Raw genomic sequence first — 115,343 nt, forward strand, 5'->3', positions numbered from 1 at the left:
TGAACATAAAACTGCGATAAGACTCCGGATAATCAGCAGGAATACCCACATACTCATCCATATTGAAGGTCACCACATGCCGGAAGCTGACCTTGCCAGCCTGATGCATTTGAATCAGTTTTTTATAAGTGTTGAGTGGCGTTCCACCTGTCGGCAATCCGAGCACGAAAGGGCGATCAGCGGTCGGCTCGAATGCATTAATTCTGTCCACAATATGTTTGGCAGCCCACTTGCCGACGTCGTCTTTACTGGAAACAGGAATTAAACGCATATCATCACCTTCCGATCTTGAACGGTTTGTTTGAAAATTATTATTGCTCAGGCTGTCCCGGAGACGTTGTCTCATGACATTTACACCTTGATGTAACCGGCTACATCACCAGCTTTGGAACATTCTACGTACAACACAGATCAATACTTACTGGCTAAGTTCCCGCTTTCTGGAAGGTATAGTTCACGCTGGAGCTTTAAGCCGCTTTTTGTGTCGGCTTTGCATCACTGCCTGTGAAAGCGCTACCATGACGAACCTGAGTGCAACACCAGACACTCCAGACAAGAGCCACCTGCAGTATCGGCCAATCAGAACCATGAAACGACAAAGGCCGAGCTATGCCTGAACTTTCTATTCCCGAGCTATCTATTCCCGAGCTATCCCCCCCCGAACTATGGTTAGTGTTTGCCTCGTTTTTTACCTCTTCTCTTACTGCGGTATTTGGCGTGGGTGGCGGCCTTATGCTGATCAGTCTGATGCCTGGCGCGATACCTGCAACCGCCATTATTCCTGTACACGGTATGGTACAGCTATCCAGTAACGCCAGTCGTGCACTGTTTGGGCGACAGTTTATTCGCTGGGATTACCTCAGCCGCTTTTTGCCCGGAGCCATTGTGGGCTCAGTGCTGGCTTCGCAATTTGTATTGAGCATTAATATGGATTACATCCCTCTGATACTGGGGCTGTTTATTCTTACTATTGTCTGGGCTCCCATTCCGCCGCTTCAGAAGCTTCCGGCCAGATTCTTTTCCTTTGGCATCATTCATTCCCTTATGAGTACACTGGGTGGTGCAGCCGGGCCACTGCTTGCCGCTTTTTTGTCCAGAGAAAGTTTCAAACGTGACACTCTGGTCGCCACCTTTGCGGCGTTTATGAGTACCTCTCATTTACTGAAAGTATCTGCCTTTACCGCCCTTGGCTTCGATTTCATGAAGTGGCTGCCTCTCATGCTGCTGATGAGCATCAGCGTTGTATTGGGTTCCTGGTTTGGCACACGAATAAGACCACACATTCCCGAGATTAACTTTAAAGTCATATTCCGCTGGATCGTCACTCTTCTGGCCTGCAGGATGGTGGCACTGACCCTGTTTGAAATCTTTTAATACCAGCCTGCCCAATCAGGATAAATCTGCTGTACTCTCTACCCTGTAATAACTGAACAGTACCAACAACAGACCATGCGCATTCTTCATACCTCCGACTGGCACCTGGGTCAGCACTTCATGGGCAAAAGCAGGGAAGCAGAACACGAAGCTTTTCTGAACTGGCTTTTGGCAACGGTTAATGATCAAGCCATTGATGCCGTGATCATTGCCGGCGATGTGTTTGATACCGGAACCCCGCCCAGCTATGCCCGCAGCCTGTACAACCAGTTTATTGTTAACTTGCAGCAAACCTGTTGCCAGCAGTTGATTATCGTTGGGGGGAACCATGATTCGGTATCGACCCTGAATGAATCCCGTGAATTACTGGCGCTGCTGAATACCACAGTGGTTGGAGGCGTGTCTGAAACACCTGACGACGAAGTTGTCCTGTTAAACAATGCCGATAATGAACCTTCCGTTGCCCTGTGCGCCATCCCCTTTATCCGCCCGCGCGATGTACTGGAGAGCCAGTCAGGAGACAGTGACCCGGACAAGAAGCAGGCTCTGCAAAACGCCATAGCCAGTCATTATCAAACCGCATTCAGCAAAGCAAAAGAACATAACCTGCCTGTTGTGGCTACCGGACACCTGACCACCGTCAATGGTCAACTATCAGAGTCTGTTCGTGAAATTTATATCGGCACCCTGCACGCCTTTCCTGCCAGTGGTTTCCCGCCCGCCGACTACATTGCACTGGGGCATCTGCATAAACCGCAAACCGTAGCCGGTCAGGATCATATTCGTTATTCCGGGTCACCCATCCCGCTGAGTTTTGATGAAACCGCCACCACTAAACAGGTCATTGTCGTCACCTTCACAGACAGCTCAAAACCTGAGATTACAGAGGTTCCGGTGCCTGCTTTTCGCACGTTGCTGAACATTAAAGGTTCTCTTCAGGAGATAGAGGATCAAATTAATCAAATCGATACGGACTCAGAACTCAATCTCTGGCTGGATATCGTCGTCGCCAGCGACGATTACCTGAGCGATATTCAGGGCCCTGTTCAGGATATGGTGACGGATCTTCCTGTAGAAGTGCTCAGAATCAGACGACAACGACAGGACTCTTCAGCCAGCCTGACAAGGGAAGCCAACGAAACACTGGAAGAGCTGGATGTATCGGAAGTATTCAGCAAAAGACTTATTGACGAACCTCTTAAAGACGACAAAGTACAGGCATTAACCAATGCCTTTCATGAAGTGCTTTCCGAAATACACGACGATGAACAAAGTCAGGATAAATCGAAAAGCAAACAGGAAGTTGTCCAATGAAAATTCTGAGTTTACGACTGAAGAACATTAATTCTCTGAAAGGGGAGTGGAAAATTGATTTCACAAACTCCGATTTCACCGACAATGGTCTGTTTGCCATCACCGGCCCAACCGGCGCAGGTAAAACCACGCTGCTGGATGCTATCTGCCTGGCCCTGTATCACCAGACACCCCGGCTGAATACCATTTCCCAGAACAGTAATGAACTCATGACCCGCCATACCGCAGAGTCACTGGCAGAAGTAGAGTTTGAAGTGAAAGGTGAGGGTTATCGGGCATTCTGGTCCCAGCGCCGCGCGCGGGGTAAAGCCGAAGGCAAACTGCAAAGCCCGCAGGTCGAGCTGGCAAAGCTGGATGGCACCATCATCACCAACAAAATCAACGACAAGTTGAACAGGGTCAGCACAATTACCGGTCTGGACTTTGCCCGTTTTACCAAATCGATGATGCTGGCACAGGGCGGCTTCGCTGCGTTTCTCGAAGCCTCGGCCAATGATCGGGCAGAACTGCTGGAAGAACTGACCGGCACTGAAATCTATGGTGAAATTTCCCGGAGGGTGTTTGAGCGAATGCGTCAGGAAAAGCAGACCCTTGAACTGTTAGAAGCAGAGTCCAAAGGCGTTCAGTTGCTCGATGACGATGTGATTGAACAGCTCAGGAAAGAGCAGGGCACTTTATCCGAACAGGCCAGCGAAACCGAAAAACAGCAAAAAGTGCTCAAGGAACAGTTTGAATGGCTGCAACAGGTCAACAAACTGACCTCTGATCTCGAACAAGCCAAGCAACTCAAACAAAATGCAGTAGACAGTAAAGCGGCTCAGGCCGATCAGCTTGAACGGCTTGACCATTCGCTACCGGCTCTGGACATAAAACCCGCTTTCGATCAGCTACAGTCCATTCAAACCAGTGTTAAGCAGACTGAAGAAAAATATCAGCAACTTCAGGACATCATAAAGCAAGCAAACGACAAGCTTATAACGATTCGCTCAGAAGCCAGCTCTGCGCAGGAGAATCTTGAAAAGGTTAAGCTGCAAAAAAACGAAACGGAAACCCTGATCAATGAACAGGTTGTTCCCCTTGATCAACAGATTCAACGTCTTCAGGAAGAAATAACTTCAGACAGTCAGCAGGAAACTGCACTGGGCAAAGAGCAGTCAGAGCAACATCAGACCATTGATTCACTGCAACTACAACGACAGACATCTATACAAAAACTGTCTTCCACCACCCAATACCTGAACAACAACCCACAACACCAGCACCTTGCCGGAAAAATCCCACTCTGGCGCGCCCAGTTTGATCGTCGGCAGGCACTCAGCCAGCAACAACAGCAGCTTCAAACCGACCTCAACCAACAGAGCAAAACCCTGACTGACTTGCAGCAGGTGATTCAGCAAAGCCAGAGCATGGTGCAAAAGAGCCTGCACGACAGTGAACAGGCGACTGTCGCATTGCAGGAGGCAATGAATAAGAAAACTGAACTGCTGAATCATAACGATGAACAACAACTGTTGGAGCAGGAAGAACGTTTCGATGCTATGGCTCCACTGTATCTCGACATAAAAAATACAGAACAGCTTTATCGTGAAACGTCTCAGACATTACTGACTGAAGAGGCGTTTTTAACCAAGAATCAGCAGGCGCTTGAACCGCTCAACGAACAGTTAGAGGCTAATCGGAATCAATACCGACAGGAAAAGCAGCACCTGAAAGATCTGGAAACCCTGCTGTTGCAGGAACAAAAGATTGCCAGCCTGACAGAACATAGAAACCGCCTAAAAAAAGACGAAGCCTGTCCTTTGTGTGGATCAACGGATCATCCAACCATCGACGAATACAAACAGATAGATAGCAACACGACCCAACAAAGGGTCGATGAAAAGCAACAACTGCTTAACCAGATGGAAAAAACCGGTACTGAGCAGAAAACACGACAAACAGAACTGCAAACACTTTGCCAGACCAGCAGCAAACGCATTGATGAACTCAAACAACAGCAGAAGACATGCCTGACAGGATGGGAAGAAATTTGTGCATCATTAGGTGAACAGCTCAATATCCAGCAAACAGAGGGCATTGCCAACTGGCTGCAAGCTGCCAGAGAAAACGGCAGCAGACTCAAAACCCAAACCCGACAACTGAAACACCTTAACGACCACCTTGCTCAGCTTGAAAAAACACTGGCCGAACAGCACCGACAAAGTACCAAACTTCAACACGATCTGGAGTTACAATGCCAGAAGCAGGAGCAATTGCAGCAGTCACTGACTCTTCGAAAACAGGAAGAGATCAACCTGCAAAATGAACTGAATGAGTTGGAACAGCAGATTGCCGAATCGTTGAGTGGTTTATCGAACGAGCCATTGCCGGAACTGAGCGAGCAGGCCCATTGGCTTACTCGTCAGGAGAACCTGAACACTCAATGGCTGAAGATGCAGGAAGAAACGGAAGCTCTGCAGCAATCGCTACAAGCATTAGACAACGACCTGTCCCTGAACGAACAGAAAAAGAATTACCTCCAGCAACAACTGGACGAACTGAAACAACGTCTGACACAACGTACCGAACAGCAAGAAGAACTTAAAAACCAACGATTCATGCTGCTGGGTGATCTTAGTGTTAACGATGAACGACAACGTCTGCAAACATCTGTCGCAGAAGCCGAGCAGACATTAAAACAGGCTGACACCAACCACCAGCAGGCACAGAAAGTCGTCAGTGAGCAGTCCGGTTTCTTACAGCAGCAGGAGCAGGCATTGCAGAAACTGCACACTGAACAGGAGCAAGCCAACAGCCATTGGGAGTCACAACTGCAGGGCAGCCCTTTTGCCGACACCGAGGCATTCCAACAGGCCATTTTACCGGCTGAACAACGTGAAACCCTGCAACAGCTAAAACAAACACTTCAGGATGACATCACCCGCACTGAAGAACGGGAACAACTCATCAGACAGCAACTCACCGGGTTACAGTCTACCCCTCTTACCGAAGAAACCGTTGAAGCATTGCAGGAGAAAATTAACCATACAGACAACGAACAACGACTGGTTAACCAACGTCAGGGAGAAATCAGACAGGCACTGACCGATGACCAGAACAAACGTCAGCAGCAGTCTGAACTGTTTGACCGGATCTCAGCCCGGAAAAAGCAATTTGATATCTGGGATCACCTCAATACCCTGATTGGTTCTGCCAAAGGCGACAAGTTCCGCAAGTTTGCCCAGGGGTTGACGCTGGATCATCTGATTTATCTTGCCAATCAACAGTTACAAAGACTTCATGGTCGCTATCAGCTGAACCGGAAAAAGTCGGAAGAACTCAGTCTGGAAATTCTCGATGACTGGCAGGCGGGTGTGCAGAGGGATATTAAAACCCTGTCCGGCGGGGAAAGCTTTCTCGTCAGCCTTGCTCTGGCGCTTGCACTGTCGGATCTCGTCAGTCACAAGACCAGCATCGACTCCCTGTTCCTTGATGAAGGCTTCGGCACACTCGATCAGGAAACCCTGGAAATTGCCCTGAACGCCCTCGACAGTTTGAATGCCAGTGGCAAGATGGTGGGTGTGATTTCTCATGTTGAATCATTGAAAGAACGCATACCCATGCAGATTCATGTGAGCAAAAAAGCCGGGCTGGGTTACAGCACTCTGGATGAAGTCTTTGCTGTCTGATAAGCAGTGTTGAGTCATTATGGTGCTGAAGCTCGTTCAGCACCTTTTTGGCTTTTTTTCACTGATTATCCTGCTCAACCGCTTCGTATAGCATTCCCAAAATATCAGGAACCGCTGACATCACACGATTCCAGCTGGGGATAAAGGGTCGCTCCATCGGGTTTTCCAGAAAGTACTGTCCGGCTTCCATGATATTGCTGGCAAACAGTTCAACTGCCCGTTCTTCACTGTCCCGATCCACGTAAAGACCATTCATGACCGCATCGTCGTAATAAGATTCAATAAAATCCAGCGCAACCCGGTAATAGGTTGCTTTAATGGTGCGGAATGTTTCTGTATTGAATTGCACGCCGTTGGTCGCCAGTTTTCTGAACACTGCCTTGATAATGTCGTGGCTCATCTTCGAAAGACCGGCACCAATATCCTGCTCAGACAATGGCTGATGCTTGTGGTCATAGTTATCGGCAATATCGACCTGACATAAACGTTTGCTGGAATAGTTCCGTTTTACTTCTGACAAGACGCCAATTTCCAGACCCCAGTCGCTGGGAATGCGAATATCATTAAACACACTCGTACGCATGGAAAACTCACCCGCCAGCGGATAGCGGAAACTGTCCAGATATTCGAGATACTCCATTGGCCCCAGAATTTTTTTAAGAGCCCGCAGCAATGGTGTTACCAGCAAACGACTGACTCTGCCGTTTAATTTGTTATCAGAAACCCGTGGGTAATACCCCTTGCAGAAATCATAACTGAAGGATGGGTTAGCCACCGGGTACAAAAGCTTTGCCAGCAGATCACGTTTGTAGGTCAAAATATCACAGTCGTGTAATGCCACAGCTTCAGCCTTGGCAGAAGCCAGTACATAGCCATAACAGTACCAGACATTTCGCCCCTTTCCGGGCTCTCTCGGTGCCAGACCGTTGCTGTCCAGCATACGATCCAGTTCCCTCAACGCAGGTCCATCCTGCCAGAGAATCCGGTGATGCTGATTGAGCTGTGCAAAAAAGTCACGGGCATAGCGGAACTGGTTACGGTCAGCCCGATCCAGCCCTATAACAATCTCTGAAAGGTAACGAACCTGACTCAGCTCTTTCACAATATTGCCAAGCGCTGGCCCTTCCAGCTCGGAAAACAGTGACGGTAATACCAGCGACATGGGGCGCTGTCTGGCAAATGCCATCAGCTCCTGCTCCATGTCCTCCGTCGTATGAGTACGCAGGTTATGAAAGTTAGTAATGATTCCATTCTGGTAAAAGTCGCCCATGCTTATCCCTTTATAGCTACTCTGAAAGGCAGCTTGTTTTATTATTGTTATCAATTGGTCAGAAGTCGGGTAATGGCTTCATTCCATCCCCTTGGGCCGGTTCCTGTCGTATAAAAAATTGATGAAAGATGACTGGTATCGGGTACCGAATGATGTTCCGCACGCACCAGCACCGGATAATCCACCACTTCAAGCATTGGCAGATCATTCAAACCATCACCAAGGCCGATGGAAACCCAGCTGTAATCCGGATCACAGGCTCTGAAACGCTCCAATAGTTTTCTGGCCGCCATGCCTTTGTTGCCATTGCCTGAAACATGATAAAACCGCCCGCCCCGGGTCAGATTCAGCCCTTCTTTTTGCAATAAATACTTAAACTGCACCAGGGCCGCATCGGAATCCCGCCATATCAACGGTTCACTGGCTTTACGGTCACAGGCATAAGCCGCTTCAAAGGGCAGTAATCCTGTTAGCTCAGCCACTGTCGATTTGTCGCAATCACCAAAACCTGTAAATTCAAAGCCATACTCAAGCCTTAATTTATTCAGTAACCTGCGAATACCTTTGTAGGGCAGCCCATGTACCAGATGAGTGTCTTTTTCTATGTCTGGAAAATAGCCCGCCGGAATACTGGTGACCATTCCATTCTCACTGATGAATGGATGTCGTATACCTGTCGTTTCCTGTATTTCACGAACTTCTCGGAGCGTTTTACTGGTATTAAAAATCACTGGAATGTTCTGTTTTTCAAGCAGCTGCAAAGCATTCATCGCATCGTCCCAGCGATAACTGTCGTGATCCAGCAATGTGCCGTCCAGATCAGAAAATACAATCAGCTTTCGGTTACTCTGGCTACTCACAAAACCTCCAGCCTTTCCAGTCAACGTCTCTCTCTATTTTCACTGCAAAGTTTCTGCTAGAATGGTCAATATCAGTACGATCGTTTAATTTTTTAGAACATCCAACATCATTAGCATCAATCTCCATAGACTCTCTCCTCAGCATAAAAATATCCGGTAATAAACGGTTACTAAATTTAAGAATTGTAAAAACCGCTTTCACGCCATCATTACATACCCAATAAGCTCATATCGTTAATAAAGCATGACCTGTGCCAACCAATGTCAGATGGCATAACTTCTGCTTTCAGAATAAGAACCCAGAGAAGGAAAAGAGACATGCAAAGCTATCCGGATGCATTTAAGGATTTTCATGCAGCCATCGTGAACTGTCTGCAGCTGCCCTATGGAGAACAGGCAGAAGACCTTGCCAGTATGGTTGTCAGGCGGGTAGAACACTTTCTTTACCAGCACAAGACGACAGAGCAGTATGACTGGTCGGAACAGGATATTTTTCTTATCAGTTATGGCAACAGCCTGATCGACAGACAGAGAACGCCACCGCTTCAGCTATTGAAACAGTTTCTTCAGGATCATACCGAAGGGGTGTTTAACACACTGCACATCCTGCCGTATTTCCCCTTCAGTTCTGATGACGGTTTTTCTGTGATCGACTTTATGGAGGTCAACCCGGAGCTTGGCACCTGGGAAGATATTCAGTCACTGTCAAACGACTTTCGTCTTATGACTGATCTGGTTATCAACCATGTATCAAGAGAAAGTCTCTGGTTTGCCGACTATCTCAGCGGCATACAGCCGGGCCGGGACTACTTTATAGAAGTCGATCCGACCACAGATTTAAGCGACGTTACCCGCCCCAGAAACTCACCACTGCTTGTTTCTGTCACTACCCGCCGGGGTATTCGCCATATCTGGGGAACATTCAGTGAAGACCAGCTTGATCTGAATTTCCGCAACCCGGAAGTGCTGATCAAAATGGTGGATATTTTCTTGTTCTATCTATCCAAAGGCACGTCTGTTATCCGCCTTGATGCTATTGCCTATCTATGGAAAACCATTGGCACCAGCTGCATTCATCGCCCTGAAACCCACGCCATTGTGAAGTTGCTCAGGCTGATCATGAACAAGGTCCGTCCGGGTGGATTACTGCTTACGGAAACCAATGTTCCCAACGAAGAAAATCTGAGCTACTTCGGCACAGGCGATGAAGCTCATATTGTCTACCAGTTCGCGTTGCCGCCTTTGCTTTTGCATGCACTAAATCGGGGCACAGAGAAATATCTGGTGCACTGGGCAAAATCACTGCCCGATTATAAGGCGGGTTGCACCGTCCTCAATTTCACAGCCTCACACGATGGCATTGGACTAAGAGCCCTGGAAGGCATCGTCCCGGACAATGAAACCCAGGAGCTGGTTGACAGCATGCATCGCTTTGGCGGATTCATCAGTGTCCGCACACTCGACGACCAGACAGAAAAACCCTATGAAATTAACATTTCACTGTTCGATGCACTGAAAGGTACACGACGGGGTGAAGACCAATGGCAGATTCAGCGATTCCTGTGTTCACAGATTATTATGCTGGGGATGAGAGGCATTCCCGCCGTTTATATTCATAGCCTGCTGGCAACACCCAATGACCTTGCCGGGGTAGAACGTACGGGTCGTACACGCTCCATCAACCGGCGTAAATGGTTTATCGAAGAGTTACTGCCAGAACTGGATCACGATCCTATGTCTGTGCAATCAAACGTTTTCCATGCATTGATCGGCATTCTTAACCGTCGCAAGCAAGAACCCTGCTTTCATCCTGATAACACGCAAACTGTCGTAGAAATGGGAACCGGCCTGTTTGCCTTCAGGCGCACAGATCAGCATTCTTTTCGCTCGGTACTGGCCATTCACAATCTTACGGCCGTCTTTCAAAAAATTGAGCTACCTGCAGAAGACCAAAAGAGCGTTGATCTTCTTACAGGTTCAACATTCGAAGACCTGACACTTAAACCTTACCAGTGCGTATGGCTGGTTAATGCTTCTTCTTATTGAGATAAAACAAACCTCCGACAACCAGCCCCCAGAGGGTTGAACCGATACCAAACAATGTGACACCCGACACCGTCACAAGAAAGGTAATCAGTGCAGCTTCATGGTAACGGGCATCATTGAAAGCATTTTGCAGGCACATCAACAGGGTACCCAATACCGCAAATCCAGCCATCATTTGCCCGATGGCTTCGGGCAGTGCAAGAAACAAAGTAACGACTGCTGTCGCCCACACGCCCGCCAGAAGATAAAACAGACCAGCCCAGATGGTAGAGCGATATCTCAGTGATGGATCAGCATCAACGTCTTCATTCATACAGGCTGCCGCCGAAATAGCGGCCAGATTCACGCTGAACCCGCCAATGGGAGCCAGCATTGCATTGGTGACCCCGGAGCCAATCAATATCTGCGGCAATGGCAGCGAATAATTGTAAGACCTTAGCATCGCCATACCCGGCAGGTTCTGTGACAACATAGTGACCAGATAAAGGGGAATGCTTATGTTGATGAAGCCGGATAATGTAAACTCCGGATAAACCAAAACCGGTGTCGCCAGTGTCAGTTTCAGGCTTTTTGCTGCAAAGACTCCATCCCACAGGGCGATACCCAATCCGGCTAACAGCAGCAAGATCATCACGTATTTTGGCAACCATCGTTTAGCCAGTAGAAAGGCTGCAAGCATAACCACAAAAATACGAAAGTCAGACTCTGCCGGTAAAAAGGCATTCATACAAAAAGGCAGGACAATAGCTGCCAGCATTGCGGTCGCCATCGGCTGAGGAATCGACTGAATCATTCTTGAAACAGGTTTGAAGCATCCGGTCAGTGCGATCATCAGCCCTGTCATAACAAATGCTCCGATAGAAACAGTAAGGTCGTACTGATCCACTACGCCTATTAACATGGCAGCGCCCGGCGTAGACCAGGCCATCAGTACCGGAATCTTGTATCGCAGTGAAAAACCAATGGAAGTAACGCCCATGGCAATGCCTAACGCCAGTAACCAGCTGGTGATTTGTTCCGTTGTGGCACCCGCAGCCATGGCTGCCTGAATAATAATAATGACTGAGCCGGTATAACCGATGACAACCGCTGTCAGACCCGCAGACGCATAACGTATATTTAGAATTTTGCTCGCGTGCACCACTTCACCCACATAAACCTGACGATTATTCTGTTATTCTTGAATGTGCGCTATGACGCACAAGGCACAGATTAGCACCGTGCGCTATTGCGCACAAAGCATTTATACTTTGATCTGTGATGCAAAATCCATGAGCAGAACCCATGCACCATAACGACTTCCGATCTCAAATTGCCAACCATCTAAAAGCCATCAGAAAAGACAAAGGCTGGAGTCTCGACAAAACAGCAGAAGCGACAGCTGTGTCCAAAGCGATGCTTGGGCAAATTGAACGACAAGAGTCCAGCCCGACCATTGCCACACTCTGGAAAATTGCCAGCGGTCTTGAAACCTCTTTCTCTGCTTTCTTTGCAACCAGAGAGTCTCTCAGAAGAAGTGAAACAACCTTTCCCGATGATTTGTCCATGCAGGTCAAAACACTTTTTCCCTATAGCAATGACACTCATATGGAGATGTTTGAAATCACTCTGACAAAGTTTCACCACCAGCTCTCATCACCCCATGCCATCGGGGTAATAGAACACTGTTGTGTAATCGAAGGAACCATTGAGCTGCAAGTTGGAAATGCGGTTCATCGTCTGGAAAAAGGCGACAGTTTCAAATTTCATGCTGATCAGGAACACAGTTATAAGGCCGTCACTGAAACAGCCGTTTTTCACAACATCGTCTGTTATCCGTCAATGGCCGAGTTCACCACCCCGAACCCACGGGTAAAGCCGTTGGCAAAGGCATCTGCGCCTGCGTAGTTCATTTTTGATTCCTTTCATTAATGTGTCTAAAGTAGAGAGCGAACGGAGGGATTTGTATGAAAAATCTGTATCACACTGACTTCCATCAGTGGGCAAAACAACAAAAAGAGTACCTGACCAAACGCCAGTTTGACCGGCTCGACCTTGATAACCTGATCGGAGAAGTAGACGATATGGGCCGAAGCGAGCGCAACACCCTCGAATCCCATCTGGTCATACTGGTGCTGCACCTGCTCAAATACCAATACCAAACCTACGTCATCAACCCCAACCTCTACGAACCCAAAGAGTTCCGAAGCTGGTACGACAGCATTTCACAGGCACGATTGGCGATTAGCCGGTTAATCCGTAAAAACCCGTCCCTCAAGCATGAAAAAGACGATGCCCTGCTGGACTGCTACCCCGATGCCAAACACGCCGCCATACGGGAAATGAACCAATACCTGCGGGAAAACCATCAGCTCGACCACACCGCCTACCCGGACACCTGCCCGTGGACATTCGAGCAAATCACCAGCGAAAACTGGCTGCCCGACCAGTAGGGCAGTCTCACATCCCCATCGCAATAGAACCAATGATTCCTATACCCGTTCCCAGCGCACTGTAACCGGCTGCCTGCTGCTGCGCCGCCTGCTGAATGGCCGCCTGGTTGCGCTGGCCTTCCAGCCCCGCCGCCGTATTCATGCCCGACAGCCCCGCACCCTGCGCCCCCCGGCCAAGGTTCATCAGGTTGGTTCCCAGCTTATCCAGACGGGCATCTGTGGCTTCCCGTGCCATGTTCGCCGCTACAATCTGCGCCCCGTTGCGGTTCATGTGCTGCATCTGGTCATAAGCGGCTTTCTGCTGCGGGGTAAGGCTTGCGCCAAAGCCTGCCAGTGACCTTTCTACCGTGCCATTGCCGGAATCAAACACTTTCCCTGCGGTCTGTTTCGCCGCTTCTGCCTCGGCGGTAATCTGCCCTTTGTTTTCCGCATAGTTCAACAGTTCACGCTCAACAGGCAGGAACCGGGCCACGTAATCGTCGTCCAGTTGTTGCGCAAGGGCGGCCTGCTTCCTTGATACGGTATGATCCTGAATCACTTTGGTTGATCCACCACCACCTCCAAAGCACATTAGGTCGTTCCCCCTGTCGTTGAACCTTTCCCTTTGCCAAGCCAGCCGTACTCATTGGCAGCCCAGCCTGCGCCTGCTCCGGCAATGGTTCCGTACATGCCATATTTAGCCTGATTGACGTAACTTTGCGCATTCTGTTCAGCGATTACCGAAGCCACTTCACGGCTGGCAGCCGCTCCGGTTTGCCCCACGGCATCACCCGCCTGCTTCCTGCCCAGCCCCACCATCTGCAACATGCGGTTGCTGTAGTCGTCTTCGGCTACCTGCGAACCCATTGCCGCCGCTATTCCTGTCGCCTTGTTGCCTGCGTTCACCTCCTCTGCCCGTTGCAACTTGCCGGCCCCTACAGGCGGTATCGACGGGGTGGCGGTTTGCAGTTTCGCGCCTGCGGCAATGTCGTTGGTGTAGGTCTGTTTTTTCTGCGCCGAGTTCGCCTGTTGCGCCCTAGCCCGGATATTTCATAAACAAGCAGCAACTACCATCCCATCCTCTTAATTTTGGACTTTTCCGCAAGCCTGTTGCTCTGTTAACCATGTGAAAGACATTGCAGCCCATACTTGCTTACAGATTAGACGCTAATCAACGAATCCTGCTATTTCAGGATAACGGAAAGCCCCAAAGCTCTTTCATCTGGTTGCTATGTACCTTGATTGAGTATTATGAAAGTTGCTACCCCGGTCGAAGTATCGGCATCTGGTAAAAGACTTCTGTCACATGCTGCAAAAGCCTCTTGAATGGGCAGCTACGTGGCAGATGAAGTTTAATTCGGTCTTTATATTCAACCACTTTGACTGCAACTTTACAGAGCTTCATGATCACCGTTGATGGCTGCGCTTTTTCCAGCTCCGTACCTTTCAAAGTCTTGGTTCTTAACTCATAGTGCAAAACATAAGCGGCACAGGCATAAAACATTCTCAAATGGTTAGCCAAAAAGCCCTGATCGGACAATCTGTCGCCGGACAGATCACTTTTCAGATGTTTGATGAAGTTCTCATCCTGTCCTCTTGGACAGTAAAGCTCTTCATAAATTACCTCTGGAGAAGCTTCCTTCATCGACGTCACAATGAAACGAGGGTTGTCGCCTTTTTGGTTGACCTCCGCCTTGTAAATTATCCGGGTATCGAGACCTTTCCAGCTCTTGGCCTGGTATTCTGCTTCCCCGTAAAGTCTGAGCCGATCAGGTTCTGGCATGTTGTTCAGTCTTGCCAGCTCAGTCTTGACCTTCAGAGCTTGACGCGCTTCATCCAACAACTCTTTGGCTTTTGGCCGCAAAGCCGTTTTGTGGCCTGCACCTTTGCCCAGGACATAATCCGAATGAGGGGCATTCTGAACCACCCACATTAACTCTGGTTGAGCGAAGTGGCTGTCTCCCCGAACCAGTAGATGGGTTTTCGGCCACTTTTTCCGAAGCAGCCGAATGACCCGTTCGAGAATGGCTGCATTTTCCTTGCCCGTTGGGGTTTTCCCCGGACGAAGAATCGCCGTAATCAGCTTGCCGCTGAGTCCCTCAAAAATCATCAGGGGCAAGTAGCAGTAGTCCTGATATTTGGCATTAAACAGGTTCATCTGCTGGCCACCATGAGTAATGGCCGGTGTATGATCAAGATCGATAACGATCACCGGGGGTGGCAGCTTGTAACTGCTGATAAAGTGATGCACAAATGCTTCAGCCATCCTGTAAATGTCGGAGCGGGTCATAGATTGTCCCAGCCGGGTAAAAGTGGGCGCTGATGCGAGATGGTTATCGCTGTCCAACGGATTGCGACCAGTGGCCAGTTTGAACATAGGGTCTTTACGCAAACGGTTACTGTCGTTGGCATCTTCATAGCCGCAGGCCATTTGCAGAACCCGCTGAACCAGAAGTTCTTTCAGGGAGTGGTCGATATAGGATTGATGGCGTCTGTCATTGATGGCATCAGTCATTTTGCAGATAAGACCGCTCTGCAGAATGGTTTCCCGTAGCAGCAGAGTGCCAAAGTCAGAAGATAACTCCCCACCATTGAAGTCTGCCCGGATGGTTTTTCCATTTGAGGGATGAAAACGAAGCTGTTCTTGTGTAGATTTGGGCATGGCAAGTTCCGGTTTGCTTCTTCCGAAGCTTTCTTTTGGTCGACCCAATTATATCAAGTGATTGGGCGGAACTTGCCTCCTTTTATGAAATATTCGGGCTAGCTATCTTCTCGTTTTCAAAGGGTTTATAGAGTTCTTCATACTCTTTCAGTCGTTTTTCGCTCAGTTCAACCAGCTTTTTTTCATAAGGGGTTGGTTCCTGAACCACTACTTTATCATCGCCACCGCCACCTCCACACATAACTCACCCTCCTTCTGTTTCCAGCACCTTGCGGGTCAGTTGCCCCCAAGGCTCAAAACCCATCGCTTTCAACTTATCCGCATTGCGCCGGTCTGAGTCCTCATCGGCGAAGGCCACGCAGAAATGCACCACACTGGCCTCGTTGTCTTTAGCCCACCCAATATACGTATCCAGCAACCGCCGCCCCAGCCCCTTACCCTGATAATCCGGCAACACAAACCAGCCCAGATCAAAGGCAAATACCCGATCATGGAACAGCGACTCCTGAAGCTGACCCGACACAAACCCCACAGGCATTTCCCCGTTAAACGCAATCCAAAGTCCGTAAGCCGGATGTTTGGTCATCTTCTCCAGCATGGTTTCAATGCGCCCTTGATCTAAAGGGAATGACCGACTGATTTTGTTTTGGTTAAGGTACAGGTTCAGTGCCTGCCGGATCATCGGGGTGATGGTGTGGATGCGTTTTATTTCTATGGCCAATGTTTTCTCCAGACATAAAAAAACCCGCATAAAGCGGGTTGGGTGGGTAGTGGTACGTTGTCAAAAACTGTAATCCAGCCCGAGTGACTGCTCCTCGCTAAACCCCGCACAATCACTCTCCTTGTCATTATGTGTTGTCTATCCAACTTATCGAAAAGTGATCAATGGAAGCAAATTTTTATTCACCCACCGCTAACCAGTTCACCAGAATCTGTTCATTGGTCGGGTTGATTAACTGTGCGCCCTGATCGTATTCGATGGTATCAAGGTAGAATGCGTTTTGTGGCGTAGTCGAAACCGGAGCCGGACGACGATAGGTGTACTGCACAGAAACATTCGAGATTTGCATCTCTATAAAGTTGTAAGAAGTCTTATAATCCATTCCCACCGAGAACCGACAATAGGAGTCGTGGTATTGCGCTTCACTGGTATGCCGACCCTCCATTGCATGACTGTTATCGCTATGAAAGTTATAGGTTGATGTGCCAGGTCTTTCCATTGAACCAAACCAGTCATTACTGCCACTGCGCTGCCCGATCAGTTTATAGTCATACTGCCAGCGTGACTTAACGACTCCCCAGCCACCACCCAATGTTGGTTCACCCAGATAGACTGTTACCGAATTGTCCACGCCTGACACATCACCGTCAGCAATGACATAACTGCTGCCATAGACCGTTCTGGTCGTGTACTCATATTGAGTACCCGTTGTGAATGTCCCTCCGGCATCAGCCGCCACATACCGGACTTTAATATCATAATCACCCGTAGACGCTAAGGTATAATCGACAACGCCTAACTTTTCACTGAGCGAATCCAGATGAACCACCACCGTCTTGCCCAAAAGCCACGTTGAGGTTCCATAAACTCTGTACCATAACTGCACAGTGACATTGCGCTTATAATAATTACCTGCTGCTCCCGTGGATCGAATGGACTTATTGCGGGTATTCACTCGCAATTTTTTCAGACTGGTTCGACGGGATATAATCGTTTCATAAACGTCACCAGAGCCTAAGTAGGTTCTGTCCGGGTAAACCTGTGTCGAATTACCCTCCGTCAATTCCAGTTGAGCCGTAGGCACAAATCGCCAGCCACCCGTTTCTCCGGGGTTGGGTTCCACATTAGAATGAGACAACCGCCACTGCTGCCCCTGACTGGGGTAGTTCGGGTTATAGGTAGGAATAATAAACGGAGCTAAATAAATAGTGGGTTGCGCTTTAAAATACGCCGGAACCGTCACCAACTGCCCGGCCGGTGCAACACCCCGTTCAATCCGTCTGACTTCCTTATATTGCACATGCTTCGACCCGTCCCACACATACGAAGCTATGCGCCCCTGATTCAGAATCAGATAATCATTGCTGCCTACTCCACCCTTGCCCGTTACCACAATCTGACCCGAACCATCAGTGCGGGTATCCATCGTGACAGAACCCTGCCCCACTGACAGGGCAACGGTATTCGACAGTTCGCCGCTTTTCAGTTGCGAGATCGCCAGATTACCCTGAATGGCAACATCGGCTCTCAATGCCACCACCCAGTCGGGATTATCATCAGTACCGAGATTGTGGTAGCCGAACGGGTTCTTATTGCCCCCCGGCGTTTTGATATACATATCCTCGCTCACAATATCGAGAATATTATCCACCGTGGATTTAGGGCTACCCGTTGTGCCTGAAGGTGAATCATAGGAGCCGTAAATCACATGACTGCCAATGGTCTTAACAATCCGAATCCAGTAGTAATACGTCTGCCCGTTCTCCACATTCACATCGGAATAACGCAAGGCCGAAGTCGTACCAATCAACACCGAATCGTTCCGGTCAGAAGTGGTCGAACGCCACACCTCATAATGGTGCGGAAAACTCATTTCGGGCGGCAACCACTCTATGTCCATTGCCCCGATCAGGCTGGACACCACCACGCTGTTCACTTTACCAGGCGGCGTTAAATCAAAACTCGCTGAACCACTGGACTGATAATACCCTCCACCAATGGGGCCATTGGTAAAATCGTACTCCACGCCCCCCGGAGGCTGCATCGGGATTAAAAAGCCACCGTCTACAAGGTCATTAAACTTCACATAAGAATTGGCAATACTGCCAATCTGCCCCATCCCCTGCCGTGTCGCCTCAGTAATCTGCTGCATCCACTGTTGCAGCGTATCGGCATCCTCAACACCCAATGGCGGATCAATAATACCCGGCTGCTTGTCGCTCTCGCTCATTTAGTCACCTATACTGTTCGACCTTCACTGACCAACAAAAAAAGGCATCTCATGTCCCTTGAGGCTCGCATCGAACAACTTGAATCCGAATTGTTTCAGGTTCGCAAAATGCTTCATCACAAGGATGAGGATCAGCATGAAATTTGGAACAATATGCAGGAAGAAATCCACAAAAAAGTGGGTGAAACCTATTTTGTAATCATTCCAAAACCATCCGGACTTGTCGGCAGGAACCTCAAGACAATATGATGGATAGACAATAATAAAAATCCGGAAATGATTCTGTGAAAAAGTCGGTAGCCCTTCTGATTGTCATGTTTGGACTGTTCGCCAGCTCTAAAATCTTTGCAAACAACTGGCTGGAAATGCCACTTAGCAAACCGGGTCAATGGGAGCAATTAAGCTTCAGGGAAATACCTGCGAACGAGGTTGCCTTTATTGACGGAACCATGATTATTGACGTAAACCAGTCATCCAGCCCCGTTATTTATCCTCTTGACCAACCCGTTAACATTGACGAAATCACTCTGAATCTGGAAGTAGATGGCCGTTTAAATCTTGGTGAACAACAACAGGGCGAAACAGGAGCAGATGACTTCGTTTTTCGTCTGGGGGTTGTCTATTCGGGTCAGCAGCAATTAACCGGATTCCAGAAAATCATGGCACCGGACTGGGTTAAACGGCTTTATCAGCTGGCACCAGACGCCACCGGCGTCGAACGCATACATTTCTTCAATGTTTATTCCGATGACCGTCTGGCGAATGGCTTACGCACTCACCCATTGTCAGAGCTTATTACAGAACAGTTTCTGTTCAAACGCAGCTTTCAACCACACGTTCTCCGCTTTAAACCCAGAGACAATAAAAAAGTTATTGCACTGTGGATAAGCTCTGACGGCGATGACACGGATTCCAGCTACCGGGTTACACTCAAAGACCTGATACTGACTGCCAGGGAATAAACGACAGTAATTACTCAAAACCAGCACTTCCGGTTGCCAGAGCATAAGCGTTATATTATAACAAATGGCATGCTCTTCATTGTCATTGAGTGTCTGTAAGTAAGTACTACCAACTCTATGACAATGACCGTTTCAGGCCGCGTAAAATCATTCATGAAGTGATACACTCTCGGTCAGTTAACTGGCAATAACGGTCAGTTGTACGCAAATAATACGAGTAAACACCGCTTGGCGACCAACCTCTGTATTTAGTTTTATTGGATATTTCCCCAGGGCTTAAGAGCAACAACGAATGGCATCGATAAAGTATTTCTGTCTAAAGAACCGTAAACCGGTTGTGTTAACGGCTTTACTGGCTTCCACAACAGCAATGCTCTGGCCATCGGGCGATTCTGACTTATACCGTGAAATTCGAATACCACTAGCAGCAACATCCGACACTGAACAGCCCACAGCCGGACCCGTTGGAACCGTTCAGGAAGAACAAATTCAAAGAATTGGTTACACCATAGAAGCAAACGACACTCTGGGATCCATCTTCGCCAAACTCCAGCTGCCCCAGGCAACAATGTACAAGCTGCTCGAAGCTGACCTCGATTTCCTTCAACTCGATAACTTAAAACCAGGCCAGCAGCTGCTGTTTATCAGAGAGGGTGAAAATCAGCTGGTGACCCGGATGCAAGTGGTCATCGACAGTATTAATACGTTGGAATTTACCCGGGATGGTGATGACTATATCGGTGAAATGCACGCTCATGTTACCAACATTATTGAAAGACAAGTTGATGGTGTTATCAACAACAGTCTTTACCGCAGCGCATCAAATGCAGGGCTAAGCCCGGCAGAAATTGACAGAATCTCCCGACTGTTTGAAGACAAAATCAATTTTGCCAGAGACCTCCGTGCAGGTGATACTTTCCAGATGCTTTATGACGATATCTATGTGGGAGATACTCATACCGGCCGGTCAACCCTGAAAGCCGTCATCTTTGTCAACCGCGGCAAGCGTCTTGCCGCCTTTTTGCACGACGACGGTCAGTACTACGATGAAACCGGGCAAAGTCTGAACCGCGCCTTCCTGCGCCGCCCTGTCCCTGAAAAATATCGTATCAGTTCCCACTTTAACCCCCGCCGTCTGCACCCCATTACCAAACGTATTTCACCGCACAATGGTACTGATTTTGCGACCCCAACCGGCACCAGGGCACAAGCCATCAGCGATGGTGTTGTTACCCGTGTTGGTAACCACCCGGCAGCCGGTTTGCACATCACCATTCAGCACACAGAAACCTACAGCACCCGTTATCTGCATCTGAGTAAAATTCTGGTGAAGCAGGGGCAGCGGGTAGAAATCGGTGATGTTGTCGCTTTCACAGGTAATACCGGGCGCAGTACCGGCCCTCATCTGCATTTTGAGCTGCACGCCAACAGCAAACCGGTTAACTATATGACCTACTCTTTGCCGGAAGGCAGACAGCTTAACCCTTCTCAAATGGTGGCATTCCAGCAACTGGTGAACCAATACCTGGCCAAGCTGGATACAGGCGACGAAAGCCAACTGGTTGCCAAGGCTACTGGCAAACCGGAAAAAGTCTGAAGCTCTTCTAACACGATCAACCATGCTGACAGAATAAACGTTCTGTCAGCATGGTCCCTCTCTGAAAAATTACTCTCTTGAAAATTAGTTAGCCTTACTAATAAAATACCCATATGAAAGTTGAACAATCTTTTATGGTTATTGAGCGCTATGTCAGTCGCTGCTGGCGAGAACAGCCAGAGTCTGGTAACTGCAGCCTGACCTACACAGAATACGACTATCTGGAGACACTGGAAGAATCCGGAACCATGCGTCTTTCTGAACTGGCCGAACTCATGCATGTCAGCAAACCTACTGCCAGCAACATGGTGGCAAGACTGAAGCGTAAAAAGCTGGTTAAACGACAGCCTTGTCCTGAAGATGGAAGAGCTATTCAGGTTGCTCTAAGCCAGAAGGGGCAGGAACTGTTAGACAATGATCGTCTGTTTTATGACAAGCTTATTGCAAATTTGCTAAACGATTTTACAGCAAAAGATAAGAAGCAACTTGAACAGCTGTTAACCAAAGTTGCTGTCAAAGCAGCACAAACTAAAGCCGACAAACGATAACAATTTACAGACTGCTGCCGATGGATAAGCAGATTATTTTCGTCACTTTTTAGTTAGTACTTCTAACATTTATTGAGAAAAACATGTCCACTTCAAAGGAACAAAAAAAATTACCCAGCATTAACCGACAGTTCTGGAACTATGTTCTGCCAACTGTGGGAGCCATGCTGGTCAGCGGCCTGTATCAGGTGATTGATGGCGTTTTTATTGGCCGTTACATCGGTGCAGAAGGACTTGCAGGGATTAACCTCTCATGGCCGGTCATTGGAACACTCTATGGTCTGGGGATGATGGTTGGCGTCGGCTCCGGTGCGATCAGTTCCATGGCAAGGGGGGAGAAAAAACTTCTTCGGGCACGTCGGGCACTGGGTAACGGCCTTACCCTGCTCATACTGTTCGGCTTACTGGGATCACTCCTTCTGTCTCTGACCGGACAATGGTTGCTGCAACTGCAGGACGCCAGCGGCCCTGCTTTTGAGCATGCCAGCAATTATTTATGGGTTCTCTTATTTGGTACACCATTGGCCATGGGTAGTATGGCTTTGCCGTTTATGGTGCGGAATGACGACGCCCCGACTATTGCCACCTGGCTGATTGTTGTCGGAGCCATTGCCAACATCATTCTGAACGCCATTTTTATCATCTATCTGGAGATGGGACTAACAGGCGCAGCACTGGGTACCACACTATCCCAGCTTCTGGTGGTGATTTTTGGTGTGATGTATTTCTTCTCTGCCAGAGCGAATACACGCCTGACACTTAAAGATATGCTGCCAGAATATCAGCTGTCACTGCACACTTGTTCAATCGGTTTGTCCAGCCTGCTGATGTACTCTTATTTCAGCTTCATCACTGCCATTCATAACTACCTGTTTATGAAATACAGTGACGCTGTCAATGTCGGTGCGTTTGCCGTTATTGGCTACATTGCCACGCTTTACTACATGTTTGCCGAAGGTGTTGCAGCCGGTGCACAACCACTGATCAGTTATAACTACGGTGCCGGACGTTACGCCCGAATGAAGCAGTTCGTCAACCGGATGCTTTGGGTTGCCATTGGCTCAGGTATACTGTCAGTCATTGTCGTTAATATCTTTGCAGACCCGATTATCAGAGTCTTTAACACCGAAGACCCGGTATTCTTCGATGCTGCCAAGTTGGGTTTGCGTTTGCATCTGGCAGGCATGTTCCTGGATGGCCTGATTTTCAGTGCGGGCGTATTTTTCCAATCACTGGGGCTGGGACGCAAGGCAACCTTTGTGACCATGGCCAATATGCTGATCCAGTTGCCATTCCTGCTGGTGCTGCCAATGTTTCTGGACATCAAAGGCATCTGGCTGGCAGTACCGCTGTCGAACATTGCATTGTCGCTGATTGTTCTGGTAATGATGGGAGCGGAATGGAAAAAGCTTGGGCTATCCAGGCACTCAAAAACCATTAACCTCAGCTCCAGCAATCAACAACACCACACAGCCTGAATCGAAGCCCGGAATGTTCCGGGCTTTTTTTCATCATTTGTCCCGTCCTAAAATAAGTTATCTCATAGCAATGCGTATCGTTAAGTCGGTGATATCATCCAACCACTCCTTCTGATAATGAAAGAGCTCTATAACATAGCCTTCAGGATCAGGCTCGATGTCTAGAGACATGGCCTTTTCATATAAAACATCCCAGAGGGCAAAATAACCCACCATGCTGTTAAGCCGAACCCGGCAACACAAGTAATCACCTGCCGGTATCATAAAGTTTGACTGCGTTTCACAGTTTACTTTTTTGCCTGCCAGATAAGTCTGTTGTTTTTCAGGCTTATTGATATCGCTCACCCGTATCAAGCCGTAAATATCAGAACCGGACTCGTAACCATGGTCAACCACGTTCTCCCAGTCGCCACTATCAGGATAATGTTTTACCTGAAGACTAATAGCAGAGGAGTGCTGAACATGGAACTCGATATCTCTGGCTATACTTTGCTCCAGAACCGGTTGTGAATTGGCCTCAGGCTGCCCAAGTTTCAGAAGAAAAGGTTCAACAGCATCCCACCCACTTTCAATAAACTGACGACGAAGGCATTTTGCCGAGATATCCAACTCTCTTCTTAGTGCTTTAGCCATAGACTGTGAAGAAGAAAAGCCGCAACGGTGGGCAACCTCTGTCACCGACTGATCAATATTATTCACCAGGTAGTAAAGAGCAGTCTGTAAACGCAGTCGTCGCAGATACTGACCGGGAGGCTCATGGAAAACAGTCCGGAACATACGGTGGAAGTGGTAGGGTGAAATTGCAGAGTGATGGGCAACTTCTTCCCATGACGGTGCAGGCTGCCGGTCAATAGTATTATTGAGGTAATCGATGGCACGCCTGAAACGCCCCTGCCAGAGAGGCGATAAAGACGACAAGAGATGTTCTTCAGGTATCAGATTGAAAGACTGACGATTATTCATTATTAAAAGATCAGGACTCCGGAACCTGAATTTTACCAGAGCCCTGCCTGTTTATAACCTGTTTTATGAGCCAGCTTTACCTGCTGAACAAGACTGTTTATAACGACCAATACCGAGCAATACAGGGATAAGAATCAGTGTTACCGGCGTTGCAAACAACTCACCAAACGCCAGCGATACTGCCGTTGGCTTAAGATACTGCGCCTGCTCAGACGTTTCACTAAGAAGAGGCAGCAAACCGCACACAGTTGTGACCGTTGTCAGAAAGATAGCCCTGAGTCTGGATTTGCCGGCTTCGAACAGAGCCTCCTTTACCGGCATACCGTCGCCCTGCAGTTTATTAAAACGGGTCATTAATACCAGCGAGTCGTTGATCACCACGCCCATTAGCGCCAACATGCCAAACACCGACATACTACTGACCGGCAACCCGACAATACCGTGTCCCAACACCGCACCGGCAAAGCCAAAGGGAATGATCGACATGATAATTAATGGCTGTACGTAGGATTTCAGGGGAACGGCCAACAGGGCATACACCAGAATCAAGGTAAGAATTAACGCCATCTTAATTCCGGCCTGAACTTCAGCAATATCCTCAAACTCGCCAATGGCTCGAACCTTAACGCTCGGAAATTGTCGTTCAATATCAGGAACGGCCTGCTTCTCAAGCCGCTTCCATACTTCTTCCGGTGCCATGACTGAACGATCCTGACGCCAGTTGACCGTAACAACAAGGTCACGATCACGGCGATGAATGGTGCCGGATTCTCTCGTGTAAGTCAGTTCAGCGACTTCGCCCAGAGGCATCGAGGAACCGTCTTGTAAAAACACCGGAGTCATCAACAACTGCTCCCGGGTCTGCCTTAAGTCTCTGGCATAGCGCACAATAACCCGGATCTCTTCACCCTGATCGATCAGCCGGTTGACCTCCAGATCACCAAAAGCTCCGCCCACCAGGATCGCCAACTGTTGTTTAGTCACCCCAAGATGCCTGCCCCGTTCATTCAGTTGCACCTGTATTTCACGCTGACCGCCCTGACCATCATCAACAATGTCATTCACACCCGGCATTTGTTGCAGATACTGCTTCAGAACTGCACTGGCCTGTCTGGCCAGCTCTCTGTCACTGGCACTCACGGTTAACCCAATACCACCACCTGCGTGTTCAAAACCTTTAAACGACGATGAATAAACACCTTCCAGCGTACCGGTTTTCTCCTGCCAGAGATCAATCAGGGCATTACCGGGAATCTCGCTCAATGCCTCACTGGTCAACTCAGCAGTCAGTTCAATATTGGCAGTATTGGTAATCGATAGAATCGCCTTACTTAATGGCGGTTCAGCCATGGCGTAGCGTTGCTGGAGTGCCTCGCTGGTCCGTTCCAGTGCATCCTCAAGCCGGTCAGCATTGATCACAGACAAAGGCATGAGTGCATCCTGATCCATAGTGATTTTTGCCTGAACATACCGGCTGGGAATATCCGGAAAGAAGACTGCATGAATAGCTCCCTTGGCAACCAACCCGATGGTGAGCAGGAAAAAAGAGACAAACAGAACCAGTACGGTGAAGCGATGCGCCAGCGCAAAGCGTAACGAAGGCTGATAGACAAAGGTTGAAAATGCATCAAGACTACTGCTGCAGAGTAACTGAATGCGTTCAAACGTCAGAACCAGAGGATTAGAAGTCGCTTTCGTTGGTCGTCTGGCATAGGAAAGGTGAGCAGGTAGAATAAACTTGCTCTCAACCAGAGAAAACAGCAGAGCCAGAATAACCACCGCTGAAAAACTCGACAGGATTTTTGCCATATCGTTCTGAATCCACAGCATGGGTGAAAAAGCGGCAATGGTCGTTAATACACCAAACACGGTAGCGACGGTTACCGATTCAACCCCGTGCCAGGCCGCTTCTTTCGGGTCGGCAATGCGCTGTCTGGCTTCGTGGATACTTTCGCCTACAACCACCGCATCATCCACCAGTACCCCCAGCACCAGAATCATCCCAAAAAGGGTTATGTCGTTCAGGCTGTAGTCCAGCATTCCCATCATCCAGAGCGCGCCAGACACGGAAACAGGAATACCAATCGCCACCCAGAAAGCGAGTCTCAGGTTCAGAAACAGCCCCAGCAGAACCAGTATAATCAGCAACCCCTGAACCGCGTTGCTACCCAGCAGTTTCAGTTGCCCTTCAATATAGGGTGACAGATCAACCATCACATCCAGCTCAATACTGGCTGGCAACTGGCTCCTCAGTTCTTCCAGAACTTCTTCAACTGCTTCACTGACATCAAACAGGTTATCTTTCTGGCTGGTTGAAATCATCAGTGCAACGGCTGGCTTTCTCTGGAAGCGTACCAGTGAGTCACTGTCCTCATAAGTACGCTCCAGCCGGGCGATGTTACCCAGAGTCACAGAGGCATCCGATGTATTAATAACCGGCAACTGTCGTAGTTGTGAAAGACTGTCAGCGTAACCATCCGCACGCAAAAGAATATTGCCCTGAGAGGTTTTTAGTTCGCCACTGCGATACTCCAGCGACCACTGCTGGATGAGTGCAGCCAGTTCCTCAGGGCCGATGCCGTAGCGTTTGAGCTGTTCCGGATCGGGTTCGATAAGGATTTGTGGCTGTCGTTTATCAAGATTGGTGACTTTGGAGATGTCCGGATGCCGTAACAAAGCCTGTTCCACACGCCGGGCTGATTGCTGTAACAGCTCAGGCTCGACATCACCGGCCACCATGACAAACGAAGCCAGCATGGTGAACTCATCACGATAGATTTTCGGCCTCTCTGCCTGGGCAGGAAAGCCGGTAATGCCGTCTACTTCATTACGGATGTCATCCATTAGACGATCCAGATCGGTTTCCGTCGTTTTCCGAACTTTGACACTGGAATAACCCCGGCGGGACGTACTCGTAATACGATGCACCCCCGCAACTGAACTGATCGCTTCCTCAATCCTCTGGGTTATGCTTTCGTCTATCTGCTGCGCCGTCCCTCCGGGATAGGCGACCATGATCTCAAGCTCGGAGGGTGGCAGCTGTGGAAAACTCTCGACCCTGATCGTATCAAGGGTCAGGTAACCACCCGCCAGAATCATCAGCATGAGCAGATTGGCGGCTACCGGGTTGTCCAGAAACCATCGGGTTAGCCACTTCATGATTCATCCCCGTTACCGGAATCCTGCAAAACCGGTTTTACCTTCTGGCCTTTGAGCATACTGCCAAGGGGATATTTGACGATCTGCCGTGACTCATCCGGCATGGTGGCAAACCTGACAATGGTTGAATAAGGGTCAGCATGATAAAGCACAGAGATGTCTTCAGTGATAAGGCGACCGTCCTTATCTACCGTCCATACCTGACCATCGTCAGTTACACTGGAGGCCGGAATCCGGAAAACATCCTCATACTCCCGCCCATCAAATGATACGGTCACCAGCTGATCCGGCAGTAGCCGGTGCTCTCCCTGATACGGTTCAGCCACTTTTAAGACAAGACTACGCTGACGGGTCTTCTGGTCACGCACCGGACTCAGGTAACGAACGGTTGCAGGCCAGGTATGACCCTGACGGTTTGTGACTGTTGCCACCATGCCAGGAGTCACCTCAGTGAGACGGTTCCACAGTTTGGCAGGAAGCTCTACTTTGATATCAATGGAGTGACTGTCGGCAATCACAAACAGTTCTTCGCCAGGCTGAACCCATTTGGCCGGAGTGACTTTCTGATCAAGAATAATTCCATCAAACGGTGCTTTAATCCGGGTATCTGACAACTGCTGCAATGCCTGAACCAGACTGGATTCAGAAGCCACTTTTTCAGCCTTGGCCGCTTTGACCTGTGGCTCATGACGGGCAAGCGGTGTCAGGCTTTTGGTGTTTTTATCCCTTAATACAACGGTCTGTTCATGACGGGTTCGGGCAAGGCTCAACTCCGCTTCGGCAACACGACTGCGAGCCAGGTCAACCTCTGCCTGATAAGTCACGGGATCAATCTCAGCCATCAGTCGGTCACGACTGACCATGACACCCGGCTCCAGCTCATCCGGTAACCCGATAATTCTGCCACCCACCGCAGCAATAACAGCGGTAGACCATCGGGACTGGGTTATTCCGGAAGAGGTCACCATCACCTTGTCCGTTATTGGTGAACGTTTAACCACTGATACTGGCAGATAATGCGGCTCTACAACGGCAGGCGAATCTTCCTCAACGGGCATATTCAGCCAGACGGTAATGGACAATAGAAACAAAAGACTCAAAATAAATGGCTTTTGTCGTTTTAATAATGACGCTTTCACTTTGTTGCTTTCCATAACGGGAGAGAGCATAACTCAGGGATTCGGACATAGAAGGGCTGGCGACATTGCGCAATGAGGCCCATGCCTGCAAACAAATCAGCAAAAGACTGAGTCAGCGCCGATAAGCTTGCAGGAATGATGCACAATCAATAAAAATCTTCATTCAGACAGATCAACAAACCTGACTATTTTCAAACTCAGGCCGTAATCGCCCTGGTATAAATAAACCCGTTATACTGCTGCTCAGGCTTGGCAAGGTAAGGATGATGGAACTGCCGGTGCCGTTTGAAACCGTTGTTGTCGTAAAAGCCAACATTGCAGGCCAGATCCGTAAACAGAAAGATATTTTTTATGTTCTGCTGGCGACAAAATGCGTAGTAACGTTCTGTTAGTTTGCGTCCATACCCCTGACCACGCAGTTCATCACTTAAAAAAAACAAAACCAGTTCGCTGTCGAAAGAATCCGTATCCTTATAAATCTCTTCATCCAGCTCATTCTGAACTTCAAACATTTCCCACGCTTTCTGACGATTACCAAAGTCTCCCATGGCAAAATGCCAGGAAAGATTGAGCATGGCTTTGGCATACCGGCACCCCACCTTCATTCGTTGCAGAAGGTTATCATGATGTGGTGTACTGGCGAGCAAGTAGCCAAGTACACGATCATTGTCATCCACCAGAAAGTCTGTGTAACTGGATTCCAGCAACGAATGCTCAAAGTACGCCTTAAAAACAAGGCTTTCGTCACGGGGATTCTCAAAGCCTTCATTAAAGTGCCAGGTCTGGCTCATCAGTTGAGCGCTTTCTTCAAAATACGCTTGTTTATAACGGGTAAACCTCAGGTTCATAACAACTTCCCTTCAGCTTCGTGAATAATAAGTTCACTGTACTTGAGATTTACCTCGGATTCGTGTCCAAACTTGCTCTAATGTTTTTGAAATTGACTTAAACCTGACACATAAATAGCTCTGAAAGGGCCGTATCAAAGTTGGACGGCGTAATAAAACACAACCGTGTTATGCCAATCAAAGTTATTAGCTTCTTCACGAGCATGTTTTTTTGAGCAATTAGGCACAGGCGGCGATTGCCAATGCAGGATAATTGCTCAAAAAGTCAGCGCAATAGAATAGCTAATAACTGCGACTGTATTACTTATCCGTTCTTCTTCACCACCTTGCCGGCCCAGCTGAAATAGACTTTACTGACGTGCGGATCAAAGGGTTTATCTGCCCATTTCCTAAGAATACAGTGCAAGTTGCACCTCGGTATCTCTTTGCTTTGATCCTTATTTCCGGAAATTCGATTGCCGAAAAATAGTGATAATTGAAGAGCTATTGCCTGTACAAACAAGGCAATTCATAAGTACTCAACCATACGAAATCATATTTTCAATAGCTAAAACATCATTCACGACTGCCCCAGTGTTCAGATGTGAATAACTTCAGTTAATAATAAAATGGTGAAATATATTTTGTGCAAACTACCGCTCAGCCATCGATCGTTACTGGTTACGTTTTTGTTTCTGGTATCCATTCACCTTTCGTCAGGGCTACTTGCACACACTTACAACCCACCAAGATTTTTCGCTATCTTCCCGAAAAATGAATCATTTAACGTATACGCCAATGAGACTGCACCATCAACTAACACCAGCGTTTCCCTGCAAGCACCTGTTTACAATCCCGGCTCTGGAGCTGTAATAAAAAACCATTTATCTCCGCATCCAGAGGGATCGATAGACTGGAGTACTATTAGCCCCAATCGACAACCCTCTGCTGTTGAGCTGAAAAAAGCACAAAGAAAGCTGAAAATTCTGATTCCAGCTCTCTCCCTTGCCGCACTCAGCAAATATGTTTTTGCAGGAGAACTCATTGATACGACGGGCAACTCCTATTCACAATACTACGATTCATTACTGGTGCTTGGAGGTTCAAACTATCTGGCCGATGGTATGGCCGAACTCTTGAATGAAGTGGGTCTCGATATTATCTCCTCACGCGGTGCAGCATTGATCATCATGCTGGTACCGGCAGAGTCCAGAGCCATCTATAACGACATCACTCTGAATATGAAACAGCTCAGCTTTGCTGAAGCAATGAATCACTATGCTATAAAAAGTGCATCTAATCAGGCCAGTCACTTAGCCATTGAGCTGGCTTTACCCTATGTCAGGCAACATATCGAGACCGGAAAGTACCCAGGCCTTGATAAAATGCTGGCAACAGCTGCAACCTCGACAGCTCTGGCTGCCTTACCCTTGTTTCTGCAAATTGCTATTGGCATGGCCAGAGGAGGCGAGATCAAGGCAGGAAAAATGGCCATCGACTCCAGCATTGGATTTATGTACTCAGTGGCAGTGAATAATGTCAAGAAAATAAGTCAACAAGCTGCCCATGCTTATCTTGATGGTGCAAAAGATAAGCCTTGGTGTAATCCCGAACTTCAGAATTGTAAAAAAATCGATCAGGACAATTTCTACTCTGAGCTGTTTGCCGGGGCTTTATGCTTCGCCAGTGCCCATTTGGTCGATCACGCCGCTTCAATAGTCCCTTCGGGCATGGCTTTGAAAACTACTCCTGTTCCAGTGCTTTCGAGACTCGTGAATAGCGGTATCAGAACAGCAGACGGGGGAATAAAAGCGACCCCCAAAATAATGGCAGAAACAGCAAAAATTCTTAGAAAAATTTCTGCCTATGCAGCTTCTGATGCTTTAAAGAAAAAGCTAGAGCATACCCTGCCTTCGTATACTTCCGAGTCAGAATCTATGAGCAATCTGATTACCATAGTAACCAACCTTGGGCTGTCTTATGTTGCTTCATCATACAAATCGGGGAGGCCTTACAAAACCGGCTTTGGCGTAAGGAGCGTTAATGCCGCTTACAACCTTGGCATAATGGCTGCGGTTAAAGTCGCTTACTCTACGGGTCTGGATCAGGCTATCGGATTATCTGGGCCGTTGAACATTCCATGGGATTACTATGCAAAGTATCCCGGAACGTCTCTGACATTTAAACAGCGAAATGAACAAAGCATTGTCATACCAGTACTGAAATTATCAGAGTAGCCCTGAAACCGTTTTTTCAGGGCTACTCTTATTCTCAAACCAGCAAACCAGTCCATTTCCACCAGGTGGCAGCAAACAAAGCGAAGGTTAGCAGGCTGGCAGCCGTTAGCTGCAAACCAATTCGTGCAAAGGTTTTAGTGTCAAACGAACCTGTAGAATACGCCACCATATTCTGAGGGGCATTCACCGGCAGAATCATTCCAAAGCTGACCGCAAACAATTGCAGCAGCACCAGTCCCATGGCATTTTCAGACATTGATGGTGGCAGAGTACTTGAAAATGCCAGAAAAACCGGAAGCAAAGCCACCGTCACACTCATCGCACTGGCAAACCCAAGATGCATAATGATTGAAAAACTGGTCATGACAACGACCAGAAGTGGAATGGAAAACGACGATATATCCAATGCCGAAAAGCAGGATTCTGCTAACCAGGCGGCAGCTCCGGTACTCACCAGTTGCTGACCAAGACTGATACTGACACCAAACATCACGATTACACCCCAAGGCAGACGTTTCTCGACATCTTTCCAGTTCTTAAATACACCAAGCCCCGGAAGTAAAAGACAAACGGCCATAATCAGCATGGTGGCTGGAACAGTAATATGGTGCAGGAAACCTTCTGTAATCCAGCTGGTAATCAAAATCAGAGTAAATAAAGCCAGTCGCATTTGCTGACGGTTTAATGGTTCCCGACTATCGGCAAGAATACCGGTGTCAGAATCGAAGTTTACACCCCTCAGTTCACGCCGAAGAATCAGAAACAGGACGATCGTCATCAAAGCTGACCAGGGTCCGGCATAAAGCAACCATTTTGCCCAGGTCAGGGAGTAACCGCTGTGTTCTGCCATCAGTTCCAGTCCGGCAACATTGTGTCCGGTAGCCGTCATGACCCCAACATTCCAGATAGTACTGACCTGTGCTGCACCAATCACCAGAATCGCAGCGAAACGGCTTTTTTCACCCAGCCCAAGCGTTGCAACCACACCGGCAAGAATAGGGATTTGAACGGCTGTTCTACCAGTGGGTGAAGGCACCAGAAACGAGAACACCACACCGATCAGAAGACATCCGGCAAGTATGGCAGCGGGTGAAGGATGAACCCGGGATAAAATGGCCCGGGCAATTCGCCGGTCAAGCTCTGTCGCCTGCATGGCTGCCGCCATAATTAATGCACCGGAGATGACAATAATGCTGGGCGAAGAAAAGCCTTTCATTGCCTGAAGAATGGCTTTACTGGTGCCAATGATGGAGCCCGTATCCGGGTTCGGGGTCAGCCCCAGAAACAGAGTCATTAGCAGGGCAATCAGCAATGCACTGATCGGATAAGCCATAGCCTCAGTCACCCACAGGATCACTGCCATCGCCAGAATACCCAGCATTGCCTGACCGGCAGGTGTCAGTCCCTGCAGGGGTAAAAAGAGAATCGCAACCAGAGCACAAAATGAGACAGGAATCGCAATTCGGCCAACCAGTAATTTAATTGGGCTGTGTTCTATCGATGCATCGGACACTGAATACCCCCCCCTTGATTGTTCTTGGGGGATTCAGTCTAAGCAAGAGTTTGCAGTTCTGTCGGTTTTATTAATAAAAAATTAAAAATATGGGGATATTTTTCTGCAAAGTGAGACTAATAACCAGTTTAAAAGGGTACTGAATAGTTAACTATCCAGTACCCTTTTAAACCAATCTTGCAAGCTCAGGCTGATCTGGCAATCGGCACCGACTCAACCACATGCAATGGGGTGCTAATCCTACGTCCCTTACCCACGGGCACACAGGTTGGTGTACCGAACATCGGGCAGGGGATAATCTGTGAATCCAGACCAAACACCTGCTCGACCAGTTCTGCCGTCATCACGGTTTCCGGTTGGCCATTGGCATAAATCTCGCCATTCTTAACCGCAACAATATTATCACTGTAACGGCAGGCAAGGTTCATATCGTGCAGAACCATAACAACAGTGCGACCTGAATCCCGGTTCAAATCAAACAACAGATCAAGGATTTCAACCTGATGACTCATGTCGAGATAGGTTGTGGGTTCGTCCAGCAAAATCACCGGTGTATTCTGCGCCAGAGTCATGGCGATCCAGGCTCTCTGGCGCTGCCCGCCCGATAGCGAATCCACCGTCCGTTCGGCAAACTCGGTCATATTGGTAGCTTTCAGGGCGTCCACTACACAACGTTCGTCTTCTTCTGACCACTGCTTCAACCAGCTCTGATGCGGGTACCGCCCCTGTCGCACCAGCTGCATTACCGACATACCTTCCGGCGCAACAGGCCCCTGAGGCAGAATTGCCAGACGCTTGGCAATCTCTTTGGTGGAGGAGGTAAACACTTCTTTTCCATCCAGTAGCACACAACCTGATTTGGGTTTCAGCAGACGAGCCATGGAGCGCAACAGGGTCGATTTACCACAGCCATTAGCGCCGATCAGCGTCGTGATTTTGCCTTCGGGAATGTCCAGATCAATGTTGTTGATAATGGTTTTGTCACCGTAACCCAGTGACAGTTTCTGACTTTGGAGAACGGGACGACTCATTTCTTTGTCACCAACAGATAGATGAAGTAAGGGCCACCAATTGCGGCAGTTAAAATACCTACAGGCACTTCCAGTGGAGCCAGCAGCAGACGACCCGCCAGGTCACTGACCACCACCAACAATGCACCCACCATAGCTGCACCGGGCAACAGCAGCTCAGGCATGTTACCTAATAGTCGTCGGGTAATATGCGGTGCCATCAGGCCAACAAAACCAATGCTGCCACAAAAGGCGACACTGCCCGTTGCCAGTGCGGTACTGAGCATAATCAGGCCAAAACGTTCAGGCGTCAGCCGGCTACCCAACCCTCTTGCCACGTCATCACCCAGACTCTGAGCCGTCAGACTGCGCATGGCAAGAATCAAAAAGGGCACCAGCAACAAATACCACACTGAAAGAATCTGTACCTGCTGCCAGTTGGCCGTATTCAGGCTACCACTCAGCCACACCTGCGCTGCTGCAGTTTTATCAATGGAGCTCATGGTCATCATGACGGTACGGGCAGCGGTTAACAGAGATCCCATGCCAATACCAATCAAGATCATACGCCTTGGCGCTACGCCGTTATTCCAGGCAATGAAGTAAATAGCCATAACGGTGATCACACCACCGGCAAAAACAAAAGCCGGCATCAGCATCATACTGATTGAGCCTGAAAACAGGGTGATAATCGATACAGCGACAAAGCTTGCACCATCAGTCACACCCAAAACATCGGGCGATGCCAGAGGGTTTCGCACCAAGCCCTGCATAATGACACCGGCAATACCCAAGCCGGTTCCTACCATAACGGCCATCAACACCCGGGGCAGGCGAAATGTATTGATGATCAGCGATTCTGTCACATCTCCCTGACCAGCCAGAGTCTGCACCACCCGCCATGGACTGATCGTGCTGGAACCCGTTCCCAGAGCTACTACAACACTGACGACCAGAAGCAACGCAACAATGCCAAGGGAGATGACACCCTTGCGCGGAAACAGGTGAGATACCCAGGCATTGCGAACCAGAAAATAGTTTGAAGACTGGTCTGGCAAAGCGTTCGATATCGACTGTGATAAAGAGCTTGAGTTCATGTAGTCAGGCTCCGTCGTGCATAAGCAATAAAGAAAGGCGCGCCAATCAACGACATGGCAACCCCGACCGGTACTTCCTGCGGCCAGACAATAAATCGGGCCAGTACATCTGCTGACAACAGCAGGCTGGCACCAATAAACATGGAACCGGGAATCAGCCAGCGATAATCAAGCCCCAGCAGCGCCCGGGCAAAGTGCGGAGCAATCAGGCCAGCAAAACCGATCGGGCCAGCCATTGCCACAGAAATACCTGCCAGAGACACCACTACCAGACAAGCTGCCAGTTTTACCCGGACGGTTTTCTGCCCAAGGCTTTTGGCAATGTCATCGCCCAAAGCCTGCGCGTTCATGGATTTAGCCAGCAGGAAAGCCACCAGCCAACCAGCAACCATCACCGGAATCATAGACACCACCAGATCCAGTCGGCGTCCTTCTATAGAACCGGATAGCCAGAACAGCACTTCGTCGAGAACGGATTCATTAAACACCAGAATGCCGGAAGTAATCGAAGCCAGAAAAGCATTCACCGCTACCCCTGCCAGCGTCAGGTTAAGTGGTGTCAGGTTACCGGTGGACATTCCTAGAAAATAAACGACACATGCTGTTGCAGCAGCGCCGACCATGGCAAACAGGGCAAAGAATTCATGACTGGTGACACCAAAAAACGCCGTTGCAACCACTATCGCCAGAGACGCCCCGGCATTAATACCAAAGATACAGGGTGATGCCAGCGGATTGCGGGTCAGCCCCTGCATAAAGAGACCGGCGACGCCCAGACTGGCTCCGACCAACGTCGCCAGAACAGCTCTTGGAAAACGCATCTCCAGAACGACAATATGCTCACGACTGCCGTCGAATGCTGAAAAAGCACCTGTAACATCCTGCCAGCTGATTCCGGTATAACCCAGGATCATGCTGCATGTTGCCAGCGCAATCACTGCCAGAAACAGGGTAGCCAGCACCAGACCTTTCGGCACCTGCACTGGCATCATCATTTGTCGGGAAACTGCCGTCATTATCAGCCTTCCTGCTTCTCTTGACCGGGCAGCAAGGCATCCTCAATGTTCTGTAGCACCTTGCGTCCGGACAGAATGCCGTAAGACTTGTTCCAGATGTCATTATCCATCTGGTAAATCTGGCCTTTCTGGTGCGCACGCAGCTCCTGCCATAATGGGTGACTTAACCAGTTGTTGGTATTCTCAACACCGCTTTCCGGATCAGCAGCCGCAAAAGTAAAGTAGAACTGGATATCTGCATCCGCTTCGGGAATGCGTTCCATGGTCAGAGGCTCGGCAAAATCGTCCTTGTCATGCAACTCAGGGCGGGCAAAGCCCAACTCTTTAATCAACCCTGCCGCAAAGCTGGTGTTGTAGTAATAACGGGCACCTGTCACCTGAAAGCGATAAACACCGACCTCCTGCTCAAGAAATCCAGCGTCGTCTAGTCTGGATGACAAACGTTCAATACGATGGTCAAGATCAGTCAGAATGTCCTGACCTTCCTGTTCCCTGCCGACAGCTGCACTGACCTGAGACAGATTCTCACGCAGTCGCCCCTGAAACTGATCGGTAAAGACGGTTGGTGCGATCGCACTCAGCTGAGGATACAGAGCTTCCTGACGTGCCTTGATACCAATAATCAGGTCTGGTTGCAGGCTGGCAACCGCTTCCAGATTGATCTGGGTTTCCTGCCCTACCACTGGCGTCCCTTCCATATCGTCACGAATATGGGCAAACCAGGTATCAGACGGATTCGCCGTTTCTGAACGTACTGCGCCTACAGGCTTGATGCCCAGAGCCAACAGGGTTTCTGTCGCCTCTACTGACAAAACAACAATACGCCGGGGGTTTTCCGGAACGTCTGTAGCGCCCATCACATGATGGATGGTTCGTGTATTAACCGATGTTGTATCCAGAACATCTGAATCCTGACTGGAACAGCCTGAAAGAAAAACAGCCAAGCCGAATACAGGCATCAGCCGTTTGAAGTGTTGCAAAATATCCATTTTAAAATGCCTCAGAAACCTGAAAAAAGATGAAGGGCACCCCCTGCCACACTGGAGGCACCCTGTCGTTTTTATGAATTAAAACGTCGTGCTAAAGCCGACATACCAGGTTCTTGGGTCAATGTTGTAACCCTGTCGGCGAGTACTGTCAGACAGTTGTCGGTTGGAAATATTGGTGACACCGGCACGCAAATTCAGGTCAGACGTTACGCTGTAGGTCATGCCCAGATCAATCAGTGAATAGCCCTCCATCTCACGGTCTTCCTCAATCTTCTGGGTGCCGGTATGAGTAGCTCGAACAAAAGTGTTCAGTTTGTTCATAGCCTTCCAGTCAAGTTGGGTAGATACAGTCTGACGCGGACGGTTAAGCAGGCGCTTACCCGTAGAACGGTCAATCGCATGGGTGTTGGTGTAATCAGCTCTGAATGCCAGTGTCTCGGTCAGTTCTATACGACCGCCCAACTCAATACCATCAACACGAGCTTTGTCGATGTTCTTGTAGGTATGAATTCTTTTGGGTTTATCCGGATCATCCGTCGGTTCCCAGCCAATAATGGTGTCTCGGTCCTGCTCAATCAGGTTATCAATATCATTGCGGAACACAGCGGCTTCCACCATCCAGTTAGTTTCCTGATAGTTGAAAGCGAGTTCATAGCTGGTACTAGTTTCCGGCTTAAGGTCAGGGTTACCAACAACAATACAGTCGCCACGACAACTGTTCAGGCGATAGTCTTCAGTCAGGTTAAGTAGTGAAGGGGCGTTAAAGGCCTGACCTACACCACCTTTAACGGTGAGCCTGTCTGTCACTGTATTGACAAGGTATGCACGTGGACTGAACTCTGTACCGAAATCTTCATGGTGATCAAGGCGGGTACCATAGGTTAATGTCCAGTCATCGTTCAGGCTCCATTCATCCTGAATGAACAATGCTTCCTGTTGCACATCGGCCTTTCCTGATCCTGACAAATCAGCCTTATTGACCAGATCTGTTTTTCGGATTTCACCACCAAACGTCAGACGATGGTCGTTAATTTCAGTGGTAACAGAGCCATCAATGGCATTGTTGGTTTCTTTGGCATAGTCCCTGCGGTTGGTAGTGAAATTCATCGATCCACTTTCCACATATTCACGGGCATAACGCATCTGGCTATCACCCCAGTCCCACTCACCACTATGAGTAATAGCAACCGAGTTACGCTTTATCCGAACATCCGAATCATTAAACCGGGCTCTGTCATCACGAATAGTCTCCAGAAAGCCTTCCCTTTCGTCATCGCTATAAGTCACATCAAAATCCAGAATCTGGCGATCATCGATCAGCCAGCTCAGATTACCGGACACACCCAGAGTCTCACGCTCTTCCAGTCCCGTTACATCAGCCCTGTCACCGCTGAATGGCTTCCAGGCATCACGGCTCATTTTATTCAGGGACAGGTTCAGAAACAGCTCATCATCAATCAGGGCACCACCGGTATTCAGACCCATGCTGCGCTCAATACCGCCTTTTCGGTCAGTAGGGCGGGAGTAGTCACCCGTAATCGTGCTGGTCCATTCATTGTCTGGTTTTTTGGTGATGATATTGACGACACCGCCCAGTGCTTCGGAGCCATAAAGTGCAGACATCGGGCCACGAATAATCTCGATCTGTTCAATGTCTTCCTGAGGTATAGACGTCAGATCAAAGTCGTTACCGCGGATAATCGCGTTAGAAGAACTCATTTTGCGGCCATTGACCATAATCATGGTGTACTTTGGGTCCATACCGCGAATACTGATCATTTCACGACCGCCACGCCCACCATCTTTACGGCTTTCGACGCCTACTGCTTTTTTGACAATATCATTGAGGCTGTTCGCAGGCTGCTGACGAAGCTCATCACCGGAAATAACAGCCATTGAGGCCGGAGCAGTAGCAAGGTTATTCTCCGTCTTAGTCGCTGTCACTACGACCTGATTCATCATATAAGAGGACTCATTATCCTGAGAGGTTTCCTGAGCGACCGCCGCCGAGGATAAACTGGCAGCAATAGTAAGAGAAAGAAACTTGGCTTTGTGTGGAATGCAATGGCGGGACATTAATTAAACAACCTGTGTGGAGTCGTACTTCTTTTTCATAAATGCCAATTATTCTCATTTGCACTATTATTTCAATAGCTAATTACAAAAAAAGTAACAAGCTATAAGCTGTTACTTTTTTCAAAACAATCAACGCTAAATCAACAACACATACCAAATAAACTCACGCACATGCTGATTATGCGGGACTGCCTGTACGCTTAACATGCAATACAAGACTGTGCCCTAATAACTCGTAGCCTTTCTCCCTGGCAATCTCTTTTTGGCGGGCTTCAATGATCGGGTCGGTAAATTCAATGATTTCACCACTGTTGGTGCAGATCATATGATCGTGGTGATTGGATGATTTCAACTCAAATCGAGCTACAGCGCCATCAAAGTTATGACGCGTCAGAATACCCACTTCTTCAAACTGATTGAGAATTCGATAAATGGTCGCCAGACCAATATCGGTCTTGTTTTCCAATAACAGCTTGTATACGTCTTCCGCACTGACATGACTGCCAACCAGCGATTCCATCGCTTCCAGTACTTTCACCCGGGGAAGCGTTACCTTAAGCCCGGCTTCCTTTAACTTATGACTGCTCACTGCATTCCAGCCTTTTTAGCAATAATCTGTAGGCTCCCCAAACGTCAATGATGGGGAAGAGGTCTTGATGAAAGTGATTTTTTAACCAGAACTGTTTACAGTCAAGAATTAACGAGCTGCACTCCTACGTAATTAGATACGTAATAAGCGAAGCGCCCTATAAAAAAACATTCTTCCTTCAATGAGAAGCAAATACTCTGGTTAACCCATCTTTGGTGTAACCTATTGTCTGGTAAGGGTCTTTCCGATCACCAAATTCCATTCCAGGTGAACCAATGGGCATACCGGGTACAGCCAGACCGCGAATAGATGGTTTCTCTACCAGTAACCTTTTAATATCGGATGCCGGTACATGGCCTTCTATCGCATAGCCATCAATAAAGGCGGTATGGCACGACCCCAGACTGTATGGGAGGTTAGCCTTGAGCTTATAGTCGTTCAGATTCTCAACATTGTGCGCCACGACAGAGAAGCCACTGTCTTCAAGGTGCCTCACCCACTTCGTACAGCATCCGCAAGTGGGCGACTTATACACGTCAATTTCGGGCAGTGTTTCTTCAGCAACAACAAAAAGCGGGGTAAGAAACAGAACAACGGAGGTTATTATTTTTCTCATAGCTCTGACTTGCGGGTGTGTTTTTTCATTACCCTAGCAGGATTTCACCCGTTAACCAATCGCCCGATTCGAAATACACGACACTGTATGTTGTTACCCCTGAAGATCTTCAGGTTCATCGGCACAGCATTCTTCACACAAAAATTCGATCAGTGCATCAAAGCGTTTAAACTGCGGGATGCAATAGAGTGTACGTCCTTCTCTTTGCTGCTTCACCAGCCCGACCGACACCAGCGCAGAGATATGATGTGATAATGTAGAGCCCGGAATCCCGAGTTCTTTCTGCAGAGTCCCCACAGGCAAACCTTCACGCCCGGCCTTTGCCAGTCGCTTATAGACCTTTAACCGGGAAGGGTGCCCGAGCTCTTTCAGAGCTTTTGCATAATCTTCGATGTCCAGCTTCATTATCAAACTGCCTTAAAAAATTATTCCGATCATACAGCAACGGATACAAAACGACTGATTTTAAACGACCAATGCCCGAACCTCTGAATAATACCAATTCCCCTTTCTAAACATGAATTGCGCAGCCATTCAGAATCACGGGAGCTGCGTTGGAACTCCTCGCAATAGCTCGCTATTACTCGTCGTTCCGCCTTGTCCCGCGACCCCGAATGGCTTGCTCATGGTCATATTTAGAAAACGGAATTGGTATAAGGCCCGGGCATTGGTTAAAGCATTATGCTATCAGGGTGAATACCAGCCCTGCTGTTACCGCCATGGAGAAGATAACCGCCAGGAACGCTGCAATCATCTGGTTACGGAACAGTGACTTCAGCAGAATCACTTCGGTCAGGCTCGCGCCGGCACTACCAATAATCAGTGCCATCAGTGCGCCCATGCCCATACCTTTGGCACCCAGTGCAGAAGCCAGAGGAATAACCGCTTCAGCACGAATATACAGTGGCACACCAATCACAGCAGCAAATGGAATAGCCAGCGGGTTTTCAGGTCCGGCGTACTGGGCAATAAAATCAGCCGGTACAAAACCGTAAGTAAACGAACCAATACCAATACCCACCATCAATGCCGGAAAGACTTTCTTGAACTGTCTCCAGGTTTCAGCCCAGATACGTGCCCAACGACCGTCTTTTTTGGCTGGTTTTGTGCCACAACCGGTGTTAGTGCTACAACCGGTGTTAGTGCCACAACCAGAGGTTTCTTTTTCGACAGGCTTACTGTCGCCACAGCCGGAGTCTTTTTGGCTACCACAACCCGAGGATGTTTTGCCGTGAACAACGTCTTCACTAACATAACGCTCAAAGCCCAGCTTCTCCAGTACATAACCGCCAATCACAGACACGACAAGCGCAATCACAAAGTAAACGGCAGTGACTTTAAACCCGAATGTCGCCAGGAACAGACCAATGATGATCGGGTTCATCAGTGGTGACGTGAACAGGAAGGTAATGGTTGGTCCAAAACCGGCTCTGGCTTTTAACAGACCCGCCAGCATTGGAATGGTAGAACAGCTACAGAACGGTGTCAGAGCCCCCAGCAAACCGGCAGATATATAGCCTTTACCGCCTTTGGAACCGAGAATTTTCTGGATTCGCTCCGCTGGCATATAGTCGAGAATGACACCAATGATAAAGCTGATCACCAGAAACAACAGGGTCAACTCGACCGCAAGAAACAGGAACATATCAAAAGCCTGCCCGGCTTTTGCGAGTATCTCTGCGCTCATTTAATACTCCTAGAAATATCGAAATAAAAACTCAAAAAAATCAGGAGTACACTTATCTGTCACCATTACTTCAACAGAACAGTGACAAGCGTAACCAGTGGACTCCTGTTAATCCGCTCACTCAGCAGCATGGTTCTTCACACTGCTGCCTTGGGAAACTCTGTTTCATGCGGCGCATTTTATCAACTGCCGAAACTTTGTCAACTATATTTCTAGAAAAATAGAAATGAAGTTGACCGGAAATGATTTCCAGCCTCTGAAATCTGAAGCTCCAGCCTGCAGTTTCACTTTGATGAACTTGTAAATATTTTTTGCAGCCCGAAAAAACAGAAGGAATGTCTTATCTATAAATAAACTTGCATACGAACAAAATCTGCACCTCATGAAGCCAGTGCCTGTGCCAAAATTAGAAACTCATGTTACGCACCCCTTCATCGACTGAAGTTTCTGGAACGATGATTTCAATGCAGTGAGATAAAGCTTTGCCCGCAACTCAAAATGGTTTAAATCAAGCTTATTAGCCAGCACCTCGAGACGAAATGCCGAATATATCGACATAAACAGATGATTACTCTGCGTCAAAACTGTATAAGTCGGTGACTTGGCCATTGACGCATTAGATTTGAGTGTTTTATGGAAGACTTCAACTTTCCACCGTTTTTTGTAGATCGCCTTCAAAGCCTCTGCGTCACACTCAAGATCACTGCATATCAGATAGAGAATGCCCTTACTGCCATCTTTGTTTGTAAAGACCTGCCGGAACAGCAGAACGGGGAAGTCCACGCCTGCAATCCAGCCTTTGATAGGCTTTTCTTCTGAGAAATCAATGGAATCTATGCGCTGTGAGCGCCCCCGACTTTTATCTTCCTCACTCAGCGAAACCTTCCGGTTTGACTTGCTGGCCATGACAAAATGCTTATCGCATTCGTGTCGTATATACAGCATGTTGTCGTTAGAACAGAACCAGCTATCTGCCAGCACGTAACGAAATTTGAGCTGATTATCACAGCAAACTTTCAGCATCTCCCGAAAGTCTTCGTTCTTGGTGGTTTCAGCCTTGCGTTTAACTTTTTTAGTTTTTACGTCGGAGTATTGAATAGGCTTTTCGATAAGCTTGTAGGCCACGGGAATAGAGATATCACCGACATGGTAAACAAAGTTGAGAAGGTTGATACCTTTTACCGAACGACCAAAGGTGTGATCAAAGTGCCATGCAATCAGGTCGTTCTCATCAGTGTAGAGTTTCTCCTGAATAGTGTCGTCGGCAATAAGTACTCCATCATCGCGCTCTTCCTGACGCACAACGGCTTTAACATGGTGCCAAAGAGTCTTACTGTCGAAGTGATTACGGGACAGAAGGCGTGTTACCTGATCATGGCTGTATGCGCCGTCCAGCAAAGATGACAGCTGTGTAGCTGTCGTTTTGCCGAATGAGGACAGCAGGTAATCGCTATACAGCTCAAACAGCTCTGTGTTCATGCTCTAAAGCATGGCAGATTTTTCTGGGTGCGTAACATGAGTTAGAAAAATAAATGCCTGAAACAGACTAACTTTTTATACGACTATGTATTTTTATATAGCCTCAGTCTCAGGCGAACCGCTCGCTATGACATATCAAATTACATCTATACTTGCTCGGGTTTCTACCGAGGAGTAATCCAAGATGAAAACTCGTGCAGCTGTCGCCTTTGCTGCAGGCAAACCACTGGAAATTCAAGATGTGGAACTGCAGGGACCTCAGGAAGGAGAGGTACTTGTCGAGCTTAAAGCAACGGGAGTCTGCCACACCGACGCCTTCACACTCTCGGGCGATGACCCGGAAGGCGAATTCCCGGTTATTCTGGGTCATGAAGGTGCAGGCATTGTGGTGGATGTCGGTAAAGGGGTCACTTCACTGAGAAAAGGCGATCACGTCATTCCTCTCTATACACCAGAATGCCGACAGTGTGATTTCTGCCTGAACCCGAAAACCAACCTTTGCCAATCCATTCGCTCTACCCAAGGTAAAGGCCTGATGCCTGACGGCACTAGTCGTTTTTCACTCGATGGCAAGCCGCTACTTCATTACATGGGCTGCTCAACGTTTTCGAACTACACGGTGCTACCGGAAATAGCACTGGCCAAAATCAACCCGGAAGCACCTTTCGACAAAGTTTGCTACATCGGTTGCGGGGTAACCACAGGGCTCGGGGCTGTTGTATTTGATGCCAAGGTTGAGCCCGGTAGTACGGTTGCCGTGTTTGGCCTGGGTGGCATTGGGCTGAATGTCATCCAGGGGGCAAAGATGGTTGGTGCAGACAAGATCATCGGTATTGACCTGAATCCGGAAAAAGTCGCCATTGCCAAACAGTTTGGCATGACAGATTTCATCAATCCGAATGAAGTCGATAATACCGTTGACGCCATTATCGATCTTACTGGCGGCGGTGTGGACTACAGCTTTGAATGCATCGGCAATGTGCATGTCATGCGTCAGGCGCTGGAATGCTGCCACAAAGGCTGGGGGGAATCCTACGTTATCGGGGTTGCCGGTGCCGGTCAGGAAATCTCAACCCGTCCGTTCCAGCTGGTGACCGGTCGCAGCTGGAAAGGCAGTGCCTTCGGCGGAGCACGCGGACGCACCGACGTTCCCAAAATTGTTGACTGGTACATGCAGGGCAAGATCGACATTGATTCGATGATCACCCACACCATGCCGCTGGACAAGATAAACGACGCTCTTCATTTGATGCATGAAGGCAAAAGCATTCGTTCCGTGATTCTTTACTGACAGGAGTCGCTCAATGGAACAGCTATCCGTTACCAAAGCCTTTGAAGGCGAACTGCATCGTTATAAGCATTCATCATCATCAACGTCAACAGATATGGTGTTTGCTGTTTACCTGCCTCCACAAGCAAAGAACCACTCCGTTCCAGTTCTATATTGGTTGTCAGGACTCACCTGTACGGATGAAAACTTTACCCAGAAAGCCAGTGCTTTTCGCATGGCGGCAAAGCTGGGTCTGGCTATTGTCTGTCCGGATACCAGCCCTCGCGGTCTGGAACTTCCGGGCGAACACGACAGCTACGACTTTGGCTCCGGTGCCGGTTTTTATGTGGATGCCACACAACCACCCTGGTCCGGCCATTACCGGATGTACAGCTATGTCGCTGATGAGCTGCCTGAACTGATTGAAAAGACTTTCCCGGTCTCGGACAAAAAAGCCATCAGCGGGCACTCAATGGGTGGGCACGGTGCACTGGTGATTTACCTTCGTAACCCGGGTGCCTACACCTCCGTGTCAGCATTCTCGCCTATTGTTCACCCCTCAAAAGTGCCTTGGGGGCAGAAAGCTTTTCAGAATTATCTGGGGGCAGATAAAGATCTGTGGGCAACCTACGATGCCACTTTGCTGATACAGGAAAACGGTGCGAATACACCTATTCTTATTGATCAGGGCGACAGCGATTCATTTCTTGAAGAGCAGTTGCAACCCAACCATTTTGAGGCTGCCTGTGCCAGAGCCAATGTGCCGCTAACACTCAATTTGCGGGCAGGCTATGACCACAGTTACTACTTTATATCCAGCTTTATCGACAACCACCTTGAGTTTCATGCCCGAAAACTCATGGGTTGAAGACTTCCTGTTTTATCACGATTTAAGTTGGTCAGCCTTTGTTTCTGGCCAACTGAACACAGAGGAAACACGCTATGAGAGCCGCCGTTGCGCATAATTTTAAAGAACCGTTAAAAATTGAAGATGTACCTGTACCTAAAGTCGGTCCCAATGATGTGCTGGTGAATATCAAAGCATCAGGTGTTTGTCATACCGACCTGCATGCCTGTCACGGTGACTGGCCGGTAAAGCCGACAATGCCTCTGATTCCCGGGCATGAAGGGGTTGGCGTTGTGACCGAGGTAGGAGAGCAGGTAACTCATCTGACCAAAGGCAGCCGGGTGGGCATTCCATTCCTTTACTCCGCCTGCGGTTTTTGTGACTACTGCCTTGAAGGAAGGGAAATACTTTGCCCTGATGTCGTCTATGCCGGCTACATGGTGAATGGTGGCTATTCTGATTACTGCCTTGCCGATGCCCGTTATGTGGTTGAAATACCGGAAGGACTGTCCTTCATTGATGCCGCCCCACTGTTCTGTGCCGGAGTAACGTCCTACAAGGCATTAAAAGTCAGCAACACCAAACCCGGCGACTGGGTATCCATTGTTGGTGTCGGCGGTCTGGGCCATCTGGCGATTCAGTATGCTAAAGCGATGGGGCTGAATGTTGTAGCGGTCGATACCGGCCCTGACAAACAGAAACTGTCGCTCGATCTCGGGGCTGATTATTTTGTTGATTTTATGAAGGAGAAGCCGGAAGAGAAGATTCAAACGCTTCTGGATACCGGTGTGCACGCCGCCATTGTAACGGCTGTATCAAAAGCAGGTTTTGACAGTGCCTACGCATCCACCCGAAGGGGCGGAACAATGGTATTGGTCGGACTGCCACCCGATGAACTGCCTATTCCTATCTTTGATACCGTACTGAACGGCGTCACCATTGTTGGTTCTATTGTCGGAACCCGCAAAGATCTGGCGGAATGCCTTGAGTTTGGTGCTCAGGGTAAAGTCAAAACCACCATCGAGGTGAGAAAGCTGGAAGAGATTAACCAAATTTTCGATCAGATGGAAAAGAACGAAATTACGGGTCGTATTGTCATGGATATGACGTAATTGTCGTTTAAATAACTAGAATTAATACAAAAAGGGAGAGCCTGAACTCTCCCTTTCTATTTGCGAGTGTGCTGATTTAACGGCTGGACAGATCCAGACGAGTTGGCATACAACCTGTTGCGCTTTCTACAACACAGTCAGCTTCGTCAAACACGCGCTCCAGATCCATACGGAAGTTATCCATATACACCTCGGCAGTACCTTTGCTGCCCGGAGTCCGGCGCATACGGAAGGTCAGGGTCAGGTAGTCGTAATCCGGACGCTTACGCAGGGTAAAGGTATATTCGCCATTGTGACCCGGCAGGATATCACCAATATCACGACGTTCTACCATGCGCTCGCCGTTACGGTTGAACGCTTCAGCCACTACTTCAAACTTGAAGTCTTCACCAACAGTGTTGGCATCAAAGCGGAACAGGTAACGGGTACCCAGTGGATCTTCCGAGATATTGATATCACGCTTAACATTCTGCCAGCCCTGCTGACCACCACGACGGGAGAACTTCAGTACGCGGTCACCAGCAGTCGCCATCTCTCTGTTGCGCTCGACTTTGGCACCACCGCGAACCGTCCAGTGATCGGTACCTTGAGAGAAGTCACCATTGTCCAGACCAGCATCAGCACCACGGCGCATCACAGCAATGTTTTCAAACGCAAACTGGTCGTTATCACCTTCTGCAACATACTCAATGTGCAGATAGTTCGCACCACGAGGCTTATGGGTTTTGATCATAAACGACTGTTGCTGGTTTTCAGCAGACAACTTGTCACTGATTTCAGTTTCACCAACAACATTGGCCAGGTCGCCATCGGTTGACCAGCGCAGACGCAGGTAGCCTTCACCCTTGTCGGCATTCAGGGTTTGACCCATCGCACGCACAACAAAACGGGTGTCGTCCAAATCCATGGCCAGTTCCAGAGGCTGACTGATAGCGGTTTCGCCATTTGCTGTCAGAGCCACCGCTTTGGAGCCAATACCATCAATGATTTCGGCCTTGCCATTACCCAGTACCGTCCAGTTATCCAGCTCACGGGCAAAATGCGGGTTGGTGAAGCGCATGGGCTGACCATCCAGTTGTGCCACCAGATCTTCCAGCTCGATCCAGTCACCTTCCGGATCAATCACTTCGTAGTCTGCGTGAGTCTGAGGCAGAGTGTAGGGGGCCATCTGGAAACCATACTCGGTACGGGTACCGTCAGCATCCACACCCACTACACGACGAGGTGTCATGTTGGAATAAATTAGCTGACCTTCTTCTTCTTTCACGTAAGGACGGTAGAAGTCACCACGGAATTTCTCAACGGTGCCCGGCTTGATGGTTTCAACCAGACCAATACCGCCAAACCAGAAGTCGGCAATACCAATACCGTCAGCACCGTATTCAGGGAAGTCCATAGACCAGCGGGTCAGCATGTTAATCGGCTCGCCACCCGCAGAGTTATGCATTTCCTGACGGCGACCATCACGGTACGCCATGTAGCCGCCTACGCTGGAAGCAGAGAAACCGTGCTGACCAAAGCCCAGTACTGCCGGGAAGTGCAGGAACTGGTTAGGACGATCGGAAGGACCGTCGTTGTAGTAACCACAGGCAGGCAGCTTGCGCTTGTTGCCGCCACGACAGTTCGGGTGGCTACCGGCAGAGAAACCACCAAAGTATGGCGCGCCCATTTCATCAGTGGCCGCCATGGTGGTCGCGTAATAGTTGTGGTTCTGTTCCAGCCAGCCTTCACCGTCAAAGTGGTGGTTCAGAATCAGGGTGGCACCGTTGACAATAAACGCTGCATGAGACGCCATAATGGTCGGCTCGCCTTTCAGCCAGTCGTCGGTACGGAAACTGTCGCGGTGATAAGAGTAAGCTTCATAGTCTGTAGAGACATAAGGGTCCTGAGCAGCACCGATATCACCGAAAATCCAGGTTTCGTTCGCCATCAGGTTGTTGATATCCAGAGGACCATGGTCGTCCAGTGTCCAGGTAATACGCTGTTCGGCACGAATGGTATCACTGGAACGTTTTACCAGCTGACGCAGGTATTCGGCATAAACCTTGAACTTCTCGTTGTCAGGGTACAGCTCGGCAGCTTTATAAGCCGCTGGCAGGTACTTCATGCTGACATAGACCTGCGGCTGTGAACTCAGGTAGCCACGTCCGTTAACCCCCGGATTAGGCAAACCGTCCCGGTTGTAAACCCGAACGAAATGACCGTCAACTGTACGAACACCGCCGTACAAATGTTCAGACAGGCCAGCGTGGGTTTCGATGATACGTTCCAGCAGGATTTCGATATCCGGATCGTTCTTCACCTGATCAATAGCCATCAGCAGGTACATGGTCCAGCCTACGTTATCGGCAATCGGTGTACCGTTGGCGCTTTCACGCAGCAGCATGCGGGTGATCTGGCCAGAGTGTCCACCAGCCAGTGTGTTGGTGCCTTCAATGTCGCCATCGACGATCAGACTCTTGATCGCTTTCAGGTATTCGTCCAGCTCGTCGTGCAGCCACTCTTCATAGCTCAGACGACTGTCACTGTTATCGAACATCACCTGAACCTGTTCCTGAGCCAGCAGCATACGACCATCAGCCGTCGCAGCAATATCCTGCAGTTCGGTGCTTACTTTTTCGGTATAAACAGACAGTTCAACGTTCTTGCCCTGGCGCAGCTCATCCAGCGCAACGGTCAGAATACGAGCGTTTTCACCATCATTCTGCAGCAGGTACAGACCACTGTTGTCTTCACCGCCGTAGACACGACCCATGGTGGCAGACTGCAGGTTCTCAGCCTTGGCAATCTGTTTCAGACTGCGCCCTTCAAGACGATACAACCCATCTTCAGTAGTGGCGTACAGCTGACCTTCGGCCAGATCCATGGTCATGCCGGTAACCGGTGTATTGGATGAAATCTGTCTTTTACGACCTTTAGCTCCCCCGTCATAAACCGTGTTACGACCGGCTTCATAAACGTAGATGCCTTTCTCACTCCCCACAAACAGCTGGTCTTTGAAGTAGGTCATACCAATACCGGCTTCACCGTCAGACAGGCTGACACGGTCAAACACGGTTAACTCTTTGGTATTAGTGTTAAATGCCATTACAGCGTCGTCTGCTTTGCCTTTGCCGCAAACCGCAAAAAACAGGAAACGACCGGACGGAGTAAAGGTCATGCCACAAATGCCTTTATCCAGATCCGCTTCCGGCAGGGCTTTCAGAAGATCATCGTGACTGATGGAAGACTTCAGCTGCTCGGCAATGTTGCGAATTTCAATGGTGTTGTTCGCTTCATCCGCCACCGCGTACAGTCCGGACACCTGCGCCGCAGCAACAGCGCCAGCCTTGTCGCCGTCGTAATTCCAGCTGGTCAGCATAATGCTGCCATCCAGTTGCTGATCTGCTGGTGCGTCAGTGTTGGCTGAAACCAGACCACTGGTGGTCAACATGATACCCATACCAACGGGCAGACAGGCTTTCAGTGCGCGGGAAAGGGGATTGCGCGCAAATTTCAAAGGCATAGCTTGCTTCATAAAACGGCGATTCACTTGAGGGAGCGATGGTCAGTCACAGTTATGTCACGTAATCCGTTTTTCGAAAAAAACGCTTACCTGACATAACTTTCTCTACAGTACAAATTGTGCACTGTAGAATGTAAGAATATTGCGAGTTATACCTTGATACTGATCAATCGTGTGAAATTATGAAATTTACAAATTGTAAGGAAGGGTATTTAAAATCGTTTGCTTTATCCCGTCGCATTCAGCCCCATGACTCTGCTGCATCATGAACATCGCGATGATTGCTGCAATTCAGCCAATTACATTCAGTTTAATCTTCTGACAATCATTTGACCGACACTGATCAAATCACCAAGTTTTAACGGGTTTCGTTACAATACTGAGTGGCATAAAACTATTGATGGTTTCAGCCCCGTCAAGGGCTGTCAAAATAGCAGGAAATAGTTTTTACAAACCCCGAAGGGGTGCTCTCTCAATTTGATAGTTGATTCAAAAATCAACTATCATCCTGCCTGACATAAAGCTAGACCAAAGTTGATTCCAACGCCCTTTACTCTGGATCAAAGACCTCGTTTCAAGAAGAACTTCTGCACCTGCTGGTTTCCACCTCATACCTGAACCACACAGCCGTTGTTTGACCAATGTCTTACAAGCAGCTTCTGTCACTCCAGAGCCTATCGGCCAGTTATGTTTCAGGGCTTGATGGTATTTCATCAAATGATGGTTGTTCGTAAAATAGGTCACCGCCTTGTAACGCTTCTCTATCAGTGCAGTAGTCTTTTTCGGGAGTTCGGCAGATTCAATTTCTTTCAGTATTTTTTTGGCTGCCCCTCGCTTGTTTTTCAGGTTGTGGAGCTTGTCTTCAAGCCACTGCTTTCTCTTGGCTTTACTGCTCGGAAACAACGCTTCTGCTACTCCTCCCAGATACTCTGAGGCATGAAAAAAATCGAGTATTTGAGCTGAGGTATGCTGCTTCAGGTATCGCCAGTTTTCTTTAGCTCCATCGGCTACGCCAATGTATGTTGCTTGCGGATAGAGACGTTTGAGATCCGCAATCTCATCGTCCAGCTTGTTCATAAAGCTTTGTTTACCATATTCAGGCGAACTGGCGGTGTAGATTGTGTGAAGTCTGTCGCCATTGGCAGAATAAAGGCTTAAGGTTCCACACATGGCTTCTCGCCAGCCTTCTTCGCAAAGCAGCATGCAGGTGCCATCAAGTCCTATAGCAATGGTTTCCACTGCCTCTGGTAACGGCGGTAAATCATAACGAGTCTTTTTTTGATCTTCAATTAATGCACCGACCCTGTCGGATAAGTGCTTGATATAGGAGTTTGACAACACTCTTTGATGGTTGGTTTCAAAATCTTCTTTTACTGCGGGAGCAGGCATCTGGCTGTACTTCCAGGCGAGAGTTTTTGCAAATTTGGGCGTAGCTGAGCCAACAATCCCAGAGTGATAATCAAGCGGAGCCAGAGTGACTCCACCTCTGACACCCTGATAGACAGAGCGTTCCATGGGCACGCATCCGTAAAGGGTTTCGTAGTGCTTTAGCACTTTCCCCTTATAGCTCCATTTTTGCTGGTTAAGGACAATAGGTTCGTTGTTGGGTGGTTCAAACAACTTTAATAATTCTTGAGTGCCAAGTACTCCTGCCTCATTCAACGCTCGCTGCAATCCATCTTCAAGACTCAGCATGTTGTTAGATTCAATGGGTACTTCAATTTGCAGTACGATAGTTTTTGACTGACGGGCAATGACGGATGCAGGCATGATGGCAGGATTTAGCGATAATAAGTTGTCTTCATAATAGTCGCTTAAAATGCGTACTTTTGTTTCAATCAGTCAGAGAGAGCACCCCCCCGAAGTTCAACAATTTTTTCCAGCAGCCAGGTTTCCCTGTCAATGGACAAACCTTTTTTGTCACTGCCTGCAATAATTGTTTTGTTGTGCTCAATGGCTTCGTGAATGTTAATCCACACCACTTCCATGCCATTAGCCATTTCGTAATCTTCAAAGCGGGGAGCGTCCAGCTCGGCATCAATGGTGCAAAAATAACAATACGACAGCATATGCATAATATCGTGTTCCGGCTTATACCATGGGCGGTATTCTTCATAGACACCCATTGGTTCGATGTTCCGGATATTACGCGCACCGGTTTCTTCTTCCAGTTCCCGAATCAGCCCCTGCTTCAGACTTTCACCATCGTCAATTCCGCCGCCGGGCAAACTGTAATCGTGGTACCTTCGGGTATACATCAGCAGAATGTTGTTGTCTTGCAGAATAATCCCCCGAGCCGCTTTCCGGTGGAGGATACTGCCTGTCAGGTCTGTGATATCGGGGTGCTGAGCGGTTCGTAGAATATTCACGGTTTTTCTCAAAAAGTGCGAAATAGTAGCCGAACCGTTACCAGTCAAACACGAGTACTCAAACATAAGTACTCAAACATAAGTACTCAACCAAATTGTCGTTTTATCTGTGCAAAAGCACCGAGCAGCTCTTCTTCTCGTTCAGCCAGAATATTCAAATGCCCCAATTTTCGACCCGGTCTTGACGTTTTGTTGTACCAGTGTAAAAAGGTTCTTTGGGTCATCAGATGGTCCGGAGCCTGACTGTCATCAGACTGTTTCTGCCCCAACAGGTTATACATGCCCATCACATCGCCACAATGCGCAGAATCTCCTAACGGCAAGCCTGCAATCGCCCGCATATGGTTTTCAAACTGGCTGGTTGCGGCACCATCCATTGTCCAGTGGCCACTGTTGTGTACCCGTGGTGCCAACTCGTTCACCAAGAGTTCATCGCCGGTCACAAAGCATTCAACAGCCAGAACACCCACATATTCGGTGTCCTGCAATAACCGGCTGACATAGTCTCTGGCTTTGGCATGGAGTGAATCCGGTAAACCGGGTGCCGGAATCACCGAATGGATAAGAATGCCATTGCTGTGAGTGTTTTGACCGGGTGTGTAAATCACGATATTACCATCAGGGCTGCGGGCTCCAATCACCGAAATTTCGCGCTCAAACGCAATTTTCTTCTCAACAATCCATTCATGAATGCCTTTGTAGGTAGCATCTGCGAGTTGTGCATCACGTTCTTTTTCAAACGCTTGCAGCTGTTCATCACTGTCAATCACCCACTGGTTGTGACCATCGTAACCATCTTCCGTGGACTTGATCACCACAGGCAGCCCGCCAATGCTGGCAATCGCTTTGTTAACTGACTCCTGCTCGCGAAATACAGCCCAAGGCGACAGAGGAATGCCCAGACTCGACACCAGCGTTTTCTCCCGATGACGGTTCTGTATGGTCCAGACAATGTCCGGATCCGGGTAAACCTGACAGAATGATTTCAGCTGTATGAGTAAAGGCACGCAAACCGATTCGCGCTCAATGGTAATCACATCGGGATTGCCCAGTGCGCCATAAATATCGCGGGCTGTCATGGTGCCGTCCTGACGAACAATCTCCCCAAGCCCTTCTACACAGCGAACAGGCTCATTCGGGTCAGCAAGAAAACTGAACTGCATACCCATGGGCCAGCCCGCCAGTGCAAGCATTCTTGAAAGCTGTCCACAACCTGCAATTCCAACTTTCATTACTCTACGTCCTCCGGCACCTGCTCGGTCTGCTGGCGTCGCCACTCAATCAGTCGCTCTGCCAGAGCGTCATCAGAAGTTGCAAGAATCTGCGCTGCCATCAGACCGGCGTTGGCCGCACCGGCTTCACCGATCGCCTGAGTGGCAACAGCAACCCCCTTGGGCATTTGTACGATCGACAGCAGGCTGTCCAGACCATTCAGAGCCTTACTCTGCACCGGTACGGCCACCACGGGTAAATGCGTCATGGCAGCCACCATACCGGGCAAATGTGCCGCGCCTCCGGCTCCGGCAATAATCACCTTGCAGCCTTCATCCGCAGCCTGTTTGGCAAAGCGGCATAGTCTATCAGGCGTCCGGTGCGCTGATACCACTTTGGCGGAGTAGGGAACCTGAAGCTGGTCTAACAGTTCAGCGGCCTTTTGCATCGTCGGCCAGTCCGAGCGGGAGCCCATAATGATTTGTACAAGCGTCATTTATGTAGTCCAGATTTATTGTTGTGCTCAAGACCTGATTTCTGTTCAAGGCAGTTTTTATTGAACCGGTTGCAAACTGAACAGACACCAGCATGGCATTGGATGAAAAACTGACCTCAAAGTTCCATCAGCAAGAGTGCCGGGACATACTGCCAGAGGCATTAACCTTTATAGACCCATTGGATTTGGAGAGGTGGGTAGGCGGCAAACGAGTGAAGCCCCGTTATCTCCATGGATGGAGTGTATGCTGAGCAACGTCAGGAACGTTGCCAGTGAGCCTACGAATAGTAGGTGATCGGGGTGAACGAGAGCAGCCTACACCCCCACATCTTCAAAGACGATGGGTATAGACCGGATAAAATATAGTTGAGAGAGCAGGCTCCGCCAGTGGGCAAGCCGCCTCAGTGAAAATACTTTTCAACGAGACTGTTGACCCGTCTACCAGTGCAGGGCTGAGAATAGCCGCCTGTGTCCACGAAGGAATCCACATGCTTACTGTTACCCAGTTGGCCAGACAGTATCAGCTGTCCAGAACCACCATTCTTTACTACGAACGGGAAGGGCTGTTGCTGCCTCATTCCCGCTCGCAGAACGGTTATCGCTGGTATGGCGATAAGGAACAGAAACGGCTGGAAGCGATTCTGGCTTATCGTTCCTATGGCGTGCCAATCAGAGACATTGCATCGATTCTCGACCGTGATGAACACATGGAGCAGGAACGCATTTTGCGCAACCGGTTTGCTTCTCTTGAACAGGAGATTCAGACACTGCGTCAGCAGCAAAAGGCGATTGTGCTGTTACTGGAACAACCCACCTTACTGGAGCAACCAATGGTCAATAAAGAACGCTGGACCGACATCATGAAAGCCGCCGGTTTTGACGAAGCCGCCATGAAAAACTGGCACAGGCAGTTTGAAAAAATGGAGCCGGAAGCTCATCAGGAGTTTCTGGAGTCCCTGAGCATTGATAAAGAAGAGATCAAACAGATTCGCATCTGGTCCAGAAGCTAATCTGTCAGGGCATAATCCTGTGGCTCTTATCGGATTCCAGACTGCTACGTAACCAGCAAGCTAATTAATGGTTGAAGTAACCCTTTACCCCGGATTCCGGCGTTATGAACGAACTCAAAGAAGCCGAGGTACAAAGGTAAGCTTTCCTGAGAAATCCCCCTGTGAGGTCTGAGCCATGAACGGAGCAATGACCAGAAGCCTTCCATGGTGTTTACGTGTACTTCATAAATACCATCCTTGTCATCATCCCGGGCGTACTCGCTTTTACCATGACAGACAGATTTATGTTTGTAACCCCACTCTTCAAGGGAGTTGTAAATGCTGTATTCATCAGTGTAAGTTTGGGTTCCCTTGGCTACATGCTTCGTAATGAAAGGCTTTATGGTGGCTTTTCGAACATTATCCAGCATGTTGATAATGACCTGACCTCCTCGCTGAATCATTCCCAGAACGGGAGGCTTGTCTTTTTCGAGAGTTCCTCTGCCCGGAGCTCCTTTTAATCTTCTTTTTCGGGGAGGGCGCGATAGATTTTTTTAAAGCTTCAGGATGTCCTTTGTGACCTGCGACGATGTACACTTCGTCGAACTCTACCTCTCCCTCAAGAGTAATGTCAGGCTTGCGTTTAACGACAGAGGTTCGCAACAAGGTTGTCATTACATGTACATCACTCAGTGAAAGGTCAAGTTCTTTAGAAATCTGGCTGTTGGAAACATTGAGTCCCATCAGGTACAGACAGGAAACCCACACCTTAAGAGGCTGATGATGCCCAGCAAAGACAGTATTAGTCAGGTCATCAAAGTAGCGGTCACAATGTTTGCATTGATAGTGTTGGCATTCAGTTTGTACCGTGTCATGCCCGTTCTTTTTTACATGGCCTGAATCACAATGGGGGCAATGAACCACCCCGTCAGGCCAGCGGTTTTCACGGATCATTTCAAAGCAAGTTACATTGCTGATGAGTTCTGAAATTTTACAAATATTCACTGCGTGATCAGCCATTCGCAAGATTTTGATGAAGTGTAGCTCAGCAGTCTGGAATCCGATAAGAGCCATTGCAGAGTGACTTAAAGAGTGACTTTAAGAGTGGCTTTTTTATTGCCTGAAGGGTTGTCAGGCAACCACTTTCATCAGCAGGCCGCGCTCAAGTAACGCTCTGCGAACCAGGGCAAATCCGCCCAGCCACTGGTTACCGCCAAGCCGGGACACTTTCAGCGAAACACTCCTGCTGCTTCCTACGGATATGGTCTGGGTATTCAGGCAATGCTCTATGGCAGGCAGTACCACAGACGCATTAAACATTTCGCCATCGAATACAATGCATTCAGGTCTGAGCAAATTGACGCAGCCGGACAATACATGTCCTAACTGACCCGCAGCCTGACTGAGCAGCTTCTGAGCCATGATATTCCCGTGCTCTGCTGCATTACAGATGTCGTTTATTCTGGCATCGGCACCCAGTGTTTCACTGAGTCCTTTAGCGACAGCATCAGAGTAGTGATTCTCTATCGCCTTGTTGGAGAGTTCGGTTTCAAGACAACCAAAGTTGCCGCAGTAACACCGCTTGCCGAGTGGATTCACCTGAATGTGTCCAATTTCACCAACGGGTTGATTCTTGCCTTCGTATAACTTGCCATCAAGAATCATTCCCAGCCCGACACCGTTATGAACCCTGACGTATAAATTATTATCAGAACCTTTGGCAGCACCAAACTGGTGTTCTGCCAATGTCATTGAGGCAATGGAGTTACCCAGATAACAGGGAATACCGGTTGCATCACTGACCTGCTGCGCAAGCGGCCAGTCCTGCACATCGATGTGAGGCGTGAATTTTATGATGCCGTCGGCTGCATCCACGACGCCGGGCAGTGTCAGGCCAATACCGGCAATACGGTTGATCTGCTCAGCATGCTTTGTCTGGAAATCCAGCAACTCGGTGATAATTTGTCTGCCCAGATCGTCCTGATTCAATTTCTGAATGGGCGTTGACTGTTTGGCCAACAAGTTGCCATTGATATCACACAAACCAATATGAATATGTTTACGGCCAGCGCGGGCGGCAAGGATTTGCAACACCTCCATTTTAGGAGACAGGGAGGTTGCCTTTCTTCCGCGTTCAGATTGCTGCCGGTCTACCTCGTGCACCAAACCCTGCTCAACCAGAAACTTGGTGATACGGGTGACACTGCCTCCGGCAAGGTTACACTCCCGGGCAATCTGAACTCTGGAAATTCCGTTCGCATTGACAATGGTTTTGTAAACAGCGGTGATATTTCGCTGTTTTACAAAGTCCATATTGGCAATCATATTCGTCATAACAGTTAAAAAAGTCTCAGGTCTGCCTGGTCATTATCAGGCGTCCACCACTGGCTGTGCCTGTCACGTTATAGCTTTTATCAAGCACAACAAGGTTCGCATAGCTTCCAACCCGAATAGAGCCCATCACCTCGGTTAATCCAATGGCATTGGCAGGGTTTCGGGTGGCCATGCTGACAGTATCAGTTTCGGAAATGCCCTGGGCGATGCAGTTACGTACCGCTTCAGCCATCGTCAGGGCTGAACCGCCCAGTGTACCATCTTTGTTAGTACACATGCCGTTAGCGTGATAAACCGTTTGCCCGCCAAACGAGAAGGATTCAATATCCGATCCGGCTGCCGCCGCTGCATCGCTGACCAGAACCAGGCGGTCTTTCAGAAGCTTCTGGCTGAGTCTCAGGTTGTTCCAGTCCAGATGATAACCGTCAGCAATAATACCTGCTCCCAGAGATTCGCCACAAAGCACTGCGCCCACCACACCCGGCTCCCGATTCTGCATCTGGCTCATTGCATTAAAAAGGTGTGTGACGAAAGAAGCTCCCGCCTGTTCTGCTTCACGAACCTGTTCCAGAGTCGCATCACTATGCCCAATGGCAACAATAATGCCTGCCTGATTCAATTGTCTGATGTCAGATGATGAGCAGACTTCGGGCGCCAGAGTCATCATTGTGATCACATCGGCATTGTTACAGAGAAAGTCGATCATTTCAGATGAAGGCTGTCGTATATAACGTTCATCATGAATGCCCTTTCTGAGCTTGTTAATGTAGGGGCCTTCAATATGCAGTCCGGGTACCCGATCAGGGTGTTTATCTTTATACCGTCTGGCAACGTCAACAGCTTTAACCATGTCTTCATCGCTGCAGGTGATTAATGTAGGCAGAAAACTGGTACACCCGGAGCGCAGGTTGGTGTCGTGCATGATATCCAGCGTTGATTCCGATATATCGTCGTTGAAAAGCACACCACCACAGCCGTTTATCTGCAAGTCGATAAAACCGGGAGCCAACACGCTTCCCTTTAAATCGATGGTTTCAATACTGGTGTCTTCCGGAGCATCAGGGCTGACCTGCTCTATCAATCCGTCAGAGACAACAATCGTTTTTATGTTGCTCTTGCCGGAATCTGTTACCCCGTCCGGAAGTATAAAGTTGGTCAATGCATATCTGACGTTTTTATACAGCATAACGGCTCATTTCCCTGATGTTTTTAGCTTCAATATCTTCAAAGTAACGGAGTGTTTTGACTTTTAATTCCATGGTGGCGGCTTCGTCACACACCAGTATGGATCGGGGATGAAGCTGCATGGCAGAGACGGTCCAGAGGTGGTTTACAGAGCCTTCAACGGCAGCATGAACAGCCCGACTCTTGTCAGCGCCGGTGGCAAGAATAATCACCTCTCTGGCATCTAGCAAGGTTGCCACACCGATGGTTAATGCCAGTTTAGGCACCTGAGTTATATCACCATCAAAAAATCGCGCATTCGCCCGGCGGGTGTCTTCCGTCAGGGTTTTGATACGTGAACGGGACGCCAGTGATGAACCGGGTTCATTGAACGCAATATGCCCATCCCTTCCTACTCCGCCGAGAAATAACTCAATGCCACCGAACGATGAAATCGTTTCTTCATAAGCAAGGCATTCCTGATCCAGATTGTCTGCATTGCCGTTAAGAAAGTGGATATTTTCAGCAGGCAGGTCAATGTGACTGAATAACTGGTTTTCCATGAACTGTCGATAACTTTCGGGATGCCCTGCAGGCAAGCCAACGTATTCATCCATATTGAATGTTACAACATGCTTAAAGCTCACTTCGCCTTCCTTGTATAACCGAATAAGCTCCTGATAGGTGCCTATCGGCGTACCACCGGTTGGCAGCCCCAATACAAAAGGTTTCTGCTCAGTAGGTTTGAACTGCTTAATTCGATTAACGATATAGCGAGCTGTCCAGAAGGCTGTTGTTTCCGGTGTTTTTAATGGAATAAGTCGCATAAAGGTTCCCTGTTTAATAAGCAGTCTGGCATTTATTGTTAAGTGACCAACAGCTTGGAAGCTTGGATCTCAATATGCGAAAGCATGCATCAGACCGATATATTTTTCAATGTAAAATATATCGGTCTATCAAAAAAGGCGTTCTTGCACAAACAACAACTCGTTGACTACTATTCCTCTTCTTTTTCTACTGAACTTGTGATTAATGCTCACAAACCAACCAGAATCAGCTGGTTTTATGATATTTCCTTAACGAAGCAACGGGTTTATTGATACATGTCAAAAGACACAACCAATAGGAAACACAATTTAATTTACAACGTAAAATAATTCTTTATGATCACCATTAAGGGATTTAACGATCGGATCTGTTACTTCCTGTCAACCTGAGAGCAGCAAGCAAAATGGGACACTGTGTGGTGCTATTGCTCGTCTGGTTTTCTTTGATCAATGACCTGTAAAACAGGTATCAACCACATTGTGAACAAGAAAAAACAGGTTGCCATTCAACCAACAAAAACTCTAGCAACTGACTCCAATAAAGAGACGACCACATGAATATTCTCAACTATATGCAAAGGCTCGGCAAAGCATTGATGCTCCCTATCGCCACCTTGCCTGTTGCTGCCCTGTTACTTCGTATTGGCCAACCGGATCTGCTGAATATAGCTTTCATGGCAGAAGCCGGTAACGCTGTTTTCAGTAACCTGCCTCTGTTGTTTGCCATGGGTATCGCAGCCGGTCTTGCCAAAGACGACGCGGGTTCTGCTGTTCTGGCGGGTGCTGTTGGTTACTTTGTTCTGACTGCTGCGGCAAAAACCATTAATGCCGACATTGATATGTCATTCTTTGGCGGCATCATCGCCGGCATCATCGCCGGACACAGTTACAATAAATTCCATACTGCCGAACTGCCTTCTTATCTTGCCTTCTTTGGAGGTAAACGACTGGTTCCTATTATGACCGGTTTGATTGCCCTGGCGGTTTCGGTAGTGGCCGGTTATGTATGGCCATCCATTCAAAGTGGCATTAATGCCTTTGCCATGGGCGTATCCGAGTCCGGCCCTATTGGTCAGTTCTTCTATGGCGTTCTGAACCGTGGCTTGATTCCTGTGGGCCTGCACCATGTTGTGAACTCTGTGTTCTGGTTCGGTCTGGGTGAGTTCACCAACGCTGCCGGTGAAATTGTAAATGGCGACCTGCCACGCTTCTTTGCAGGCGATCCGACTGCCGGTGTCTTCATGGCAGGTTTCTACCCTGTAATGATGTTTGGTCTGCCCGCCGCTGCTCTGGCTATGTACCTGACAGCTCATAAAAAAAACCGTGCGAAAGTCGGCGGGGTTCTGTTCTCTGTAGGTCTGACTGCTTTCCTGACCGGTGTTACCGAGCCTCTGGAATTCCTGTTTGTGTTCCTGGCTCCCGCACTTTATGCCGCTCACGCTGTACTGACAGGCCTTTCACTGGTAGTCACTAATGCCATGGGAGTCCTGCACGGCTTCGGATTCTCTGCCGGTGCCTTTGACCTTCTGCTGAACTGGGGACTGGCAACTAACCCTGTCACTCTGGTTCTGATCGGGCTTGCCTTTGCCGCCATCTACTTCTGCACTTTCTACTTCGCCATTAAGGTCTTCAACCTGAAAACCCCTGGTCGTGAAGACGAAGAAGTGGTTGAAACCATCAAGGTGGATGCTTCCGAACGCGCTGATCACTACATCACCATGCTGGGCGGAAAAGATAACCTGAAAGAAGTCGGTGCCTGCATTACCCGCCTGCGACTGACTCTGAAAGATTCCAACCGTGTGGATGAAGCCGGACTGAAAGCGCTTGGCGCGAAAGGCATCGTTCGCCTTAGCAGCAGTAGCCTGCAAGTCATTCTCGGACCACAGGCCGAAATCATTGCCGGTGAGATTAATCTCCAGTTGTAATCACCTGATAAGACAAGCTCTGCCCCCTCGCAGGGTTTGTCTCTTTGCTTCTTGCTAATAACCTCAAATTGTCATGACCACATCTCCGGCCACCCCGCACTATGAAAATAATGTTCTGCCACAATGCAACTGAAGCAGAGCCTGACAGTGGTCGATGTTTTTGCAGTGGCTTTTAGACCCTGAACTCAAATTGACCTGGGCTGGATCGTTCGCACCCTCGCTTATCTCATGATTCAGAGCTGGCACCATCAGGTTCCACCTCTGGAACATTGAATGCACGGCAAACAGCCCTTTTCTCCAAGTGAGATTATGGCGATCCGATTCAGTCCGTCAGGCTCTGCCGTTCCTCCGTGAACGTTTGGAGCATAGATGATGCAAACGATTGTGAAAAACTGTGCAGGCATTGATGTCCACAAAATGATGGTCATGGTTGCCGTTCGCAAAGAAATGCCTGAGGGTGATACTCAGGTGCTTACCCGTGAGTTTGGTACTTTCCGCAAAGATCGGGAGTTAATGTGCCAGTTCCTTCAGCAGCACCAAATTGATCTTGTGGTGGTGGAAAGCACGGGGGTTTACTGGAAAAGCATTTATGCATCCATTATTGGCTTTGGTTTGACACCCCGGGTAGTCAATGCCCGGCATGTTAAAAATGTACCTGGTCGTAAAACAGATACACTGGACAGTCAGTGGCTAGCCCAGCTTGCTCATTGTGGTCTGGTTCGTCCGAGCTTTGTACCACACCCTGATCAGGAGCAGTTGCGCTTACTGACTCGACGCCGAGACACTGTTGTTAAACAAATAGCCACTGAGATGAACCGGCTCCATAAAACTCTCGATGACAGCGGAATTCGTCTTGGAGGCCTGATCAGCGACATCAATGGTAAGTCTGGCCAGCGTATGATTAATGCTTTGATTGATGGTGAATCACTGCAGGATATTAGATCGCTGGTGTACAAGGGTTATGCGATCAAAGATAGAGCCAATGAAGAAAGTAGCTAAAACCATTCGACGACACAGGCCTCTTATCCTGAACTGGTTCAGGGCAAAAAAGCATTCTCCAGCGGCATTGTAGAGGGTCTGAATACCAAGATAAAACTCACTACGAGAAAATCATACGGCTTCAGAATATAGATGTGCTGAAATCGCTTTATATCATGCGCTTGGCAAGTTACCTGAACCAGAAATGACCCACAGATTTTACTGACGAGGCTAATTATTTGACTATAATAATAGTCACAAAATAGTTTTATGATTAATTTTATGGTCATTATGGTGACTTATGGCTACATCAAGACATTACTCAGCCTATAGCCGGAATGCAGCCCGCCTTTTGGGGATGCAGATCAGACTTTGCCGGAAGGAAAAACGGTGGACTGAAACGGAACTGGCAAGCAGAGCCGGTATTTCCAGAGCGACCTTGCAAAAAATAGAGAAAGGAGACATGTCCTGCAAACTGGGACTTGTCTTTGAAGTGGCTTATCTGGCGGGACTGGAGCTATTCCGGAATGATGGGGAAAGTCTGGACAGCAAGCAGGAGAGGGTCAATGACAAACTGCTCCTGCTGCCTAAAAGCATACGGGAGCGGCGACAGGAGGTAGATGATGACTTCTGATGTCGGTTACAACGAAGCTTTTGTATGGATCTGGCTACCTGAAGCAACCGATCCGGTGGTGACCGGTAAATTAAGTCGCAATGGAGATCGGTTGCTATTTAATTACGGTAAAAGCTATCTTCAGCGTGAAAATGCCATTGCCCTGTATGACCCTGAACTGCCTTTGACCAGTGGCAACATTTCATTGACTCAGGGTTTAAAAATGCCCGGAGTGATTCGTGATGGTTCTCCAGATGCTTGGGGGCGGCGAGTCATTATCAATCGAAAATTGGGGCAGTCTGGCAGACAGGTTGATACTGCTCATTTGGATGAACTGACTTACTTGCTGGAATCCGGCTCTGACCGGATTGGCGCTTTGGATTTTCAGCGTTCACCGACAGAATATGTGCCAAGAATCATAGCCAGTGCGACTCTGGAAGAATTATTGCATTGCGCTGAAAGGGTGGAAAAAGGCTTGCCGGTGCCTGCGGAGCTGGATTTGGCACTGCATCATGGCACCTCTATCGGGGGAGCACGGCCCAAAGCTCTGATTGAAGATAGTAACAGAAAGTTTATTGCCAAGTTTTCATCCAGTTCCGACATTTATCCCGTGGTGAAAGGTGAATTTATCGCTATGCGGCTGGCAAGACTGGCGGGGTTGGATGTTGCTGATGTGCAGATGAAAGCTGTGGAAGGTAAGGATGTATTGCTGGTTGAACGGTTTGACCGACAACAGACTCCGAAAGGCTGGACTCGAAAACCAATGGTTTCTGCTCTTACCCTGTTCGGGCTAGATGAAATGTTTGCCCGTTACGCCAGTTATGAAACCTTGGCAGACCTGATTCGATTGAGCTTTACCGACGCACCCAAAACATTGAAAGAGCTTTTCTCAAGACTGGTTTTCAACATTCTTTGCGGCAACACCGATGATCATGCCCGCAATCACGCAGCCTTCTGGGATGGCGAAATGCTTACCCTGACACCAGCATACGACATTTGTCCACAAGGTCGGGCAGGAAATATTGCTAGTCAGGCTATGCTGATTTCTGGTGACCAGAGACAGAGCAATCTGGCTTGCTGCATTGAAGCGGCTGCAGTTTTTCAGCTTTCACGAACAGAAGCCACTACGATTGTTGATCAACTGAAAGAAGTTATAGAACGTCACTGGCAGTCAGTCTGTGATGAAGCCCGGCTTTCACCCGTTGACCGCAAGCTGCTTTGGGGCAGGCAGTTTATGAATCCATATATTTTCGAGGCTGTACAGCCTTGAATTAGTTGAACGCCCAATATCGTTCATTGCAGATAGAGACTTTGGCTACAGCCCACACCGTGTACCCACTGTTTTCCAATCTGCTTTGCATAAGCTTTTAACGATTCAAGCTTGCCTAAAGCCCTGCGGAAACGGTTATCCCAGCTCATGGTTTTCAGCCATTCATCCGGATCGATGTTTAGCCGTTCAAGAATAGGTGGTGTATTATCAGGAATGCTGCCTTTTTTGTCTTTGCGGACTACACGACCCGTCCAGTCAACCAGTTCAAGATAGCTGCTTAACGCAAACGGTATGGCTTTGTCTGGATTCTGGCCTTGTGAACGCAAAGGTTTCAGGCAGACAGGTTGCTTTCTGGCTGCATTTCCATCAGCTTTTTTTGCTCGCTCCTGCACAGAGGTATAATCCGACTCTTCCGGCGTCGTTGCCATTTTAGCCCTGACCGGATTCAGATCAACATAAGCCATGCAGGTCAGCAATGCAGCCTCATCCAGCAAAGCCTGACTTTTGTAACGCCCTTCCCAGAACCGACCTTTGCAGCCATCTTCTTTATTAGCTTCTCTCGCCAGGTGTTCGTTATGGCACCTCATAAACCAGCTGATATCAAGCAGACGACTACGGTATTCTTCTGCAAACGCTTCAACTCTCTGAAGTTCTGCTTTCCCCATCGAATCGTTCGCAAGAAATCTCTGCACCAGTAAGTGACCGGAGAATAATTTTGTCCAGCGTTCCAGTACTTGCCGGGTATCCCAGGACTTTCCCTGCTCTCGGTTGATATGCAGCACAACATGGTAATGGTTTGACATCACCGCATAGGCGCAGATTTCGATAGCAAAAACACCTGACAGCTCTTTGAGCCGATCCTCAACCCACTGCCGTCGATGTTCATAGTTTTTGCCGGAGAACTGATCATTGCCACAAAGGTATGCACGACGGACACAGCGTGCCATGCAGTGGTAGTACGGTGTGCTGGCGGGATCGATGAGGTTCTTGCGAGCAGTGGTCATGATGTTCCGGTTTATTGCCTGTTGTTGTGTTGGATTACCGGAATAAACATAGGCGAATTGCCCGTTAGGTCAAATAATTTATGGGTGTCCTATTAATTGATTTATTGCCTGTTGTTGTGTTGGATTACCGGAATAAACATAGGCGAATTGCCCGTTAGGTCAAATAATTTATGGGTGTCCTATTAATTGATTAATTCATTATTAATTCATTATTAATTCATTCGTCTGCGCCCTGTCATGATGACTTCAATGACCACCATGATGGGTTCTGTACCTCTGCTGCTGTCGGTTGGAGCCGGAGCCGAATCGCGCTTCAGTATTGGTGTTGTGGTGTTTTTCGGAACGTTGGTGTCCAGCCTGCTGACATTGATTATTGTGCCAACGATGTATGCTTTGCTGTGTCAGAAAACAAAATCGCCTGAGTATGTCAGCAGCTATTCCCGCTGAATATACGTCTTAAGACGTTTAAGTTGGTGTAGGCAAGGAACATTTAATACGTTCAGGGAGTGTCCTTCACTTCCAGCGAATCTTGAACGAACAAAAATTTTGAACCCTGAAACCAGACTGCCCCACATTCTTTATGAACTGTCGTAAGGCACTATTCCCGCGACGGTACGGCTAATGATGGCATCAAACAACCCTTCCCAGGTTTTGATCAGCCAGGTCTGGAAATAACCTTTCATCAACTCCCACAGATGTATTCGTACACCTCGCGTTCGTTCTTTCAGGGCTTTTTGAAACTCCGGGCTGCCCAGTTGTTGCAGCTGGTCAACCAGAAAGGCCAGTACCGTCAGGTAAGCCAGATTGGTGGCAAGGTGCTGTTCACCGTGCCCGTAGTTGTGCTCAAGGTGGTAGTCTTGTTTCTTCAGGGTATTGAACGTTTGGTTTTCAATGTGCCATCGGCATCGTCCTCCTTTCATCAGGGCTTCAATGGTCTTTTCTGTCAGAGGTATGTCAGTGATCCAACTCCAGGTGTGACGATCACCTTTTTTGTCCGTCTCAACAAAATCCAGCACGTTGACATGCTCAACGGGGTTAGACTTGTTGAGGGGCACATCGTTAGTAAAACGATACCAGTACTTGATGCCAGTCACCGGGTCAGTTTTGAGGCAACGTGCCACTTTTCCTTGCTTATCCAGTTCATCTACAGCTTCAATCAGCGAGCCGTGATTGCCGTCTTTCGCAATGATAATGTAATGCCAGCCGTAACTCTTGATCAGGCGGATAGTTGGTCCGTCAGCATACAAGCCATCCAGTACGATAATCAGTTTCAGGTAGGGGTGGTCTTTTTTTACGTTGGCAAGAAAGCGCTTAAGGGCACTCTTTTCACAGTCGTTCTTGGTACAACCATCCTGTCGTACAATAGCTTCGGGAGCCAATGGTATAACGACTTTCTGGTCGGGGTGGACAATGCAACCGCCCATCAGCTGGTGATAATAAGCCTCATTGGCTTTGCCCTGATTTTTTACGCAGCAGTCGTCGCAGTGTAGCTTTCCGGAGAAGAAGGTTTGTGTACCATCAATGGCCAGCAAATAATGGTTTTTAAGGTGGCCGATGTGAAACTCAAACTTCTGCAGGTGCCCCGAACGCTGAAAGCGTGAGAAGATTTTTTTGTAAGGCTTCTGAAACCAGTGTGGAGAAAGCTGGTCAAGTACTTCTCGCATCCGGGTGTCACTGGGAACTCTGCCATTGACGACATCAAACAGGGTTTCCAGATTGTGAGCCTGGACAGGGTCTTCCCTTTGGCTATCAAAGCGGAGCATGGACGGCATTTTCATTTGCATCATGGCAAAAGCGGACTTGGCAAAGTTGCCAAAGGGAATGCCATTCTTGCAGTGATTAGGTCGGTGATCGGGAATGTCAACCAGACAGTCAGTAACCTCTTTAATAAGGTGGCTGGCAGTCAGGTGCGTGCAATTTTTTTGAATGGGCTTGGCCATGGTTGCAACCGGTCAGATCATGCAGCATAAGGTCAAAAATAGTCGTTCAATTGTGCGGTTGCAGATTTTTTTATCACGCTCTAAAGCCTGATAGCTGGGGGCTTTTGATAAAGGTCGGGAATTGCTGGTATGTCAGCCGTCAGCTTAAAGCTCAGTTTAAAAAAATGCATCAACATGAAGTCGGTGGAGGAGCGGATTTCAATTATTGAAATATTGTCCCTGTTCAGGCAGATTGCAGGTTGTCTGCCTGAACAGCAGTAAGGTTAAGTCTTTCCAGCATACAGCCAATGAACACCAGACCTGCAAAGCACACTTTTTTACTTCTGCCCCTGATCGCGCTGCTGTCAGCCTGCAGCCCGACAACCCGGATAAACAGTGGGTTCACTGAAACAGAAACCGTGGTTATTATTCATGGCCTTGCCCGCAGTGGCTCGGCAATGCGTTACCTGACCCGCAATATCGCAGATGCAGGGTTTCAAACCTGTGTGATCGATTACGCTTCTTTGAGGCGTCCTATGGCTGAAGTCGTCAATGATGTTTCAGATCAGATAGATCAGTGTGTAGTAAACGGGAGCCGTGTTCACTTTGTTGGTCACTCCCTTGGTGGGCTTCTGACACGATCTTATTTGGCAGATCCGGATAATGCAGCGCTCAGAAAAAGACTGGGGCAAGTGGTGATGATCGGCACACCGAACCATGGCAGTGCGGTTGTCGATCATTATGAGAACAACTGGTGGATGAAATCATTGGGCGACACCACTCTGTCGCTGGGTACCCATGACGATGCCTTTCCTAACACCCTTCCTCCGGTTGATTATCATCACGGTGTGATTGCCGGCACACGCGGCTGGTTTCTGAGTAATAAGGTTTTGGGAGAATCTAACGACGGACTGGTGGCAGTAAGCTCAACCCGAACGACAACAATGAATGATTTTGTTGAAGTGGACGTTGGGCATTCCCTGATGCGCTGGAATAAAGAGGTCGCCGGACAAACCGTTCATTTTTTAAAGCATGGTCTGTTTCAGCATTGATTCTTGCAAAATCGTCCAGTATGGAATCAAACTTATTTTTGAAAAACAGCAGTGGGCAGCATAAAACTACCCACATAAGAGCACGATTAGAAGTACAGCATCACTCCACAGTGACAGACTTGGCCAAATTTCTGGGCTGATCCACATCCGTTCCCTTCAGAACAGCGACATAGTAGGACAACAACTGCAAAGGAATGGTGTAAAGGATAGGCGCCACAATCTCTGGCACTTCATTCACTGGCAACACTTTCATGCCATCAGCCTGTGTCATTTTGGAGCCACGATCCGCAAAGACATACAGTTGACCACCACGGGCACGTACTTCTTCCATATTGGATTTGAGTTTTTCCAAAAGGTCGTTATTTGGCGCGACAACAATGACAGGCATATCGTCGTCAATCAACGCCAGTGGGCCGTGTTTCAATTCACCCGCCGCATAAGCTTCGGCATGAATATAAGAAATCTCCTTCAGCTTCAGCGCACCTTCCATGGCAATCGGGTATTGAGTACCGCGACCGAGGAACAGGCTGTGATGTTTGTGGGCAAAGTCTTCTGCCAGAGCTTCGATGTCGCTGCTTAGTGCAAGCGCATCTTTAATAGAGTGTGGCAGTTCACGAAGTGCCTGAACGATTTCGGCTTCCTGCGCTTCGGTCATACCGGTATGACGACCAATGGCAGCCACCAGCATCAACAAAGCCGTGAGCTGGGTTGTAAAGGCTTTGGTGGACGCTACACCAATTTCAGCACCGGCACGGGTCATCAATGATATATCCGATTCACGCACCATGGAGGAACCCGGTACATTGCAGATACTCAGGGAAGCCATGTAGCCCTGCTCTTTCGCCAGATGCAATGCAGCCAGAGTATCCGCTGTTTCACCCGACTGGGAGATCGTTACGAACAAGCAGTTTTTTGGTACAAAGAATTTTCTGTAGCGGAACTCGGAAGCAATTTCTACACGACAAGGGATACCTGCCAGTTCTTCAAACCAGTAACGGGCGACCATGGCAGAGTTATAACTGGTACCGCAGGCAACAATCTGTACGGCTTCCGTCTTGTTCAGGATTTCAATGCCGTCCTTGCCCAGAATATCCAGGTTCAGTTTGTGCTCACCCAGACGACCTTCCAGCGTATTGGCAATGGCATCAGGCTGTTCATGGATTTCTTTCAGCATGTAATGACGGTACTGACCTTTGTCACCAGCATCGTGCTCAATGTCGCTTTCTTTGGCCGGGCGCTCAACGGTTTGACCTTTCGAATCAAACACGGAAACCGTAGTACGGGTGATCTCAGCAACGTCACCTTCTTCAAGGAACATAAAACGACGGGTGACCGGGAACAGAGCCAGTTGATCAGAAGCAATAAAGTTTTCGCTCAGACCCAGACCAATCACCAGCGGACTGCCGGAACGGGCAACAATGAGTCGCTCGGTATCGGTACGATCCATAACCACCATGCCGTAAGCGCCTTCAAGCTTTTTTACGGCCTTCTGAACGGCTTCCAGCAGTGTGCCTGAAGACTTCTGTTCAAGGTTAACCAGATGTGCAATCACTTCAGTGTCGGTATCGGAGGTGAACACATAGCCTTCACCTTTCAGGAATTCACGCAGGTCTTCATGGTTTTCGATGATGCCATTATGAACCACGGCAATATCTTCACCGGATACGTGAGGGTGTGCATTTCGCTCGTTTGGCTCACCATGGGTTGCCCAGCGGGTGTGGGCAATGCCGGTACCACCCGGAGCTGGTGTTTCAGCAATAGCGTCTGCCAGCTCTGCTACCTTGCCGGTTCTGCGAACCCTCTGCAGTTCGCCCTGATCGTCCACAATCGCAACACCGGCCGAATCGTAGCCCCGATACTCCAGACGACGAAGTCCTTCTAAAAGAATGGGAGCCACATCCCTTTGCGCTACCGCGCCAACAATTCCACACATATCTCTTTACCCTGAATTTGTTTACAAAGAAGGGCAGGTGATCTGCCCACTTTCTTACTGCTGACGTTTACGCCTTTTTGATTGGTCGTTCCCAGCTATCAATATTGCGCTGTCGGGCTCGTCCGACAGCCAGCTGGTTGTCTTCAACAGCTTTGGTAATCACAGAGCCTGCACCGGTGGTTGCGCCTTTGCCGACAGAGACAGGTGCCACCAGCGAGTTGTTTGTGCCGATAAAGGCATCGTCACCAATCACGGTCTGATGCTTGTTTACACCATCGTAGTTACAGGTCACTACACCTGCACCGACGTTTACGCCGGAGCCAATGTCAGCATCGCCGACATAACTGAGATGATTGACCTTACTGCCTTCACCAATGTTGGCTTTTTTGATTTCGACAAAATTACCGACACGCGCTTTTTCAGCCAGATTGGTACCCGGACGCAGTCGTGCAAACGGGCCGACTTCACAGTCTGCTGCGACCACAGCGTCTTCGAGTACCGAATGCGCTTTGATAATGGCACCTTCGCCAATTTTGGAATTGCGAATGACACAGCCCGGCTCAATGGTGACGTTGTCCGCCAGTTCGACTTCACCTTCCAGCACGACGTTAATATCAAGGAAAATATCGTGACCTGTCTTAATGTTGCCACGAATATCCAGACGGGCCGGGTCAACAATGGTCACGCCAGAAGCCATAAGACTGACAGCCAGTTCTTTTTGCAGGGCTCTTTCCAGTTCGGTCAGCTGAACGCGGCTGTTTACACCTTCAACTTCTGTAGCCTTCTGCGGCTGCACATGAACGACCGGGGTACCTTCCTGAACCGCTTTGGCTACCACATCGGTCAGATAATACTCTTTCTGGGCATTGTTGTTATCCAGCCCCATCACCCAGTCACCCAGTTTTCCACCCGGGATGGCCATGATACCGGTGTTAACCTCGTTAATGGCTAATTGCTCAGGGGATGAGTCTTTGTCTTCTACAATCGCCTGAATGCTGCCAAAACCATCACGAACAATACGGCCATAACCGGAAGGGTTGGGCAGGTTAATGGTTAGCAGTCCCAAGCGTTCACCGTTACTGGCAGCCAGCAGGGATTGAAGGGTCGAAGTGTTAATCAGAGGAACATCGCCGTACAGTACCAGTACCACGTCGGCACCTTTGCAACCGGGAACCGCCTGCTGAACCGCATGACCGGTGCCGAGCTGTTCGGTTTGCTCAACCCAGTTCAGGTCATAATGACCCAGAGCGTCTTTTACCTTGTCTGCTCCGTGTCCGATCACCACATGGATATTGCCATCGCCAATCATTTTCTGGGTTTTCTGGGCACTCAGAATCACATGTTCCAGCATGGGTTTGCCTGCAATGGAATGCAGAACCTTGGGCAGGTTGGATTTCATGCGGCTGCCCTGTCCGGCAGCAAGAATGACAATATCGGCTCTCATGGTTTTACCTTGCAATGCTTTTTAAAATGCAGCCATACTGCTTTCTGGGAAAGTGCTGCATTTTTGCACTCCGCTACTTCTATATGTCACCAGTGTCACTGAAAACAGTAGCCCGACAAGACCATCAGGGCTTTGCCAGCGGGGGAAGACATAAGTAGTGAAAATATCTGTCTGAAACAACGGGTGCAGTAATTCTTTAACGTCAGAAATATTTGTCATTATCGTTAGTGACACTTCCTGACTGTAACTTTTTTAGCTTATCTTATAGCATCTTAATTACAACACTCTTTGTCATTAAAAAATTGACAATTATGAAACTCGAAATACTGGAACAACTGGGGCTCAGCGCCAGAGAAGTCAGCATCTATCTGGCTCTGTTAAAAATGGGAACGGCTTCCATTCGGGACATTGCTGCCGAATCCGGCATCAACCGGGGCACGACCTATGAAACACTGAAGGACCTGGCGGGCAAAGGCATTGTCAGTTATTTCCCGAAAGGCAAACGCCGGGTGTTCTGTGCCGAACCGCCGGAAAGGCTGCTAGAGCTGGCTGAAGAAAAGCGGCAATCACTGGAGCAGGGCATTGAAGAGATGAAGCACACCCTGATTCCTCAGCTGAATCATCTGAAACCTGACTTTAACCCGGGTAATGTGCGCTTTTATGAAGGCGACAGCGGCATTGAGTTTGTGCTCAAAGATATTCTGAACACCATAGAACAGCAGGACGGCAAGCAGTATTCTGTGTTTTCATCCAAACCAATCCGCCAGCATTTGTACCGGCCTTTTCCGAATTACACCCAGCAACGCATTCGAAAACAGATTAATGTCCGGGTAATTGCCATTGGTGAGGGCGGTGAAGACGCCGAGTTGTCGCAACGGAAGTGGATAGATGCCAAAGGCAAGATAGATGCCAGCTATATAGCCATCTATCCGCCCAAAGTAGCGATGATCTCACTGGCATCCACCAATTATCCGGTGGCAGTGGTGATTGACTCTACGGAAATTGCCAGCACTCAGCAGATTGTTTTTGATACGTTGTGGAGCACCCTTTAAAACCGGTGGAGGCTCGTTACTGAGTTGTCCGACCAGAACGGTCTGACATCTTTTGGGAAAACGGCTTAAAGTTAGCATAAGGTTCCGCTTGTATTTTTCTGACTATATGTGGATAAAGCATGAGACGAACTTTATTGTGAAAACGATTACTCATATTGGTTCTTTGCGGCCAATCGTCGATTAACTCTTTTGCCAGATCGGTTTTCCGTTCATGTATAAGGTGCCAAACCAGTGCAGTCAACAAATCACGGTTGTCAGGCTGTATCTTCAGCAACCCTCTCATATACGCTTCTGCTGCCCAAGCCTGATTGGATTGTTCAAATACTGAAACAACCCACCACCAAAGGCCTTGAATACTGCTGTCATAGCTTTGACTCTCTTCAATATGTTCTTTTATAAGCTGACGTAAATCAGCTTCATTAGTGGTTAATGCAGCAGTTTGTATAAAGTTGACAAGCTTTTTAAAAGCTAAACGCTGATCTTGGTCAGCAGCAATATAATTAATTTCGTGTTTCAAAAAGTAGGAGAGATCATTAAACAGCATTGTTAAAGGCACATTATTTTCAAGCTGCCTGTTTATATGAGCAATGTATTCATCCAATGTATTAAATTGATAGTTTTCACCTCTATCGAACTCACCCCATTGTATGGCGAGCCTTTCCTGCCTTGCATCTTCCCGATAGTCGGGATCAAGGAGAAACTTTAATGTCTTATGGCTTGTCTGGGGACATTCAACAACAGGAAGATTATCGGAACAAAAGCTGCCAAAGTTATTACCTGCATAAGGCCGGACAGCAGCCTCAGCCTGCCCACTGTCGAGATAGTCTTCTGACAATGACTGATTATCCGGCTTTAGCCAGTTAAGGCCAAACCACCTGCTAACCTCGTCAGTCATGTTGACATTAGAGTACTCTGATAACCGTTTTACAAATTCCTTAGCATCAGGGTCTGATACCAGTACATACGTTTTCACCTTTCTGACATGGCTGACTCCTCGTTCATCGATTTCCACAATGATAAAAATAAGGGCACCGTTTTTATCGACACTGATCAGTAAATCCGGTTTGTGGGACTGTTTTTGGTCAAGGCGAGTCGTACCACCAGAATACTCGCGCCCATAAAACGGCTTTGTTAAATCCAGTCGTTTCTTCTGAAAAACAGCCAGTTCATCTTTTCGCTGGCAAATAGGCGACTGACTATCATCCAGCAACAACCAGTTGCCTTTAGTTCCACTGCTTACAAGGGTGACATCAGGCAATCGGGTAATCAGGCTCTGGGTATCAGAATCTGGAGAGATGCTATAACTCATGACATTCAACACGTCTGAAGTGAGACCAAATACTTCGGCATTATCATTCAACAGCAGCTCTATGAGCTCTTGATAGCAATTGGCAAATGTAACGGGCTGCAAATAGTGACCCGACCTGGTTGCAGTTTTTTCTACCCAAAGCCATGATTTCAGTTGTTTCATAGCAGGCAACAAAGCCAACACCACCGGAATATTGATCTCGACTCTTTGCACAGTTGCCCTGACAGAACAACTGTAACCGGCAACAATCAGACAAGCTGCCGAGAGGTGGCACGTTAATACTTTCTTGTTAAACATCGTGCTTTTGATGAAGTTATAATGACAAGCGCAGAAGCATAGCCTAATTTTTCAACAGTCGGGCGACCGGAAAAACCTGTCACTTTTGTAAACAACAATTTGCATTAGCTGATACGTTGATAATGAAAAAAAAAGAACACAAATTCATCACATCCAAAAGCTATCATTGTTCGGATAAGAACTGACCACCATCAGAAAGAGAACACCACTCAACCGATAGCTTCTTTACACTACAAATCCGGACATAACTGTATAATATCCGATCAAATTGATCGGTAATCAACCATCCCTATTTATTTACAGACTCTATAAATTCTGCACAACCGATTTTGACCACAACAGGTACCTGCCGTCTGAACCGGCAAAGCCTCTTGTGGCTAACACAGTACACACTGGAAACAGGTCATCCATGAAACTGCTGCGTAACGCCACCATCGCTCTGGCTACTCTGACCGCTGCTACGACTGCAAGTGCCGAATACCTGTACGGTTTTGGTAACGTCAGCATCAACCGTCTGGACTGGACCAACAAGACCGAAAAGAACACTGCCCATAAAGATTTCACCTATCTGGAAGCTGAAGGCGGTGCTGGTTTTACATGGGGTGAAGTCTATGGATTTTTCGATCTGGAAAACCCTCACAAAAGCAGCAAAGATGGTCGCCGTTTAGCAACTAAGGCTAATACCCGTATCAATCTGGGTGAGACTGGTTTCAACCTGTTTGCACAAGTTTATGACCTGCGCACCCATGACTTTGACGAACAAAACCGCTTCGTTGGATTTGGTTATAACTTCACAGGTGATAACTATTTTTTCAAGCCAACTTTATCGCTGCATCACGCCGAAACTACTTATTTTAAAGGCAACAATGGCTACATGCTGGGCTGGGTAGCCGGTTATAACTTCAAAGCCATGGGTGAAGACTTCATGATCACCAACTGGCACGAGTACGAATTCGGTCGTAACTCCAACTACCTGCGCAGTGCCAGTGGCAACTCTAAAAAGTCTGGCCACAATGGTGGTCTTGCTCTGTGGTGGAATGCTACAGACAGTATTACCGCAGGTCTGCAGTACCGCTATGCGGATGACAAGCTGGGCAATGCTACTTATCAGGACGGCATCATCTACAGCCTGAAGTACAACTTCTGATAGGCCTGCCTGATAAAAAAATGCTCCCAACACGGGGGCATTTTTTTTAACTGATAAAACACAAGCAGGTTCGTCGATGGATAGTTAATCGACCTTCAAAATATGCATTAAACTCCTCTAAACCCCTCTCAATAAACAGGACTGAACTGCTATGCAGCTGCAACAGCCTAACAACCCTCTGCATGGGATAACCCTTGAAAAAATTGTCACAGACCTGCATGCGCACTATGGCTGGAAAAGCCTTGGGCACATGATTGATATCGGGTGCTTTACCCATGAGCCGTCGGTCAAATCCAGCCTGAAGTTTCTGCGCAGAACACCATGGGCAAGGGAAAAAGTCGAAAAACTTTATATTGAAACGTTTGCGGACGATTAACTCTTTATCGCTATTCATTTCCTCAGGGAGGAGGGTATGAAGCTACCTACCGGCATTCTGGGGCAGGCTTTAAACTACAAAGTCAGAGATAACAGCAATCAGCTCATAAAAAAACTGCAGCCTCAAAAGACCGATAATCCTGAAGTCAACCACAAAGGCAGAAAGGTGTCTTCTGTACCGGACCGCAAGTATCTTCCTTCGCCTAAAGCATTGCTCAAGTCCTTAAAAGCGTTAAGTGCCTACTCTTTGAAGAAATCCAGCGCACAACCCTTGCTGCGTCAGAACAGCTCACCTCTGGCCAATATTGCCAAAGGCATCCGGCACGAAACTTATCGAACTGAAAATAATGTACTTCATGGGGTTCCTCACATACAACAAGGTTCACCTAATGGGTGTCTGGATGCCTGCCACGGGATGCTGCTACAGTATTTTGACTGTAAGGACGCTCATCAGATACAAGGCTCGCACCATAATGGCGTGTTTGTTCAGTCTGACACTCATCGTTCGATGTTAAAGGGAGTGGACTCTGAAGACTTCTCCCACTCATTACACGAAAATGGTCTGGAACAAACAGCGTTGAGTCAACCAGATACAGCGAGCCTGAAAAAGCATATTGAGAAAGGTCCGCTACTGGCAACGATAAAATTTGCCAAAGGGTTAACCACGCACTCGATTCTGGTGGTCGGAAAAGTCGGTAACAATGTTATTCTGAATGACCCATGGCACGGAGGGCATCAGGTCAAAAGCATGGCGTGGTTAGAAAAAAATCTGACGAAAGACCCAAACGCCTTATGCCTGATAAGCCGGGCAGACAACGATTCAGCAAACATACCCGAAGCTCCCCCTGCAACAACGGGCAAACTGTCCAAATTACTTTAAAGCTTTTGTCTAAATGCAAGCCGCTATACTAAATGGTCGAATTCTGCCACAACAACAGGTAGCTCGCTGTGCCTGCACTAAGACCAGCACTTATCCCCTTGTCATCGTGTCTGTTATTGTCCGCCAGTTGCCTTGCCAGCACCGGCACCTCGTTTATAGACGACGGCGCAATAGACGGAAAAATTCGAACGGTTTACTACGACGTAGAAAACACTTACCAGAAAGATCAGGGTGTAAAACCCTACCGGGATGGCGCCTGGACTGGCGGCTTGCTTGTGAATGTCCGCTCAGGCTATCTCGGTGATATGTTTGCCATTGGTGGCTCATTCTATGGTGCGGCCAAAATCAATTACGACAAAGACCGGTTCAAAGACTCTTACCAGCTGTTAAAGACCGGCAAAAACGGTAAACAGGAAGGCTTTTCCAAGCTGGGTCAGGCATGGTTTGAATTGAAGTGCGAACAGGAAGGCAATCCTTTTTCCGGCAGACTGAAAGTGGGTCGTCAGGAACTCTACACAGGTCTGGTGTCCAGCTCCGGTTCCCGTACTGTTCCCAGTACGTGGGAAGGGGTTAACCTGAATACCAAGCTGTATGAGACACAGTTTAAATTTGCGTACGTGAATAAAATGTCTCTGCGTAACGAAGATGATTTCAACAAAATTGAAAACTTCGATGGCAGAAAAATTGATTATATTCTGGCTGCCGAATTGTCCCATACCTTTGACCTGCCCAACCATCAGAGCCTTGAGCTAAAGTACCGCAATGCTTTTTCCAAGAGTTTTCTGCAGGCACATAACGCTGAAGTTAACTGGAAAACACCTTTGTCAGACAGTACCAGCTTGCGCTTAGGCGGTATGGTGTTTTACACCAAAGAAGACGGAAACCTGTGGACAGGCGAGGTTTTCGGCAAGAAGTCATTTGATGACAAAGCCACAGCGGGTAACCTGAATGCCACCCTGAGCGTTGGCAGCTGGAGTTTTGATACGGCAGTCAGTACGTTTAAAGCCGAGTCCAAAACCCATAAGTTCCGCAGTGACAGCAGCCAGTATGCGGCACCGTCTGTCTATTACTACGACCTGGGTAAAAACACCCACGGCATCTGGGGCATGCCCACCAGCCCTTTTGCTGAAGACATGCTGTACGACGGTGAAACGGTATGGATGGTTGGCTTCGGATACGACTTTACCAAACTGGGCGCGAAAGGCCTGGAAGCCGGGTACGGCTACTACAGCGGCTCAGGCATGAAGGTGTATGACCGGCAGGGTGGTAGCAAAAAGGTGTCTGAAAACGAGCACGACGTCTGGGTCAAATACGCTTTTCTGCAAACCGTTCTGAAAGGGCTGGTATTCAAGCTTCACTACGGCATCTACCGCAATGACAAAGAACTGATGAAAGCAATTGATAAGGAAGAAAACGATCTTCGAGTCTGGCTGGATTATAACTTTGTGATTTTTTAGCCCTAAGTAATCCGAATTTGTAATCAGTTCTGTATCCACCGGCAGCCTGTTAGTTGAGTACCTGTTCAGCCTGATCCGAACAGGTACTTAGCAAAGCAATTATTTTCTTATGATATCACCAGGCTGCGGTTCAAAAACGATCCGCTGTAGTGGTGAATGCTTTTGAATATAATCTTTCAACACCACCGCATCGGTATAACCGGTATTAATAAACGTCGGGTTGTTGTCAATCTCCGGCCACTTATCGCCACCACTGGCTGAAAACTCGTTGATCGCCAGTCGATAGGTTTTATCTTTCTGAACCGGTTTGCCATTGATCTCCAGCCGGGTCAGTTTATCACCACCCGAAATCGTTAAACGAACATTGTTGCTGAAATGGGCAAAGCCGCCGTTGGTGGGTTCAATGCTGGCAATATCCTCAATGAAATGCTTCAGCTCGGTACCCGTCATTTCTACATAGCACACCATATTCCCAAAGGGTTGAACACTCAGTACATCCTTCTCGGTAATGTTTCCGGCGGGTAACCCTGTGCGAATGCCTCCACCATTAACAACACCAAGATCGGCCTTGGCCTTCTCCATCTGCGCTCTGGCAATCAGTACGCCTATAGCGGCAGGCCGTGAACGAACAATATCACGTTCTCCGGGCATCGGCTTATCCAGCTCACCCACTGTTCTCAGCAGCATTTTAGAGGCTTTATCCTGATAAACCTGCAACACTTTCAATACTTCAGGATTTTCCGGAATCTCCGGTTCAATGCTGACCCATTCACTTTTACCATTCACCAGCACCTGCTTTTTCAGATTCACAGGAATCAGGCGATAGTTGACCATTTTCAGTACACCACCACGGTTTCCTTTTCCATCAAAGTTATCGACGTAGTAATACACAAAGTCAGCCCGGCCTACATACTTACCCCACTCCCATGCCTGCAGGATATAGGTGCTGTTCTTGATATCCGGCTTCTCCATTTTGTTCTGGGAATGCCCGCCCACAATGATATCAATACCATTGACGTCTTTTGCCAGGGTTACATCCCCCGGAGCATTATTACCATGCACTGCATTCAGGTAATGCCCGATATGGGTAAGGGCAATAACGACATCAGCCTTCTCTTTATCTTTCAGTTTGGGCACCCACTCTTTGGCAGTGCTTACGGCGTCGGTGAAGTAGATGTCTTTAACATTATCCTGCATCACCAGTGCTTCGGTATCTTCTGTAGTCAGTCCCAGGATAGCGACCCGAACGCCTTCAAGGTCTTTCATTATGTACGGTTTGAACAGAAGCTCATGGTTGTTTTTATAGAAAATATTGGCAGCCAGAAATGGAAAATGTGCCCAGTGTTCCTGCTCCAGTAGTACGGGCAGAGGATTATCAAATTCATGGTTACCCAACGCCATGGCATCGTAGCCAATCATGTTCATGCCGATAAAGTCCGGTTTAGCCTGCTGGATATCCGATTCAGGCACACCGGTATTAACGTCTCCGGCAGACAACACCAGCACTTTACCGCCTTTGCTTTCAACGTCTCGACGAATACGGTCAATCAAAGTCTTGCGAGCAGCCATGCCCATTTCACCATGACGGTTGCGCCAGAACTTTCCGTGATTATCGTTGGTGTGCACAACGGTAAATTCGACCGACTTCAACTTCGCCGACGTCGGCACTTTTTGATCATGGGCACAACCGGCAAGCAACAGGGCACCTGCCAGAAACAGAGACACAAGACGCGAGCTGAGCATGGTACATACTCCTGTGATATCAACGGTCGGATAATAACGCCCGATCAACAGATACAGAACGAGCATACGACACTGTTTTTATAAGTCTTTGTTATTGATAAATTTATTTTTCACATCGAAAGTTCTTTACACAGACTTTTCGCAGCACCCTCCTTTCACCGACACTCTCTCTGGTACTGCAGTGATATATTCAGGCCTGTATTCCAACTAACACGATAAAGACAATTGCATGTCCATTCTTCGTCGATTTCCGTTGATCACAGCCCTGCTTTCCATGTCAGTCCTGCTGGCAGGATGCTCTCCAGCTGTGGAAAACAGTCGCTACGATGAAGGCAGACATCACAAGCTGACCGTACTGCACACCAACGATAATAACGGTCAGTTCTGGCGCAACGACAAAAACGAATGGGGCATGGCTGCCCGTAAAACGCTGATCGACTCCATTCGGGAAGAGGTTGAAAACGAAGGCGGACATGTTCTGCTATTGTCCGGTGGCAATATCAATAAAGGCGTACCGGAATCCGACCTGCAAAGTGGTATTCCCGATATACTTGGCATGAACCTCATTGGCTACGACGCCATGGTGGTGGGCAGTCATGAGTTTGATATCCCGCCCAATATCCTCAAAATGCAGCAGGATCTTTCTACCTTCCCTATTCTGGCAGCCAACGTCTTTGATTCGGAAACCGGACAACCGGGCTTTGATTCCTTTAAAACGTTTAACTTCAACGGGCTTTCTGTAGGCGTCGTTGGTATTACAACACCGGACACTTTGAGAACAGGGCACCCGGAAAACACCAAAGGTATTGAGTTTACAGCACCCGTCAGAGTAGCCCGATCTGCTGTCGATCTTCTTCGTGAAGATGTTGATGTGCTGATCGCTCTGGCGCATCTTGGACACTTTGAAACCAACAGCGGAAGCCTGAGTTCACCGGGTGATCTCAGGCTGGCCGACAAAGTAGAAGGCTATGATCTGATTGTTGGCGGGCACTCCCAAAATGCCCTTTATGAACCTGTGCAGCGAAATGGCAGCTGGATTGTTCAGGCTGGTTGTCGTGGTCAATATGTCGGCAGAGCGGATTTTGAATTGCGAAATGGCAAACTGACGATGACGCATTATGAGCTGATTCCGGTCAATCATGAAGGCGATGAAAAACTCTGGCGTGAAGCTCCGGAAATGCTGGAGCTTTTAGCACCTTACAAACTTGATGGCGAACTTCGCCTGCAACAGAGCATTGGCGTGACGGATGAGCGTCTGCAAGGGGAAGCCGACGAAGTCCGAACCAGCCACACCAATCTCGGCAACCTGATTGCCAGCGCCCAGCAGGAAATGGCCCGGGCTGATTTTGCCGTCGTGAATGCCGGCAGTATTAAGGCCAGCTTGCCAGAAGGCAGCATTACTTATCAGGATATTCTTTCAGTGCAGCCAGACAGCAATATGATCGGGCTGATTGAAATGAAAGGGTTCGAAGTTGAAAAATACCTTCGTAAGATATTTATGATTCCTAAAGGCGACAGTGGTTTTGCACAGTTTTCCGGAGTCACCTTCCGCCTGTCGGAAAAAGAAGGACTTAAAATCAAAATTCGCAATACCGACCTTCGGCAAAAAGCCAATTACCGGATGGCTATTAATACAGCACTGGCTGCCGGAGAAGACGGTTACCCGACACTCATCGACCATCCCGGGTTTATTAACCTGAATCGTACCGATGCCGACGCGCTCTGGTCGTTTATTGAAAACAATACACCGATTCAGGCAGCAAATTACGACATTGATCCGATGATCGATCAGTTTGCCCGCTGAGCCCGGTGTTGCACCGGACTCAATCATCAAAAGATCACAGCAGAACCGAATCCAGAGCGATCTCAATCATTTCATTGAACGACAGCTGACGATCTTCCGGAGACAGGGCTTCTCCGCGACGAATATGGTCACTGGTTGTACAGATAGCCAGACCTTTGGCACCGTATTCTGCACACACGCCGTACAGTCCAGCCGCTTCCATTTCCACACCCAGAATGCCATGACGTTCCATCACGTCAAACATGTCCTGCTCGGGGCTGTAAAACAGGTCGCAGGAATACAGGTTGCCCACTTTCACCGGCAGGTTTTTACACCGCGCGGTATTAACAGCATTTTCCAGCAGACCGTAGTCGGCGATAGCCGCAAAATCATGATTCTTGAAACGCATGCGGTTTACTTTTGAATCGGTGCAGGCTCCCATACCGATAACAATGTCACGCAGCTTAACGTCCTGTGAAATCGCACCACAGGAACCCACACGAATCAGCTTGTTGACGCCGTATTCGGTGATCAGTTCCTTGTAATAGATGGATGCTGACGGGATGCCCATACCGGACCCCATCACAGAGACCTTGCGACCTTTGTATTCACCGGTATACCCGAGCATGTTACGAACTTCATTAACCAGCTCGGCACCTTCAAGGAAGGTTTCAGCAATGTATTTTGCGCGCAGAGGGTCACCAGGCATCAGACATACGTCAGCAAAAGCACCTGGTTTAGCGTGAATATGAGGGGTCACTCTCTTTACCTCTTTAACTCATTTAAAAAACTGGTGCCGTATTCCATTGGCTCCAGTCCAAAATAACTGGCAAGACTTTGCCCGATATCCGCAAATGTCTGTCGGCGTCCCAAAGACCCCGGTCTGATTTTACGACCAAACACCAGCACCGGAATGTGCTCACGGGTATGGTCAGTGCCAACCCAGGTGGGGTCACAGCCGTGATCCGCCGTGATAATTAACAGATCATCGCCTTCCATTTCTTTCAGCAGGCGGGGCAGCATGGCATCCAGCTCTTCCAGTGCCGCTGCATAACCCGCTACATCGCGACGATGGCCAAACGATGAATCAAAATCGACAAAGTTAGTGAAAATCAGGGACTGGTCACCGGCAGATTCAAACGCCTGCATGGTGGTTTCAAACAATCCGGCAATCCCGTTGGCTTTCAGCTTTGTGGTGATACCCTGATGGGCAAAAATATCGGCAATTTTGCCCACACTGACCACTTCACCACCTTTCCCGGCCAGTTTATCGAGCAGGGTAGGTGAAGGAGGCAGTACGGAATAATCACGGCGATTACCGGTGCGCTGGAAATCTCCGGCGTCGTCACCGATAAAGGGGCGAGCAATAACCCGGCCGATATTGTACGGCTCCAGAATCTCTCTGACCAGCTCGCACAGCTTATATAAGCGTTCAAGCCCAAAGGTTTCTTCATGACAGGCAATCTGGAACACACTGTCCGCCGACGTATAAAAAATAGGCTTGCCGGACTGCATGTGTTCTTCACCAAGTTGTTCCAGAATCACGGTACCCGATGAGTGACAGTTACCCAGAAAACCGGGAATGTCGGATTTTGCCATGATTTCATCGAGCAGTTTGGTCGGAAAACTGTTTTCCAACTCTTTGAAATAACCCCATTCGAACAATACCGGAACCCCCATCATTTCCCAGTGACCACTGGGGGTGTCCTTGCCACTGGACAGTTCTTTGGCATGCCCGTAAGCACCAACAATTTCAGCATCCGTCGCCATGCCGGCAGGAAACTCTCCCGCCGATTCCTGCGCTGCATGCACCAGCCCCAGACTGGACAGTACCGGTAAGCTCAAAGGGCCCTGACGACCGATATCGGCTTTACCTTCTGCACAGGCCCGGGCGATATGACCAATAGTGTTCGATCCTTTGTCTCCGAATTTGTCAGCATCTTCCGTGGCACCTATGCCGAAAGAATCCATGACCAGAACGATAGCTCGTTTCATCTGCGACACCTGAAGCTTCTGTGATTCATAATCACTCATTATTACCCAGATAATGCAGTTCGTCGCAGTAAATCTTGATTATAAAACAATCAGAAAACGTCATTTTCAAGACATTGACAGACGCTTAGGTAAATGCCGATTCATAATCAGCACTTCCCGAAACCTGATCACTTTTAAGGTGAAAATATTTTGAACGAACATATAATTCTTTTGCACGCAGCACTGTAGTGCATTATTTGATCAATCATCCGAGTGAGTTATGACCACGTCTGCTATCCGGGATACCCGTCACCTTTGCCAGTCATCCTGTCCACAACCACAAAAAACCGGATGGATTGAACGTTTCTTTGATCTTTCAGCAAAAGGCACCAGCATCAAGCAGGAAAGCATGGCAGGCGTGACCACTTTCCTGACCATGGCCTACATCATTTTTGTTAACCCGCAGATTCTTTCTGCTGCAGGCATGGATGCTCAGGCCGTATTCGTCACTACCTGCCTGATTGCAGCCATTGGCAGTATCGCCATGGGCATTTTTGCCAATCTGCCTATTGCCATGGCTCCGGCTATGGGACTGAACAGCTACTTTGCTTTCTTTCTGGTGGGCAGCATGGGGCTGGGCTGGCAAACCGGTATGGCGGTTATCTTCTGGGGCTCGCTGTTGTTTGCAATTGCCGCCCCGTTTCGTGCCTACATCATCACCAGTATTCCCACCAGTCTGCGAGTAGGCATTGCAACCGGTTGTGGTCTGTTCATTGCCCTGATAGGCCTGCATAACGCGCACATTATTGTCGATCATCCGGCGACCATGGTGACTCTGGGTAATCCGCGCTCTGCCGAATTTGTTCTGGGTTGTCTGGGTTTCCTGCTGATGGTGGGTCTGGTACACCGGGGCTTTAAAGCGGCAGTGGTCGTTTCTATCGCGACCATTACCCTGATTGGTCTGGCTATTGGCGACGTGCAATACACCGGTATCGCTTCCATGCCACCGAGCATTGCACCGGTGGTTGGGCAGCTGGACTATATGGGTGCGCTGGACATGAGCCTGTTCGGAGTAATTCTGTCGGTTATGCTGGTCAGCCTGTTTGAATCCGCCGGAACCTTTATTGCGGTTACCGATAAAGCAGGTCTTACCGATTCAACCGGCAACTACCCTAATGCGACCAAGTCCTTGTACATCGACAGCCTTGGTTCGGCAGGTGGTGCGTTTATGGGTACATCATCCATTTGTCCTTTCATTGAAAGTGCGACAGGTGTTGTTGATGGCGGTCGTTCCGGGCTTATGGCAGTTGTCGTTGGTATCCTGTTTTTGCTGGCTATCTTCTTCTCTCCACTGGCTGGCATGATTCCAGCTTATGCCACAGCCGGTGCGCTGATTTACGTGGGTCTGTTGATGACGGCTGATCTGACCAAGGTGAACTGGGAAGACTTTACCGAGTCCGTTCCCGCCTTTGCAGCCACCATCATGATTCCGTTCAGCTTCACTCTGACAGAAGGTATTGCCACCGGCTTTATCTCTTACACGTTCATGAAAATCGTGGCGGGTCGTTATAAAGAAATCTCTCCGGTCTGTGCCTTGCTGACCGTTGTATTCCTGCTGCGTTACGCTTTCCTGTAATGTCTCCCTGTATCTCCGGAGCCAAAACTCCGGAGGTACTCGCGAAGCCTCACCTACAAACCTGTCAGCTTCTAAGGACTTTCCGTAAACTTGCTCATTTTGAGATGCAAATTTATTGAACGACCATATAATCACTTTGCTTGCAGCACATTAATCTGCCTTTTGTTATTCATTCGAGTTTGTGATGACTAATTCTGCTATTCAGGCGTCTCGCCACCTTACAGAATCATCCTGCCCCCAGCCTGAAAAAACCGGCTGGATCTGACTCAGGTCTCGCTCTTTGGGTAGTCACCCTAAATTGAAGTCTGTGACTATTACCCTGATTTGTAATGAATTAGCGGCTATCTGCCGCCTTTTATCTGTTTTTTAAGTCGCTGTCTGCACAGTAGACAGACAGTGATTACCGAGAGTTTGACCCATGATCAAAGAAAATCTGCGTGACCTGATCGACGCTGGTATGGCAAAAATCCCTGCGGACATCGTTATCAAAAACGGTCAGCTGGTGAACGTTACGTCTTCCGAAATCTACGACGCTGACGTTGCCATCTATCGTTCCCGAATCGTTGCAACCGGTGACTGCGAAGCCTATATCGGTGAAAACACTCAGATTATCGATGCACAAGGCAAGTTCCTGTGTCCGGGCCTGATCGACGGCCACCTGCACATCGAATGCAGCAAGATGTCCATGACCAGCTTTGCCAAAGCGGTTGTGCCCTGCGGAACCACCAGCATCGTATCGGGTCTGGATCAGTACCTGGTCACTGCCGGTCTGGAAGGTGTGCGTGACGTACTGGACGAAATCAGCGAAGGTCCTTTGAAAGTATTCTGGGGTCTGCCATTCACCACCCCTTACACCCTGCCAAAGTCCACCGTTGGTTTTGATGTCACTCCAGAGGTGCATAAAGAAGTTCAGAAGTGGCCTGAAGTATTCGGCGTATGGGAAACCGTTTCCGAGTTCGTTGAAAATAAACACGACGGTGTGATGGGCGCTATCGAAACCGCACAGGAAAACAACCTGCCCGTCTTCGGCTGTGCGCCAATGACGACTGGTGAACGTCTGAACGGCATTCTGAGCGCCGGTGTACGTCTGGATCACGAAAGCTATGACCACAAAGAAGCCATGGAAAAAATCCGCAAGGGTATGTTCCTGCTGGTACGTGAATCCTCAATCTCTCACTTCCTCAATGAAAACATGAAGGTCGTGACACACATCAACCCGCGCGTTGCCCGTCGTGTCAGCTTCTGTACCGATGACGTGATTCCTTCCGAGATTCTGGAAAACGGTCACATGGACAAGCTGATCCGTATGACCATTGCTGCCGGTGTTGACCCGATTACTGCTATCCAGATGGGCTCTCTGAACAGCGCGGAAGCGTATCGCATTGACCATCTGGTGGGCTCCATCTCTCCGGGAAAAATTGCCGACATCCTGTTTGTTGATGACCTGCGTGAGTTCAGCATCGACAAGGTGATTGCTAAAGGCAAACTGGTGGTGAATGAAGGGAAAATGGCAGTGGATCTGAAAGCACCCGCTCGTTCTGAAACCCTGTCGTCCAGACTGAAAATCCCGGCGATCACTGCTGAAGACATGAAGGTTCGTACCGACATCGACGCTGACCGTGTGAAGGTGTTGTCCATGGAAGTGGATTACGACGTGCCGTTTGTGCGCAAACGTCGTGATGTAGAGCTGAAAGTTGAAAACGGCGTCGTTCTGCCTGATGTAGAAAACGACGTTTTGTATGCGACTGTTGTTGAACGCTTTGGCAAGAATGGCAATAAGCCGGTTGCCTTTGTATCGGGCTGGAAGTTGAAAGGCGGTGCTATGGCCAGCTCCAAGGCACCAGACGACAACAACATCATGTGTATCGGTACCAACTCCGAAGACATGGCTCTGGCGATTAATTACATCGCGGAAAATGGCGGCGGTCAGGTAATTGTTAAAGACGGTGAAATTCTGGATTTCATCCATCTGCCTATCTGCGGTATCACCTCTGACATAGAGCCGGAAGCTATGGCGGCAGCCGAGCGCCATATGAAAGAAGTAGCCCGTGAACTGGGTTGTGACCTGCCAGATCCAGTGTTCTACATGTGCTGTCTGCAGATTACTGCCATTCCTGATTATGCCATGACCGATCTGGGTGCGGTGGACTTCCACACACAACAAACCTTTGATCCGGTACTGGGCAAAACAGAATAAATATCCTGTAGGTTGGGACGAGCGAAGCGACTCCCAACGCAGTGGCTAATTTTTTTCAGGCAGAGATTATGAAACAGCTTATCGATATGGCCGCCGGACGCACTCCGGTAGATACCCTGATCACCAACTGTAAGGTCGTTGACGTCTTTAACCAGACGCTGGTTGATGGCCCTCTGGCTATTGGCAATGGCAAGGTCATTGGTTTTGGCGATTACGAAGCCAGAGAAGTGATTGACGCAGAAGGTGGCGTGGTCATCCCCGGCCTGATCGACAGTCATGTGCATATCGAATCCTCTGCCATCACACCACCACAGTTTTCCCGTGTTGTTCTGCCTCACGGCACCACAACCATCATTGCGGATCCGCACGAAATCGCCAATGTTTGTGGGCTGGACGGCATTCGTTTTATGCTGGATGCCTCTAAGGATCTGCCACTGAACGTTAAAGTGATGTTGCCATCCTGCGTACCCGCAACACCGTTTGAAGAATCCGGTGCCAGACTGCTGGCTGATGACCTTGCCGAACTGATCAACCACCCTAACGTTCTGGGTGTAGGGGAAGTCATGGATTTCCCCAGTGTGATTAATGGCGATGACAACATGCTGGCAAAAGTAAAGCTGGCTCTGGACAACGGCTTTGTTGCCGACGGTCACAGCCCCGGTCTGAGCGGTCAGGCTCTGCAGGCTTACGCCATGTCGGGCATCAAGACCGACCACGAATGTTCAACCGTTGAAGACATGATTGCCCGGATTCGTCTGGGCATGTACGTCCAGATTCGTGAAGGTTCTGCCTGCAAGGATCTGGTCACTCTGGTGCAGGGCGTCAATGCTAACAACGCCCGTCGTTGCCTGTTCTGTACCGATGACCGTGAGCCAAAGGACATCTTTGAAGACGGTCATGTGAACAAAAACCTGCGTGTCGCCGTTGAAGAAGGTCTGGACCCGATTACTGCGGTAACCATTGGTTCCCTGAATGCCGCAGAATGCTACGGCCTGAAATCCAAAGGGGCGATTGCTCCGGGTTATGATGCAGACATTGTTATTGTTAATGACCTGAAAGCTTTTGCTGCCAGACGCGTGTTCTGCGCAGGTCAGGAAGTGGCCCGTAATGGCGAGATGCTGGTCGGGATAAAGGATTACACCAGCGACACCGTTCTGAACACCGTGAATATCGCTCCGGTTTCTGAAAGCCACTTTGATCTGCCACTGACCACCCGCAAAGCCCGCGCTATTGGTGTTTGCCCGGGTGGAGTGCTGACCGATGCTGTAGAAGTCGATGTACAAGCAAATGGGGAAGGCTTGTTTGATGCTCGCCTGAACAGCGGCCTGAACAAACTGGCAGTGATTGAACGTCACAAGGCGTCTGGCAATCTGTCCGTCGCCATTCTGGCTAACTATGGCCTGAAAGGCGGTGCCATTGCCACCACCGTATCCCACGACTCTCACAATATTGTCGTGGTGGGCGACAACGATGCCGATATGGTCATGGCGGTTAAGCATGTTGAAACCATTGGCGGTGGTTTTGTACTGGTGAAAGAGGGCAGGGTAGTGGGCGACCTGCCTCTGCCTGTAGCCGGTTTGATGTCTGACAAACCCGCTGAAGAAGTCGCAGCCCGCATGGGTGAACTGCTGGCAATGGCAAAGGATGAGTTTGGTATTAATGCCGACATTCAGCCGCTGATGACGCTGGTGTTTATGAGTCTGCCCGTGATTCCTGCGCTGAAGCTGACCTCTAATGGTCTGTTTGATGTAACACAATTCAGCTTTACAGAAACCTGCATGGCTGACTAATTATTGACGTGAGCCAAAACTTTCCGAGTAAGTTTCCGGTATAAATTGCGCCTCTGTTTTTGCCGTGAAAATTCCCGAATTCAGGGCGTAAACAACCGCCTTGCACAGAGCAAGGAACTATCGTATCAAACACGAGTTTAGGCTCGTTGTTGTACTTGTCCTAAATAACCGTACTCTTCCAGCTTGTGCAACCAGCGTTAAGCATTCTTCCTGACCATCAAACCCTCGTAATCAGTGTCAGGATCAATATAGGGCTGTCGCTTCTTGAGCAGGGTGTAGATCACACGAATCAGTTTATGCGCAATGGCGATCAGACTTTGCTTGTGACCTTTACGAATCACCAGACTCTGGTATTTGCCCTTGAACTGACTCTTCGTTTTGATGGCTGCATTAGCCACCTCGCAAAGCGTCGTCTTGATCATTTTATTCCCTTTCCGGGTTCGACCACTTTTTCGCTTGCCTGCACTTTCGTTATTGCCCGGACAGAGTCCAGCCCAGGAGGCGATTTCCTTCATGCCGCCAAACTGGCTCATATCATTACCTATTTCTGCGATCAGCGATGCGGCACTCATCTCGCTAACTCCGGGCAAAGTTTGCAGAAGCTGCCAGGCTTCTTTCCACGGTTTGATACTGCTGAGAATCTGAGTTTCCACTGCCTGCTGTTGCTCACTGAGGAAAGCGATATGGCTCCGGATGCTTTTCAGCACAATGAGGTGAGAGGAGGATAGTTTCTCGTCCATGCTGGCCATCAGTTGTTTTCTGTCTCCCCTCAGGCGGCCATCCGCTTTCTTGATAATATCCTGAAGGGACTCACCATCAATGAGCGCATTCACCATGCGTTGACCTGACTTTCCATTAATGTCACTAATCAGGCCGCCGAGTCTGATGCCACTGTCGTCCAGTGTTTTATGAAGGCGATTTTTCTCAGTCGCTATTTGTTTGACAATAGTGTCCCGGCGGCGAGTCAGCAGGCGTACCTGCTCCTGATCAGGATGAGGCACAAAGCTCGGACGAACCAGGCCGCAGTGGGCAAGGTGCGCAAGCCACTGGCTGTCCAGTGTATCGGTTTTTCGACCGGGTACATTCTTAACGTGTCGTGCATTCACTACCCAGGGCTTCAGGTCACGGCCAATAATGGACGCATAAATACTTTTCCAGTAAACACCTGCGCTTTCCATCACCACCAGATCCACCTGATGCTGCTGAAGGAACTGGCACATTAACTCCCGATCTTTGCGGAAAGTTCCAAATTTCTGCGTGAGCACTTGAATATCGCCTTCTGGCATTTCCTTGCGAACGGCTACCATGACCATCATTTTATGGACGTCAATGCCGGCACAGTTTTTCACAATGGGTTGCATCGTCTATGCTCCAAACGTTCACGGAGGAACAGCAGAGCCTGACGGACTGGATAGGATCGCCATAATCTCACCTGGAGAAAAGGGCTGTTTGCCGTGCATTCAATGTTCCAGAAATGGAGACTGATGGTGCCAGTTCTGAACCATGAGATAAGCGAGGGTGCGAACGATCTAGCCCAGGTCAATTTGAGTTCAGGGTCAAAAGCCACTGCAAAAACATCGACCACTGCCAGGCTCTGCCACAGATGCATTGTGGCAGAGCATTATTTTCATCGTGCGGGGTGACCGAAAAATGCGGTCATGACGATTTGAGGCGTATATGAGCAAAATCGACGGTCGTAAAATCCCACATCAAGTTCGTGAATCCATCCGCATGCAAGCCGTTCAACAATGGCTTGACGGCATTTCCGTTCCTGAGCTATCTGAACTTCACGCAACACATCTGTCTTGCGTGTATCTCTGGGTGAATCGCTATAAGGAAGGCGGTTTTGACGCTTTAAAGACTCGTCCAATTCATGGTCGCCCACCCAAGCTGAATATTGATCAACAAGAGCAGCTCACTCAGATTATTTCACTAAAAAATCCAACTGATTTTGGGTTCTACAAAACCATGTGGACAAGAGATATTGTCGCTTCAGTCATTAAGACTGAGTTCAATGTATCCATGCACCCTGCCGCTGTTGGGAAGATGTTGCGCCGCTGGGGTTGTCGCCTCAGCGTCCTGTTCGCAAAGCCTGGCAACAGGATCAAAAAAAGTAGATGAATGGTTAACAGATCGTTACCCGGATATCCGGCAACAAGCTGAAGAAAGCAATGCCTTGATTTATTTTGCTGATGAATCAAGTGTCCGTTCTGACTATCACAGTGGTACAACCTGGGCTAAAAAAGGCTGCACTCCAATTGTTGAAGCAACAGGAGCACGCTTCAGTATTAACATGATTTCAGCGGTTAGCGCTGAAGGAACTATGCGGTATATGACGATCCCCGGACGCTTTAACACTGATGTGTTTATTTGCTTTTTAAAGCAGCTGGTTACTTCTCATGACCGCCCCATCATTGTTGTTACTGATGGCCACCCGGCCCATAAGGCAAAAAAGGTGCAAAAATATATAGAGCAGGAGCCAAGGCTGCTTGGAGTTCATATTCTGCCAGCTTACTCACCTCAGCTGAACCCGGATGAATCGGTCTGGGGTTATCTCAAATCAGGCCATCTTGGCAGAATGACGCTGAGAACCAAGGGCCAGTTTCTTCGAGCAGTGCGGACATGCTTGAAATCCCTGCAACGTCTCCCACGAAAAATACAGGGATTTTTCAGGTCAGAACATACAGCTTATGCATGTTTGGAGACTTTTGTCTGATGGCTTTGGCACACATCAATATCAAGCACAATAATGTCGTAGCCTGCTTCAAGTAGTTCAACGCAAGTATGGCTTCCGATATATCCAGCTCCTCCTGTTACCAAAATCATTCCGCATTTGAAATCTGGTAAGTAATATTTTTCTGCACTGAAGGATGAAGACGGAAATATGCTGCCTGCTGTAAAAGCGGAGGCTGCTTTTAAAAACCATCGTTTGGCTTCTGACTCGGGCGGTGTGTTTGATTCAGAAGAGTTATTCGACATTTTTAGTCCTGTAAAACGAATTTTTTGCCACAAAACTATAGTCTGTCGGAACAGTTATTTGACGGAAGCTGGATAATTTTTTTAAAAGAAAAAGAAAGCGACAAGTCATACAAGAACGGTCTTTTACGGACTATTGTCATTAATTAGAAGGTTGATTCATTTTAACCTTGCTACGCATATCCACGATCAGTAAGCAGTTTGTTTTAATCTCGTATTCATTGGCAGGGACCCATGGATCAGACAATTGCAGCAACTGAGGAATGGGGTGTACCAGAGCAGGATCAGATGGAATTTGATCCCTTGCTGGAATGCCTGGCTTTCCTCACACGTCATTACGGAAAACCGTATTCCAACGACTCTCTCAGAGCCGGTCTGCCCCTTGAAGAAGGTTTGTTTAATGCAGACCTTTTTATCCGCTCAGCCAACCGTGCCGGCTTGGCCAGCAAGGTGCATAAGCGGGAATTGGTGGATATATCGCCTCTGGTCACTCCGGTTGTTCTGTTTCTGAAAAAACGCAAAGCCTGTGTCTTATTGGACATTGACCATGAAGAAGGTCATGCCCGGGTGGTTTTGCCAGAAACCGGTGATGGCGTTAAGCGTATTTCTCTGGAAGACCTTGCAGACCATTACAGCGGTTATGCGATTTATATTCGGGAAAAACACCGCTACGACAAGCGCAGCCCCACCACGCTGGATGTAAAATCCAGACACTGGTTCTGGGGGACGATTCTTGGCTCATGGCGGATTTATCGCGATGTACTGCTGGCTTCGTTAATGATTAACCTGTTTGTTGTGGCAAGCCCGCTGTTTGTAATGAACGTTTATGACCGGGTGGTGCCCAATCAGGCTTTTGATACCCTCTGGGTGCTGGCTGTTGGAGCCATTATCGTGTTCAGCTTCGATTTTGTGCTGAAAATGATACGAAGCTATTTTATTGATTTGGCAGGAAAAAAGTCCGATATTCTGTTGTCATCCAGAATCATGGAACGTGTGCTTGGGCTTAGTATGTCGGCGCGCCCGGCTTCGGTTGGTTCCTTTGCTAAAAACCTTCAGGACTTTGAAAGTATTCGGGAGTTTATTACTTCCTCAACGGTGACTGCACTTGTTGATCTGCCCTTCACCTTCATCATTCTGATGGTGATTTTCATGCTGGGCGGCCCTCTCGCCTTTATTCCGCTGTTCTGTATGTTCCTGATCGGAGTGTACAGCTTTGCCATTCAGGGGCCTTTGCGTCGTTCGGTGGAAAAGACCTTGCGTTCTAATTCCCAGAAAAGTGCGACATTGATTGAAAGCCTGACGGGTATGGAAGCATTGAAAATTGCCCAGGCTGAAAGCGATATACAGTACAAATGGGAAAAGTCAGTTGGGCATATCGCCACATGGAGCATTCGTACAAAAATGCTCAGTTCTTCTGCTTCAACCATCAGTGCCTATGTACAGCAAATGTGTAACATCGGTCTGGTGGCAACGGGCGTGTTCCTGATTTCAGAAGGTGACCTGAGTATGGGAGGGCTGATTGCTACCGTTATGCTGGCGGGTCGTTGCCTTGCTCCTATGGCCCAGGTTGCGGGTCTGGCTACCCGTTACAATCAGGCAAAATCTGCACTTGACGGTTTGAATCAGGTGATGGAGATGCCCATTGAACGCCATGAAGACCGGGACTATGTCAACCGTCCTGAACTGAAAGGTGCTATTGAATTCGACCAGGTTGATTTTACCTATCCTGAACAGGAAATTCAGGCTCTGCGCGGTATCTCCCTCAATTTCAAAGCTGGAGAGAAGGTCGCCATTATCGGGCGAATCGGTTCCGGCAAAACCACCATTGAAAAGCTTATTCTGGGTCTCTATGAGCCGGAAAATGGCGCCGTACGGATTGATGGCATTGACTTGCGGCAGCTGAACCCTTCGGATTTACGAAGCAGTATTGGCTGTGTATCCCAGGACATCACGCTGTTCTACGGAACCATCAAAGAAAACATCACTCTGGGCGCCAGTTTTATTGATGATGAGGCGTTACTGAAAGCGGCTGAGATAGCGGGTGTTACCGAGTTTGCCAACAAGCACCCTAACGGTATGGATATGATGGTGGGCGAGCGTGGACAGAATCTTTCTGGTGGACAACGGCAGAGCATCGCCCTGGCGCGGGCTCTGTTGATGGATCCTCCGATTCTGGTGCTCGATGAGCCCTCCAGCTCTATGGACAATACAACTGAGCAGCGCATGAAAGAGCAGCTCAAGACCCGTTGTAAAGATAAAACGATTGTTCTTGTTACTCACAAAGCGTCCATGCTCGATATGGTGGACAGGCTGGTGGTTGTGGATAACGGCAAAGTGGTTGCTGATGGGCCGAAGGAGCAGGTTCATGCTGCTCTGAAGCAGGGCAAGCTGAAGATTGAATAACAGATGGTATTTCGATGAACGATCAAAAGGACACTGATCCCAAAAAGCAGAGTGAAGAGCAGGTGCTGCAGGAGCAGGATATTCTTGAGCCTTCTGAAACGGCCGAAGAAGTGGCTGAATCTTCACTGGAAGAGCATGTAAAGCCTGAAGATCTGGAATACATGTCAGATACCAGTGCTGCCATGTTGATGAAAACACCAAGAGGTGGCCGGCTGCTGATTTACATGATGTTGTTGGCGGTCTTTACCGCCATTATCTGGGCCACCGTTGCCGAGCTGGATGAAATTACCCGGGGCATGGGCAAAGTGATCCCTTCTTCCAGATTGCAGGTGGTACAGAATCTTGAAGGCGGAATATTGCAGGAAATCTACGTTCAGGAAGGTGAACTGGTAGAAGAAGATCAGCTGCTGCTCAGGCTGGACGACACACGTTTCCGCTCGACTTACCGGGAAAGTGCTGTTGAATATTACAGTGAGCTGGCCAGAGCATCGCGCTTGAAAGCTGAACTGAGCGGCAAAGACATCTATTTTCCTCCTGAGCTGAATGATTATCGCGAATACATTGATCGTGAAGAAACCATCTTTGACAACCGCAAAGCAGGTTTAAGGGCTGAACTGGACATTGCAAACCGTCAGTCCAGTCAGGCCAAGCATGAATTATCAGCTTCCGAAGCCCAACTGGAGTTTCTGACAACCAGCCTTGATCTGGGAGAAGAAGAGCTGGAATTAACCAAACCACTGGCTCAGCAGGGTGTGGTTTCCCATGTGGAGATGATTCAGCTGAAGCAACGGGTTAATGATCTGGCTTCTGAGAGAAAAATGACCGAGTTATCTATTCCCAAGCTTGAGTCAGCCTACCAAGAAGCTCTGGCTCGAAAAAGAGAACTGACTGTTAAGTTCAGGGAAGAAGTTGTGCAGGAGTTGAGAGAAACTGAACTGAAACTTGCACAAATGACTGAGTCTCATACCAGTCTTGAAGATCAGGTCAACAGAACACTGGTTCGATCTCCTGTCCCAGGTATTGTTAAGAAAATTAATATAAATACGATTGGTGGTGTTATTCAGCCAGGTATGGATTTGCTGGAAATCGTTCCTGTTGAAGATAATTTGTTAATTGAAACTGAAATCAGTCCAAAGGACATTGGCTTCTTACGGGAAGGTATGCGTTCGGTTGTTAAATTAACCGCTTACGATTTTGCAATTTATGGTGGCCTTGAAGGCACACTGGAGCATATTGGTGCAGATACCGTTGAGAATGAAAAAGGCGAAAGCTTTTATATTGTGCACATTAGAACAGAAAAAAATCATCTGGGTACTGAAGAAAAACCACTGGAAATTATTCCCGGTATGAAAACCAATGTGGATATTATTACCGGCAAAAAAAGTCTGATGGATTATTTACTTAAACCTATCTTGAAATCCAAACAGAACGCATTGACTGAACGATAATGCGTTAATTCAGCTGAAAATCCTTTTTTAAGAAATAATGTTAAATTAAACCAAATAACAACGGCGCATTTTATTTAAAGTAAAACGCGCCGTTGTTATTTTTTATATTTTTAATTTCAATTTACTATATAAATACGTACGCGCTACCTGCTTCCATCTGGCTATTCTGAAACTTATAAACGTTTAAATTGATTTATAAAACAGGTGCGAAGGGAATTCGCCCGCCCTGCGTTTTAATTTCCTATCTCAACGCTCTATCCGAATTCCCATTGCTCCTATTTATTCAGAGTGAGCATAGGCAATATGAACTCTAACTCCGGAAGCTCTTCGCCAGTTATTGGTGAAATCACAGCCGCATCAGGCAAAGTCTTTGTTGTTAAACCCGATGGAACTAAGAGGCTGTTTCAAAAGCTATAGACCACTGACTCAAGAAAATTCGTACACAATGTATTACCCTTCATAGAGTTTCTTTGATGGAGGGTTCTCCATGTACCCCTCAGATTTGACTGATGACCAGTGGAAAGTCATTCAGCCCTTCTTCCCCGATCCGGGATATGACCAACCCAAAAATGGCAGACCCAGAGAGTGGGCTTATCGACACATTCTGGATGCGATTATCTATGTTGATAAAACAGGCTGTCAGTGGCGACAGTTGCCTTCTGACTTCCCGCCTTGGGGAACCGTTTACACCTATTTCCGAAACTGGCGGCTCGATGGAACCTGGAAGAAATTACACGACGCTTTGAGAGACAAAGTAAGGCTGAGTGTTGTCAAATTAGCTCAACCAACTGCTGCCAGCATTGATTCTCAGAGTGTAAAAACCTCAGTAAAAGGGGGGGCCGGGGTTATGACGGAGGCAAGAAGATCAATGGTAGAAAGCGCCATATAGTTGTAGATACGCTAGGGGGCGTTCTCAATTACGCCAACCAGACCAAAGAAGCTGTCAACTGAAGCATTCCCAAGTAATTTCGACCCAACCGTTCGTATCGGGCTGCGATTCTCCGGAAGTGCTTCAGCTTTTGAAATAACCTTTCTACAAGATTGCGCTCCTTGTAAAGCTCTCTGTCATAGAGCCTTGGTTGCAGTCTTCCTTTTCTCGGCGGGATAACCGGTTCAGCCCCTATACAGCCGATAGCCAGAATGAATGCATCTGAGTCATAGCCTTTATCTGCAAGAACATAATCTGCAGAAAAAGCCTCTATTAATGCATTTGCCTGACCATATTCTGATGCTTGACCTGCTGTCAGTATTAAGCGAACCGGATTTCCCAGAGCATCTACAGCAGCATGGATTTTAGTCGTCAGACCACCTCTTGATTTGCCAACGGCCTCATCATCTTGAGCTGTTTTTTTGGTGCTCCATGCTGATGAACTCGAGCAATACTGCCGTCTACCATCAGATACTCAAGATTCTTATCCTTGGAAAGCTCTTCAAAGATGTCGCCCCACGTTGCCTTGTGGCACCAACGGTTATAGCGAACATAAACTCTGTGCCAATTTCCGAAAGATTTTGGTAGGTCTCTCCATGGTGCTCCAGTTCTGGCAATCCACAGAACAGCTTCGAGAAACTTGCGATTATCCTTGGCTGTTACTCCACAGTCTGATGATTTTCCTGGCAGGAGGTCTTTGATTCGATTCCATTGATCATTGCGGAGAACTGTACGAGGCATAGTGAACCAAAAAAGCCGCAAACTATACCTCAAACATGCATACTTGAGCTAATTGAGAACGCCCCCTAGGTCTGATTCTGGTTCTTTGGGTTCATTCAGCTTCTATCAGTGACAGCCTTTCTGGAGAGATATTGCTTGCCTGTGTGATCAAGCACTTTAAGAAAATCCGTAAGGTTTGGGCAGACTGCGGTTACAGAGGGTATCTGGAAGAGTGGTTTTATCGGAGAAAGCCAAGACGAGAGCTGGAAATCACAAAGCGCCCACGGGGTAAATTTGTTGTGCAAGCCAAGCGATGGGTCGTAGAGAGAACCTTTGGGTGGTTTGAAGGCTCTCGTCGCTTGGCGAAGGATTATGAGCAACTACCAGAAAATTCAGAATCGTTTATCTATATATGCATGATTCGAATAATGGTTAAGAGGCTTGTTTAGTTTTAAAACAGCCTCTAAGAAAGAACTCGAAAAAGGAGACAAGGTCTATCTGAATGATCAGGTCTTCACTGAGAGTGGTGGTTCCGTTGTCATTAAAACGGCTAATAACCAGGTTATGGAACTGGGGTCGCAGCAGCAACTTACTCTCACGAATAGCATGCTGTCTGGCCAGGACGATGAGTCAGAGGATGACCTGTCACTTGATGAACTTCAGGCAGCTATTGCCGAAGGCGCTGACCCGATCGAAGTGGCTCAGGCAGCCGCTGCCGGTGAAGAACAGGGATCGTCGGGTGAAGGCAGCTCTGAAGTCGTAGAGGTTCAGCGTAACTCGCTGGATATGCCTGTTATTGAACGTGAAGATGATTACGAATTCAGGCAGCAACAAACAGATGTTTCCTCTGAAGCAGGCGCTACTGAGAGTTCAGCAACTGCCAATGTGGCTGAGGAGGAGTCTGATGAAGAGGATGGTGAAACCGAGGATTCGGTAACGACGTCTTATAAACCGGTTGCGCAAACCTCGTCCATGGTGACGAATGAAGATGTTACCGTACTGAAAGGTCAGCTTTACTCGCTGGATAATAACTCTGACGAAACCATGACTTACACACTGGTTTCTGCACCTGAAGCGGGTTCGATCAGCATAAACGCTGATGGCTCATTCGAATTTAACCCGGCATCAGACTTTGAGTATCTGGCAGAGGGTGAAAGCAAAACCGTTACGTAATGCAGATTATCAAGAGCGCTCCAAGCCGGGCTCGGCTGAACATCTATGAGTAACTTTTCTCCCAACTACTGCCTACATGCCTATGATAGAAAGGAAGACATACCCGGACCAGAGACCGTAAACACACTGGTGCCTTTTGCCCGTTCGAGAGCGTGGTCGGGGAGCTGGCGACAACATCACTGATGACGCAATATGCGATCTCGTTCGGAAGAATGCGAATCATCGACAGCCCCATATCCGGATATGCCTTCGCACGGAAGTATAGAGGGTAAATCATGTCTCGCCGCAGCACATCCAACCGTTCCCATTCTGACAGAGTCAAAAAGCGTATTGCCGGACATCTGGAGAAAATCAATCTCTTTGCTGCTGGTATTGATATCGGGTCAGAGTCACATTTTGTTGCTGTGCCAGAAGAGTTAGATGAACAACCGGTGCGTTCGTTTGGCTGTTTTACCGCAGACCTTGAAGCTATGGCTGACTGGCTCGTAAAGCTTGGCATTACCACCGTTGTGATGGAGTCAACCGGAATTTACTGGATACCTGCGTTTGAAATACTAGAATCCCGGGGACTTGATGTAAAGCTGGTCAATGCACGACATGTAAAGAATGTTGCCGGACGTAAGTCTGATGTTCTGGACTGCCAATGGCTTTTGCAGTTACATACTTACGGGTTGCTCAATGGCGCGTTCCGCCCTGATGAGCAGGTTTGCTCTTTACGATCTTATAGACGACAACGTGACACTCTTGTTGGCTACCGTGCTTCCCACATCCAGCATATGCAAAAGGCACTTCGACAGATGAATCTGTTACTGGATAATGTGGTGACTGATATTACCGGAAAAACCGGTATGACTATTATCCGCGCCATACTGAATGGGCAGCGGAATCCTGTGGAGTTGGCTAAATATCGTGACAAGCACTGCAAAAAATCCGAGGAAGAAATCGCCAAATCCCTGAAGGGGCATTACCGGGATGAGCATGTATTTGCTCTGCGGCAAGCTGTTGAACTTTACGATACTTATGATGAAAAAATCAGGGCTTGTGACAAAGCTCTGGAACAGAAAATCAACACATTTGACAGCAAAGATGATAAAGACTCCCAGAAACCTTCTACGCCAGATAAGCTTTCAAAAAAACGGAAGTCCCGTTGTGCTCCCGACTTTGATGTACGTTCAGAACTCAACCGGGTGAGCGGTGTCGATCTGACTGATATCGACGGCATCGACGAAAATACGGCTCTGAAGATTGTTTCAGAAATCGGTTTGGATATGAGTCGATGGCCTTCCGCTAAACATTTTGCCTCTTGGTTAGGGCTCTGCCCCGGAACCAAAATATCCGGCGGTAAGGTTCTGAACCGGAAAACCAAACGTTTACCAGGCGCAGCGGCAACAGCATTCAGGTTGGCGGCTTATTCACTGACCAGATCAAAAAGTGCTTTGGGTGCTTATTACCGAAGAATGCGAAGCAAGCTTGGTGCTCCAAAGGCGATTACGGCAACAGCGCATAAGCTGGCAAGGCTGGTTTACAGTATGCTCAAGCATGGGAGCCAGTATGTAGATGAAGGTCAGGAATACTTTGAGCAGCGGTACAGAGAAAGAGTTTTGAAAACCCTGAAGCAGAAGGCTAAAGATATGGGCTTCACATTAACGCCGGTTGAAACTGCTGTCGGTTAGGGGCTTGCTAACCGGCGAGCTCAGGGGGAGTTACTCAGAAGAGCGCTCCAAGCCGGGCTCGGCTGAACATCTATGAGTAACTTTTCTCCCAACTACTGTCTACATGCCTATGATAGAAAGGAAGACATACCCGGACCAGAGACCGTAAACACACTGGTGCCTTTTGCCCGTTCGAGAGCGTGGTCGGGGAGCTGGCGACAACATCACTGATGACGCAATATGCGATCTCGTTCGGAAGAATGCGAATCATCGACAGCCCCATATCCGGATATGCCTTCGCACAGAAGTATAGAGGGTAAACCATGTCTCGCCGCAGCAAATCCAACCGTTCCCATTCTGACAGAGTCAAAAAGCGTATTGCCGGACATCTGGAGAAAATCAATCTCTTTGCTGCTGGTATTGATATCGGGTCAGAGTCACATTTTGTTGCTGTGCCAGAAGAGTTAGATGAACAACCGGTGCGTTCGTTTGGCTGTTTTACCGCAGACCTTGAAGCTATGGCTGACTGGCTCGTAAAGCTTGGCATTACCACCGTTGTGATGGAGTCAACCGGAATTTACTGGATACCTGCGTTTGAAATACTGGAATCCCGGGGACTTGATGTAAAGCTGGTCAATGCACGACATGTAAAGAATGTTGCCGGACGTAAGTCTGATGTTCTGGACTGCCAATGGCTTTTGCAGTTACATACTTACGGATTGCTCAATGGCGCGTTCCGCCCGGATGAACAGGTTTGTTCATTGCGATCCTATAGACGACAACGTGACACTCTTGTTGGCTACCGTGCTTCCCACATCCAGCATATGCAAAAGGCACTTCGACAGATGAATCTGTTACTGGATAATGTGGTGACTGATATTACCGGAAAAACCGGTATGACTATTATCCGCGCCATACTGAATGGGCAGCGGAATCCTGTGGAGCTGGCCAGATATCGTGACAAGCACTGCAAAAAATCCGAGGAAGAAATCGCCAAATCCCTGAAGGGGCATTATCGGGATGAGCATGTATTTGCTCTGCGGCAAGCTGTTGAACTTTACGATACTTATGATGAAAAAATCAGGGCTTGTGACAAAGCTCTGGAACAGAAGCTCAACACATTTGACAGCAAAGATGATAAAGACTCTCAAAAGCTTTCTACGCCAGATAAGCCTTCAAAAAAACGGAAGTCCCGTTGCGCTCCAGACTTTGATGTACGTTCAGAACTCAACCGGGTGAGCGGTGTCGATCTGACTGATATCGACGGCATCGACGAAAATACGGCTCTGAAGATTGTTTCAGAAATCGGTTTGGATATGAGTCGATGGCCTTCCGCTAAACATTTTGCCTCCTGGTTAGGGCTCTGTCCCGGAACCAAAATATCCGGTGGTAAAGTTCTGAACCGGAAAACCAAGCGTTTGCCAGGCGCAGCCGCAACAGCATTCAGGTTGGCGGCTTATTCACTGACCAGATCAAAAAGTGCTTTGGGTGCTTATTACCGAAGAATGCGAAGCAAGCTTGGTGCTCCAAAGGCGATTACGGCAACAGCGCATAAGCTGGCAAGGCTGGTTTACAGTATGCTCAAGCATGGGAGCCAGTATGTAGATGAAGGTCAGGAATACTTTGAGCAGCGGTACAGAGAAAGAGTTTTGAAAACCCTGAAGCAGAAGGCTAAAGATATGGGCTTCACATTAACGCCGGTTGAAACTGCTGTCGGTTAGGGGCTTGCTAACCGGCGAGCTCAGGGGGAGTTACTCAGAAGAGCGCTCCAAGCCGGGCTCGGCTGAACATCTATGAGTAACTTTTCTCCCAACTACTGTCTACATGCCTATGATAGAAAGGAAGACATACCCGGACCATAGACCGTAAACACACTGGTGCCTTTTGCCCGTTCGAGAGCGTGGTCGGGGAGCTGGCGACAACATCACTGATGACGCAATATGCGATCTCGTTCGGAAGAATGCGAATCATCGACAGCCCCATATCCGGATATGCCTTCGCACAGAAGTATAGAGGGTAAACCATGTCTCGCCGCAGCAAATCCAACCGTTCCCATTCTGACAGAGTCAAAAAGCGTATTGCCGGACATCTGGAGAAAATCAATCTCTTTGCTGCTGGTATTGATATCGGGTCAGAGTCACATTTTGTTGCTGTGCCAGAAGAGTTAGATGAACAACCGGTGCGTTCGTTTGGCTGTTTTACCGCAGACCTTGAAGCTATGGCTGACTGGCTCGTAAAGCTTGGCATTACCACCGTTGTGATGGAGTCAACCGGAATTTACTGGATACCTGCGTTTGAAATACTGGAATCCCGGGGACTTGATGTAAAGCTGGTCAATGCACGACATGTAAAGAATGTTGCCGGACGTAAGTCTGATGTTCTGGACTGCCAATGGCTTTTGCAGTTACATACTTACGGATTGCTCAATGGCGCGTTCCGCCCGGATGAACAGGTTTGTTCATTGCGATCCTATAGACGACAACGTGACACTCTTGTTGGCTACCGTGCTTCCCACATCCAGCATATGCAAAAGGCACTTCGACAGATGAATCTGTTACTGGATAATGTGGTGACTGATATTACCGGAAAAACCGGTATGACTATTATCCGCGCCATACTGAATGGGCAGCGGAATCCTGTGGAGCTGGCCAGATATCGTGACAAGCACTGCAAAAAATCCGAGGAAGAAATCGCCAAATCCCTGAAGGGGCATTATCGGGATGAGCATGTATTTGCTCTGCGGCAAGCTGTTGAACTTTACGATACTTATGATGAAAAAATCAGGGCTTGTGACAAAGCTCTGGAACAGAAGCTCAACACATTTGACAGCAAAGATGATAAAGACTCTCAAAAGCTTTCTACGCCAGATAAGCCTTCAAAAAAACGGAAGTCCCGTTGCGCTCCAGACTTTGATGTACGTTCAGAACTCAACCGGGTGAGCGGTGTCGATCTGACTGATATCGACGGCATCGACGAAAATACGGCTCTGAAGATTGTTTCAGAAATCGGTTTGGATATGAGTCGATGGCCTTCCGCTAAACATTTTGCCTCCTGGTTAGGGCTCTGTCCCGGAACCAAAATATCCGGTGGTAAAGTTCTGAACCGGAAAACCAAGCGTTTGCCAGGCGCAGCCGCAACAGCATTCAGGTTGGCGGCTTATTCACTGACCAGATCAAAAAGTGCTTTGGGTGCTTATTACCGAAGAATGCGAAGCAAGCTTGGTGCTCCAAAGGCGATTACGGCAACAGCGCATAAGCTGGCAAGGCTGGTTTACAGTATGCTCAAGCATGGGAGCCAGTATGTAGATGAAGGTCAGGAATACTTTGAGCAGCGGTACAGAGAAAGAGTTTTGAAAACCCTGAAGCAGAAGGCTAAAGATATGGGCTTCACATTAACGCCGGTTGAAACTGCTGTCGGTTAGGGGCTTGCTAACCGGCGAGCTCAGGGGGAGTTACTCAGAAGTATCTCTGCAAGAGAGTTTTTCAGGAGATATCCAGATATCAAAAGAGCATATTTCTGGGGCGGTAAGCTTTGGACTCAGAGCTACTTTGTTGAGACTATCGGAAATGCCAATGAAGAAGTGATACGGAAGTATGTTCAGGATTAGCTCAAAGTTATGAATAAGAAAGAAGAGAATTGCACGCAGTTAGAGTTGGTGTAAAAAGCTCGGTCGCTTGCGGCCGAGCTTTTTACATGTGTGCCGAGCATGTTGCACAGCTTGGGGGTGAAAGTCCCCTGCCCAGCCAGATGAGGGCGAAGGGCTAGCGAAGCACAAGGTTTGTATCGCGAGGTGCAGACTGAAGGCAGTGTGGAGCAAAACTGCGAGCTGACGAATAGAAATCGGATATGAGGCTGTCTGCGTGAGGACGAGTCAGCATGTGATGACGAAGTCCCATACTCATCCGGACACTCGGACAGTAAATCCGGCAGTTGTGCAGGGAAGGCGGTGTAACTTACCTCGGGAGGTCTGTCTGGTGTCTGATATTTCAGACTGAGGTCATCGTAAGATGTCCTGATCGCCATACAGAAGTCAGCAGACGGCATAGTAGCTGGCGAAGTCAGTGAAGGCCTGAACGGTTAGAGCGGTGATTAGTTTCTGTTTCTCGATATATCGGACGCAGACAAAGGCCAGCAAACACTGGTGCTCATGCCAAGCGGTGACGGCGGAACCGAAAGCTGCAAGGTCATAAGAGCTGAGACTATATCGGCATTACAGGATTACAAAAGCCCGGCGGGTGGTGTGAGTCATATGTCTTGTATCACTGACCCTTCCATTGTCATGTTTGTGCTGATGGTAGACGCTTAACTAACCGAAACGCCCAGTACGGACCCGTACGCTGGGTGTTGTGGGAGGAGTGGAGCCGCGAGGCTCCACCCTATCCCGATTTGGAGTTGTTTGGTGGGTGATTCCTTCTGCATTAATTAAACCTAAATTCAGCAGTTGAGCGATTACCCACCGCGCTCTAAGAGAGCAATGCCAGCTACTATCCTGCTAAACCTTGCTTTCGCTTAACTTGAGTTAATAAGCTGGACAGGCGTAATAATTTCACCTTTTGTTAAAAATTTCGACACAGCCCTCGTTAATATTCGGCACCAGATATCAATTGGAGTCAACTGCGCTGCAGTCTTCTTAATGGCATCAAAAAATACACAGAGATCTTCCTGCATTGTTTGGATCTTTTTTATCAAATTATGCTGACTGGTAATCGTTATTTTTTTCTTACGCCCACTCTCTGTTAACTTGCCAATAGCACTCATCAATAATGGCCTGCTGGTTATTGCTTCTTTATGCGAATCAGGATTGCTCAGTCTTACAAACAAAGTCCACCAGTTATATGCCAGTGCAACCATCCTTGATAGAATACGACATCGCTTTATATCCTTGGTTGTGTAACCTCCCCATCCCCAGTGATTTTTGATTTCATCAAAATTATTTTCACAGTCAGCTCTGTCTCTGTAATGATCTATGATGGATACAACGTCATTATCAAGACTGGTCACTAATACTGAGTACTCAAAGAGTTTGATGTTTTCAGGGTCTGAGATAAAAGCGATTTCTTTTTGCTTCTTATTATTCTCTTTCTCCAGCAACAGAGAATCACCTGATAATCTTCTTCGAACAATAATGATTCGTCTTGATTTCTCCCAACCACCTAGTTTGTGCCTGTCCGAAAACCCACAAACACTTGAAAACAGCAGCCTGTAGCCCCATATAGTACTCGAAGATTTTCCAAAACAGGCTGTTTCCACATTTATGCGCCAAACCATCAACCCACAAATGCAGTTGGGCGAAGTTGATATCTCCGCCATCACGTTTAATCCCAAGTCCAGAGACGACATTCCCCGTCTGCTTCGGGGGCTGCAACATATCTGGATAACACCTGATCTGCGACACAGGGTTTTTCAGGTGCTTGAGAACATGATTCCTGCCAGTCGGCACAACGGTCGTCCCGGTATGGACCTCTGGAACATTCTGGTTTTCGGCACTCTGCGCCTTGTCACTAATTGTGACTATGACCGCTTGCAAGAGTTGGCTAATGAACATGGGACATTACGGAAAATGCTCGGTCACGGCCCATATTGTACCCATTCCTACCACATACAAACATTGCAGGATAACATCAGCCTCTTCACACCGGAGATACTGGATCAGATTAACCAGGTCACGGTGGATGCAGGTCACCAGCTGGTTAAAAAAAAGATGAGCCGCTACATGGCCGTGCCGATTCCTTCGTAGTCAAAACCGATGTCCATTTCCCCACGGATATCAGCCTTCTGAGCGACGCTTGCCGTAAAAGCATTGAGTTTGCATACGCTCTCTCCAATCAGTACCAGCTTCCGGGCTGGCGTCAGAGCAAATATCTTAAAGACCAGCATCGCAAACGCTACAACAAGGCTCGAAACCTGAAGCATTCCAGCGCAACCTGTGAACTGAAACAACAGCAGCGGCAGCACGACATTGAAATGGCTCACCTTGAGTACATAAAGTACAGCCTTTCAATTGTCCGCAAAGCTGAAACGACCTTGTCCTTGCTGTTGAAAAAAACAACCGGATGAGCCAAGGCTGGAAAACCTCAAATACCACATAGCCCACAGCCGTCACCAGATAAACCTGATTTACCGACGGGTGATAGAACATGAGCAGATTCCCCATAATGAGAAGGTGTTCTCAATCTTTGAGCCTCATACAGAATGGATCAGCAAAGGCAAAGCCGGAACTCCGGTTGAACTGGGGTTACGGGTCTGCGTGTTGCAGGATCAGTTCGGTTTTACTTTGCATCATCAGGTCATGCAAAAACAAACAGACGACCAGGTTACAGTACCTATGGCCGAGGCTGCCAAAAAGCGGTTCCCGACATTAAGCCAGGTGAGCTACGACAAAGGCTTCTGGAGTCCGGGCAATCTTGAAAAGCTGGAAGTTCTTCTGGAGCATTCAGTTCTTCCCAAGAAAGGCAGGCTGTCAGCCAATGACAAAAAACGGGAATGCCACCCGGAATTTATCCGGGCAAGAAGGAAGCACTCAGCCGTTGAATCCGATATCAACGCACTGGAAGCGAATGGTCTCGACAAATGCCCGGATAAAGGGATAGAAGGCTTTGAGCGGTATGTCGCACTGGCTGTTGTCGCCAGCAACCTGAAGCGGTTGGGTAAAATTCTGCTGACCAGAGATCGTCAGTAGCCTTTCAGTCAGGCTCCCGTCAGTTTACTTTTGATCATGCCAAGCATGAGAGATTACTGTGCTCGTAGATAGTCGAATCAGGTTGTATTTTGAGCAGCGCAGTACAAAAAACATCCTTTGTTCGTCTGGTAACTGAAATCCAGCCGTTATCAACTTCTGTCGGCCAGGAACGACTGCCATTTTTCAGAGGTTTTCTGACAGGCACTAGTTTTAATTCTGACTCCTTGCCTTCCCAATATCTGTTGTAGCGAACCCATCCCCCGCTACAGTGCGCATGGTATATGGACTTTTTGACGTTGGCTGTCTTCTTTACTTTGAATAGATAACCACAATTTGCTTGTTCGAGTTCTGACATCACTCTGTCACTGCCCCAGTCACAATCACCTCGAACAAATTCAGGCCAACACTCTTTTGGTAGACGGTTTAATAGATTTATTAAACCGGGCAATGAATGCTTACTGTTTCCTTTATCACCGGGCTGAACTTCAACATCAAGAACCAGCTTTAAATTAGCCATCATGTAAGAATGATAAGTATGTGAAGGACGCCCTTTCTTATGAGGGTTATAACCTGTTTCTGCTCCTTCCTGACTTCCGTAAATGGTTTTTATCGTAACGTCGACATCTAATATCCATGGTAACTTTAATAAGGGTTCATAGCATTCCTGCAAATGATGCTGCATCCATTCAACACCTTCTTTCTCATCTATTTTGAGTAAACCCCGACGAGCAGAATCATCACTGACTACCTTTGTCATACCCAGTAATTTGGGATTCACTCCATCCCCGGTTAACGTTCCAATATGAGCATAACGTTTGTGACCTGAGAGTATTGAGAGAAAAAGGGAACCTATTACATTAACTTTTTCAGGTGCGTTATTGCTTTTGTAAGTTAAAGGGCAATCTTCAACCCATGGTTCAAATCTACAACCTGTTTTTAAAAACTGAATAAAAAAGGGTAACTGCCCCATTGGTGTGACTGATGCGCCAGGTTCCCACTCAACATGGATTTTTCCCTCAAACGTGTCCACTTCAAGAGAGGTCGTTGAGCACTTTTTGCTGAGTTCTTTAAGTTCACCTTTTGGGTGAACAGATTTTGGTGGAAAAATCATCTGTATCCCTCTTCGCAGATGGGGTTACAGTTTAGTCGGGATTCTCAAGTGATGAATTTAGGTTAAAGATTGATTGATAAAATTCCCTGTCGGCTGGTTCGATTTATATAAATAAAAATCAATGCCGGGCTGAATGGCAATAGAGTATTCAGACAGCCCTTTCAGAGAAAGTGAAGGCTGGCTGGATAAACCGGATGTTTTCCTGCCTTCCAGTGCCAGGATATCGTAGTGACCTGATAACTTCTTTTTGTTTGCCCGTCTGTTTGGCTCGTTGCTGTCTCCACAGGGATGAATAACTATGGAGTCGCCCGGTGATTAGAAAGATTTAGCGGCAGACGGAGGGAGCATGAACCCGCCCTTTTCAGACAGGTTCATGGAGCTGTGGGTTATTCGTCTTCCAGTACGTGATTTGCAAGGTCCAGTACCACATGGCGAATGTGATAATCGTCCAGTTCATAAAGCATCTGCTTGCCCTTGCGGGACGATTTCAGAATGCGGGCTTCCCGCAGTCCTCGCAGATGGTGGCTGGTGAGGGGCTGAGACATGCCTGCAATTTCAGACAGGCAGCATACAGGTTGCGGACCATCAAGGCAGGCCATGACGAGTCGTAACCGTCCTTCATCGCCCAGCAGGCGAAACAGTGAAGCGAGTCGGGTCAGACGCTCATCAGATAAGCTGGGGATTTCTGTACAACATGTCTGCTGGGAGTCAGTCATAGGTTACATTTTCTAGGTTTTACTGATTTCAGGGCTCGCTATGGAGTCTAACCTCTTCAATCGAATAGAAAAAGTCTGTATTCATTCGGTTTGAAGAGTCGTTGAAATTAGTTCATTTTACTGCCGCTTGAAAGAAAACTTACTCTGTACTCAAATAGCCTATTGATCTTAGTGCATATCTTATTGGCTGCGGTCGATGATTAAACCATCTTTTTTAGGTGAAGGTTCAGAGCAGTTGATAGTGCTCTCGGTAGATGAATTCCCCAATAACCTTATCGTGGATTTCTTCTGATCGAGAGAAGCAAATCGTTCTGCGCGCCAGCCTTTTCAAGCGTGTCCTGAAGTTGAGATTTTGCCGTTCAATGCGTTGTGTAAAGAGTTTCCCAACAATGTGCTGATTTCCTGATATGTACTTTTTGTACGACTTCCAGTTGTCTGTACAAATGAACTCAAAAGAGTATGGTTCCAGCAGTTTGAGCAACTTCTTCAACGTGGCATCCGTTCGCCGACCAAAGGCATGTGCAATTATGCGTTTAAACCTTGGTTCCCAAGCGTACCAGAGCCACCGCTGGTTTTTCTTACTGCCTACAAATGACCACTGCTCATCCATTTCGCAGATCAGTTTAACCCTGGCATTTTGAAAGGGAAGCCCAGTTACCTGAGGCGGCGATAGTCTTTTAAATGTGCGATGACAGTAGTTCGACTAATTTTGAGCACACGCTCTATGTCTCTGACACCAGAGCCATTAATAGTCAGCTGAACGATCTGTTCATGGGTGTTTGGCTGGTTAGCGTTGTAGAGATAATCCAGTTGAAAGCGCTTGTTGCACATGCGGCAGAGAAACCGTTGGAGGCCTGATTTAGCTTTACCGTTCCTAACAACATCTTCAGATTGGTTACAGTGAATACAAACTACTTTTACGACAGCCATGGAGCAACAGAACAAAAGTGCCGAAGATTACCATTTTTGAGGATGAAGTTCAGCTATCAACTGCTCTGAACCTTCACTCTTTTTTAAAGATCAGCTGGTCAGGTATTCACCATAAAATTCACAGAATTTTCTTATTTGTCCGGTAGATAGCGATGATTAGACTAGTGCTGGAAAGCTCTAATATACATACACCTCATGTTGTGTTCTGATCTGCATCCATTTTTCGCCCCCCAGCTTTGTCAGAAGCAGCACGGATGCAGTCAAAACACACCCAGAAAATCGTCTTGTCAGACCAGCAGCGTAAAGACCTTGAGCTCATAGTCCGCAGACGCAAAAGTAGTCAGTCACTTGTGCTCAGAGCCAAAATCATACTGGCTGGTGCAGAAGGTAAAAGCCTGCTCGGAACAGCTAAAAAATTAAAATGTACCAGAGAAACGGTTACCCGCTGGCGCAAGCACTGGGTCGAACGACCTGGTGACCAATCCACCCTGGAAAAGCTGAAAGAAGCCCAAAGGCCGGGCACTCCGCCCAAGTTTACCGCTGAACAGATTTGCCAGATTATTGCCCTGTCTTGCGACAAGCCAGAAGACCATGGCTACCCCTTCAGCCATTGGTCAGAAAGCTTATTAGCCATGGTGGCAGTAGACAAAAAAATTGTCTCATCCATCTCGCAGAGACAGGTGGGGCGTTTTTTAAAATCAGGCCGACATTCGTCCAGACAAGGTCAAAGGCTGGGTTGATACTCCGAAAGATGAAGCGTTTGAAATCCGCTGCGCCGATATATGTGACACCTATCAGAAAGCCGTTAAGCGTGCAGAGCAAGGCATCAATACCTTTTCCTTTGATGAAAAAACAGGCATGCAAGCTCTGGAGCCCGTGAAACCAAACAAACTGGTTAAACCGGGTCACATAGAAAAGCGTGAGTTTGAGTATACTCGTCATGGAACGCAAGCTTTGCTGGCCGGTATGGATGTGGCTACAGGAAAGATAATTCCTCTTATTAGAGATACTCGAACAGAGCAGGATTTTGCTGACTGGCTGGATCTTGTTCTGGCCAGTGACCCAAAGGCAGCAGGTTGGCATTTGGTCATGGATCAGCTCAATACACACATGTCAGAAGCGGCTGTCATGAAGGTTGCAGCTATCGAAAACACACCAGCTAATGAGCTTGGCGTCAAAGGTAAATCCGGTATTTTGAAAAATATGGAAACTCGGGCGGCTTACCTCAGTGACCCATCCCATAAAGTAGTATTTCATTACACGCCAAAGCACGCATCATGGCTGAATCAAATTGAAATCTGGTTTTCCATTTTGGTGAGACGGTTTTTGAAAAGAGGCATATTTACATCAACTGAAGACCTGAAAACCAGACTTCATGGTTTTGTAGATTTCTTCAATGAGCGGATGGCCAAGCCTTTTAAGTGGACTTATCGGGCTCGGCCTCTGCAAGCATAAGAGTGTATGGATATTAGAGCTTTCCAGCACTAGTGGGCTATTCACATTCGTTTTTTTAATATGTTATTGTACTGATGTATATCTCACCAAAATTGACCATCTGATCAGATATTATCCGGAAAAGAATCAATCACCCTTTCAACAAAAGCATTTGATTCCAAACAGCATGACACATATTTATTATTGTTCAGTGAAATGAGGCTGTTTTTGTCCTGGTTATGACAATTGTCCGGGCAATGGGCAAAAGCGTACCAGTGTTTGAGAATATGTCTGATCGATGCTTGGCTGAATTCAGTTGAAGCAACCCCGGTCAGGTTGGTGCCCCCAAGAACAACCGTCATAGTGTGCGAATTGAATCGCATATGGAATGTCATGCCGGGTGTATAAAATGAATGGTGATCTGAAGAGATATTTTTTACAAAGCTCAGAGACTTCAGAGGGATGGTCGCGACAATGAGATCACCTCTTACCGGAGTGGTTTCAGAAACCCCAAAGATAGATCCCATCCCTGTGCCAGACGCGTTCACAATGGTTTGTCCTGGAGAAAGATGTTTCTGCAGGCTTTCAGGTGAATGTATCACTTCCTGTAAGAAAGATACCCTGCGGCTGTCAGAAAGCTCTTTGATGAACTGTTGCTGAATGCTGACTGGGTCGATCATCAGAGTATTGTGTATTTCGATGATTGAATGAGCAGTTCGTTTAAATGGCTGATCATTTATCGTAAATCCGGTCAGTGGTTGTTCATGAATCTCGATCGGATAAAGCTCATAACCTAAGAGCTGATTGATCGCCATAGCATCATATCGGTAACTTTTGACTTTACGAGGATCGACAGGAAGCAAAGAAATCCGGCTGCCTTTTCTGATCATTGCCGAATAAGACGGATTTTTTCCCAGAGCTTCCCAGCCATGCTGGGAGTTTTCAATGATGCTCCGTGTTTGTCTGGAATGCAGTTTGGTTCCGAATTTGACCGGCATAATGTAGCCACCACCCACACAACTTGGATAATAATTTTCTTTGCTCACCGGGCTGAATGCTTCCGGCAGGCTCCCGGAACCGGGTGGGTAAAACGCAGACAGCATGGTCAGCTGCTGATAACCTGCCTGAATCAGGGCTCTGGCAATCGACAGTCCGACAATGCCTGCGCCAATAACCAGAACATTGCCGCGTTTGTCCAGATGATTTCGGTCAAAATCACGAATCACCTGATCTGCAACCCCTTGCGACAGACTGATACCGGCACCGCCATAACCATAAGCGTGATAAGTTGGGTAGGAATGGCCATTGAGAAACAACCGGTCTCCAAAACCGGTGAACGGGGAATCTGCAGTAGGTCTGCTTCCTGCGAACCAGTTAATGCTACCGTGTTTAATGGCCAGGTCGATCAGTTCGGTAAGCCTTGGTATTTCCATCCTGTCAGGCTCAATGGTCGGTATCCCTTGGCAGGATTCCGTATGGCTAGTAATAGTAAGTACAGGTGAAATTTAAACAGGAAAGTAAGAGAAAAAACAGGCAGCTTATTATTCTTATTGTATCGCTGCACGATGACTGGGAGGAAATTATTATTTTTATTGGGACTTTTATTGTTTTTGTTACCTATAGCTATACAAGCAGCATGCCAGTTTCCAGCCGTTACAATAAAACACAAGAGATACGTACTTTCCACTAATGCGTTTGATCTATACTGGGCAAAAAATGATCTGACAATTGTTACGTCACGACACAGATAGTGTAACTTTGGATCACAGGTGTTACGTCGTTGAAACATTATGAGTACATAGTCGTTTAGTGAGGGCGGTGCTCCTGAACGTCTGACCCTTTTAGCCAGTGATGAAAACTTTAATAAACCGTTTATATCCTGCTTTACTCAAGGCGATGCGGTGCATTCACGCATGGCATTGCGGCATGTCCTGTCTGTTTTATGATCACCGCTACCCCTAGTATTTACACACAATCTCTTTTCTGAACACGAGTGAGCAATTTCGAAATGAGCCGAGCTGAATCCCACAGTATCCATACAGGTTTATCCGGACGGATGCTGTTAGAAAACCCACTGCTGAACAAAGGTACAGCCTTCACTCTGGAGGAGCGAAGCGAGCTGGATCTGCATGGTCTTCTGCCGCCTCGTGTTGAAACACTGGAAGAACAGTGTCGCCGTGCTTACAAATCGTTCTCTATTAAGCCTACTCCGATTCTGAAGCACATTTACCTGCGCTCCCTGCAGGACACTAACGAAACCCTGTTCTATGCTCTGGTACAAAGACATCTCGAAGAAATGTTGCCAATTATTTACACCCCGGTAGTGGGTCAGGCATGTCAGCGTTTCAGTGATTTGTATCGTCGTCCGCGTGGCCTTTATATTTCCTATCCGGAACGTGCCCGTATGGATGCCATGCTGGCAAACTTCAAACGTAATATTGAAGTCATTGTGGTGACCGACGGTGAACGTATTCTGGGTCTGGGTGACCAGGGTGTCGGTGGCATGGGTATCTGTATTGGTAAACTGTCGCTTTACAGTGCGGTGGGTGGCATTACACCAAACCAGACACTGCCCATCATGCTCGACTGTGGTACTAACAATCAGAAATTGCTCGAAGACCCTAACTATCTGGGTTGGAGACACGAGCGCATTGACGACGAGCAGTACTACGAGTTTGTAGAAAGTTTTATCAAAGCCCTGAAGCGTCGCTGGCCGAATGCCCTGCTGCAGTTTGAAGACTTTGCTATCAACCACGCGACACCATTGCTGGAAAAATACCGCGACGAGCTGTGCAGCTTTAACGATGATATTCAGGGAACAGCCGGTGTTACGGCGGCCACACTGCTGGCCGCAGCCAAGGCTGCAGACAAATCCATTGAGGACATGAAAATTGCATTCCTCGGTGCAGGTTCTGCCGGTTGTGGTATTGCTGAACAGATCATTCGCCTGATGATGGCAAAAGGACTATCTGAAGAAGAAGCCCGCCAGCGCATTTACATGGTGGATCGCTTCGGTCTGGTACACGATGAAATGTCCGATCTGCGTGCTTTCCAGCAGAAACTGGCGCAGAAACACGACGATATTCAGCCATGGATGACAGATGGCTCTGTTTCTCTGGTCGATGTTGTTAAACACGCCAAACCCGATGCCATTATCGGTGTGTCCGGTCAGCCGGGTCTGTTCACTCAGGAAATCATCGAACAGATGTCCGAGAATCACGAGCAGCCCATCGTCTTCCCGCTGTCCAACCCGATCAGTCAGGTAGAAGCCATTCCGGAAGACATTATCAAATGGAGTAAAGGTAAGGCTCTGATCGCAACGGGCAGTCCGTTTGATCCGGTAAGCTATGAAGGACGCAGTTACCCGATTGCCCAATGCAACAATATCTACATTTTCCCGGGTCTGGGTCTGGGCGCACTGGCTAGCGGCGCACGTCGTATTTCTGATGGCATGCTGGATGCAGCGGTTCAGACTCTGGCGTTGTCTTCTCCGGCTCTAATCAACCGTGAATCCCCACTACTGCCGACTCTGGACAGTATTCAGCGTGTGACTAACGACATTGCTCTGGCAGTGGCTTTGCAGGCACAGAAAGAAGAACTGGCTCCGGAGACTGAACTGACGGAAATCGAGCAGCGTATTCGTGAAAAACGCTGGAGCCCGGAATATAGACGTATTCGTATGTCTTACTGCTGATAAAGGCGTGAAACCGGGTCAGCGGTTTTGTTGACCTG

General features: G+C 48.2%; 98 protein-coding genes and 4 pseudogenes (1 of these 102 only partly in view). 49 read left to right on the forward strand and 53 right to left on the reverse strand.

What is annotated here, in order from left to right:
- Positions 1-346 carry the start of a glucosamine-6-phosphate deaminase gene (gene nagB / locus EZMO1_RS01160; protein ID WP_236632087.1) on the reverse strand. 530 nt of this gene lie to the left of the window's left edge, so the window shows 346 of its 876 coding nt (coding positions 1-346); the start codon lies at positions 344-346; the stop codon falls past the left edge of the window.
- A 263-nt stretch (positions 347-609) separates the two neighbouring features.
- Here nagB (EZMO1_RS01160) and EZMO1_RS01165 point away from each other — a divergent pair, with 263 nt between their 5' ends.
- The 3 genes from EZMO1_RS01165 (at position 610) to EZMO1_RS01175 (ending at position 6,356) form a co-directional block, all read left to right on the forward strand.
- Entirely contained in the window at positions 610-1,374 is a 765-nt protein-coding gene (locus EZMO1_RS01165) for a sulfite exporter TauE/SafE family protein (RefSeq protein WP_034879181.1), read from the forward strand.
- Between the two features lie 75 nt (positions 1,375-1,449).
- Positions 1,450-2,688: an exonuclease subunit SbcD gene (gene sbcD, locus EZMO1_RS01170; RefSeq protein WP_034879183.1), complete on the forward strand. Its 1,239-nt coding sequence runs from the start codon at positions 1,450-1,452 to the stop codon at positions 2,686-2,688.
- Positions 2,685-6,356, forward strand: coding sequence for an SbcC/MukB-like Walker B domain-containing protein (locus EZMO1_RS01175; protein ID WP_034879184.1), 3,672 nt, complete (start codon positions 2,685-2,687; stop codon positions 6,354-6,356). Before sbcD ends, EZMO1_RS01175 begins: the two co-directional genes overlap by 4 nt.
- Positions 6,357-6,414: 58 nt before the next feature.
- On the opposite strand, the gene EZMO1_RS01180 is transcribed toward EZMO1_RS01175, so the two are convergent.
- Genes EZMO1_RS01180 through EZMO1_RS27725 form a run of 3 tightly spaced genes read right to left on the reverse strand, consistent with a single transcriptional unit; the run spans position 6,415 to position 8,613 of the window.
- Positions 6,415-7,626 (reverse strand): glycosyltransferase family protein, encoded by a 1,212-nt coding sequence (locus EZMO1_RS01180; RefSeq protein ID WP_034879186.1) that lies wholly within the window; start codon positions 7,624-7,626, stop codon positions 6,415-6,417.
- 50 nt (positions 7,627-7,676) lie between these two features.
- A complete protein-coding gene (locus EZMO1_RS01185) occupies positions 7,677-8,486 on the reverse strand; it encodes an HAD-IIB family hydrolase (RefSeq protein WP_034879187.1) in 810 nt (269 codons plus the stop codon).
- On the reverse strand, positions 8,479-8,613 hold the full coding sequence (locus tag EZMO1_RS27725; protein WP_275934925.1) for a hypothetical protein: 135 nt from the start codon (positions 8,611-8,613) through the stop codon (positions 8,479-8,481). The genes EZMO1_RS01185 and EZMO1_RS27725 overlap by 8 nt, the downstream gene beginning before the upstream one ends.
- A 191-nt stretch (positions 8,614-8,804) precedes the next feature.
- On the opposite strand from EZMO1_RS27725, the gene EZMO1_RS01190 reads away from it, so the two are divergent.
- Positions 8,805-10,532, forward strand: a complete 1,728-nt coding sequence (locus EZMO1_RS01190) for an alpha-amylase family glycosyl hydrolase (protein ID WP_034879188.1) — start codon at positions 8,805-8,807, stop codon at positions 10,530-10,532.
- On the opposite strand, the gene EZMO1_RS01195 is transcribed toward EZMO1_RS01190, so the two are convergent.
- Positions 10,513-11,673: a benzoate/H(+) symporter BenE family transporter gene (locus EZMO1_RS01195; protein ID WP_222842171.1), complete on the reverse strand. Its 1,161-nt coding sequence runs from the start codon at positions 11,671-11,673 to the stop codon at positions 10,513-10,515. The genes EZMO1_RS01190 and EZMO1_RS01195 overlap by 20 nt on opposite strands.
- A gap of 143 nt (positions 11,674-11,816) precedes the next feature.
- On the opposite strand from EZMO1_RS01195, the gene EZMO1_RS01200 reads away from it, so the two are divergent.
- Both EZMO1_RS01200 and EZMO1_RS01205 read left to right on the forward strand, forming a co-directional pair.
- The gene (locus EZMO1_RS01200) at positions 11,817-12,419 is read left to right on the forward strand and encodes a helix-turn-helix domain-containing protein (RefSeq protein WP_082212337.1); all 603 of its coding nucleotides are present in this window, start codon (positions 11,817-11,819) and stop codon (positions 12,417-12,419) included.
- Between the two features lie 59 nt (positions 12,420-12,478).
- Positions 12,479-12,964: a DUF29 domain-containing protein gene (locus tag EZMO1_RS01205; RefSeq protein ID WP_034879190.1), complete on the forward strand. Its 486-nt coding sequence runs from the start codon at positions 12,479-12,481 to the stop codon at positions 12,962-12,964.
- Positions 12,965-12,971: 7 nt separating this feature from the next.
- On the opposite strand, the gene EZMO1_RS01210 is transcribed toward EZMO1_RS01205, so the two are convergent.
- The 6 genes from EZMO1_RS01210 to EZMO1_RS01230 all read right to left on the reverse strand — a co-directional run bounded on the left by EZMO1_RS01210 (position 12,972) and on the right by EZMO1_RS01230 (position 18,556).
- A complete protein-coding gene (locus tag EZMO1_RS01210) occupies positions 12,972-13,535 on the reverse strand; it encodes a hypothetical protein (protein WP_034879191.1) in 564 nt (187 codons plus the stop codon).
- Positions 13,535-13,867: a hypothetical protein gene (locus EZMO1_RS01215; protein WP_145912429.1), complete on the reverse strand. Its 333-nt coding sequence runs from the start codon at positions 13,865-13,867 to the stop codon at positions 13,535-13,537. The genes EZMO1_RS01210 and EZMO1_RS01215 overlap by 1 nt, the downstream gene beginning before the upstream one ends.
- A gap of 337 nt (positions 13,868-14,204) precedes the next feature.
- Complete coding sequence (locus EZMO1_RS01220) at positions 14,205-15,605, reverse strand: IS1380 family transposase (protein WP_034873155.1); 1,401 nt, start codon at positions 15,603-15,605, stop codon at positions 14,205-14,207.
- A gap of 82 nt (positions 15,606-15,687) precedes the next feature.
- Positions 15,688-15,846, reverse strand: a complete 159-nt coding sequence (locus EZMO1_RS26440; protein ID WP_160174122.1) for a hypothetical protein — start codon at positions 15,844-15,846, stop codon at positions 15,688-15,690.
- A gap of 3 nt (positions 15,847-15,849) precedes the next feature.
- Entirely contained in the window at positions 15,850-16,326 is a 477-nt protein-coding gene (locus EZMO1_RS01225) for a GNAT family N-acetyltransferase (RefSeq protein ID WP_034879193.1), read from the reverse strand.
- 178 nt (positions 16,327-16,504) lie between these two features.
- Positions 16,505-18,556 carry a hypothetical protein gene (locus EZMO1_RS01230; RefSeq protein WP_034879195.1) on the reverse strand — a complete coding sequence of 684 codons (2,052 nt, stop codon included), beginning with the start codon at positions 18,554-18,556 and terminating at the stop codon, positions 16,505-16,507.
- Between the two features lie 51 nt (positions 18,557-18,607).
- Here EZMO1_RS01230 and EZMO1_RS01235 point away from each other — a divergent pair, with 51 nt between their 5' ends.
- The 5 genes from EZMO1_RS01235 (at position 18,608) to EZMO1_RS01255 (ending at position 23,141) form a co-directional block, all read left to right on the forward strand.
- Entirely contained in the window at positions 18,608-18,805 is a 198-nt protein-coding gene (locus tag EZMO1_RS01235; protein WP_034879196.1) for a hypothetical protein, read from the forward strand.
- 35 nt (positions 18,806-18,840) lie between these two features.
- Complete coding sequence (locus tag EZMO1_RS01240) at positions 18,841-19,518, forward strand: hypothetical protein (RefSeq protein WP_034879197.1); 678 nt, start codon at positions 18,841-18,843, stop codon at positions 19,516-19,518.
- A gap of 292 nt (positions 19,519-19,810) precedes the next feature.
- A complete protein-coding gene (locus EZMO1_RS01245) occupies positions 19,811-21,115 on the forward strand; it encodes a peptidoglycan DD-metalloendopeptidase family protein (protein WP_034879198.1) in 1,305 nt (434 codons plus the stop codon).
- Positions 21,116-21,228: 113 nt separating this feature from the next.
- Positions 21,229-21,663, forward strand: coding sequence for a MarR family winged helix-turn-helix transcriptional regulator (locus EZMO1_RS01250; RefSeq protein ID WP_061509245.1), 435 nt, complete (start codon positions 21,229-21,231; stop codon positions 21,661-21,663).
- Between the two features lie 83 nt (positions 21,664-21,746).
- Positions 21,747-23,141, forward strand: a complete 1,395-nt coding sequence (locus EZMO1_RS01255; RefSeq protein WP_034879201.1) for an MATE family efflux transporter — start codon at positions 21,747-21,749, stop codon at positions 23,139-23,141.
- Positions 23,142-23,198: 57 nt separating this feature from the next.
- Here EZMO1_RS01255 and EZMO1_RS01260 read toward each other — a convergent pair whose 3' ends face one another.
- The 5 genes from EZMO1_RS01260 to EZMO1_RS01275 all read right to left on the reverse strand — a co-directional run bounded on the left by EZMO1_RS01260 (position 23,199) and on the right by EZMO1_RS01275 (position 29,250).
- Complete coding sequence (locus EZMO1_RS01260) at positions 23,199-24,104, reverse strand: helix-turn-helix transcriptional regulator (protein WP_034879202.1); 906 nt, start codon at positions 24,102-24,104, stop codon at positions 23,199-23,201.
- Positions 24,105-24,167: 63 nt separating this feature from the next.
- Complete coding sequence (locus EZMO1_RS01265) at positions 24,168-27,263, reverse strand: efflux RND transporter permease subunit (protein WP_034879204.1); 3,096 nt, start codon at positions 27,261-27,263, stop codon at positions 24,168-24,170.
- Positions 27,260-28,363, reverse strand: coding sequence for an efflux RND transporter periplasmic adaptor subunit (locus EZMO1_RS01270; RefSeq protein ID WP_222842172.1), 1,104 nt, complete (start codon positions 28,361-28,363; stop codon positions 27,260-27,262). Before EZMO1_RS01270 ends, EZMO1_RS01265 begins: the two co-directional genes overlap by 4 nt.
- Positions 28,311-28,505: a hypothetical protein gene (locus EZMO1_RS26445; protein ID WP_222842173.1), complete on the reverse strand. Its 195-nt coding sequence runs from the start codon at positions 28,503-28,505 to the stop codon at positions 28,311-28,313. The genes EZMO1_RS01270 and EZMO1_RS26445 overlap by 53 nt, the downstream gene beginning before the upstream one ends.
- A 94-nt stretch (positions 28,506-28,599) precedes the next feature.
- Positions 28,600-29,250, reverse strand: coding sequence for a GNAT family N-acetyltransferase (locus EZMO1_RS01275; RefSeq protein ID WP_034879206.1), 651 nt, complete (start codon positions 29,248-29,250; stop codon positions 28,600-28,602).
- Between the two features lie 608 nt (positions 29,251-29,858).
- On the opposite strand from EZMO1_RS01275, the gene EZMO1_RS01280 reads away from it, so the two are divergent.
- A complete protein-coding gene (locus EZMO1_RS01280; RefSeq protein WP_222842174.1) occupies positions 29,859-31,466 on the forward strand; it encodes a hypothetical protein in 1,608 nt (535 codons plus the stop codon).
- Positions 31,467-31,500: 34 nt separating this feature from the next.
- On the opposite strand, the gene EZMO1_RS01285 is transcribed toward EZMO1_RS01280, so the two are convergent.
- The 11 genes from EZMO1_RS01285 to EZMO1_RS01340 form a co-directional block, all read right to left on the reverse strand.
- The gene (locus EZMO1_RS01285; RefSeq protein WP_051790630.1) at positions 31,501-32,979 is read right to left on the reverse strand and encodes an SLC13 family permease; all 1,479 of its coding nucleotides are present in this window, start codon (positions 32,977-32,979) and stop codon (positions 31,501-31,503) included.
- A gap of 185 nt (positions 32,980-33,164) precedes the next feature.
- On the reverse strand, positions 33,165-34,010 hold the full coding sequence (locus EZMO1_RS01290; protein WP_034879209.1) for an ABC transporter ATP-binding protein: 846 nt from the start codon (positions 34,008-34,010) through the stop codon (positions 33,165-33,167).
- Complete coding sequence (locus EZMO1_RS01295; protein ID WP_082212341.1) at positions 34,007-35,086, reverse strand: FecCD family ABC transporter permease; 1,080 nt, start codon at positions 35,084-35,086, stop codon at positions 34,007-34,009. Before EZMO1_RS01295 ends, EZMO1_RS01290 begins: the two co-directional genes overlap by 4 nt.
- A complete protein-coding gene (locus tag EZMO1_RS01300) occupies positions 35,083-36,102 on the reverse strand; it encodes a FecCD family ABC transporter permease (protein ID WP_201772237.1) in 1,020 nt (339 codons plus the stop codon). Before EZMO1_RS01300 ends, EZMO1_RS01295 begins: the two co-directional genes overlap by 4 nt.
- A gap of 2 nt (positions 36,103-36,104) precedes the next feature.
- A complete protein-coding gene (locus tag EZMO1_RS01305) occupies positions 36,105-37,091 on the reverse strand; it encodes an ABC transporter substrate-binding protein (protein WP_051790633.1) in 987 nt (328 codons plus the stop codon).
- A 78-nt stretch (positions 37,092-37,169) separates the two neighbouring features.
- Positions 37,170-39,167, reverse strand: coding sequence for a TonB-dependent receptor domain-containing protein (locus tag EZMO1_RS01310; protein ID WP_034879210.1), 1,998 nt, complete (start codon positions 39,165-39,167; stop codon positions 37,170-37,172).
- A gap of 178 nt (positions 39,168-39,345) precedes the next feature.
- Positions 39,346-39,756 (reverse strand): ferric iron uptake transcriptional regulator, encoded by a 411-nt coding sequence (fur, locus tag EZMO1_RS01315; RefSeq protein WP_034879212.1) that lies wholly within the window; start codon positions 39,754-39,756, stop codon positions 39,346-39,348.
- Positions 39,757-39,934: 178 nt separating this feature from the next.
- Complete coding sequence (locus EZMO1_RS01320; protein ID WP_034879213.1) at positions 39,935-40,372, reverse strand: DUF411 domain-containing protein; 438 nt, start codon at positions 40,370-40,372, stop codon at positions 39,935-39,937.
- A 93-nt stretch (positions 40,373-40,465) separates the two neighbouring features.
- Positions 40,466-40,777, reverse strand: a complete 312-nt coding sequence (locus EZMO1_RS01325; protein WP_461781996.1) for an ArsR/SmtB family transcription factor — start codon at positions 40,775-40,777, stop codon at positions 40,466-40,468.
- A 274-nt stretch (positions 40,778-41,051) separates the two neighbouring features.
- Positions 41,052-42,059, reverse strand: coding sequence for a permease (locus EZMO1_RS01330; protein WP_034879214.1), 1,008 nt, complete (start codon positions 42,057-42,059; stop codon positions 41,052-41,054).
- 414 nt (positions 42,060-42,473) lie between these two features.
- Entirely contained in the window at positions 42,474-43,538 is a 1,065-nt protein-coding gene (locus EZMO1_RS01340; RefSeq protein WP_034873259.1) for an IS701 family transposase, read from the reverse strand.
- Positions 43,539-43,722: 184 nt separating this feature from the next.
- On the opposite strand from EZMO1_RS01340, the gene EZMO1_RS01345 reads away from it, so the two are divergent.
- The 3 genes from EZMO1_RS01345 to adhP all read left to right on the forward strand — a co-directional run bounded on the left by EZMO1_RS01345 (position 43,723) and on the right by adhP (position 46,767).
- Complete coding sequence (locus tag EZMO1_RS01345) at positions 43,723-44,829, forward strand: S-(hydroxymethyl)glutathione dehydrogenase/class III alcohol dehydrogenase (RefSeq protein ID WP_034879218.1); 1,107 nt, start codon at positions 43,723-43,725, stop codon at positions 44,827-44,829.
- 13 nt (positions 44,830-44,842) lie between these two features.
- Entirely contained in the window at positions 44,843-45,676 is an 834-nt protein-coding gene (fghA, locus tag EZMO1_RS01350) for an S-formylglutathione hydrolase (RefSeq protein ID WP_034879219.1), read from the forward strand.
- 74 nt (positions 45,677-45,750) lie between these two features.
- Positions 45,751-46,767 (forward strand): alcohol dehydrogenase AdhP, encoded by a 1,017-nt coding sequence (gene adhP, locus EZMO1_RS01355; RefSeq protein ID WP_034879221.1) that lies wholly within the window; start codon positions 45,751-45,753, stop codon positions 46,765-46,767.
- A gap of 76 nt (positions 46,768-46,843) precedes the next feature.
- On the opposite strand, the gene EZMO1_RS01360 is transcribed toward adhP, so the two are convergent.
- From EZMO1_RS01360 to purE, 5 genes are all read right to left on the reverse strand, one after another.
- On the reverse strand, positions 46,844-50,272 hold the full coding sequence (locus tag EZMO1_RS01360) for a carbohydrate binding domain-containing protein (protein WP_145912430.1): 3,429 nt from the start codon (positions 50,270-50,272) through the stop codon (positions 46,844-46,846).
- A 489-nt stretch (positions 50,273-50,761) separates the two neighbouring features.
- Positions 50,762-52,042, reverse strand: a complete 1,281-nt coding sequence (locus EZMO1_RS25185; protein ID WP_034873193.1) for an ISKra4 family transposase — start codon at positions 52,040-52,042, stop codon at positions 50,762-50,764.
- Positions 52,043-52,110: 68 nt separating this feature from the next.
- Entirely contained in the window at positions 52,111-52,641 is a 531-nt protein-coding gene (locus tag EZMO1_RS01370) for an NUDIX hydrolase (RefSeq protein ID WP_034879312.1), read from the reverse strand.
- A gap of 86 nt (positions 52,642-52,727) precedes the next feature.
- Complete coding sequence (locus EZMO1_RS01375) at positions 52,728-53,873, reverse strand: 5-(carboxyamino)imidazole ribonucleotide synthase (RefSeq protein WP_051790635.1); 1,146 nt, start codon at positions 53,871-53,873, stop codon at positions 52,728-52,730.
- Positions 53,873-54,349, reverse strand: a complete 477-nt coding sequence (purE, locus tag EZMO1_RS01380) for a 5-(carboxyamino)imidazole ribonucleotide mutase (RefSeq protein ID WP_034879224.1) — start codon at positions 54,347-54,349, stop codon at positions 53,873-53,875. The genes EZMO1_RS01375 and purE overlap by 1 nt, the downstream gene beginning before the upstream one ends.
- Positions 54,350-54,837: 488 nt before the next feature.
- Here purE and EZMO1_RS01385 point away from each other — a divergent pair, with 488 nt between their 5' ends.
- Positions 54,838-55,359, forward strand: a complete 522-nt coding sequence (locus EZMO1_RS01385) for a MerR family transcriptional regulator (RefSeq protein ID WP_034879225.1) — start codon at positions 54,838-54,840, stop codon at positions 55,357-55,359.
- A gap of 44 nt (positions 55,360-55,403) precedes the next feature.
- Here EZMO1_RS01385 and EZMO1_RS27130 read toward each other — a convergent pair.
- The 5 genes and pseudogenes from EZMO1_RS27130 to nagB (EZMO1_RS01405) all read right to left on the reverse strand — a co-directional run.
- Positions 55,404-55,820, reverse strand: a pseudogene (locus EZMO1_RS27130) (IS1595 family transposase); the annotation flags it as partial.
- Complete coding sequence (locus EZMO1_RS27135) at positions 55,759-56,412, reverse strand: transposase (RefSeq protein WP_330217138.1); 654 nt, start codon at positions 56,410-56,412, stop codon at positions 55,759-55,761. The gene EZMO1_RS27135 and the pseudogene EZMO1_RS27130, both read right to left, overlap by 62 nt.
- Before the next feature lie 57 nt (positions 56,413-56,469).
- On the reverse strand, positions 56,470-57,672 hold the full coding sequence (locus EZMO1_RS01395; RefSeq protein ID WP_034879227.1) for an ROK family protein: 1,203 nt from the start codon (positions 57,670-57,672) through the stop codon (positions 56,470-56,472).
- 16 nt (positions 57,673-57,688) lie between these two features.
- Positions 57,689-58,831 (reverse strand): N-acetylglucosamine-6-phosphate deacetylase, encoded by a 1,143-nt coding sequence (gene nagA, locus EZMO1_RS01400; RefSeq protein WP_222842175.1) that lies wholly within the window; start codon positions 58,829-58,831, stop codon positions 57,689-57,691.
- 16 nt (positions 58,832-58,847) lie between these two features.
- Entirely contained in the window at positions 58,848-59,663 is an 816-nt protein-coding gene (nagB, locus tag EZMO1_RS01405) for a glucosamine-6-phosphate deaminase (protein WP_034879229.1), read from the reverse strand.
- Positions 59,664-60,217: 554 nt separating this feature from the next.
- Here nagB (EZMO1_RS01405) and nagE point away from each other — a divergent pair.
- From nagE to EZMO1_RS01430, 5 genes and pseudogenes are all read left to right on the forward strand, one after another.
- The gene (gene nagE, locus EZMO1_RS01415) at positions 60,218-61,588 is read left to right on the forward strand and encodes an N-acetylglucosamine-specific PTS transporter subunit IIBC (protein ID WP_034879231.1); all 1,371 of its coding nucleotides are present in this window, start codon (positions 60,218-60,220) and stop codon (positions 61,586-61,588) included.
- Between the two features lie 447 nt (positions 61,589-62,035).
- A complete protein-coding gene (locus EZMO1_RS01420; protein WP_236632090.1) occupies positions 62,036-62,587 on the forward strand; it encodes an IS110 family transposase in 552 nt (183 codons plus the stop codon).
- Positions 62,520-62,792: pseudogene (locus tag EZMO1_RS27495) on the forward strand (transposase); the annotation flags it as partial. The gene EZMO1_RS01420 and the pseudogene EZMO1_RS27495, both read left to right, overlap by 68 nt.
- A 75-nt stretch (positions 62,793-62,867) precedes the next feature.
- Positions 62,868-63,200: a helix-turn-helix transcriptional regulator gene (locus EZMO1_RS01425; RefSeq protein ID WP_034879232.1), complete on the forward strand. Its 333-nt coding sequence runs from the start codon at positions 62,868-62,870 to the stop codon at positions 63,198-63,200.
- On the forward strand, positions 63,187-64,449 hold the full coding sequence (locus EZMO1_RS01430) for a type II toxin-antitoxin system HipA family toxin (RefSeq protein WP_201772240.1): 1,263 nt from the start codon (positions 63,187-63,189) through the stop codon (positions 64,447-64,449). The genes EZMO1_RS01425 and EZMO1_RS01430 overlap by 14 nt, the downstream gene beginning before the upstream one ends.
- A gap of 23 nt (positions 64,450-64,472) precedes the next feature.
- On the opposite strand, the gene EZMO1_RS01435 is transcribed toward EZMO1_RS01430, so the two are convergent.
- On the reverse strand, positions 64,473-65,453 hold the full coding sequence (locus EZMO1_RS01435; RefSeq protein WP_034879234.1) for a transposase: 981 nt from the start codon (positions 65,451-65,453) through the stop codon (positions 64,473-64,475).
- A 249-nt stretch (positions 65,454-65,702) separates the two neighbouring features.
- On the opposite strand from EZMO1_RS01435, the gene EZMO1_RS01440 reads away from it, so the two are divergent.
- Positions 65,703-65,900, forward strand: a complete 198-nt coding sequence (locus EZMO1_RS01440; protein WP_222842176.1) for an efflux RND transporter permease subunit — start codon at positions 65,703-65,705, stop codon at positions 65,898-65,900.
- A gap of 131 nt (positions 65,901-66,031) precedes the next feature.
- On the opposite strand, the gene EZMO1_RS01445 is transcribed toward EZMO1_RS01440, so the two are convergent.
- Complete coding sequence (locus EZMO1_RS01445) at positions 66,032-67,393, reverse strand: transposase (protein ID WP_034872820.1); 1,362 nt, start codon at positions 67,391-67,393, stop codon at positions 66,032-66,034.
- A 287-nt stretch (positions 67,394-67,680) separates the two neighbouring features.
- On the opposite strand from EZMO1_RS01445, the gene EZMO1_RS01450 reads away from it, so the two are divergent.
- A complete protein-coding gene (locus EZMO1_RS01450) occupies positions 67,681-68,424 on the forward strand; it encodes an alpha/beta fold hydrolase (RefSeq protein WP_034879236.1) in 744 nt (247 codons plus the stop codon).
- A gap of 100 nt (positions 68,425-68,524) precedes the next feature.
- On the opposite strand, the gene glmS is transcribed toward EZMO1_RS01450, so the two are convergent.
- The gene (gene glmS, locus EZMO1_RS01455) at positions 68,525-70,357 is read right to left on the reverse strand and encodes a glutamine--fructose-6-phosphate transaminase (isomerizing) (protein ID WP_034879237.1); all 1,833 of its coding nucleotides are present in this window, start codon (positions 70,355-70,357) and stop codon (positions 68,525-68,527) included.
- Positions 70,358-70,424: 67 nt separating this feature from the next.
- On the reverse strand, positions 70,425-71,801 hold the full coding sequence (gene glmU / locus EZMO1_RS01460; RefSeq protein WP_034879238.1) for a bifunctional UDP-N-acetylglucosamine diphosphorylase/glucosamine-1-phosphate N-acetyltransferase GlmU: 1,377 nt from the start codon (positions 71,799-71,801) through the stop codon (positions 70,425-70,427).
- A gap of 311 nt (positions 71,802-72,112) precedes the next feature.
- Between glmU and EZMO1_RS01465 the strand changes: the two genes are divergently transcribed.
- Positions 72,113-72,853, forward strand: coding sequence for a TrmB family transcriptional regulator (locus EZMO1_RS01465; protein ID WP_034879239.1), 741 nt, complete (start codon positions 72,113-72,115; stop codon positions 72,851-72,853).
- Between the two features lie 16 nt (positions 72,854-72,869).
- Here the strand turns inward: EZMO1_RS01465 and EZMO1_RS01470 are convergent, their stop codons facing one another.
- Entirely contained in the window at positions 72,870-74,111 is a 1,242-nt protein-coding gene (locus EZMO1_RS01470; protein ID WP_222842177.1) for a hypothetical protein, read from the reverse strand.
- Between the two features lie 757 nt (positions 74,112-74,868).
- On the opposite strand from EZMO1_RS01470, the gene EZMO1_RS01475 reads away from it, so the two are divergent.
- The 4 genes from EZMO1_RS01475 to EZMO1_RS01490 all read left to right on the forward strand — a co-directional run bounded on the left by EZMO1_RS01475 (position 74,869) and on the right by EZMO1_RS01490 (position 78,318).
- Positions 74,869-75,606 (forward strand): outer membrane protein OmpK, encoded by a 738-nt coding sequence (locus EZMO1_RS01475; RefSeq protein ID WP_034879241.1) that lies wholly within the window; start codon positions 74,869-74,871, stop codon positions 75,604-75,606.
- Between the two features lie 151 nt (positions 75,607-75,757).
- On the forward strand, positions 75,758-75,982 hold the full coding sequence (locus EZMO1_RS01480; protein WP_034879242.1) for a VF530 family protein: 225 nt from the start codon (positions 75,758-75,760) through the stop codon (positions 75,980-75,982).
- Positions 75,983-76,018: 36 nt separating this feature from the next.
- On the forward strand, positions 76,019-76,861 hold the full coding sequence (locus tag EZMO1_RS01485) for a C39 family peptidase (RefSeq protein ID WP_034879243.1): 843 nt from the start codon (positions 76,019-76,021) through the stop codon (positions 76,859-76,861).
- Positions 76,862-76,929: 68 nt separating this feature from the next.
- Complete coding sequence (locus tag EZMO1_RS01490) at positions 76,930-78,318, forward strand: OprD family outer membrane porin (RefSeq protein WP_061509246.1); 1,389 nt, start codon at positions 76,930-76,932, stop codon at positions 78,316-78,318.
- A gap of 99 nt (positions 78,319-78,417) precedes the next feature.
- Here the strand turns inward: EZMO1_RS01490 and ushA are convergent, their stop codons facing one another.
- A complete protein-coding gene (gene ushA, locus EZMO1_RS01495; RefSeq protein WP_034879315.1) occupies positions 78,418-80,061 on the reverse strand; it encodes a bifunctional UDP-sugar hydrolase/5'-nucleotidase UshA in 1,644 nt (547 codons plus the stop codon).
- A 229-nt stretch (positions 80,062-80,290) separates the two neighbouring features.
- Between ushA and EZMO1_RS01500 the strand changes: the two genes are divergently transcribed.
- Positions 80,291-81,865: a 5'-nucleotidase C-terminal domain-containing protein gene (locus EZMO1_RS01500; protein WP_034879245.1), complete on the forward strand. Its 1,575-nt coding sequence runs from the start codon at positions 80,291-80,293 to the stop codon at positions 81,863-81,865.
- A 34-nt stretch (positions 81,866-81,899) separates the two neighbouring features.
- On the opposite strand, the gene deoD is transcribed toward EZMO1_RS01500, so the two are convergent.
- Together deoD and EZMO1_RS01510 are read right to left on the reverse strand one after the other, a co-directional pair.
- Positions 81,900-82,553, reverse strand: coding sequence for a purine-nucleoside phosphorylase (gene deoD / locus EZMO1_RS01505; RefSeq protein ID WP_051790659.1), 654 nt, complete (start codon positions 82,551-82,553; stop codon positions 81,900-81,902).
- Positions 82,554-82,609: 56 nt separating this feature from the next.
- Positions 82,610-83,839, reverse strand: a complete 1,230-nt coding sequence (locus EZMO1_RS01510; RefSeq protein WP_034879316.1) for a phosphopentomutase — start codon at positions 83,837-83,839, stop codon at positions 82,610-82,612.
- 259 nt (positions 83,840-84,098) lie between these two features.
- On the opposite strand from EZMO1_RS01510, the gene EZMO1_RS01515 reads away from it, so the two are divergent.
- From EZMO1_RS01515 to ade, 3 genes are all read left to right on the forward strand, one after another.
- A complete protein-coding gene (locus tag EZMO1_RS01515; protein WP_034879247.1) occupies positions 84,099-85,454 on the forward strand; it encodes an NCS2 family permease in 1,356 nt (451 codons plus the stop codon).
- Between the two features lie 418 nt (positions 85,455-85,872).
- A complete protein-coding gene (locus tag EZMO1_RS01520; protein ID WP_034879248.1) occupies positions 85,873-87,651 on the forward strand; it encodes an adenine deaminase in 1,779 nt (592 codons plus the stop codon).
- A gap of 68 nt (positions 87,652-87,719) precedes the next feature.
- Positions 87,720-89,441, forward strand: a complete 1,722-nt coding sequence (gene ade / locus EZMO1_RS01525; protein WP_034879249.1) for an adenine deaminase — start codon at positions 87,720-87,722, stop codon at positions 89,439-89,441.
- 197 nt (positions 89,442-89,638) lie between these two features.
- Here the strand turns inward: ade and EZMO1_RS01530 are convergent, their stop codons facing one another.
- Positions 89,639-90,802 (reverse strand): IS110 family RNA-guided transposase, encoded by a 1,164-nt coding sequence (locus EZMO1_RS01530; protein ID WP_051790640.1) that lies wholly within the window; start codon positions 90,800-90,802, stop codon positions 89,639-89,641.
- 316 nt (positions 90,803-91,118) lie between these two features.
- On the opposite strand from EZMO1_RS01530, the gene EZMO1_RS01535 reads away from it, so the two are divergent.
- Together EZMO1_RS01535 and EZMO1_RS01540 are read left to right on the forward strand one after the other, a co-directional pair.
- Complete coding sequence (locus EZMO1_RS01535) at positions 91,119-91,562, forward strand: helix-turn-helix domain-containing protein (RefSeq protein WP_061509247.1); 444 nt, start codon at positions 91,119-91,121, stop codon at positions 91,560-91,562.
- Between the two features lie 55 nt (positions 91,563-91,617).
- Positions 91,618-92,157, forward strand: a complete 540-nt coding sequence (locus EZMO1_RS01540) for an IS630 family transposase (protein WP_051790642.1) — start codon at positions 91,618-91,620, stop codon at positions 92,155-92,157.
- 20 nt (positions 92,158-92,177) lie between these two features.
- On the opposite strand, the pseudogene EZMO1_RS27910 reads toward EZMO1_RS01540, so the two are convergent.
- Positions 92,178-92,267: pseudogene (locus EZMO1_RS27910) on the reverse strand (NAD-dependent epimerase/dehydratase family protein); the annotation flags it as partial.
- Between the two features lie 384 nt (positions 92,268-92,651).
- Between EZMO1_RS27910 and EZMO1_RS01545 the strand changes: the two are divergent.
- The 4 genes from EZMO1_RS01545 to EZMO1_RS27915 all read left to right on the forward strand — a co-directional run bounded on the left by EZMO1_RS01545 (position 92,652) and on the right by EZMO1_RS27915 (position 97,219).
- Positions 92,652-94,820, forward strand: coding sequence for a type I secretion system permease/ATPase (locus EZMO1_RS01545; protein ID WP_082212344.1), 2,169 nt, complete (start codon positions 92,652-92,654; stop codon positions 94,818-94,820).
- Between the two features lie 14 nt (positions 94,821-94,834).
- Entirely contained in the window at positions 94,835-96,268 is a 1,434-nt protein-coding gene (locus EZMO1_RS01550; RefSeq protein WP_082212345.1) for an HlyD family type I secretion periplasmic adaptor subunit, read from the forward strand.
- Positions 96,269-96,755: 487 nt separating this feature from the next.
- Entirely contained in the window at positions 96,756-97,157 is a 402-nt protein-coding gene (locus EZMO1_RS01555) for an IS5 family transposase (RefSeq protein WP_034879671.1), read from the forward strand.
- On the forward strand, positions 97,133-97,219 hold the full coding sequence (locus EZMO1_RS27915; RefSeq protein WP_413783224.1) for a hypothetical protein: 87 nt from the start codon (positions 97,133-97,135) through the stop codon (positions 97,217-97,219). The genes EZMO1_RS01555 and EZMO1_RS27915 overlap by 25 nt, the downstream gene beginning before the upstream one ends.
- Here EZMO1_RS27915 and EZMO1_RS25205 read toward each other — a convergent pair.
- A protein-coding gene (locus tag EZMO1_RS25205; RefSeq protein ID WP_420809934.1) for an IS5 family transposase occupies positions 97,186-97,937 on the reverse strand; the annotation gives its coding sequence in 2 pieces (ribosomal slippage) (positions 97,186-97,611 and positions 97,614-97,937; 750 coding nt in all). The two genes, EZMO1_RS27915 and EZMO1_RS25205, sit on opposite strands and share 34 nt — an antisense overlap.
- A 128-nt stretch (positions 97,938-98,065) precedes the next feature.
- On the opposite strand from EZMO1_RS25205, the gene EZMO1_RS27920 reads away from it, so the two are divergent.
- From EZMO1_RS27920 to EZMO1_RS26450, 7 genes are all read left to right on the forward strand, one after another.
- Entirely contained in the window at positions 98,066-98,365 is a 300-nt protein-coding gene (locus EZMO1_RS27920; protein ID WP_420809935.1) for a transposase, read from the forward strand.
- Complete coding sequence (locus EZMO1_RS01570) at positions 98,358-99,089, forward strand: retention module-containing protein (protein ID WP_034879488.1); 732 nt, start codon at positions 98,358-98,360, stop codon at positions 99,087-99,089. Before EZMO1_RS27920 ends, EZMO1_RS01570 begins: the two co-directional genes overlap by 8 nt.
- 275 nt (positions 99,090-99,364) lie before the next feature.
- A complete protein-coding gene (locus EZMO1_RS01575; RefSeq protein ID WP_061509249.1) occupies positions 99,365-100,762 on the forward strand; it encodes an IS110 family RNA-guided transposase in 1,398 nt (465 codons plus the stop codon).
- Between the two features lie 302 nt (positions 100,763-101,064).
- Positions 101,065-102,462: an IS110 family RNA-guided transposase gene (locus tag EZMO1_RS01580; protein WP_061509250.1), complete on the forward strand. Its 1,398-nt coding sequence runs from the start codon at positions 101,065-101,067 to the stop codon at positions 102,460-102,462.
- A 302-nt stretch (positions 102,463-102,764) separates the two neighbouring features.
- A complete protein-coding gene (locus EZMO1_RS01585) occupies positions 102,765-104,162 on the forward strand; it encodes an IS110 family RNA-guided transposase (protein WP_061509250.1) in 1,398 nt (465 codons plus the stop codon).
- Positions 104,163-104,240: 78 nt separating this feature from the next.
- Entirely contained in the window at positions 104,241-104,348 is a 108-nt protein-coding gene (locus EZMO1_RS27925; protein WP_420809936.1) for a transposase, read from the forward strand.
- A 540-nt stretch (positions 104,349-104,888) separates the two neighbouring features.
- Entirely contained in the window at positions 104,889-105,047 is a 159-nt protein-coding gene (locus EZMO1_RS26450; RefSeq protein WP_160173990.1) for a hypothetical protein, read from the forward strand.
- 203 nt (positions 105,048-105,250) lie between these two features.
- Here the strand turns inward: EZMO1_RS26450 and EZMO1_RS01590 are convergent, their stop codons facing one another.
- Positions 105,251-105,832, reverse strand: a complete 582-nt coding sequence (locus EZMO1_RS01590; RefSeq protein WP_061509251.1) for a hypothetical protein — start codon at positions 105,830-105,832, stop codon at positions 105,251-105,253.
- Positions 105,833-105,995: 163 nt separating this feature from the next.
- Between EZMO1_RS01590 and EZMO1_RS25215 the strand changes: the two are divergent.
- Positions 105,996-107,420 (forward strand): annotated as a pseudogene (locus EZMO1_RS25215) (ISNCY family transposase).
- A 34-nt stretch (positions 107,421-107,454) separates the two neighbouring features.
- On the opposite strand, the gene EZMO1_RS27150 reads toward EZMO1_RS25215, so the two are convergent.
- The 3 genes from EZMO1_RS27150 to EZMO1_RS25225 all read right to left on the reverse strand — a co-directional run bounded on the left by EZMO1_RS27150 (position 107,455) and on the right by EZMO1_RS25225 (position 110,177).
- Positions 107,455-108,531: a transposase gene (locus tag EZMO1_RS27150; protein WP_086936373.1), complete on the reverse strand. Its 1,077-nt coding sequence runs from the start codon at positions 108,529-108,531 to the stop codon at positions 107,455-107,457.
- A gap of 386 nt (positions 108,532-108,917) precedes the next feature.
- A complete protein-coding gene (locus EZMO1_RS01610; protein WP_034879486.1) occupies positions 108,918-109,247 on the reverse strand; it encodes an ArsR/SmtB family transcription factor in 330 nt (109 codons plus the stop codon).
- A gap of 226 nt (positions 109,248-109,473) precedes the next feature.
- Positions 109,474-110,177, reverse strand: a protein-coding gene (locus EZMO1_RS25225) for an IS1 family transposase (protein WP_145912433.1) whose coding sequence is annotated in 2 segments (ribosomal slippage) — positions 109,474-109,937 and positions 109,937-110,177 — 705 coding nt in all. Because the reading frame shifts where the segments join, the coding sequence is not laid out codon by codon here.
- 254 nt (positions 110,178-110,431) lie between these two features.
- On the opposite strand from EZMO1_RS25225, the gene EZMO1_RS01620 reads away from it, so the two are divergent.
- Positions 110,432-110,917 (forward strand): helix-turn-helix domain-containing protein, encoded by a 486-nt coding sequence (locus EZMO1_RS01620; RefSeq protein WP_051789993.1) that lies wholly within the window; start codon positions 110,432-110,434, stop codon positions 110,915-110,917.
- A 136-nt stretch (positions 110,918-111,053) separates the two neighbouring features.
- Entirely contained in the window at positions 111,054-111,632 is a 579-nt protein-coding gene (locus EZMO1_RS01625) for a transposase (RefSeq protein ID WP_413783212.1), read from the forward strand.
- 104 nt (positions 111,633-111,736) lie between these two features.
- Here EZMO1_RS01625 and EZMO1_RS01630 read toward each other — a convergent pair whose 3' ends face one another.
- A complete protein-coding gene (locus EZMO1_RS01630) occupies positions 111,737-113,044 on the reverse strand; it encodes an FAD-dependent oxidoreductase (RefSeq protein ID WP_034879482.1) in 1,308 nt (435 codons plus the stop codon).
- A gap of 575 nt (positions 113,045-113,619) precedes the next feature.
- On the opposite strand from EZMO1_RS01630, the gene EZMO1_RS01640 reads away from it, so the two are divergent.
- A complete protein-coding gene (locus tag EZMO1_RS01640; protein WP_034879478.1) occupies positions 113,620-115,305 on the forward strand; it encodes an NAD-dependent malic enzyme in 1,686 nt (561 codons plus the stop codon).
- Positions 115,306-115,343 lie beyond the last annotated feature (38 nt).

Source organism: Endozoicomonas montiporae CL-33 (assembly GCF_001583435.1).
Classification (GTDB): domain Bacteria; phylum Pseudomonadota; class Gammaproteobacteria; order Pseudomonadales; family Endozoicomonadaceae; genus Endozoicomonas_A; species Endozoicomonas_A montiporae.

Bases quoted from the DNA above. Each gene is read 5' to 3' on its own strand.
- EZMO1_RS01175 (WP_034879184.1), top strand. From the start codon at position 2,685: ATGAAAATTCTGAGTTTACGACTGAAGAACATTAATTCTCTGAAAGGG.
- EZMO1_RS27150 (WP_086936373.1), bottom strand. From the start codon at position 108,531: ATGATTTTTCCACCAAAATCTGTTCACCCAAAAGGTGAACTTAAAGAA.
- sbcD (WP_034879183.1), top strand. From the start codon at position 1,450: ATGCGCATTCTTCATACCTCCGACTGGCACCTGGGTCAGCACTTCATG.
- EZMO1_RS01630 (WP_034879482.1), bottom strand. From the start codon at position 113,044: ATGGAAATACCAAGGCTTACCGAACTGATCGACCTGGCCATTAAACAC.
- EZMO1_RS01210 (WP_034879191.1), bottom strand. From the start codon at position 13,535: ATGTGCTTTGGAGGTGGTGGTGGATCAACCAAAGTGATTCAGGATCAT.
- glmS (WP_034879237.1), bottom strand. From the start codon at position 70,357: ATGTGTGGAATTGTTGGCGCGGTAGCGCAAAGGGATGTGGCTCCCATT.
- EZMO1_RS01275 (WP_034879206.1), bottom strand. From the start codon at position 29,250: ATGAACCTGAGGTTTACCCGTTATAAACAAGCGTATTTTGAAGAAAGC.
- EZMO1_RS01305 (WP_051790633.1), bottom strand. From the start codon at position 37,091: ATGGATATTTTGCAACACTTCAAACGGCTGATGCCTGTATTCGGCTTG.
- fghA (WP_034879219.1), top strand. From the start codon at position 44,843: ATGGAACAGCTATCCGTTACCAAAGCCTTTGAAGGCGAACTGCATCGT.
- EZMO1_RS01440 (WP_222842176.1), top strand. From the start codon at position 65,703: ATGACCACCATGATGGGTTCTGTACCTCTGCTGCTGTCGGTTGGAGCC.
- EZMO1_RS01485 (WP_034879243.1), top strand. From the start codon at position 76,019: ATGAAGCTACCTACCGGCATTCTGGGGCAGGCTTTAAACTACAAAGTC.
- EZMO1_RS01345 (WP_034879218.1), top strand. From the start codon at position 43,723: ATGAAAACTCGTGCAGCTGTCGCCTTTGCTGCAGGCAAACCACTGGAA.
- EZMO1_RS01190 (WP_034879188.1), top strand. From the start codon at position 8,805: ATGCAAAGCTATCCGGATGCATTTAAGGATTTTCATGCAGCCATCGTG.
- EZMO1_RS01435 (WP_034879234.1), bottom strand. From the start codon at position 65,453: ATGACCACTGCTCGCAAGAACCTCATCGATCCCGCCAGCACACCGTAC.
- EZMO1_RS01510 (WP_034879316.1), bottom strand. From the start codon at position 83,839: ATGAAACGAGCTATCGTTCTGGTCATGGATTCTTTCGGCATAGGTGCC.
- nagE (WP_034879231.1), top strand. From the start codon at position 60,218: ATGAATATTCTCAACTATATGCAAAGGCTCGGCAAAGCATTGATGCTC.
- EZMO1_RS01320 (WP_034879213.1), bottom strand. From the start codon at position 40,372: ATGAGAAAAATAATAACCTCCGTTGTTCTGTTTCTTACCCCGCTTTTT.
- adhP (WP_034879221.1), top strand. From the start codon at position 45,751: ATGAGAGCCGCCGTTGCGCATAATTTTAAAGAACCGTTAAAAATTGAA.
- EZMO1_RS01280 (WP_222842174.1), top strand. From the start codon at position 29,859: ATGGTGAAATATATTTTGTGCAAACTACCGCTCAGCCATCGATCGTTA.
- EZMO1_RS01255 (WP_034879201.1), top strand. From the start codon at position 21,747: ATGTCCACTTCAAAGGAACAAAAAAAATTACCCAGCATTAACCGACAG.
- EZMO1_RS01230 (WP_034879195.1), bottom strand. From the start codon at position 18,556: ATGAGCGAGAGCGACAAGCAGCCGGGTATTATTGATCCGCCATTGGGT.
- EZMO1_RS25185 (WP_034873193.1), bottom strand. From the start codon at position 52,042: ATGCCTGCATCCGTCATTGCCCGTCAGTCAAAAACTATCGTACTGCAA.
- EZMO1_RS01340 (WP_034873259.1), bottom strand. From the start codon at position 43,538: ATGAACACAGAGCTGTTTGAGCTGTATAGCGATTACCTGCTGTCCTCA.
- EZMO1_RS01425 (WP_034879232.1), top strand. From the start codon at position 62,868: ATGGCTACATCAAGACATTACTCAGCCTATAGCCGGAATGCAGCCCGC.
- nagB (WP_034879229.1), bottom strand. From the start codon at position 59,663: ATGCGACTTATTCCATTAAAAACACCGGAAACAACAGCCTTCTGGACA.
- EZMO1_RS01445 (WP_034872820.1), bottom strand. From the start codon at position 67,393: ATGGCCAAGCCCATTCAAAAAAATTGCACGCACCTGACTGCCAGCCAC.
- EZMO1_RS01235 (WP_034879196.1), top strand. From the start codon at position 18,608: ATGTCCCTTGAGGCTCGCATCGAACAACTTGAATCCGAATTGTTTCAG.
- ushA (WP_034879315.1), bottom strand. From the start codon at position 80,061: ATGCTCAGCTCGCGTCTTGTGTCTCTGTTTCTGGCAGGTGCCCTGTTG.
- EZMO1_RS01260 (WP_034879202.1), bottom strand. From the start codon at position 24,104: ATGAATAATCGTCAGTCTTTCAATCTGATACCTGAAGAACATCTCTTG.
- EZMO1_RS01325 (WP_461781996.1), bottom strand. From the start codon at position 40,777: ATGAAGCTGGACATCGAAGATTATGCAAAAGCTCTGAAAGAGCTCGGG.
- EZMO1_RS01515 (WP_034879247.1), top strand. From the start codon at position 84,099: ATGACCACGTCTGCTATCCGGGATACCCGTCACCTTTGCCAGTCATCC.
- EZMO1_RS01555 (WP_034879671.1), top strand. From the start codon at position 96,756: ATGTACCCCTCAGATTTGACTGATGACCAGTGGAAAGTCATTCAGCCC.
- EZMO1_RS01465 (WP_034879239.1), top strand. From the start codon at position 72,113: ATGAAACTCGAAATACTGGAACAACTGGGGCTCAGCGCCAGAGAAGTC.
- EZMO1_RS01585 (WP_061509250.1), top strand. From the start codon at position 102,765: ATGTCTCGCCGCAGCAAATCCAACCGTTCCCATTCTGACAGAGTCAAA.
- EZMO1_RS01360 (WP_145912430.1), bottom strand. From the start codon at position 50,272: ATGCCTTTGAAATTTGCGCGCAATCCCCTTTCCCGCGCACTGAAAGCC.
- EZMO1_RS01245 (WP_034879198.1), top strand. From the start codon at position 19,811: ATGGCATCGATAAAGTATTTCTGTCTAAAGAACCGTAAACCGGTTGTG.
- EZMO1_RS01550 (WP_082212345.1), top strand. From the start codon at position 94,835: ATGAACGATCAAAAGGACACTGATCCCAAAAAGCAGAGTGAAGAGCAG.
- EZMO1_RS01530 (WP_051790640.1), bottom strand. From the start codon at position 90,802: ATGCAACCCATTGTGAAAAACTGTGCCGGCATTGACGTCCATAAAATG.
- EZMO1_RS01475 (WP_034879241.1), top strand. From the start codon at position 74,869: ATGAAACTGCTGCGTAACGCCACCATCGCTCTGGCTACTCTGACCGCT.
- EZMO1_RS01375 (WP_051790635.1), bottom strand. From the start codon at position 53,873: ATGAAAGTTGGAATTGCAGGTTGTGGACAGCTTTCAAGAATGCTTGCA.
- EZMO1_RS01420 (WP_236632090.1), top strand. From the start codon at position 62,036: ATGCCTGAGGGTGATACTCAGGTGCTTACCCGTGAGTTTGGTACTTTC.
- EZMO1_RS01200 (WP_082212337.1), top strand. From the start codon at position 11,817: ATGCACCATAACGACTTCCGATCTCAAATTGCCAACCATCTAAAAGCC.
- EZMO1_RS01165 (WP_034879181.1), top strand. From the start codon at position 610: ATGCCTGAACTTTCTATTCCCGAGCTATCTATTCCCGAGCTATCCCCC.
- EZMO1_RS27135 (WP_330217138.1), bottom strand. From the start codon at position 56,412: ATGGCTCTTATCGGATTCCAGACTGCTGAGCTACACTTCATCAAAATC.
- EZMO1_RS26450 (WP_160173990.1), top strand. From the start codon at position 104,889: ATGCCAAGCGGTGACGGCGGAACCGAAAGCTGCAAGGTCATAAGAGCT.
- ade (WP_034879249.1), top strand. From the start codon at position 87,720: ATGAAACAGCTTATCGATATGGCCGCCGGACGCACTCCGGTAGATACC.
- EZMO1_RS01535 (WP_061509247.1), top strand. From the start codon at position 91,119: ATGAGCAAAATCGACGGTCGTAAAATCCCACATCAAGTTCGTGAATCC.
- EZMO1_RS01395 (WP_034879227.1), bottom strand. From the start codon at position 57,672: ATGACGAATATGATTGCCAATATGGACTTTGTAAAACAGCGAAATATC.
- EZMO1_RS01310 (WP_034879210.1), bottom strand. From the start codon at position 39,167: ATGTCCCGCCATTGCATTCCACACAAAGCCAAGTTTCTTTCTCTTACT.
- EZMO1_RS01180 (WP_034879186.1), bottom strand. From the start codon at position 7,626: ATGGGCGACTTTTACCAGAATGGAATCATTACTAACTTTCATAACCTG.
- EZMO1_RS01330 (WP_034879214.1), bottom strand. From the start codon at position 42,059: ATGAGCGCAGAGATACTCGCAAAAGCCGGGCAGGCTTTTGATATGTTC.
- EZMO1_RS01480 (WP_034879242.1), top strand. From the start codon at position 75,758: ATGCAGCTGCAACAGCCTAACAACCCTCTGCATGGGATAACCCTTGAA.
- EZMO1_RS27725 (WP_275934925.1), bottom strand. From the start codon at position 8,613: ATGGAGATTGATGCTAATGATGTTGGATGTTCTAAAAAATTAAACGAT.
- EZMO1_RS01575 (WP_061509249.1), top strand. From the start codon at position 99,365: ATGTCTCGCCGCAGCACATCCAACCGTTCCCATTCTGACAGAGTCAAA.
- EZMO1_RS01220 (WP_034873155.1), bottom strand. From the start codon at position 15,605: ATGCCCAAATCTACACAAGAACAGCTTCGTTTTCATCCCTCAAATGGA.
- EZMO1_RS01385 (WP_034879225.1), top strand. From the start codon at position 54,838: ATGCTTACTGTTACCCAGTTGGCCAGACAGTATCAGCTGTCCAGAACC.
- EZMO1_RS01290 (WP_034879209.1), bottom strand. From the start codon at position 34,010: ATGAGTCGTCCCGTTCTCCAAAGTCAGAAACTGTCACTGGGTTACGGT.
- EZMO1_RS01500 (WP_034879245.1), top strand. From the start codon at position 80,291: ATGTCCATTCTTCGTCGATTTCCGTTGATCACAGCCCTGCTTTCCATG.
- EZMO1_RS01640 (WP_034879478.1), top strand. From the start codon at position 113,620: ATGAGCCGAGCTGAATCCCACAGTATCCATACAGGTTTATCCGGACGG.
- EZMO1_RS01450 (WP_034879236.1), top strand. From the start codon at position 67,681: ATGAACACCAGACCTGCAAAGCACACTTTTTTACTTCTGCCCCTGATC.
- EZMO1_RS01205 (WP_034879190.1), top strand. From the start codon at position 12,479: ATGAAAAATCTGTATCACACTGACTTCCATCAGTGGGCAAAACAACAA.
- EZMO1_RS01295 (WP_082212341.1), bottom strand. From the start codon at position 35,086: ATGAACTCAAGCTCTTTATCACAGTCGATATCGAACGCTTTGCCAGAC.
- EZMO1_RS01265 (WP_034879204.1), bottom strand. From the start codon at position 27,263: ATGAAGTGGCTAACCCGATGGTTTCTGGACAACCCGGTAGCCGCCAAT.
- EZMO1_RS01580 (WP_061509250.1), top strand. From the start codon at position 101,065: ATGTCTCGCCGCAGCAAATCCAACCGTTCCCATTCTGACAGAGTCAAA.
- purE (WP_034879224.1), bottom strand. From the start codon at position 54,349: ATGACGCTTGTACAAATCATTATGGGCTCCCGCTCGGACTGGCCGACG.
- EZMO1_RS01250 (WP_061509245.1), top strand. From the start codon at position 21,229: ATGAAAGTTGAACAATCTTTTATGGTTATTGAGCGCTATGTCAGTCGC.
- EZMO1_RS26440 (WP_160174122.1), bottom strand. From the start codon at position 15,846: ATGTGTGGAGGTGGCGGTGGCGATGATAAAGTAGTGGTTCAGGAACCA.
- glmU (WP_034879238.1), bottom strand. From the start codon at position 71,801: ATGAGAGCCGATATTGTCATTCTTGCTGCCGGACAGGGCAGCCGCATG.
- EZMO1_RS01610 (WP_034879486.1), bottom strand. From the start codon at position 109,247: ATGACTGACTCCCAGCAGACATGTTGTACAGAAATCCCCAGCTTATCT.
- EZMO1_RS01430 (WP_201772240.1), top strand. From the start codon at position 63,187: ATGATGACTTCTGATGTCGGTTACAACGAAGCTTTTGTATGGATCTGG.
- EZMO1_RS01545 (WP_082212344.1), top strand. From the start codon at position 92,652: ATGGATCAGACAATTGCAGCAACTGAGGAATGGGGTGTACCAGAGCAG.
- EZMO1_RS01620 (WP_051789993.1), top strand. From the start codon at position 110,432: ATGCAGTCAAAACACACCCAGAAAATCGTCTTGTCAGACCAGCAGCGT.
- EZMO1_RS01520 (WP_034879248.1), top strand. From the start codon at position 85,873: ATGATCAAAGAAAATCTGCGTGACCTGATCGACGCTGGTATGGCAAAA.
- EZMO1_RS01300 (WP_201772237.1), bottom strand. From the start codon at position 36,102: ATGACGGCAGTTTCCCGACAAATGATGATGCCAGTGCAGGTGCCGAAA.
- deoD (WP_051790659.1), bottom strand. From the start codon at position 82,553: ATGCCTGGTGACCCTCTGCGCGCAAAATACATTGCTGAAACCTTCCTT.